Annotated in this window: 113 protein-coding genes and 6 tRNA genes (2 of these 119 cut by a window edge); 38 read left to right on the top strand and 81 right to left on the bottom strand. The window is 70.5% G+C overall.

Annotation, left to right across the window (positions count from 1 at the left end; all coding sequences use genetic code 11):
• The 20 genes from KV100_RS18780 to KV100_RS18685 all read right to left on the bottom strand — a co-directional run.
• A protein-coding gene (locus KV100_RS18780) for a primosomal protein N' (protein ID WP_308291479.1) crosses the window boundary here: on the bottom strand, positions 1-1,369 show its 5' portion. 653 nt of this gene lie to the left of the window's left edge; only the first 1,369 of its 2,022 coding nucleotides appear in the window; its start codon is at positions 1,367-1,369; the stop codon falls past the left edge of the window.
• 44 nt (positions 1,370-1,413) lie between these two features.
• Positions 1,414-2,607, bottom strand: a complete 1,194-nt coding sequence (metK, locus tag KV100_RS18775) for a methionine adenosyltransferase (protein WP_220344655.1) — start codon at positions 2,605-2,607, stop codon at positions 1,414-1,416.
• Positions 2,608-2,670: 63 nt separating this feature from the next.
• Positions 2,671-3,891, bottom strand: coding sequence for a bifunctional phosphopantothenoylcysteine decarboxylase/phosphopantothenate--cysteine ligase CoaBC (coaBC, locus tag KV100_RS18770; protein WP_220344654.1), 1,221 nt, complete (start codon positions 3,889-3,891; stop codon positions 2,671-2,673).
• Between the two features lie 22 nt (positions 3,892-3,913).
• Complete coding sequence (gene rpoZ, locus KV100_RS18765; RefSeq protein ID WP_220344653.1) at positions 3,914-4,207, bottom strand: DNA-directed RNA polymerase subunit omega; 294 nt, start codon at positions 4,205-4,207, stop codon at positions 3,914-3,916.
• A gap of 9 nt (positions 4,208-4,216) precedes the next feature.
• Complete coding sequence (gene gmk / locus KV100_RS18760) at positions 4,217-4,849, bottom strand: guanylate kinase (RefSeq protein WP_220344652.1); 633 nt, start codon at positions 4,847-4,849, stop codon at positions 4,217-4,219.
• Entirely contained in the window at positions 4,827-5,147 is a 321-nt protein-coding gene (gene mihF / locus KV100_RS18755; RefSeq protein ID WP_220344651.1) for an integration host factor, actinobacterial type, read from the bottom strand. The genes gmk and mihF overlap by 23 nt, the downstream gene beginning before the upstream one ends.
• 118 nt (positions 5,148-5,265) lie before the next feature.
• On the bottom strand, positions 5,266-5,835 hold the full coding sequence (locus tag KV100_RS18750; protein ID WP_220344650.1) for a hypothetical protein: 570 nt from the start codon (positions 5,833-5,835) through the stop codon (positions 5,266-5,268).
• Between the two features lie 106 nt (positions 5,836-5,941).
• On the bottom strand, positions 5,942-6,307 hold the full coding sequence (locus tag KV100_RS18745) for a hypothetical protein (protein ID WP_220344649.1): 366 nt from the start codon (positions 6,305-6,307) through the stop codon (positions 5,942-5,944).
• Between the two features lie 150 nt (positions 6,308-6,457).
• The gene (gene pyrF / locus KV100_RS18740) at positions 6,458-7,291 is read right to left on the bottom strand and encodes an orotidine-5'-phosphate decarboxylase (protein WP_220344648.1); all 834 of its coding nucleotides are present in this window, start codon (positions 7,289-7,291) and stop codon (positions 6,458-6,460) included.
• Positions 7,284-8,234 (bottom strand): dihydroorotate dehydrogenase, encoded by a 951-nt coding sequence (locus KV100_RS18735; protein WP_220344647.1) that lies wholly within the window; start codon positions 8,232-8,234, stop codon positions 7,284-7,286. Before KV100_RS18735 ends, pyrF begins: the two co-directional genes overlap by 8 nt.
• Positions 8,231-9,076 (bottom strand): dihydroorotate dehydrogenase electron transfer subunit, encoded by an 846-nt coding sequence (locus KV100_RS18730; protein WP_220344646.1) that lies wholly within the window; start codon positions 9,074-9,076, stop codon positions 8,231-8,233. The genes KV100_RS18735 and KV100_RS18730 overlap by 4 nt, the downstream gene beginning before the upstream one ends.
• Positions 9,073-12,411 carry a carbamoyl-phosphate synthase large subunit gene (gene carB / locus KV100_RS18725; protein ID WP_220344645.1) on the bottom strand — a complete coding sequence of 1,113 codons (3,339 nt, stop codon included), beginning with the start codon at positions 12,409-12,411 and terminating at the stop codon, positions 9,073-9,075. Before carB ends, KV100_RS18730 begins: the two co-directional genes overlap by 4 nt.
• A complete protein-coding gene (carA, locus tag KV100_RS18720; protein ID WP_220344643.1) occupies positions 12,412-13,605 on the bottom strand; it encodes a glutamine-hydrolyzing carbamoyl-phosphate synthase small subunit in 1,194 nt (397 codons plus the stop codon).
• Positions 13,602-14,903 carry a dihydroorotase gene (locus KV100_RS18715; protein WP_220344641.1) on the bottom strand — a complete coding sequence of 434 codons (1,302 nt, stop codon included), beginning with the start codon at positions 14,901-14,903 and terminating at the stop codon, positions 13,602-13,604. The genes carA and KV100_RS18715 overlap by 4 nt, the downstream gene beginning before the upstream one ends.
• Complete coding sequence (locus tag KV100_RS18710) at positions 14,900-15,895, bottom strand: aspartate carbamoyltransferase catalytic subunit (protein ID WP_220344639.1); 996 nt, start codon at positions 15,893-15,895, stop codon at positions 14,900-14,902. The genes KV100_RS18715 and KV100_RS18710 overlap by 4 nt, the downstream gene beginning before the upstream one ends.
• Positions 15,892-16,506 carry a bifunctional pyr operon transcriptional regulator/uracil phosphoribosyltransferase PyrR gene (gene pyrR / locus KV100_RS18705; protein WP_301021942.1) on the bottom strand — a complete coding sequence of 205 codons (615 nt, stop codon included), beginning with the start codon at positions 16,504-16,506 and terminating at the stop codon, positions 15,892-15,894. Before pyrR ends, KV100_RS18710 begins: the two co-directional genes overlap by 4 nt.
• 106 nt (positions 16,507-16,612) lie before the next feature.
• Positions 16,613-17,611 carry a glycine betaine ABC transporter substrate-binding protein gene (locus KV100_RS18700; RefSeq protein WP_220344637.1) on the bottom strand — a complete coding sequence of 333 codons (999 nt, stop codon included), beginning with the start codon at positions 17,609-17,611 and terminating at the stop codon, positions 16,613-16,615.
• Positions 17,611-18,405, bottom strand: coding sequence for an ABC transporter permease (locus KV100_RS18695; protein ID WP_220344636.1), 795 nt, complete (start codon positions 18,403-18,405; stop codon positions 17,611-17,613). The genes KV100_RS18700 and KV100_RS18695 overlap by 1 nt, the downstream gene beginning before the upstream one ends.
• A complete protein-coding gene (locus KV100_RS18690) occupies positions 18,402-19,616 on the bottom strand; it encodes a betaine/proline/choline family ABC transporter ATP-binding protein (RefSeq protein ID WP_308291478.1) in 1,215 nt (404 codons plus the stop codon). The genes KV100_RS18695 and KV100_RS18690 overlap by 4 nt, the downstream gene beginning before the upstream one ends.
• The gene (locus KV100_RS18685) at positions 19,609-20,256 is read right to left on the bottom strand and encodes an ABC transporter permease (protein WP_301022806.1); all 648 of its coding nucleotides are present in this window, start codon (positions 20,254-20,256) and stop codon (positions 19,609-19,611) included. The genes KV100_RS18690 and KV100_RS18685 overlap by 8 nt, the downstream gene beginning before the upstream one ends.
• Positions 20,257-20,451: 195 nt before the next feature.
• Between KV100_RS18685 and KV100_RS18680 the strand changes: the two genes are divergently transcribed.
• The gene (locus tag KV100_RS18680; RefSeq protein ID WP_220344634.1) at positions 20,452-20,802 is read left to right on the top strand and encodes a helix-turn-helix transcriptional regulator; all 351 of its coding nucleotides are present in this window, start codon (positions 20,452-20,454) and stop codon (positions 20,800-20,802) included.
• On the top strand, positions 20,799-21,446 hold the full coding sequence (locus KV100_RS18675) for an SRPBCC family protein (protein WP_220344632.1): 648 nt from the start codon (positions 20,799-20,801) through the stop codon (positions 21,444-21,446). The genes KV100_RS18680 and KV100_RS18675 overlap by 4 nt, the downstream gene beginning before the upstream one ends.
• 22 nt (positions 21,447-21,468) lie before the next feature.
• Here KV100_RS18675 and nusB read toward each other — a convergent pair whose 3' ends face one another.
• The 7 genes from nusB to KV100_RS18640 form a co-directional block, all read right to left on the bottom strand.
• Entirely contained in the window at positions 21,469-21,882 is a 414-nt protein-coding gene (nusB, locus tag KV100_RS18670) for a transcription antitermination factor NusB (RefSeq protein ID WP_220344630.1), read from the bottom strand.
• A complete protein-coding gene (gene efp, locus KV100_RS18665; RefSeq protein ID WP_220344753.1) occupies positions 21,882-22,448 on the bottom strand; it encodes an elongation factor P in 567 nt (188 codons plus the stop codon). The genes nusB and efp overlap by 1 nt, the downstream gene beginning before the upstream one ends.
• Entirely contained in the window at positions 22,445-23,521 is a 1,077-nt protein-coding gene (locus tag KV100_RS18660; RefSeq protein ID WP_220344628.1) for a Xaa-Pro peptidase family protein, read from the bottom strand. Before KV100_RS18660 ends, efp begins: the two co-directional genes overlap by 4 nt.
• Before the next feature lie 26 nt (positions 23,522-23,547).
• Entirely contained in the window at positions 23,548-24,642 is a 1,095-nt protein-coding gene (gene aroB, locus KV100_RS18655; RefSeq protein ID WP_220344626.1) for a 3-dehydroquinate synthase, read from the bottom strand.
• A gap of 65 nt (positions 24,643-24,707) precedes the next feature.
• On the bottom strand, positions 24,708-25,235 hold the full coding sequence (locus tag KV100_RS18650) for a shikimate kinase (RefSeq protein WP_220344625.1): 528 nt from the start codon (positions 25,233-25,235) through the stop codon (positions 24,708-24,710).
• Positions 25,232-26,410 (bottom strand): chorismate synthase, encoded by a 1,179-nt coding sequence (gene aroC / locus KV100_RS18645; protein WP_220344623.1) that lies wholly within the window; start codon positions 26,408-26,410, stop codon positions 25,232-25,234. Before aroC ends, KV100_RS18650 begins: the two co-directional genes overlap by 4 nt.
• Before the next feature lie 53 nt (positions 26,411-26,463).
• Positions 26,464-27,177 (bottom strand): A24 family peptidase, encoded by a 714-nt coding sequence (locus KV100_RS18640; protein ID WP_220344622.1) that lies wholly within the window; start codon positions 27,175-27,177, stop codon positions 26,464-26,466.
• A gap of 68 nt (positions 27,178-27,245) precedes the next feature.
• On the opposite strand from KV100_RS18640, the gene KV100_RS18635 reads away from it, so the two are divergent.
• On the top strand, positions 27,246-27,860 hold the full coding sequence (locus tag KV100_RS18635) for a nucleotidyltransferase family protein (RefSeq protein ID WP_220344621.1): 615 nt from the start codon (positions 27,246-27,248) through the stop codon (positions 27,858-27,860).
• A 36-nt stretch (positions 27,861-27,896) separates the two neighbouring features.
• A complete protein-coding gene (locus KV100_RS18630; protein WP_220344620.1) occupies positions 27,897-29,300 on the top strand; it encodes an HNH endonuclease signature motif containing protein in 1,404 nt (467 codons plus the stop codon).
• 69 nt (positions 29,301-29,369) lie between these two features.
• Here the strand turns inward: KV100_RS18630 and KV100_RS18625 are convergent, their stop codons facing one another.
• From KV100_RS18625 to KV100_RS18575, 11 genes are all read right to left on the bottom strand, one after another.
• On the bottom strand, positions 29,370-30,197 hold the full coding sequence (locus tag KV100_RS18625) for a shikimate dehydrogenase (protein WP_220344619.1): 828 nt from the start codon (positions 30,195-30,197) through the stop codon (positions 29,370-29,372).
• Positions 30,197-31,333, bottom strand: a complete 1,137-nt coding sequence (gene mltG / locus KV100_RS18620; RefSeq protein ID WP_220344618.1) for an endolytic transglycosylase MltG — start codon at positions 31,331-31,333, stop codon at positions 30,197-30,199. The genes KV100_RS18625 and mltG overlap by 1 nt, the downstream gene beginning before the upstream one ends.
• Positions 31,330-31,788, bottom strand: coding sequence for a Holliday junction resolvase RuvX (ruvX, locus tag KV100_RS18615; RefSeq protein WP_220344617.1), 459 nt, complete (start codon positions 31,786-31,788; stop codon positions 31,330-31,332). Before ruvX ends, mltG begins: the two co-directional genes overlap by 4 nt.
• 1 nt (position 31,789) lies before the next feature.
• Positions 31,790-34,456: an alanine--tRNA ligase gene (gene alaS, locus KV100_RS18610; RefSeq protein ID WP_220344616.1), complete on the bottom strand. Its 2,667-nt coding sequence runs from the start codon at positions 34,454-34,456 to the stop codon at positions 31,790-31,792.
• A 15-nt stretch (positions 34,457-34,471) separates the two neighbouring features.
• Positions 34,472-34,777, bottom strand: a complete 306-nt coding sequence (locus KV100_RS18605) for a DUF6167 family protein (protein WP_220344615.1) — start codon at positions 34,775-34,777, stop codon at positions 34,472-34,474.
• On the bottom strand, positions 34,774-35,358 hold the full coding sequence (locus KV100_RS18600) for a hypothetical protein (protein ID WP_220344614.1): 585 nt from the start codon (positions 35,356-35,358) through the stop codon (positions 34,774-34,776). Before KV100_RS18600 ends, KV100_RS18605 begins: the two co-directional genes overlap by 4 nt.
• 49 nt (positions 35,359-35,407) lie before the next feature.
• Complete coding sequence (locus KV100_RS18595) at positions 35,408-36,787, bottom strand: replication-associated recombination protein A (RefSeq protein ID WP_220344613.1); 1,380 nt, start codon at positions 36,785-36,787, stop codon at positions 35,408-35,410.
• 46 nt (positions 36,788-36,833) lie between these two features.
• Positions 36,834-38,654: an ABC transporter substrate-binding protein gene (locus tag KV100_RS18590; RefSeq protein ID WP_220344612.1), complete on the bottom strand. Its 1,821-nt coding sequence runs from the start codon at positions 38,652-38,654 to the stop codon at positions 36,834-36,836.
• Positions 38,655-38,753: 99 nt separating this feature from the next.
• Positions 38,754-40,520 (bottom strand): aspartate--tRNA ligase, encoded by a 1,767-nt coding sequence (gene aspS, locus KV100_RS18585; protein WP_220344611.1) that lies wholly within the window; start codon positions 40,518-40,520, stop codon positions 38,754-38,756.
• Positions 40,517-41,890: a histidine--tRNA ligase gene (hisS, locus tag KV100_RS18580; RefSeq protein WP_220344608.1), complete on the bottom strand. Its 1,374-nt coding sequence runs from the start codon at positions 41,888-41,890 to the stop codon at positions 40,517-40,519. The genes aspS and hisS overlap by 4 nt, the downstream gene beginning before the upstream one ends.
• Positions 41,891-41,892: 2 nt before the next feature.
• Entirely contained in the window at positions 41,893-42,615 is a 723-nt protein-coding gene (locus KV100_RS18575) for an MBL fold metallo-hydrolase (protein WP_220344606.1), read from the bottom strand.
• Between the two features lie 143 nt (positions 42,616-42,758).
• Here KV100_RS18575 and KV100_RS18570 point away from each other — a divergent pair, with 143 nt between their 5' ends.
• The gene (locus KV100_RS18570) at positions 42,759-44,003 is read left to right on the top strand and encodes a DUF349 domain-containing protein (protein WP_220344604.1); all 1,245 of its coding nucleotides are present in this window, start codon (positions 42,759-42,761) and stop codon (positions 44,001-44,003) included.
• 103 nt (positions 44,004-44,106) lie between these two features.
• Here the strand turns inward: KV100_RS18570 and KV100_RS18565 are convergent, their stop codons facing one another.
• The 18 genes from KV100_RS18565 to thrS form a co-directional block, all read right to left on the bottom strand.
• Complete coding sequence (locus tag KV100_RS18565) at positions 44,107-46,437, bottom strand: bifunctional (p)ppGpp synthetase/guanosine-3',5'-bis(diphosphate) 3'-pyrophosphohydrolase (protein ID WP_220344602.1); 2,331 nt, start codon at positions 46,435-46,437, stop codon at positions 44,107-44,109.
• A gap of 196 nt (positions 46,438-46,633) precedes the next feature.
• Entirely contained in the window at positions 46,634-47,173 is a 540-nt protein-coding gene (locus tag KV100_RS18560) for an adenine phosphoribosyltransferase (RefSeq protein ID WP_220344599.1), read from the bottom strand.
• Complete coding sequence (gene yajC, locus KV100_RS18555; RefSeq protein WP_220344597.1) at positions 47,173-47,502, bottom strand: preprotein translocase subunit YajC; 330 nt, start codon at positions 47,500-47,502, stop codon at positions 47,173-47,175. Before yajC ends, KV100_RS18560 begins: the two co-directional genes overlap by 1 nt.
• A 65-nt stretch (positions 47,503-47,567) precedes the next feature.
• The gene (gene ruvB / locus KV100_RS18550; protein WP_220344752.1) at positions 47,568-48,644 is read right to left on the bottom strand and encodes a Holliday junction branch migration DNA helicase RuvB; all 1,077 of its coding nucleotides are present in this window, start codon (positions 48,642-48,644) and stop codon (positions 47,568-47,570) included.
• Positions 48,645-48,658: 14 nt separating this feature from the next.
• Positions 48,659-49,288: a Holliday junction branch migration protein RuvA gene (gene ruvA / locus KV100_RS18545; protein ID WP_220344595.1), complete on the bottom strand. Its 630-nt coding sequence runs from the start codon at positions 49,286-49,288 to the stop codon at positions 48,659-48,661.
• Positions 49,285-49,896: a crossover junction endodeoxyribonuclease RuvC gene (gene ruvC, locus KV100_RS18540; RefSeq protein ID WP_220344751.1), complete on the bottom strand. Its 612-nt coding sequence runs from the start codon at positions 49,894-49,896 to the stop codon at positions 49,285-49,287. The genes ruvA and ruvC overlap by 4 nt, the downstream gene beginning before the upstream one ends.
• Before the next feature lie 198 nt (positions 49,897-50,094).
• The gene (locus KV100_RS18535; protein ID WP_220344593.1) at positions 50,095-50,268 is read right to left on the bottom strand and encodes a CsbD family protein; all 174 of its coding nucleotides are present in this window, start codon (positions 50,266-50,268) and stop codon (positions 50,095-50,097) included.
• Positions 50,269-50,371: 103 nt separating this feature from the next.
• On the bottom strand, positions 50,372-50,731 hold the full coding sequence (locus KV100_RS18530; protein WP_220344592.1) for a hypothetical protein: 360 nt from the start codon (positions 50,729-50,731) through the stop codon (positions 50,372-50,374).
• Between the two features lie 109 nt (positions 50,732-50,840).
• The gene (locus tag KV100_RS18525; RefSeq protein ID WP_220344590.1) at positions 50,841-51,602 is read right to left on the bottom strand and encodes a YebC/PmpR family DNA-binding transcriptional regulator; all 762 of its coding nucleotides are present in this window, start codon (positions 51,600-51,602) and stop codon (positions 50,841-50,843) included.
• 62 nt (positions 51,603-51,664) lie between these two features.
• Complete coding sequence (pdxT, locus tag KV100_RS18520; protein ID WP_220344588.1) at positions 51,665-52,282, bottom strand: pyridoxal 5'-phosphate synthase glutaminase subunit PdxT; 618 nt, start codon at positions 52,280-52,282, stop codon at positions 51,665-51,667.
• Positions 52,279-52,869: a hypothetical protein gene (locus KV100_RS18515; RefSeq protein ID WP_220344586.1), complete on the bottom strand. Its 591-nt coding sequence runs from the start codon at positions 52,867-52,869 to the stop codon at positions 52,279-52,281. Before KV100_RS18515 ends, pdxT begins: the two co-directional genes overlap by 4 nt.
• Positions 52,870-52,872: 3 nt before the next feature.
• Complete coding sequence (gene pdxS / locus KV100_RS18510; protein ID WP_220344584.1) at positions 52,873-53,796, bottom strand: pyridoxal 5'-phosphate synthase lyase subunit PdxS; 924 nt, start codon at positions 53,794-53,796, stop codon at positions 52,873-52,875.
• Positions 53,797-53,898: 102 nt separating this feature from the next.
• A complete protein-coding gene (locus tag KV100_RS18505; protein WP_220344583.1) occupies positions 53,899-54,492 on the bottom strand; it encodes a hypothetical protein in 594 nt (197 codons plus the stop codon).
• Complete coding sequence (locus KV100_RS18500; RefSeq protein ID WP_220344581.1) at positions 54,489-55,598, bottom strand: glycosyltransferase family 4 protein; 1,110 nt, start codon at positions 55,596-55,598, stop codon at positions 54,489-54,491. Before KV100_RS18500 ends, KV100_RS18505 begins: the two co-directional genes overlap by 4 nt.
• Positions 55,595-56,518: a phosphatidylinositol mannoside acyltransferase gene (locus KV100_RS18495; RefSeq protein ID WP_220344580.1), complete on the bottom strand. Its 924-nt coding sequence runs from the start codon at positions 56,516-56,518 to the stop codon at positions 55,595-55,597. The genes KV100_RS18500 and KV100_RS18495 overlap by 4 nt, the downstream gene beginning before the upstream one ends.
• A complete protein-coding gene (gene pgsA / locus KV100_RS18490; RefSeq protein ID WP_220344578.1) occupies positions 56,515-57,123 on the bottom strand; it encodes a phosphatidylinositol phosphate synthase in 609 nt (202 codons plus the stop codon). The genes KV100_RS18495 and pgsA overlap by 4 nt, the downstream gene beginning before the upstream one ends.
• Positions 57,123-57,671: an HIT domain-containing protein gene (locus KV100_RS18485; RefSeq protein WP_220344576.1), complete on the bottom strand. Its 549-nt coding sequence runs from the start codon at positions 57,669-57,671 to the stop codon at positions 57,123-57,125. The genes pgsA and KV100_RS18485 overlap by 1 nt, the downstream gene beginning before the upstream one ends.
• Positions 57,668-59,668 carry a threonine--tRNA ligase gene (gene thrS, locus KV100_RS18480; RefSeq protein ID WP_220344574.1) on the bottom strand — a complete coding sequence of 667 codons (2,001 nt, stop codon included), beginning with the start codon at positions 59,666-59,668 and terminating at the stop codon, positions 57,668-57,670. Before thrS ends, KV100_RS18485 begins: the two co-directional genes overlap by 4 nt.
• Before the next feature lie 160 nt (positions 59,669-59,828).
• Here thrS and KV100_RS18475 point away from each other — a divergent pair, with 160 nt between their 5' ends.
• From KV100_RS18475 to KV100_RS18455, 5 genes are all read left to right on the top strand, one after another.
• Entirely contained in the window at positions 59,829-60,305 is a 477-nt protein-coding gene (locus KV100_RS18475) for a pyridoxamine 5'-phosphate oxidase family protein (RefSeq protein ID WP_220344573.1), read from the top strand.
• A gap of 62 nt (positions 60,306-60,367) precedes the next feature.
• The gene (locus KV100_RS18470) at positions 60,368-61,063 is read left to right on the top strand and encodes an energy-coupling factor ABC transporter permease (RefSeq protein ID WP_220344571.1); all 696 of its coding nucleotides are present in this window, start codon (positions 60,368-60,370) and stop codon (positions 61,061-61,063) included.
• Positions 61,060-61,386, top strand: coding sequence for a PDGLE domain-containing protein (locus KV100_RS18465; RefSeq protein WP_220344570.1), 327 nt, complete (start codon positions 61,060-61,062; stop codon positions 61,384-61,386). Before KV100_RS18470 ends, KV100_RS18465 begins: the two co-directional genes overlap by 4 nt.
• A 10-nt stretch (positions 61,387-61,396) precedes the next feature.
• Complete coding sequence (cbiQ, locus tag KV100_RS18460; RefSeq protein ID WP_220344569.1) at positions 61,397-62,068, top strand: cobalt ECF transporter T component CbiQ; 672 nt, start codon at positions 61,397-61,399, stop codon at positions 62,066-62,068.
• The gene (locus KV100_RS18455) at positions 62,065-62,805 is read left to right on the top strand and encodes an energy-coupling factor ABC transporter ATP-binding protein (RefSeq protein ID WP_220344567.1); all 741 of its coding nucleotides are present in this window, start codon (positions 62,065-62,067) and stop codon (positions 62,803-62,805) included. The genes cbiQ and KV100_RS18455 overlap by 4 nt, the downstream gene beginning before the upstream one ends.
• A 9-nt stretch (positions 62,806-62,814) precedes the next feature.
• Here the strand turns inward: KV100_RS18455 and KV100_RS18450 are convergent, their stop codons facing one another.
• A complete protein-coding gene (locus tag KV100_RS18450; protein WP_220344565.1) occupies positions 62,815-63,456 on the bottom strand; it encodes a helix-turn-helix domain-containing protein in 642 nt (213 codons plus the stop codon).
• A 5-nt stretch (positions 63,457-63,461) separates the two neighbouring features.
• Positions 63,462-63,896, bottom strand: coding sequence for a VOC family protein (locus KV100_RS18445; protein WP_220344563.1), 435 nt, complete (start codon positions 63,894-63,896; stop codon positions 63,462-63,464).
• 103 nt (positions 63,897-63,999) lie between these two features.
• Here KV100_RS18445 and KV100_RS18440 point away from each other — a divergent pair, with 103 nt between their 5' ends.
• Complete coding sequence (locus tag KV100_RS18440) at positions 64,000-64,662, top strand: maleylpyruvate isomerase N-terminal domain-containing protein (RefSeq protein WP_220344562.1); 663 nt, start codon at positions 64,000-64,002, stop codon at positions 64,660-64,662.
• Positions 64,663-64,673: 11 nt separating this feature from the next.
• On the opposite strand, the gene KV100_RS18435 is transcribed toward KV100_RS18440, so the two are convergent.
• The gene (locus tag KV100_RS18435; protein ID WP_255566303.1) at positions 64,674-65,339 is read right to left on the bottom strand and encodes an NAD(P)H-binding protein; all 666 of its coding nucleotides are present in this window, start codon (positions 65,337-65,339) and stop codon (positions 64,674-64,676) included.
• Positions 65,340-65,423: 84 nt separating this feature from the next.
• Positions 65,424-65,498, bottom strand: a tRNA-Val gene (locus tag KV100_RS18430).
• 49 nt (positions 65,499-65,547) lie between these two features.
• On the opposite strand from KV100_RS18430, the gene KV100_RS18425 reads away from it, so the two are divergent.
• Complete coding sequence (locus KV100_RS18425; protein ID WP_220344561.1) at positions 65,548-66,219, top strand: hypothetical protein; 672 nt, start codon at positions 65,548-65,550, stop codon at positions 66,217-66,219.
• On the opposite strand, the gene KV100_RS18420 is transcribed toward KV100_RS18425, so the two are convergent.
• A complete protein-coding gene (locus KV100_RS18420) occupies positions 66,161-66,994 on the bottom strand; it encodes an aminotransferase class IV (protein ID WP_220344560.1) in 834 nt (277 codons plus the stop codon). The genes KV100_RS18425 and KV100_RS18420 overlap by 59 nt on opposite strands.
• A gap of 93 nt (positions 66,995-67,087) precedes the next feature.
• Between KV100_RS18420 and KV100_RS18415 the strand changes: the two genes are divergently transcribed.
• The 3 genes from KV100_RS18415 (at position 67,088) to KV100_RS18405 (ending at position 67,390) form a co-directional block, all read left to right on the top strand.
• Positions 67,088-67,159 (top strand) — tRNA-Gly (locus KV100_RS18415).
• 43 nt (positions 67,160-67,202) lie between these two features.
• Positions 67,203-67,273: transfer RNA gene (locus KV100_RS18410), tRNA-Cys, on the top strand.
• Between the two features lie 42 nt (positions 67,274-67,315).
• Positions 67,316-67,390 (top strand) — tRNA-Val (locus KV100_RS18405).
• 390 nt (positions 67,391-67,780) lie between these two features.
• On the opposite strand, the gene KV100_RS18400 is transcribed toward KV100_RS18405, so the two are convergent.
• Both KV100_RS18400 and KV100_RS18395 read right to left on the bottom strand, forming a co-directional pair.
• Entirely contained in the window at positions 67,781-68,398 is a 618-nt protein-coding gene (locus KV100_RS18400; RefSeq protein ID WP_220344559.1) for a hypothetical protein, read from the bottom strand.
• Positions 68,399-68,455: 57 nt separating this feature from the next.
• Positions 68,456-68,653 (bottom strand): helix-turn-helix domain-containing protein, encoded by a 198-nt coding sequence (locus KV100_RS18395; RefSeq protein ID WP_220344558.1) that lies wholly within the window; start codon positions 68,651-68,653, stop codon positions 68,456-68,458.
• Between the two features lie 136 nt (positions 68,654-68,789).
• Here KV100_RS18395 and KV100_RS18390 point away from each other — a divergent pair.
• The 6 genes from KV100_RS18390 to KV100_RS18365 all read left to right on the top strand — a co-directional run bounded on the left by KV100_RS18390 (position 68,790) and on the right by KV100_RS18365 (position 76,597).
• Positions 68,790-68,861, top strand: a tRNA-OTHER gene (locus KV100_RS18390).
• A 103-nt stretch (positions 68,862-68,964) separates the two neighbouring features.
• A tRNA-Gln gene (locus tag KV100_RS18385) sits at positions 68,965-69,036 on the top strand.
• A gap of 25 nt (positions 69,037-69,061) precedes the next feature.
• Complete coding sequence (locus tag KV100_RS18380; protein WP_220344557.1) at positions 69,062-71,110, top strand: hypothetical protein; 2,049 nt, start codon at positions 69,062-69,064, stop codon at positions 71,108-71,110.
• A gap of 431 nt (positions 71,111-71,541) precedes the next feature.
• Positions 71,542-75,126 (top strand): MobF family relaxase, encoded by a 3,585-nt coding sequence (mobF, locus tag KV100_RS18375; RefSeq protein WP_220344556.1) that lies wholly within the window; start codon positions 71,542-71,544, stop codon positions 75,124-75,126.
• Complete coding sequence (locus tag KV100_RS18370; RefSeq protein ID WP_220344555.1) at positions 75,119-75,820, top strand: hypothetical protein; 702 nt, start codon at positions 75,119-75,121, stop codon at positions 75,818-75,820. The genes mobF and KV100_RS18370 overlap by 8 nt, the downstream gene beginning before the upstream one ends.
• A gap of 420 nt (positions 75,821-76,240) precedes the next feature.
• On the top strand, positions 76,241-76,597 hold the full coding sequence (locus KV100_RS18365; RefSeq protein ID WP_220344554.1) for a hypothetical protein: 357 nt from the start codon (positions 76,241-76,243) through the stop codon (positions 76,595-76,597).
• An 87-nt stretch (positions 76,598-76,684) separates the two neighbouring features.
• Here the strand turns inward: KV100_RS18365 and KV100_RS18360 are convergent, their stop codons facing one another.
• Positions 76,685-77,059 (bottom strand): hypothetical protein, encoded by a 375-nt coding sequence (locus KV100_RS18360; protein ID WP_220344553.1) that lies wholly within the window; start codon positions 77,057-77,059, stop codon positions 76,685-76,687.
• Positions 77,060-77,779: 720 nt separating this feature from the next.
• On the opposite strand from KV100_RS18360, the gene KV100_RS18355 reads away from it, so the two are divergent.
• Entirely contained in the window at positions 77,780-78,421 is a 642-nt protein-coding gene (locus KV100_RS18355) for a helix-turn-helix transcriptional regulator (RefSeq protein ID WP_220344552.1), read from the top strand.
• Between the two features lie 19 nt (positions 78,422-78,440).
• Here the strand turns inward: KV100_RS18355 and KV100_RS18350 are convergent, their stop codons facing one another.
• From KV100_RS18350 to KV100_RS18330, 5 genes are all read right to left on the bottom strand, one after another.
• Positions 78,441-78,776, bottom strand: a complete 336-nt coding sequence (locus tag KV100_RS18350; RefSeq protein ID WP_220344551.1) for a helix-turn-helix domain-containing protein — start codon at positions 78,774-78,776, stop codon at positions 78,441-78,443.
• Between the two features lie 65 nt (positions 78,777-78,841).
• Complete coding sequence (locus tag KV100_RS18345; protein ID WP_220344550.1) at positions 78,842-79,309, bottom strand: type II toxin-antitoxin system RelE/ParE family toxin; 468 nt, start codon at positions 79,307-79,309, stop codon at positions 78,842-78,844.
• Positions 79,306-79,920 (bottom strand): site-specific integrase, encoded by a 615-nt coding sequence (locus KV100_RS18340; protein ID WP_220344549.1) that lies wholly within the window; start codon positions 79,918-79,920, stop codon positions 79,306-79,308. The genes KV100_RS18345 and KV100_RS18340 overlap by 4 nt, the downstream gene beginning before the upstream one ends.
• Before the next feature lie 185 nt (positions 79,921-80,105).
• A complete protein-coding gene (locus KV100_RS18335; protein ID WP_220344548.1) occupies positions 80,106-80,480 on the bottom strand; it encodes a hypothetical protein in 375 nt (124 codons plus the stop codon).
• Positions 80,481-80,788: 308 nt separating this feature from the next.
• Positions 80,789-81,043 carry a hypothetical protein gene (locus tag KV100_RS18330; protein ID WP_220344547.1) on the bottom strand — a complete coding sequence of 85 codons (255 nt, stop codon included), beginning with the start codon at positions 81,041-81,043 and terminating at the stop codon, positions 80,789-80,791.
• Positions 81,044-81,192: 149 nt separating this feature from the next.
• Here KV100_RS18330 and KV100_RS18325 point away from each other — a divergent pair, with 149 nt between their 5' ends.
• Entirely contained in the window at positions 81,193-81,555 is a 363-nt protein-coding gene (locus tag KV100_RS18325) for a hypothetical protein (protein WP_220344546.1), read from the top strand.
• Positions 81,556-81,744: 189 nt separating this feature from the next.
• Here the strand turns inward: KV100_RS18325 and KV100_RS18320 are convergent, their stop codons facing one another.
• The gene (locus KV100_RS18320; protein ID WP_255566373.1) at positions 81,745-82,662 is read right to left on the bottom strand and encodes an aminoglycoside phosphotransferase family protein; all 918 of its coding nucleotides are present in this window, start codon (positions 82,660-82,662) and stop codon (positions 81,745-81,747) included.
• 72 nt (positions 82,663-82,734) lie between these two features.
• Here KV100_RS18320 and KV100_RS19950 point away from each other — a divergent pair, with 72 nt between their 5' ends.
• Both KV100_RS19950 and KV100_RS18310 read left to right on the top strand, forming a co-directional pair.
• Complete coding sequence (locus tag KV100_RS19950) at positions 82,735-85,608, top strand: helix-turn-helix transcriptional regulator (RefSeq protein ID WP_220344544.1); 2,874 nt, start codon at positions 82,735-82,737, stop codon at positions 85,606-85,608.
• A 436-nt stretch (positions 85,609-86,044) separates the two neighbouring features.
• Complete coding sequence (locus KV100_RS18310; RefSeq protein WP_220344543.1) at positions 86,045-86,365, top strand: hypothetical protein; 321 nt, start codon at positions 86,045-86,047, stop codon at positions 86,363-86,365.
• 17 nt (positions 86,366-86,382) lie between these two features.
• On the opposite strand, the gene KV100_RS18305 is transcribed toward KV100_RS18310, so the two are convergent.
• From KV100_RS18305 to KV100_RS18280, 6 genes are read right to left on the bottom strand one after another with little or no spacing between them, the layout of a single operon-like run.
• Positions 86,383-87,141 carry a DUF2182 domain-containing protein gene (locus KV100_RS18305; protein WP_220344542.1) on the bottom strand — a complete coding sequence of 253 codons (759 nt, stop codon included), beginning with the start codon at positions 87,139-87,141 and terminating at the stop codon, positions 86,383-86,385.
• A gap of 13 nt (positions 87,142-87,154) precedes the next feature.
• Positions 87,155-89,242 (bottom strand): tyrosinase family protein, encoded by a 2,088-nt coding sequence (locus tag KV100_RS18300; protein WP_220344540.1) that lies wholly within the window; start codon positions 89,240-89,242, stop codon positions 87,155-87,157.
• 11 nt (positions 89,243-89,253) lie between these two features.
• Complete coding sequence (locus KV100_RS18295) at positions 89,254-90,375, bottom strand: hypothetical protein (protein WP_220344538.1); 1,122 nt, start codon at positions 90,373-90,375, stop codon at positions 89,254-89,256.
• Entirely contained in the window at positions 90,372-90,791 is a 420-nt protein-coding gene (locus KV100_RS18290; protein WP_220344535.1) for a hypothetical protein, read from the bottom strand. Before KV100_RS18290 ends, KV100_RS18295 begins: the two co-directional genes overlap by 4 nt.
• 25 nt (positions 90,792-90,816) lie before the next feature.
• A complete protein-coding gene (locus KV100_RS18285; protein ID WP_220344533.1) occupies positions 90,817-92,067 on the bottom strand; it encodes a hypothetical protein in 1,251 nt (416 codons plus the stop codon).
• On the bottom strand, positions 92,064-94,466 hold the full coding sequence (locus tag KV100_RS18280; protein WP_220344532.1) for a hypothetical protein: 2,403 nt from the start codon (positions 94,464-94,466) through the stop codon (positions 92,064-92,066). The genes KV100_RS18285 and KV100_RS18280 overlap by 4 nt, the downstream gene beginning before the upstream one ends.
• Before the next feature lie 319 nt (positions 94,467-94,785).
• Here KV100_RS18280 and KV100_RS20285 point away from each other — a divergent pair, with 319 nt between their 5' ends.
• Both KV100_RS20285 and KV100_RS18270 read left to right on the top strand, forming a co-directional pair.
• Positions 94,786-95,472 (top strand): bacterial transcriptional activator domain-containing protein, encoded by a 687-nt coding sequence (locus KV100_RS20285; RefSeq protein ID WP_220344530.1) that lies wholly within the window; start codon positions 94,786-94,788, stop codon positions 95,470-95,472.
• Between the two features lie 63 nt (positions 95,473-95,535).
• Positions 95,536-96,744: a sorbosone dehydrogenase family protein gene (locus KV100_RS18270; RefSeq protein ID WP_220344529.1), complete on the top strand. Its 1,209-nt coding sequence runs from the start codon at positions 95,536-95,538 to the stop codon at positions 96,742-96,744.
• Here KV100_RS18270 and KV100_RS18265 read toward each other — a convergent pair.
• Positions 96,741-97,742, bottom strand: a complete 1,002-nt coding sequence (locus KV100_RS18265; RefSeq protein ID WP_374226673.1) for a cation diffusion facilitator family transporter — start codon at positions 97,740-97,742, stop codon at positions 96,741-96,743. The genes KV100_RS18270 and KV100_RS18265 overlap by 4 nt on opposite strands.
• A 120-nt stretch (positions 97,743-97,862) precedes the next feature.
• On the opposite strand from KV100_RS18265, the gene KV100_RS18260 reads away from it, so the two are divergent.
• The gene (locus tag KV100_RS18260; RefSeq protein WP_220344524.1) at positions 97,863-99,272 is read left to right on the top strand and encodes an amidase; all 1,410 of its coding nucleotides are present in this window, start codon (positions 97,863-97,865) and stop codon (positions 99,270-99,272) included.
• 63 nt (positions 99,273-99,335) lie between these two features.
• Complete coding sequence (locus KV100_RS20280; RefSeq protein WP_220344523.1) at positions 99,336-100,694, top strand: M15 family metallopeptidase; 1,359 nt, start codon at positions 99,336-99,338, stop codon at positions 100,692-100,694.
• Positions 100,695-100,711: 17 nt separating this feature from the next.
• On the opposite strand, the gene rsgA is transcribed toward KV100_RS20280, so the two are convergent.
• On the bottom strand, positions 100,712-101,716 hold the full coding sequence (gene rsgA, locus KV100_RS18250; protein WP_220344521.1) for a ribosome small subunit-dependent GTPase A: 1,005 nt from the start codon (positions 101,714-101,716) through the stop codon (positions 100,712-100,714).
• A 54-nt stretch (positions 101,717-101,770) separates the two neighbouring features.
• Here rsgA and KV100_RS18245 point away from each other — a divergent pair, with 54 nt between their 5' ends.
• From KV100_RS18245 to msrB, 8 genes are all read left to right on the top strand, one after another.
• Positions 101,771-103,417, top strand: coding sequence for an acyl-CoA dehydrogenase family protein (locus KV100_RS18245; protein WP_220344519.1), 1,647 nt, complete (start codon positions 101,771-101,773; stop codon positions 103,415-103,417).
• A 346-nt stretch (positions 103,418-103,763) separates the two neighbouring features.
• Positions 103,764-105,446, top strand: a complete 1,683-nt coding sequence (locus KV100_RS18240; protein WP_220344517.1) for a nitrite/sulfite reductase — start codon at positions 103,764-103,766, stop codon at positions 105,444-105,446.
• Positions 105,443-105,601 carry a hypothetical protein gene (locus tag KV100_RS18235; RefSeq protein ID WP_220344516.1) on the top strand — a complete coding sequence of 53 codons (159 nt, stop codon included), beginning with the start codon at positions 105,443-105,445 and terminating at the stop codon, positions 105,599-105,601. The genes KV100_RS18240 and KV100_RS18235 overlap by 4 nt, the downstream gene beginning before the upstream one ends.
• Entirely contained in the window at positions 105,598-106,323 is a 726-nt protein-coding gene (locus KV100_RS18230; protein ID WP_220344514.1) for a phosphoadenylyl-sulfate reductase, read from the top strand. The genes KV100_RS18235 and KV100_RS18230 overlap by 4 nt, the downstream gene beginning before the upstream one ends.
• A gap of 46 nt (positions 106,324-106,369) precedes the next feature.
• Positions 106,370-107,119: a sirohydrochlorin chelatase gene (locus KV100_RS18225; RefSeq protein WP_220344513.1), complete on the top strand. Its 750-nt coding sequence runs from the start codon at positions 106,370-106,372 to the stop codon at positions 107,117-107,119.
• A 60-nt stretch (positions 107,120-107,179) separates the two neighbouring features.
• Entirely contained in the window at positions 107,180-107,944 is a 765-nt protein-coding gene (locus KV100_RS18220; protein WP_220344512.1) for an SDR family oxidoreductase, read from the top strand.
• Between the two features lie 47 nt (positions 107,945-107,991).
• Entirely contained in the window at positions 107,992-108,549 is a 558-nt protein-coding gene (locus tag KV100_RS18215; protein ID WP_220344510.1) for a hypothetical protein, read from the top strand.
• Positions 108,550-108,639: 90 nt separating this feature from the next.
• Positions 108,640-109,047, top strand: a complete 408-nt coding sequence (gene msrB, locus KV100_RS18210; RefSeq protein ID WP_220344508.1) for a peptide-methionine (R)-S-oxide reductase MsrB — start codon at positions 108,640-108,642, stop codon at positions 109,045-109,047.
• Positions 109,048-109,117: 70 nt separating this feature from the next.
• Here the strand turns inward: msrB and hemQ are convergent, their stop codons facing one another.
• From hemQ to hemE, 3 genes are read right to left on the bottom strand one after another with little or no spacing between them, the layout of a single operon-like run.
• Positions 109,118-109,819 carry a hydrogen peroxide-dependent heme synthase gene (hemQ, locus tag KV100_RS18205; protein ID WP_220344506.1) on the bottom strand — a complete coding sequence of 234 codons (702 nt, stop codon included), beginning with the start codon at positions 109,817-109,819 and terminating at the stop codon, positions 109,118-109,120.
• 4 nt (positions 109,820-109,823) lie between these two features.
• On the bottom strand, positions 109,824-111,236 hold the full coding sequence (hemG, locus tag KV100_RS18200; protein ID WP_308291476.1) for a protoporphyrinogen oxidase: 1,413 nt from the start codon (positions 111,234-111,236) through the stop codon (positions 109,824-109,826).
• 8 nt (positions 111,237-111,244) lie between these two features.
• Entirely contained in the window at positions 111,245-112,360 is a 1,116-nt protein-coding gene (gene hemE / locus KV100_RS18195; RefSeq protein WP_220344504.1) for a uroporphyrinogen decarboxylase, read from the bottom strand.
• A 71-nt stretch (positions 112,361-112,431) separates the two neighbouring features.
• Here hemE and KV100_RS18190 point away from each other — a divergent pair, with 71 nt between their 5' ends.
• Positions 112,432-112,895 carry the 5' portion of a DUF3000 domain-containing protein gene (locus KV100_RS18190; protein WP_220344502.1) on the top strand. Its footprint extends 139 nt past the window's final position, so the window shows 464 of its 603 coding nt (coding positions 1-464); it begins with the start codon at positions 112,432-112,434; its stop codon lies beyond the right edge, outside the window.

Below are 112,895 nucleotides of genomic sequence, written 5' to 3'. Positions count from 1 at the left end.
GCCGCTCCCCCGACACCGGTGCCCGCAGCCGCCTCCCCCCGCAGGTGGGGCACGACCAGTCGGCGGCCGCCTCGCCGCACCACCGGCAGCGGGGGGCGTCCCCGGGCCGGTCCTGGCCGAGGGGTCCGCTGCAGCGCCCGCACCGGGCCGGTGTCCGGCAGTCCTGGCACGCGAGTGCGGCCCGATAGCCGACGCGCGGCACCTGGACGAGCACCGGGCCGACGGCGAGCCCCGACCGGACCGCGGCGAACGCCGCGCCGGGGATCCGTGCGGCCTGGAGCGCCCCCGCCCCCGCGTCGATGGTGATCCGCGCCCAGTGCGCACGCCGTTCGCGCATCGGGGCCGTGAGAGAGCGGCACCACCCGGAGGCGACGAGCTGCTGGGCCTCGGCCGTGCGTGCATAGCCTCCGACGAGCACTCCGCACCCGGTGTCCCACGCCCGCGTCAGCAGGACCTCACGGGCGTGCGGGTACGGCGCCCGTGGCTCGGCGAGCAGGTCGTCGCCGTCGTCCCAGACGGCGACGAGCCCCAGGTCGTGCACGGGTGCGAAAGCGGCCGCACGGGTGCCGACCACCGCGCGGACCTGACCTCGGGCGAGGGCGAGGAACGCCGCGTAGCGTGCCGACGGACCGAGGTCGGCGGTGAGGACCACATGGCGGCCCGGTCCGAGGACCTCGGTGAAGACGGCATCGGCGCGCACCACGTCGGAGACGTCGGGGAGACAGACCACCGCCCCGCGTCCCGAGCGCAAGACGGCGTCGACGGCCTGCGCGAGCGCGCGCTCGGGCGGATCGGACGGCACAGCGTTCCACACGGCGCGGGGGCCGGAGCCGTCGGCAAGGGCGTGGACGAAGTCGGAGCCGCCCTCGTACACCGCCCAGGCGTCGTCCTGGGCAGGACCGAGCGGCTCGATCGCGACCTCGCGCGGGGCCTTCTTCTCGGTGCGGGCATGACGGGGCGGGACGGCCAGGCGGACGACGTCGGCGAAGACACCGGCGTAGCGGTCGGCGACCTCGCGGCACAGGCGGACGACGTCGGGACGCAGCACCACCTCCGGCGAGAGGACACGACCGAGTCGGCCCAGACGGCCGACGTGCTCGGTCGTGGCCGCTCGCTCGAGGACGAAGCCGCCCACCTGCTTGCCGGCGAAGCGGACGGTGACTCGACAGCCAGGCACCGCGTCGTCGGCCAGGTCGGCCGGCACCAGGTAGTCGAACGGGCGGTCGAGGTGGGCGAGACTGACGTCTGCCGCCACGCGCGCGATCGGGAGGTGCTCGGCGGCACCGGCGAACCGTGGGTCGGCCGCGCGCGGCCCCGGCGGAGGGGTCTCCTCCACCAGGGCCGGCTGAGCGTCGCGCGTCTCGGTCACCAGGTAGTTCTACCAAGGGGTCCGGACGTGGGCGTGTGCCGCAGTCAGACTCCGGCGGCCGCGCGCAGGGCGTCGGCCCGGCCGGTCCCCTCCCAGGTGAACTCGGGGAGCTCGCGTCCGAAGTGACCGTAGGCCGCGGTCTTGGCGTAGATCGGGCGCAGGAGGTCGAGGTCGCGCACGATCGCGGCGGGACGCAGGTCGAAGACTTCATCGACGGCGGAGACGATGCGCTCCAGCCGCACCTTCTCGGTGCCGAACGTCTCGATGTAGAACCCGACCGGGTGCGCCTTGCCGATCGCGTAGGCGACCTGGCACTCGACCCGGCTGGCGAGTCCGGCCGCCACGATGTTCTTGGCGACCCACCGCATCGCGTACGCGGCGGAGCGGTCGACCTTGCTCGGGTCCTTGCCGGAGAAGGCGCCGCCACCGTGGCGAGCCATGCCTCCGTAGGTGTCGATGATGATCTTGCGGCCGGTCAGGCCGGCGTCGCCCATGGGGCCGCCGATCTCGAAGCGACCGGTCGGGTTGACCAGCAGCCGGTAGTCGGCGTGGTCGATGTCGAACGTGTCCAGGACCGCGTCGACGACGTGCTTCTTGACGTCGGGGGTGAGCATCGCCTCGAGGTCGATGTCGGCGGCGTGCTGGGTCGAGACCACGACCGTGTCGACCCGGACAGGCCGGTGGTCGTCGTCGTACTCGATGGTGACCTGGGTCTTGCCGTCGGGACGCAGGTAGGGAACCGTGCCGTCCTTGCGTACGGCGGTCAGCCGCTCCGCGAGCCGGTGCGCGATCGTGATCGGCAGCGGCATGAGCTCGGGGGTCTCGTCGGTGGCGTAGCCGAACATCAGCCCCTGATCACCGGCACCCTGCAGGTCGAGCGGGTCGGCCGAGCCCTCGGCCCGCTCCTCGTAGGCCTGGTCCACGCCCTGGGCGATGTCGGGCGACTGCTGGCCGATCGTCACGGTCACACCGCAGGATGCGCCGTCGAAGCCCTTGGTCGACGAGTCGTAGCCGATCTCGAGGACGCGGTCGCGCGCGATCCGGGCGATGTCGGCGTACGCGCGGGTGGTCACCTCTCCACCGACGAGAACGAGTCCGGTCGTCACGAACGTCTCACAGGCGACGCGCGCCTGGGGGTCCTGCGCGAGGAGTGCGTCGAGCACGCTGTCGCTGATCTGGTCGGCGATCTTGTCCGGGTGACCCTCGGTCACGGACTCAGAGGTGAACAGGCGGCTCACAGGGTGTCCTTTCGGCTGCCGTTGGACGAGTCGACCCAGCCTATACCGCGGGTCGGCGAACGATCAGCCGTTGTCCAGACGCTGGGCGACCGTGTCCCAGATCGCGTGGGCGACCGCGACCTTGGGGCCGTACGGGACCTCGGCGACGCTGCCGTCGCGGCCGAGGACGACGACCTCGTTGTCGGCACGGTCGAACGCCTTGCCTCCGCTCACGTCGTTGAGCACCAGGAAGTCGCAGCCCTTGCGTGCCAGCTTGGCCCGAGCGTGGTCGAGGACGCCCGCGCTGTCGTCCCCGGTCTCGGCGGCGAAGCCGACGATCAGCGGCGCGGCGGCGCCCGAGCGACGCTCGACGAGATCGCGGAGGATGTCGGGGTTCTGGACGAGCGTGACCTGCGGGACCGACCCGGCGTCGTCCTTCTTGATCTTGGTCGCGGCCACTGCGGCGGGACGGAAGTCGGCGGGCGCCGCGGCCATCACCACCACGTCGGCCGACCCAGCCCGCTCCAGCATCGCGTCGTGGAGCTCGGCGGTCGTCTCGACCCGGACGACGTCGACACCGGCCGGCACGGGGACCGACACGTTCGCGGCGACCAGCGTGACCTTCGCTCCTCGGGACACGGCGGCCTGGGCGATCGCGATGCCCTGGCGCCCGGAGGACCGGTTGCCGAGGTAGCGGACGGGGTCGAGGTATTCGCGGGTGCCTCCGGCACTGATCAGGACGCGCACGTCACCGAGGTCGTTCGTCCGCGCCTCGTCGCGCGCAAGGACGGCCAGTGCGGCCTCGACGACCTCGCCCGGGTCGGGGAGACGCCCTTTGCCGGTGTCCTTGCCGGTCAGTCGACCCACGGCGGGCTCGAGAACGATCACGCCGCGCGACCGCAGCGTGGCCACGTTGGCCTGGGTCGCCGCGTGCTCCCACATCTCTGTGTGCATCGCCGGTGCCATCACGACCGGGCACCGGGCGGTGAGCAAGGTGTTGGTCAGCAGGTCGTCGGCCAACCCGTGCGCGGCCTTGGCCAGCAGGTCGGCGGTCGCCGGTGCCACGACGACGAGGTCGGCGGACTGACCGATCGAGACGTGCGGGACCTCCGGCACGGACGTGAAAACGTCCGTGCTCACCGGCTGTCCCGACAGCGCCTCCCAGGTCGGGGCACCGACGAACTTCAGGGCCGCGGCCGTCGGCACCACGCGCACGCGGTGGCCGGACTCGCTGAACCTGCGCAGGATCTCCGCGCCCTTGTAGGCGGCGATGCCGCCGCCTACACCCAGGACGACGTTGCTCATGGGCTTCGACGCCGTCAGCAGGTCAGGCCTGCTTGGCGCCCTGCTCCTCGGCGTCGGGAGTCTCGGGCTCGGTCTTGAGCAGGCCACCGTCGATCTCGCGCAGCGCGATCGAGAGCGGCTTCTCCTGGACGTGGGTGTCGAGGAGCGGACCGACGTACTCGAGCAGGCCCTCGCCGAGCTGCGCGTAGTACGCGTTGATCTGGCGGGCGCGCTTGGCGCTCACCAGGACGAGCTCGTACTTGGAGCCCACCTTGCTGAGCAGGTCGTCGATGGGCGGGTAGGTGATGCCTTCAGGGGCAGCCTGGGTGCCGGACACGTGGTGGCCTCACAAGGGATTCGTGGGTGTTCCCCGGACGACGTCCGGGGGATTCTGGACCAATGCTACCAACTCGGCACAGGCGCGGCGGACGTCGGCGTTGACGATCGTCACGTCGAACTCCTTCTCCGCGGCGAGCTCCACCCTCGCGGTGGCCAGCCGACGCTCGCGCTCGGCCTCGTCCTCGGTCCCTCGTCCGACGAGGCGGCTGACCAGCTCCTCCCACGACGGCGGCGCGAGGAAGACGAACAACGCCTCGGGCATCGCCTCGCGCACCTGGCGCGCACCCTGGAGGTCGATCTCCAGCAGGGCGGGCGTGCCGGCGGCGAGGTGCTCGTCGACGGGAATCCGGGGTGTCCCGTAGCGGTGGTTGCCATGGACGACCGCCCACTCGAGCATCTGCCCGTCGTCGACCAGCCGGTCGAACTCGGCCGGGGTCACGAAGTGGTAGTGGACCCCGTCGACCTCTCCGGGCCGTGGAGGTCGCGTCGTGGCCGACACCGAGATCCAGATGTCAGGATGCTCGGCGCGCACGCACGCCGCCACCGTGCCCTTGCCGACAGCGGTCGGTCCTGCCAGCACGACGAGCCGGGCAGCGCCCGAGGCGGGGGGCACGGACTCAGCCACGGTTGGCGAACTCATGCTCCAGAGCAGCGATCTGCTTGACGCCCAGTCCGCGCACGCGCCGCGAGTCGGCGATGCCGATCCGCTCCATCATCTGGCGAGCACGCACCTTGCCCAGGCCGGGCATCGACTGCAGCAGGTCGTAGACCTTCATCTTGCCGACGACGTCGTTGGTCTGGCCGTCCTCCAGCACCTCCGAGAGCGAGGCACCCGAGTGCTTGAGGCGATTCTTGATCTCGGCGCGCTCACGGCGCGCGGCCGCCGCCTTCTCGAGCGCGGCCTGGCGCTGCTCAGGCGTGAGCGAAGGAAGGGCCAACGTGGGTCACCTCGTGGGTCGGGTCGATTCAGTGAACTTAGCCAGGGTTTCCGCAGGGCGGCAACACGAAGTCGCCCACCGCGTCGCGGGTCGGCGACAGCCTAGTAGGCCGCGCTGGTCACGACGCGGAGAGGTCGACCCGGCACATGCGCTTCACCTGCGCCTCGACCGCCGCACGGGTCTTCGGGACGCGGCTCTGACGCTGCACGGCCTTCCGGACGGCGACCCGTTGCTGCGCCGAGAGCTCGGCGGTGACGGAGGCGTCGGCAAGGTCCTCCATGCGCAAACCCGCTCGTGCGATGCCTCGCTGAAGGTCGACCAGGCTCTTGTGGAGCACGCCCCAGCGAGGCGCGACACGCCGTGGCGATGCATCGCGGACCGCAGCGACCGCCGCCACGGTCTCGCTCAGCGCGTCGTCGGTGGGGTAACCGTCACGACCGATGCCGGTGAGACGGTCGCGATGGGCGACCACGACGTCGCAGTACGGCGAGGTGACAGGGCGCGGCGTCGGCGACGCCGTCGCGGACGGGGTCGCCGACGCCGTGGCCGGAGCGTCTCCGCTCGCCGAGGCCTCGTCACCGGCCGCGGCGGCAGGCATGTCCTGGTCGCGGTCCTCGCCGCCGCTGCACCCGGCGAGACCGACGACGAGAAGGACAGCGACGACGGTGGGAAGCGTGCGACGGGACATGCGGGGGGCCCTCCTCAACGACACCGGACACGAGGTGACACCAGAGGTGCACCCCGAGGTCCCAGCACCTTAGCCCGCGATCGGGGTCCCCGAGAAGGGACCCGAGCTAGCTGGTGCTCTCGTTCAGGTCGATGTCGCAGTCGGCCTTGACCTGCTTCTCGAGGTCCTTGCCGGCCTTCTCCAGCTTGGCGGAGTCGACGTCGGCGACATCGCCCTTCTGCACGGCCTCGTACGAGGTGATCAGGATGTCCCAGTTCTCCTTGGTCTTGCCCGAGGCCTCGTCGCGAACCTTCTTGAGGCTGTCTACCGCGGCCTTGATGTCGCCCTGTCCCGTGACGCCGTTGATCGACTTCGCGGCGGACCGTACGGAGTCGCAGTAGGCCTCGTTGGTGTCCTTGTCGTCGCCACCGCATCCGGCCAGGGTGGCGACGGCCAGCGTGGCGCTCGCGATGGCGAAGGTGAGACGGCGCATGGAAGCTCCTTGTCGTGCGGCCGCTCGGCGACCTGGTGGGGCGTACGTATCCGCGATCGCGGGGTACGAGCGCAGCGACCGGGAGAGGGGACGTCGCCGCACGGCGAGTGCCACCTTAGCCGCCGTCGAAGTCCTGGGCGAGGGCCCTGGTCAACCGAGCTGGTCGCGCACCGCGCGTGCCGCACCCCGCAGGGCGGACACGTCGGGACCCGCGGCGAGGATGCCGCGGGAGCTGGCGGGCAGCACGTGCTCCCACACGTGCCCGAAGAGCCGTCGCAGGTCGGCGACGGTCCCGCCCTGCGCTCCGAAGCCCGGGATCAGGAGAGGGCCGCCGATCGCCACGTCCTCGGTCAGGTCACCCACCGTGGCGCCCACGACGGCACCGTACGAGCCCTGCGGCTGCGCCCCGGCGTTGCGGTCTCGGAGGTGGCCCAGCATCCGTCCGGCGACGGTCTGCTCCCCCACACGGGCGTGCTGCACCTCGGGCCCCTCCGGGTTGGAGGTCAGTGCCAGGACGAACACCCCTCCCCCGTGCCGCTCGGCTGCGCTGAGGAACGGCTCGAGGGACCCGAAGCCGAGGTACGGCGACACCGTGACCGCGTCGACACGCATCGGCGAGGCCGGATCGAGGTACGCGTCGGCGTACGCAGCAGCCGTCGAGCCGATGTCTCCGCGCTTGACGTCGAGCAGGACGAGGAGCCCTGCCTCGCGCGCGGTCTGGATCGTCTGCTCGAGGACCGCGACACCAGCAGCGCCATGCCGCTCGAAGAACGCCGACTGCGGCTTGACGACAGCCACCTCGCCGGACATCGCCTCGACGACGGTCGACGCGAACCGCTCGAGTCCAGCGACATCGTCGGAGAGCCCCCAGTCCGCGAGCAGCGACGCGTGCGGGTCGATGCCGACGCACAGTGGGCCGTACTCCCCCACCGCCTCGCTCAGCCGTGCGCCGAACGACCTCGTCGCGTGCGCTGTCTCAGCCATGCGCGGCTCCTCTGACCTCGTCGAGCGATCGGATCCCCCGCCGCGCGAGCTCGTCGCGCAGCTCGCGCACGATGCGGGCAGGGGCGCTGGGGTCGTTGAAGATGACGGTCCCGACCTGCACGGCGAGCGCCCCGGCGAGCACGAACTCGAGCGCGTCGAACCCCGTGCGGATGCCGCCGACGCCGATGATCGGCAGGTCGGGCAGCGCCTTTCGGATCTGCCAGACCGCGCGGACCGCGACCGGACGGACCGCCGGACCGCTCAGGCCACCGGTGACACCGCCGAGCCGAGGGCGCAGCGTGTCGGGGTCCATCGAGAGACCGAGCAGAGTGTTGATCACGGTGACGCCGTCGGCTCCGGCGTCGGAGACGGCTCCCGCGATCGCGGCGATGTCGGTGACGTCGGGCGTCAGCTTGGCGAACACCGGGATGTCGGCGGGGATGTGCGGGCGGACCTCCTCGACCACCCGGTACGAGGAGTCAGGGTCGCAGGCGAAGACGAGTCCGCGGTTCTCGACGTTGGGGCAGGAGATGTTGACCTCGATGGCCGCGACGCCGGGGGCCTGGCCGACCCGCCGGGCCAGCTCGACGTAGTCGTCCGGCTTGTCCCCCGCGATCGAGACGATCGCTCGAGCGCCCCGCTGGACCAGCCAGGGGAGGTCGCGGGCCAGGAACGCGTCGATCCCGGGTCCCTGGAGGCCGATCGAGTTGAGCATCCCTGACGGCGTCTCGACCATCCGCGGCGTCGGGCGACCCGACCGCGGGTTGAGCATGATCGATTTGGTGACGACCGCACCCAGCGCCGCGACGTCGAAGAACTGGTCGAGCTCACGACCGGCGGCGGCGCAGCCCGAGGCGGTCATCACCGGGTTCGGAAGCGTCACACCGCACAGGTCGACCGAGAGATCGACCTCCTCGGGCGCGATGGCAGCCGTCGTCGTCATCGCGGACCTCCCAGCGTCCCCGGCGGGATGGTCCCGACGGCGTCCCACAGGACCCGGTCGCCCCGGAAGACGGGGCCTTCGACGCAGCTGCGGACCATACGGACGATGCCGTCCTCTCCCTCGACGGGCAGCACGCAGGTCATGCAGACCCCGATGCCGCACGCCATCGACTCCTCGACGGCGCACTGGCTCCAGGCGCCGTTGTCCTCGGCGACCTCGGACACCGCTCGCAGCATCCCCATCGGGCCGCAGGCGTAGACCACCGCGGCGTCGGTGTCGTCGACGAGGGTGGCGAGGACGTCGGTCACCCGGCCTCGGGTGCCGGTCGACCCGTCCTCGGTGGTCACGTGCACGCTGCTCGCGACCTTGTTGGCCTCCAGCAGCCCGAAGAGGCGCGGGGTCGTGGCGGCACCGAGCACGAGGTGCGCCGCGCAGCCGCGCTCGCGCAGCGTGGTCGCGAGCGAGAACATCGGTGCGGAGCCGTACCCGCCGCCGACGAGCACGCAGGAGACCGGCTCCTTCGGCAGCGCGAACGGTCGGCCGACCGGCCCGACGACGTCGATCGGGTCGCCCGGTGCGAGATCGGCCATCCAGCGGGTGCCCTTGCCGTGCTCGGCGAAGACGATCTCGACGGTCTCGCCGTGGCGTCCGGTCGTCGACGTGCGATAGATCGAGAACGCCCGCCGCAGGAGCATCGCACTGTCGGCTCCTCCGACGGCCAGCGCGACGAAGTGACCGGGGCGCGTGTGCGCCGCGATGCCCTCGGCGGCGATGACGAGGTGGTGGTAGTCGCCGACCAGGGTGCGCGACACCACCGTCCCCTGGGCCTGCGTCGCGCTCACGAGTCGTCCCGCGCGGGAGTCGACCGCGGGCGTACGGCCTCGGCCCACGACTGCAGCGAACGCACTCCGACGCCGCCCTCGCGAGCCGCCTCGATGCCCTGCACCGCGGCGGCGAGACCCTGCACCGTCGTGATGCACGGCACGCCGGCAGCGATCGCCGCCGTACGGATCTCGTAGCCGTCGACGCGCGGGCTGCCTCCCGAGGTCGTCCCGTGCGGGGTGTTGACGACGAGACCGACCTCTCCGGAGGTGATCAGATCCACCAACCGTCGGCCGTCGTTCGTGGCCGAGGACTCGCTGAGCTTGCGGACCACGGTCGCGGTGACGCCGTTGCGGCGCAGCACCTCGGCCGTGCCGGACGTGGCCACGATCTCGAAGCCGAGGTCGGCCAGCCGCTTGATCGGGAAGATCATGTGGCGCTTGTCGCGGTTGGCGACCGAGACGAAGACCTTGCCCGAGGTCGGCAGCCCTTCCTGGGCTCCGGCCTGAGCCTTGGCGAACGCGGTGCCGAAGAGCGCGTCGATCCCCATCACCTCGCCGGTCGAGCGCATCTCGGGGCCGAGCAGGGTGTCGACGGACATGCCCTCGAGGGTGCGGAACCGGTTGAAGGGCATCACCGCCTCCTTGACCGCGACGGGGGCGTCCGGGCCGACGTCGGCCCCGTCTCCCTCCGCCGGCAGGACGCCGGCGGCACGCAGGTCGGCGATCGACTCCCCCAGCATCAGTCGAGCGGCTGCCTTCGCCAACGGGACGCCGGTCGCCTTCGAGACGAACGGGACGGTCCGCGAGGCGCGCGGGTTCGCCTCGAGGACGTAGAGCACGTCCGAGCTCAGGGCGAACTGGATGTTGATGAGTCCGCGGACCCCGACGCCCTCGGCGATGGCCCGGGTCGACACCCGGATCTTGGCGAGGTCCTCGGCGCCGAGCGTGATCGGCGGGAGCGCGCACGAGGAGTCGCCCGAGTGGATCCCGGCCTCCTCGATGTGCTCCATGACGCCGCCGAGGAAGAGGTCGGTCCCGTCGAAGAGCGCGTCCACGTCGATCTCGACGGCGTCGTCGAGGAACCGGTCGACCAGGACGGGGTGCTCGGGCGAGATCTCGGTCGACCGCGCGATGTAGTCGGCGAGCGTCGGCTCGTCGTACACGATCTCCATGCCGCGCCCGCCCAGGACGTAGGACGGCCGGACCAGCACCGGGTAGCCGATCTCGTCGGCGACCTTCTTGGCCCCGGGGAACGAGGTCGCCGTGCCGTGCTTGGGTGCGGGGAGGTTCGCGTCGGCCAGCACCCGCCCGAACGCCCCGCGGTGCTCGGCCAGGTCGATGGCCGCCGGCGACGTCCCGACGATCGGGACGCCCTCGCGCTCCAGCGCCGCAGCGAGCCCGAGCGGGGTCTGGCCCCCCAGCTGCACGATGACGCCGACGACCGGGCCGGCCTGGCGCTCGGCGTGGATGACCTCGAGCACGTCCTCGAGCGACAGCGGCTCGAAGTAGAGCCGGTCGGAGGTGTCGTAGTCGGTCGAGACGGTCTCCGGGTTGCAGTTGACCATCACGGTCTCGTAGCCGATCTCCGACAGCGCGAGCGCCGCATGGACGCACGAGTAGTCGAACTCGATCCCCTGCCCGATGCGGTTGGGTCCGGAGCCGAGGATCAGCACCGCCGGACGCTCGCGCGGCTCCACCTCGGTCTCCTCGTCGTACGACGAGTAGTGGTAGGGCGTCCGGGCGGCGAACTCGGCGGCGCAGGTGTCGACCGTCTTGTAGACGGGGCGGATCCCCAGCGCGTGCCGCACGCCCCGCACGACGTCGGCACTCATGCCGCGGATCTTGCCGATCTGGTCGTCCGAGAACCCGTGCCGCTTGGCCTTGCGCAGCAGACCGGGCGTGAGCTCGTCGGCGGCCGTCACCTCGGCGGCGACCTCGTTGATGAGCGCGAGCTGGTCGAGGAACCAGGGGTCGATCCTGGTCGCCTCGAAGAGCTCGTCGGGCGTCGCGCCGGCACGGATCGCGTCCATCACCTTCTTGAGCCGGCCGTCGTGAGGGACGGCGATCTCGGCGAGCAGCGCGTCCTTGTCCAGGTCGACCCACTCGCGGCGCCAGTCGAAGGCGGCGTTGGGCCGCTCCAGCGAGCGCAGGGCCTTCTGGAGCGCCTCGGTGAAGCTGCGGCCGATCGCCATCGCCTCACCGACCGACTTCATGTGGGTCGTCAGGCGCTCGTCGGCGGACGGGAACTTCTCGAACGCAAATCGCGGCACCTTGACGACCACGTAGTCGAGCGTCGGCTCGAAGCTCGCCGGCGTCTCCCGCGTGATGTCGTTGGGGATCTCGTCGAGCGTGTAGCCGATCGCGAGCTTGGCGGCGATCTTGGCGATGGGGAAGCCGGTCGCCTTCGACGCGAGGGCGCTCGAGCGGGAGACCCGCGGGTTCATCTCGATGACGACGATGCGTCCGTCTGCGGGGTTCACCGCGAACTGGATGTTGCACCCGCCGGTCTCGACTCCGACCTCGCGGATCACGCCGATCGCGATGTCGCGCAGCCGCTGGAACTCGCGGTCGGTCAGTGTCATCGCCGGCGCGACCGTGATCGAGTCGCCGGTGTGGACGCCCATCGGGTCGAGGTTCTCGATCGAGCACACGATGACGACGTTGTCGGCCCTGTCGCGCATCACCTCCAGCTCGTACTCCTTCCAGCCGAGGATCGACTCCTCCAGGAGGACCTCGGTGGTCGGGCTCGCGGCGAGGCCCGCACCGGCGATGCGGTGGAGATCCTCCTCGTCGTGGGCGATGCCCGAGCCGACACCACCCATCGTGTACGACGGCCGGACGACGACGGGATAGCCGAGGGTCTCGACGGCCTCCAGGCACTCGTCCATCGTGTGGCAGATGAGCGAGCGGGCGACCTCTGCGGCCCAGGCCTCCGGCAGTCCCTCGACGATCGCCTTGAACAACTCGCGGTTCTCGCCCTTCTCGATCGCCTCCACCGAGGCCCCGATCAGCTCGACGCCGTACTTCTCGAGCACACCGGCGGCGTCCAGCGCCATCGCGGTGTTGAGCGCGGTCTGGCCACCGAGGGTCGCGAGCAATGCGTCGGGCCGCTCCTGGGCGATCACCCGCTCGACGAACTCCGGGGTGATGGGCTCGACGTAGGTGGCGTCGGCGAACTCGGGGTCGGTCATGATCGTCGCCGGGTTGGAGTTGACCAGCACGACCCGCAGGCCCTCGCTGCGCAGCACCCGGCACGCCTGCGTGCCGGAGTAGTCGAACTCGCAGGCCTGCCCGATCACGATCGGGCCGGACCCGATGACCAGGACGGAGGAGATGTCGTCACGGCGGGGCATTCAGCGCACCGTCCCTTCTGTGCTGCGGGTCCGGCGCGCCGTCATCAGCTCGGTGAACCGGTCGAACAGGTGCTCGGCGTCGTGCGGGCCGGCGGCGGCCTCGGGGTGGTACTGGACGCTGAACGCGACCAGGTCGCCGTCGTCGTCGCGGACCTCGAGGCCTTCGACGACGTCGTCGTTGAGGCACACGTGGCTCACGGCGGCGTCGCCGAAGGGCGTCGCCACGGTGTCGCCCAGGTCGGTCGGCCACGCGACCGCGAACCCGTGGTTGTGCGCGGTGATCTCGACCCTGCCGGTGGTGCGGTCCATCACCGGCTGGTTGATGCCCCGGTGCCCGTAGGTGAGCTTGAACGTCTCCAGCCCGAGTGCTCGGCCCAGCATCTGGTTGCCGAAGCAGATCCCGAAGAACGGCGTGCGCTCGCGCAGCACGTCCTGGAGCAGCGACACGGCGTCGGTGGTCGCGGCGGGGTCGCCCGGCCCGTTGGAGAAGAAGACGCCGTCGGCTCCGGTGGCACGGACCTGCTCCAGCGTTGCGTCGGCCGGCAGGACGTGCACCTCGATCCCGCGCTCGGCCATCCGGTGCGGCGTCATCGCCTTGATGCCGAGGTCGACCGCGGCGACCGTCAGCCGCTTCTCGCCGACCGCGGGCACGACGTACGGCTCCGACGTCGTCACCTCGCCGGCGAGATCGGCGCCGGCCATCGACGGGGACTCCCGCACCACGGCGAGCAGCGCGTCGGCGTCCTCGGAGACCGAGCTGATCCCGACCCGCATGGCGCCCCGCTCACGGAGGTGACGGGTCAAGGCTCGGGTGTCGACACCGCTGATGCCGACGATCCCCTGCTCGACGAGGTCGTCCTCGAGGGTCGCGGTGGCGCGCCAGCTGCTCGCGACCCGCGCGGGCTCGCGGACGACGTAGCCCGCGACCCAGATCCGGTCCGACTCGGCGTCCTCGGTGTTGACCCCGGTGTTGCCGATGTGCGGCGCCGTCATCACGACAACCTGCCGCCGGTAGGAGGGGTCGGTCAGCGTCTCCTGGTATCCGGTCATCCCGGTGGAGAACACCGCCTCTCCCACGGTCTGGCCGAGCGCACCGTACGACTCCCCGCGGAAGACGCGGCCGTCCTCGAGCACCAGGATCGCCGGCGTGCGGGTGGCACGGGTGGTGGTGGTGGCGGTGGCGGTGGCGTTCATGCGGCCACCTCCTCGACCACGGCGCCGTGGAGGACGGTGGGCCGCCCTCGGAGGAAGGTCGCGACCACGCGGCCCGGCAGCTCCATGCCTCGGTACGGCGTGTTGCGCGAGCGCGACACCGAGTCGGAGGGCTCGACGACGCGGGTGGCACGCGGGTCGTACAGCACGACGTTGGCCGGCTCCCCCACGGCGATCGGACGACCGTGGGTGGCGACGCGACCGATCCTCGCGGGCGCGGTCGACATGCGCTCGGCGACGCCGGCCCAGTCGAGGAGCCCGGTGTCGACCATCGCGTGCTGGACGACCGACAGCGCGGTCTCGAGGCCGGTCATGCCGAACGCGGCCGCCGCCCACTCGCAGTCCTTGTCCTCGCTCGGGTGCGGCGCGTGGTCGGTGGCGACGATGTCGATCACACCCTCGGCCAGCGCTTCGCGCAGCGCCTCGACGTCGTCGGCCGCGCGCAGCGGCGGGTTGACCTTGTAGATCGGGTCGTACGTCGCCGCCAGCTGGTCGGTCAGCAGCAGGTGGTGCGGGGTCACCTCGGCGGTCACGTCGATCCCGCGGGACTTCGCCCAGCGGACGATCTCGACCGATCCGCGGGTCGAGAGGTGGCAGACGTGCAGACGGGAGCCGACGTGCTCGGCGAGCAGGACGTCACGCGCGATGATCGCCTCCTCGGCGACCGCGGGCCAGCCGGTGAGGCCGAGGACACCCGAGAGCTCGCCCTCGTTCATCTGCGCGCCCTCGGTGAGGCGCGGCTCCTGGGCGTGCTGCGCGATGACGCCGTCGAAGGCCTTGACGTACTCGAGCGCCCGGCGCATCAGCACCGCGTCCGAGACGCACTTGCCGTCGTCGGAGAAGACCCGGACGTGAGCGGCCGAGTCGGCCATCGCGCCGAGCTCGGCGAGTGTGGATCCGCCGAGCCCCACGGTGACCGCACCGACGGGCGCGACGTCGCAGAAGCCGTGCTCACGCCCGAGCCGCCAGACCTGCTCGACGACGCCGGCGGTGTCGGCGACGGGGTCGGTGTTGGCCATGGCGTGGACCAGGGTGAAGCCGCCGACCGCGGCGGCTCGCGTCCCGGTCTCGACGGTCTCGGCGTCCTCGCGGCCTGGCTCGCGCAGGTGGGTGTGGAGATCGACCAGGCCGGGGAGCGCGATCAGGCCGTCGGCGTCGAGGACCTCGGCGTCTCCCGTGTCGAGGTCGCGACCGATCTCGGAGATGACGCCGTCCACGATGCGCAGGTCGGTGACCTCGTCACCGAGGAGGTTCGCGTTGCGGATCACGTAGGCGGTCATGCCTGCCCTTCTGTCTGGTCGGAGAGAACGCCGCCGGCGTCGCCGGGGGTCGGCTCGGGGGTGCGGGCGCCGCTGAGCAGCAGGTAGAGCGCCGCCATGCGGACGGCGACCCCGTTGGTCACCTGCTCCACGATCACCGAGCGCGTGGAGTCGGCGACGTCGGCGCTGATCTCCATGCCGCGGTTCATCGGGCCGGGGTGCATGACGATCGCGTCGTCGGGCATCTTCGCCATCCGCTTGCTGTCGAGTCCGTAGCGCCGGCTGTACTCGCGGGCGCTCGGGAAGTAGGCCGCATTCATGCGCTCGTGCTGGACGCGCAGCATCATGACCGCGTCGGACTTGGCGAGGACCGGGTCGAGGTCGTACGAGGTCTCGACCGGCCACGACGCCACGCCGTACGGCATCAGTGTCGGCGGGGCGACGAGAGTGACCTCGGCGCCGAGCGTGCTGAGCAGGAGAGCGTTGGACCGCGCGACCCGGCTGTGCAGGACGTCACCGACGATCGCCACCCGCCGGCCCTCGAGGGTGCGGTCGCCGGCGGGCGCCAGGTGCCGGCGCATCGTGAACGCGTCGAGGAGCGCCTGCGTCGGGTGCTCGTGCGAGCCGTCTCCGGCGTTGAGGATGGCCGAGTCGATCCAGCCGGCGCGGGCCAGCCGCGCGGGCGCACCGGAGGCGCCGTGGCGGATCACGACCGCGTCCGCGCCCATCGCCTGCAGGGTCAGCGCCGTGTCCTTCAGGCTCTCGCCCTTGGACACGCTCGATCCCTTGGCGGCGAAGTTGATCACGTCGGCGGAGAGCCTCTTGGCGGCGGCCTCGAAGGAGATCCGGGTGCGGGTCGAGTCCTCGAAGAAGAGGTTGACGACCGTCCGGCCGCGCAACGTCGGCAGCTTCTTGATGGGTCGCTCGGCGACGCTCAGCATCTCCTCGGCGGTGTCGAGGAGAAGGACGGCCTCGTCGCGGGAGAGGTCACCGGTGGAGAGGAGGTGCCTCATCGGGTGCCTGCCCCGGGTGCGACCTGGCGCGCGGAGACGATCCGGACCTCGTCGCGCTCATCGAGGCCGGACACGGCGACCTTGACCTGCTCGGCGAGGGAGGTGGGGAGATTCTTGCCGACGAAGTCGGCGCGGATGGGGAGCTCTCGGTGGCCGCGGTCGACCAGGACCGCGAGCTGGACGGCCCGGGGCCGGCCGAGGTCGTTGAGGGCATCGAGGGCGGCGCGGATGGTGCGGCCGGAGAACAGGACGTCGTCGACGAGGACGACGACCCGGTCGTCGAGATCGACGGGGATGTCAGTCTTCTCCAGCGCGCGGGCGGGCTTCATCCGCAGGTCGTCGCGATACATCGTGATGTCGAGCGAGCCGTACGGGACGGGGTGCCCGTCGACCTCGCTCATCCGCTCGGCGACACGGCGGCCGAGCTCGACCCCACGCGTCGGGATGCCCAGGACGACCACGCGGGACGAGCCGCGGTTCTTCTCGATGATCTCGTGGGTGATCCGGGTCAGCGCCCGGGAGATGTCACCGGCGTCGAGGACCACGGTCGAGGTGCCGCCCGCAGGATCCGAGGATGCTGGGGACGTGGAATCAGGGGTGTGCGCAGACACCGGCTGACCTCCTTCTCCGCCTCACGGGACGGTGGTTAAAGGATGTCTTTCGGTTCTCAGCCTACACGTGCGAGGCGGCGCTCCCGGCACCGCGGGGCGGGGGTGGTCACCCCACCAGCCCTTGCTCCCGCAGCCAGTCGCGGGCGACGAGGGCGGGTTCTCCCCCGTCGACGTCCACCTTCGCGTTGAGCTCGAGCATCACCTCGTTGGTGAGCAGGGGGCGCACCTTGGCGAACACGTCGGCGATCTCCGGGTGCGCGTCGAGCAGGTCGGTGTTGACGACCGGTGCCAGGTTGTAGAGCGGGAAGAACCGCTTGTTGTCCTCGAGGACCGTGAGGTCGAGCGCCAGGATGCGACCGTCGGTGGTGAAGACCTCGCCGAAGTTGCACGCGCCGCGCGCCGTCGCGTCGTAGATGACACCGGTGTCCATCCGCAGCACGTTGCGGGCGGGGACGTCCTTGCCGTACTTCATGCCGTACGTCTCCAGCATCGGCTGGAAGCCGTCCTCGCGGCTGAAGAACTCGTCCTCCACGCAGAACGTCCGCTGCGCGACCGGCAGATCCTTGATCTGCGAGAGCTTCGTGATCCCCAGCCGCTTGGTCGCCGCAGGCCCCATCGCGAACGCGTACGTGTTGTTGACCGGGCTGTAGGGCAACCAGGTCAGGCCGTAGCGGAGGTCCGCGTCGTGGACGGCCTGCCACTGCGCCTGCTCGCCCTTGATCGGCTTGGCGTTGCCGAGGTAGCTGATCCAGCCGGTGCCGGTGTACTCGGGCGCGACGTCGACCGAGCCGTTGAGGAGCGCGTTGCGGACGCCCACGCTGCCGGCGATGTTGCTGCGGTTGGTGACGTCGGCGCCGGCGGTCTGCAGCAGCGTGGCGTACATGTTGCCGAGGATGAGCTGCTCGGTGAAGTCCTTGGAGCCCACCGTGATCTCCACGCCCTCGAGCGAGTCCATCCGCTCGACGGCCGCAGGCTCGGCCGGTGCGATGTAGCCGTTGGCATTCTCGAGCCCGCATCCCGCGACGACCGCGGTCACGGTGGTCAGGGCGACGAGCGCGAGCGTACGGCGCAGCGAGCGGTGCCCGCGAGCGATGGTGGTGCGCATCAGAGTCCCTTCGGCGTCGCCGCCTGCTCGATCAGACGGGCGAGCCAGTCGATGAACAGCGCGAGCGCAGCGATGGCCAGGGCGCCGACGACGAGGACGTTGTCGAGCCCCAGCTTGATCCCCGTGTTGACGAGCGTCCCGAGACCGCCGGCGTTGACGAACCCGCCGAGCGCCGCAGTGCCGGTCATCAGGACGAGGGCGGTCCGGACCCCGGTCATGATCACCGGGACCGCCAGCGCCAGCTCGACCCGCATCAGCGTGTCGAACGCCGACATCCCCATCCCCCTCGCCGCCTCGACGAGACGGCGGTCGACGCCGTCGAGGCCGGTGACGACGTTGGCGAGGACCGGCAGGATCCCGTAGACGGCGAGCGCGCCGATGAACGGGAACCGCCCGGTGCCGAAGTAGAGCGCGGCGATGACGATGAGTCCGATCGCCGGCGCCGCCTGACCGAAGCCCGCGACCGCGATGATGGGCGTGGAGTAGCGCCGCATCGGACCCCGGGTCAGCAGGATCCCGAGCGGGATCGCCACCACGACCACGAGGGCGGCCGCGGAGAAGGCCAGCAGCATGTGCTCCCACGACAGGGTGAGGAGCCGGTCGACGCTCAGGGTACGGGCCTCCACCGACGAGAGGTCGGCGAACGAGACGTAGGCGAGCAGGGCGGCGAAGACGGCGACGCAGGCCAGCAGCTGTCCGACAGCGCGGCCCCGTCGCAGACGCGCAGGGCCGTCCGTCCCGCTCGCCGTGGTCGCGGCCGGGGCGGCGTCGACGGCGGTGGTGGAGGCGGTCACCGGACCACCCGTCCGGCATCGCGGGACGCCGCGGGAATCCGCTGGATCGCGTCCATGACGGTCTCGATCCGCACGACGCCCTCGTAGCGGCCACGCCGGCCGATCACGACGACGACACCGTGCGAGGAGGTGAGCATCGTGTCGAGCGCGTCGTTGAGCGTCGAGGACAGGCTCACGGACTCGAGGTGCTCGTCGGGGGTCACCTGGGAGAGCGCGTCGGCACGCCGAACGTCGCGCAACGACAGCCAGCGCAGCGGCCGTTCGGAGGAGTCCAGCACGATGACGTGCTCGCGGCCGAGCGCCACCGCGGCTGCGGCCGCCTCAGCCGGGTCGTCGCCGACGTGGGCGACGGCCGCCTCGTGCCGCGGCACGTCACGCACCCGGGTCAGGGTCAGCTGCATCAGTGCCGCCCCGTGGCCGATGAACCCCTCCACGAACTCGTTGGCCGGCTCAGCGAGGATCGCCTCGGGCGTGTCGTACTGGGCGATCGTGGAGCCCATGTCGAGGATCGCGATCCGGTCACCGAGCTTGACCGCCTCCTCGAAGTCGTGCGTGACGAAGACGATCGTCTTGTGGAGCTCCTCCTGGAGCCGCAGGAGCTCGTCCTGGAGCCGCTGGCGCGTGATCGGGTCGACGGCGCCGAAGGGCTCGTCCATGAGCAGCACCGGCGGGTCGGCCGCGAGCGCGCGGGCGACGCCGACGCGCTGCTGCTGGCCACCGGAGAGCTCGCGCGGGTAGCGGTCGGCGTAGGTGTCGGCGTCGAGATTGACGAGCTCGAGCATCTCGCGGACCCGCGCGTCGACGCGGTCCTTGTCCCAGTCGAGGAGCCTGGGGACGAGCGCGATGTTCTTGGCGACGGTGAGGTGCGGGAAGAGGCCCGCTCCCTGGATGACGTAGCCCACGTGGCGGCGAAGCTCGTCGGGGTTCTTGCGGGTCACGTCCTCGTCGCCGATGAGGATACGACCACTCGTCGGCTCGATCAGGCGGTTGATCATCTTGAGGGTGGTCGTCTTGCCGCATCCGGACGGGCCGACGAGCATGACGATCTCGCCGGCGGGGATCTCCATCCGGATGTCGTCGACAGCCGCGCTGTCCTGACCGGGGTAGCGCTTGGTGACGCCGTCGAGGAAGATCCGCTGCCCGCGCGCCTCGGTCAGCGCGGTGTCGTCGGCCGGGCGGTCGGCAGGCGGGTTCACGTCGGTCTCAGACACGGATACCCCTCGAGGTGGTCAGGCGTCCCAGGACGTTCAGGACGAGGTCGAGCAGGATCGCGAGGCCGACGATGGCCAGCGTCCCTGCCCAGGCGGAGTTGGTCGCGTTGGCGCCGCCGATGCGCGACAGCCCGGAGAAGATGAAGGTGCCGAGCCCGGGACCGGAGACGTAGGCGGCGATGGCGGCGATCCCCATCAGCATCTGCGCCGAGATGCGGATGCCGGTGACGATCACCGGCCACGCGAGCGGGATCTCGAGCCGCACGAGGGTAGCCGTCCGGCTCATGCCCATGCCGCGCGCAGACTCGACGAGGGTGGAGTCGACGCCGGCAAGACCCACGATGGCGTTGCGCAGGATGGGGAGCGCTCCGTAGAACGCCAACGCACCGACCGACACGGTGACCCCGTTGGGGATGAAGGCGATGAGAAGGCCGAACAGCGCGAAAGACGGGAAGGTCAGCCCGACCGAGCTCGCCGACAGCGCGACGTTGGTCACGCGCGACGAACGGTAGGAGAGGCACGCGATCACGACGGCCAGCACCGTGGCGATCGCCAGCGACTGCACGACGAGGCTCACGTGCTGGTAGCCCTGGAAGGACAAGAGCGACCAGCGGTCCTGCACGAACTCCCACAGCGTCACCCTGCGCTCCTCAAGCCGTCACCCGTCCATTCCGTCTCACCCGTCGACGTCGCCGAGCGCTCCGGCGACACCGGGGGCGACGCTAACGCATACCCGAGACGCCGCTGTCGAGTGGCTCGCAGCTCCCGTCACGTCGTCAGCAGCGCTGATGCTTAAGCCTTGACTTATATTAGTGACCGCGAAAGTATGCGGCATATGGGGGCTTTCGACATCCTCGGCGAACCGGTCCGACGGCGCATCTTGGAGATCCTCGCCGACGGGGAGAAGGCAGCCGGCGAGGTCGCCGTGATCGTGGGCGAGGAATTCTCGATCAGCCAGCCCGCCGTCTCGCAGCACCTTCGTGTGCTGCGAGAGAGCGGGTTCGCCACCGTACGCACCGAGGGCACCCGCCGCCTCTACGCCCTCGATCCCACGCCTCTCACCGAGGTCGAGGAGTGGACCGCCGGACTCCGGCGGTTCTGGGACCAGCGGCTCGACGCCCTGGGCACCGAGCTGGCCCGAGGCGCCCGCAAACGCCGTACCACCGACGCGAGGAGAACACCATGAAGGACCTCATCGACGAGATCGACGCCGCACAGCGTGCCGTACGCGATGGGAAGCTTCCCGCCGGGGACGCCCACGTCGTCGCCCTGTCACGGACCTACCCCGCGCCCGTCGAGGAGGTGTGGGACGCCCTGACCGACGCCGAGCGGATCCCCCGCTGGTTCCTGCCGATCAGCGGGGACCTCCGACTGGGCGGGACCTATCAGCTCGAAGGCAACGCAGGCGGCGAGATCCGCGTCTGCGAGCCGCCCGAGCGCCTGCTGGTCACCTGGGTCATGGGCGAGCCGGCCGGACCCGAGGACGCGTCGATCGTCGAGGTCCGGCTCGAGCCGGCCGGAGACGGCAGCACCCACCTCCGTCTCGAGCACACCGCCGTCGTCCCGCCTGAGATGTGGGACCAGTTCGGGCCGGGAGCCGTGGGGGTCGGCTGGGACCTCACCCTTCTCGGGATGTGGGCGCACCTCACCGGGCTCGCGCTCGGATCACCGGAGCAGCTCGACAAGGATCCGACGATCAGAACCTGCATGACCAAGAGCAGCCAGGCCTGGGGCGCGGCACTCGCCGAGACGGGCGCGTCGCCTGACGACGTGGCGGCCAAGGTCACGGCGACGACCGCGTTCTACGTGCCTCCACTCGACGGCGCGTGACGCGACGCAGCAGGTGGTGCGGTCAGACCGACAGCGTCGGCTTGACCTCCACGATCCGGCTCAGCAGACCCTGCACGAAGCTCGGAGAGTCGTCGGTCGACAGCTCGGCGGCGAGGTTGGTCGCCTCCGACACCGCCACGGCATCGGGGACCTCGTCGCGATAGAGCACCTCGTACACCCCGATGCGCAGCAGGTTGCGGTCGACGGCCGGCATCCGGTCGAGCGTCCACCCCTGCGCGTACTCCTCGAGGAGGGCGTCGATCCGGTCGCGGTGCTCGCGCACACCCTCGACCAGCTCGATCGTGTACGGGTTGACCGGCGGGTCGCCCGCGGCGACGCGACCGTCGAGGGTCGCGCCGACGCCGCGGCTCTGCAGCTCGCTCTCGAACAGGACGTCGAGAGCGCGCTTGCGGGCCTTCGTGCGAGAACCCGCCATCAGGAGCTGACGCGGCCCTGGTAGGAACCGTCGCGGGTGTCCACCTTGACCTTCTCGCCGGTCGTGATGAAGAGCGGCACCTGGATCTCGCGACCGGTCTCCAGCTTGGCCGGCTTGGTGCCGCCGGACGAGCGGTCGCCCTGCAGGCCAGGCTCGGTGTACTCGATGGTGAGCTCGACGGACGCCGGCAGCTCGATGTAGAGCGGGTTGCCGTCGTTCATCGCGACCACGGCCTCCTGGTTGTCCAGGAGGAAGCCCGAGGCGTCACCGACGGTGGCCTCGGGCAGCTCGTACTGGTCGAACGTCGAGGTGTCCATGAAGACGTACGAGGTGCCGTCGTGGTACAGGAACTGCATCGTGCGCTTGTCGACGTTGGCCACGTCGACCTTGACGTCGGCGTTGAAGGTGCGGTCCACGATCTTGCCCGAGAGCACGCTCTTGAGCTTGGTGCGGACCACGGCGCCGCCCTTGCCGGGCTTGTGGTGCTGGAACCACACGACGGACCAGAGCTGCCCGTCGAGGTTCAGCACCATGCCGTTCTTCAAGTCGTTCGTCGTTGCCATCAGGCGAGCTCCAGGAGGTCTTTGGTCGCGACCGTGAGCAGCTCTGCTGGTCCGTCGGTCACGACGAGGGTGTCTTCGATCCGCACGCCGCCGCGACCAGGCACATAGATGCCGGGCTCCACGGTCAGGGCAGTGCGACGTTCAAGTCTAGCGGGGGCCGGTCGGCTCAGGAACGGGTCCTCGTGGATCTGCAGTCCCACACCATGACCCAGTCCTGTCGTGAACGCCTCCAGCCACCCCGCGTCCTCGAGGCTGCGGCGGACGACCGCGTCCACGTCGTGCGTCTGGGCACCGGCGGTGACGGCGTCGACACCCGCCTGCTGGGCCGTACGGACCACCTCGTACACCTCGGTCTGCCAGGCGTCGGCCCGGCCGACGACGACCGTACGGGTGCAGTCAGCGTGGTAGCCGTCGACGCGGGCGCCGAAGTCGATCTTGAGGAGCTCGTCGCGACCCACGGGCCGGTCGGTCGGGTCGTGGTGCGGGATCGCGGCGTTCTCCCCGGCGGCGACGATGGTCTCGAACCCGATCGCCTCCGCACCCATGGCGTACATCGTCCACTCCAGGTCACGGGCGATCTCCCGCTCGGTACGCCCGAGCAGCGGTCCCGCGAGCAGCTCGTCGAGTGCCTGGACCGAGATGTCGCAGGCCCTCCGCAGCGCGTCCAGCTCGTCCTCGTCCTTCACGACGCGCAGCACCTCGACCGCCCGGTCGAGCGAGACCAGCTCGACGCCGGCGAGGACCTCGCGGGCGTGGACGTGGTCGTCGACGGTGAGCACGTGGGTCTCGATGCCCACGCGCGCCGCGCCACGGGCGCCGCCGGCGAGCACACCGAGAAGGTCTCGACCGATCGTCACCGCGACGTCCGGCGCCTCCTCCGCGGCCTGGTCGCGATAACGACCGTCGGTGGCGAGCTCGGCCGACCCGTCCTCCGCGACGCGTACGGCACCGTTGGACCCCGTGAATCCGGTCAGGTAGCGGACGTTCACCAGGTCGGTGACCAGCGCGGCGGCGAGACCGCGCCCGCGCAGCTGCGCGGCAAGGCGTTCGCGGCGGGCGGCGTGGGGGGCGGGCATGGCGCCAGCCTACGGGTCGGGGACTCCTAGCCCGAGATCTCCGCGTACGCCGCCGTGAGCAGGCCCTCGTCGGGACCGGGGAAGATCACCGGCTGGGCGAGACCGTCCAGCACCACGAACCGCAGCTGTGACCCGCGCGACTTCTTGTCGAGCCGCATCCCGGCCGCGAGCTCGTCCCACACGCCGGGTCGGTAGCCGGTCGGCAGTCCCAGCGAGCCCAGCACGGACCGGTGCCGATGGGCGAGGTCGGCGTCGATGCGTCCGTCGAGCCGGGCCAGCTCGGCGGCGTACACCATGCCGATCGAGATCGCGGCCCCGTGACGGAACGCGTACGACTCGTACCGCTCGATCGCGTGCCCCAGCGTGTGCCCGTAGTTGAGGGCCTCGCGGCCGATCGCCCCGTCTGCCCCCGTCTCGGTCAGGTCGGTCGCGACGACCGACGCCTTGACCCGGATGCCTCGCTCGACGACGTCACGCAACACCTCGCTGCGGACGTCGAGGACAGCGGCGGGATCGGCCTCGATGCGGTCGAGGATCTCCGGGTCGGCGATGAACCCGCACTTGACGACCTCGGCAAGGCCGGAGCGCACCTCGTTGACCGGGAGCGTGCTCAGCAGCGAGAGGTCGCACAGCACCCCGACCGGCTCGTGGAAGGCGCCGACGAGGTTCTTGCCCTCGGCGGTGTCGATGGCGGTCTTGCCGCCCACCGCCGCGTCGACCATGCCCAGCACGGTCGTCGGGATCAGCACGTGGCGTACGCCCCGCAGCCACGTCGCGGCGACGAACCCGGCGAGGTCGGTGGCCGCTCCGCCGCCGACCCCGATCACCACGTCGGACCGGGTGAATCCCCCCTTGCCGAGCACCGACCAGCAGAACGCCGCCACGTCGGACGTCTTCGCGGCCTCGCCGTCCGGGATCTCGATGGCGTGCGCCTCGCGTCCCCCGGCGGCGAGCGTCGCGCGGATCGCCTCACCCAAGGCGCGCAGAGAGGCCGGATAGAGCACGGCGGCGCGGACGGCGTCCTCGGGGATCAGCCCTGGGAGCTCGCCGCTCAGTCCGGTCCCGAGAAGGACCTCGTACGGGGCGTCGGTGTCGACATTGATCCGGGTGGTCTCTGCCACGACGAAACTCCTCGATGAGCGGCCGGTGGTGCGCGAGCGGCGGACGGACGGGGTCTGGTGCTCGGTCACCCGAGCAGAGTCAGGATCTCCTCGGCGATGTCGGACGGCGTACGGCCGTCGGTGGCGACCACGTGCGTCGCCACCGCCTCGTACGTCGGGCGCCGAGCGTCGAGCAGAGCCTTCATCTGCGAGCGTACGTTGCCGAGCAGAAGCGGCCTCGTGCCCGTGAGGCCGACGCGCGCCGCAGCCTCGGCGAGCCCGACGTCGAGGAAGACCACCGTGTGGCCCGAGAGCGCCGCCCGCGTCTCCTCGCGCATGACCGCACCTCCGCCGAGGGCGACGACCCCGCGGTGCTCAGCGAGCGCCGCGGCGACCGCCTCGACCTCGAGCCGCCGGAAGTGCTCCTCGCCGTGCGTGACGAACAGGTCGCCGATGCTGACGCCCGCGGCCTCCTCGATGTCACGGTCGGTGTCGCGCACGTCGACCCCGAGCGCGTCGGCGAGCAGCGCCGCCACGGTCGACTTGCCGGCGCCGGGCGGACCGACCAGGACGACGAGCGGCCGCTGCGGGGTCCCGGGCGTCGACGCGCTCACGCGGGCGTCATCGCGTCGAGGTAGGACGCGACGTTGCGGGCGGTCTCGGTGACGGAGTCGCCACCGAACTTCTCGAGCAGGACGTCGGCCAGCGTGAGCGCGACCATGGCCTCGGCGACGATGCCCGCAGCGGGCACCGCGGCCACGTCGGAACGCTGGTGGTGAGCCTGCGCGGGCTCGCCGGTCGCCACGTCGATCGTCCGGAGGGCGCGGGGCACGGTCGCGATCGGCTTCATGGCGGCGCGCACCCGGAGCACCTCGCCCGTCGACATGCCGCCCTCCGTCCCACCCGAGCGACCCGACGCACGGCGGATGCCGTCCTCGGTGCCGACGATCTCGTCGTGGGCCAGCGACCCACGGGTACGGGCGAGCTCGAAGCCGTCACCGACCTCCACACCCTTGATCGCCTGGATGCCCATCAGTGCGGAGGCCAGACGTGCGTCGAGGCGGCGGTCCCAGTGGACGTGGCTGCCGAGACCCGGCGGGAGGCCGTGCACGACCACCTCGACGATGCCGCCGAGGGTGTCGCCATCCTTGCGTGCGGCGTCGACCTCCGCGACCATCGCGGCCGAGGTGGCCGGGTCGAGCGTGCGCACCGGGTCGGCGTCGAGTCGCTCGACGTCGTCGATCGTCGGGAGGAGGCCCGCGGGCGCCTTGACCGAGCCGAACTCGACGACGTGGCTGAGCACCGTCGCCCCGCACACCTGGCGCAGGAACGCGGTCGCGACTGCTCCCAGGGCGACGCGCGCGGCTGTCTCGCGAGCGCTCGCCCGTTCGAGGATCGGACGGGCCTCGTCGAAGCCGTACTTCTGCATGCCGACGAGATCGGCGTGACCGGGTCGCGGGCGGGTCAGCGGGGCGTTGCGGGCGACGCCTGCGAGCTCCTCGGGGTCGACCGGGTCGGCCGACATCACCTGCTCCCACTTCGGCCACTCGCTGTTGCCGATCCGCAGGGCGATCGGGCTGCCGAGCGTGAGCCCGTGGCGGATGCCGCCGACGATCTCGAGCTCGTCGGCCTCGAAGTTCATCCGCGCACCGCGGCCGTAGCCGAGCCGACGTCGCGCGAGCGCGTCCGAGATCGTGGCGCTCGTCACCGAGACGCCCGCAGGCATCCCCTCGACGACGGCAACCAGTGCAGGACCGTGCGACTCCCCGGCCGTCAACCAACGCAGCATGGGGCAAGTCTGTCATGCATGCGCGCCGCGCCCGCCGCGGTCTCGCGCCGGGCTCAGCCCCATGTCCCGAGGAGTGCGCCTCCCCACATCGCGCCGGACCACGCGCCGAGCACCATGAACGGACCGAAGGGGAAGGCCAAGCGGTCGACCAGACCCGCGACGGCGAGCGCGACTCCCCCGACGGCGCCGAGCACGAACCCCGCATAGGCACCGACGATCAGCTCGGCCCACCCGAGCGTCGCCAGCGCGATCGCGATCAGGCCCGACAGCCGGACGTCGCCGTAGCCGATGCCGCGCGGGGCGACGAACCAGAGCAGGGCGTACACGCCGGACACCGCGGCCCAACCCACCGCCACGCGGACGAGCACGTCGGCGCTCCCCTCGGCGAGCGCGACGACCCCTGCGAGGAGCAGCGCGACAGGGTAGGCGGGGAGGACGAGGCGTTTGGGCAGGAGGTGCGTGTGCCAGTCGATGGACGAGAGCACGACCCCGAGGACGATGAAGCCGATCCAGAGCGGTAGCGCGGGATCGAGACCCAGACGCCAGCCGAGCGCCGAGGCGAGCACCGCGCAGACGGCGGCGAGCGCCGCGGGAAGGTGCGGCCGCGCCGCCAGCTCGGCGTACGGGATCTTGCGCCGGGCGGAGGGCACGGTGACGGCCGCGTCGGTTGCCGGCTCCGGCAGGCGGGCGATCGACCACGGCGCGACCAGGCCACCGACCGCCGCGGCGACGGCGGCGATCATGGCGGCGACCAGAGGCTCGGGCACGGGGGAACGATAGCCCGGTTGAGGACATGCTCAGCCGCGTTGTCCCCAGGCGCTGCGACGATGCCCCAGTGACCCCGGACCTCCGATCCCAGCTTCCGCTCGACGAGCAGGTCGCCGCACTCCGCGACGCTCTCGCGCAGAACCCCACCCTCGTCACCGTGCTCGAACGCACCGCGGCGCTCGACCTCCCCGGCTGGTACGTCACGGCGGGCGCTGTCTTCCAGACGGTGTGGAACGTCGTGTGCGATCGCCCGGCCGACGCGGGGATCCGCGACTACGACGTCTTCTACCACGACGCGAGCGACCTCTCCTGGGAGGCGGAGGATGTCGTCGTGCGTCGGGCGGCGGAGGTCTTCGACGACCTCGGCGTGGAGGTGGAGGTCCGCAACGAGGCGAGGGTGCACCTCTGGTACGAGACTCGGTTCGGCGTCGCCTGTCCCCCGTTCCGGTCCTCGGAGGACGCCATCGACCACTTCGCCGCCACCACGTGCTGCGTCGGCCTCCGCCTCGGAGCCGACGGCGGCTGGCAGGTCTACGCGCCGCACGGTCTGGGTGACGTCTTCGGGATGGTCGTGCGACCCAACCCGGTGCTCGCGCCGCGGCACGTCTACGACGAGAAGACCGCCCGCTGGGCACGCGAGTGGCCGCGGCTGCGCGTCCTCCCCTGGCCCGAGCACGCGTGACCGGGGTTGTCAGTGACACCCGATAGCGTCGTACACATGTTCGATCACGCCCTTCCCGAGACGGCCGCCGCCGACCTCGCGGCCACGCTCGTCGTGGGGGTCCACGCGGTGGTGGAGGCGGTGCGCTCGCGAGCCACGCAGCACGGCGCCGACGCGATCGAGCTGGGCGCTGCCGAGGTCGACCTCGTCACGGCGTGCGAGGAGGTGGTGCGGATCGCCCAGGGCACCCAGCTCGAGGCCGTCCAGATGCTCGACGAGCGCCGGCGGCGGGTGATGGACGACCGGGTCGACGAGACGGTTCTCACGCGGTCGTTGTTCGCCGAGATCGCACTGGCTCGCCGCGTCTCGACTCCGTCCGGCGAGACCACGTACGCGCTGGCCCGAGCGCTCGCAGTCCACCCTCGGACCCACGACCTGCTCCGCGACGGCACGATCTCGCAGGGTGTCGCGGCAGCGGTCTGCCGTGAGACGACGTTCGCGTCGCTCGACGACCGGCGCCTCATCGACGCCCAGCTGGCGCCGGTGCTCCCCGAGCTCTCACCGCGACGCGCCGCCCAGGAGGCGCGCCGTCTCGTCCTCGCCTCCGACCCGCACGCCGCCTACGAGCGCGTGCTCCGTGCTCGCGCCGAGCGTGCCGTGTCGCTGCGACCGGAGCTCGATGCCATGGCCACGATGACGGTGTACGCGCCCGCGGAGCAGCTCGTGAGCGCCTTCGAGCGCCTCGACCGTGACGCGTCTGCCCGCCGCGCGGACGGCGATCCTCGCACCATCCGACAGATCACAGCCGACCTCGCGGTCGAGGCGCTGACCGGGGTCGGCGTGAAGCAGGACGGTTGGGCGCACCTCGGCGTCGAGGTCGGGGTGGTCATGACGGCCGACACGCTGTTCACGTCCGCTGACGCCCCGGCGACGCTCACCGGCTACGGTCCGGTCCCGGCCGAGCTGGCGCGCCGCCTCGCGTCGTCCGAGCATGCCTGGGTCCGTCGGTTCTTCACCGCTCCGGACGGCGAGACGCTCACCGGCTCCGACCCGCGGGCGCGCCGGTTCACCGCGGCGGTTCGGCGACTCGTGCAGGTGGTTGACGGTCAGTGCCGCAGACCGTGGTGCGACTGTCGGATCCGCGACATCGACCATGTGGTGCCCTACGCGCGCGGCGGGTCCACGTCCGCCAGCAACGCCCAAGGTGCGTGCCGGTCCGACAACCTCGTCAAGGAGCTCCCCGGCTGGGCGGTCACAGGCAGAGCGTCGCCTGACAGGACCCTGCCGTCGGAGGTGCGGTGGCGGACACCGACCGGCCATCTCCACACGTCGCGGCGGCGCGGCGCCGCGCGTGTCCCACCGCCGGCCTCCCGAGGGGGCGAAGGCGAGCCTGAGTCAGCGATGGAGTCAGCGACAAGGTCGGCGATGGAGTCACGGTTCGCCGCCCTGCTGAGCGCGTGACCGCGACTCTCCGCGTGACCGCAACGAACCACGCGCCCGCGTGACCGCGACGACCCGCGGTGCGGGTCGCTAGCGGCACGCCGACAACGCCGCGAGCGCGGCGTCGCGGAGCAGCACGGCCGACACCTCGTGACCGGTCATGAGCCGGACCTGTTCGGCGCCCTGGTGCGCGAGCAGGTCGAGTCCCGAGACGATGGGGACCGCCTCGGCGTGAGCGGCTCGGGCGAGCGGGGTCGGCCACGGGTCGTAGACGACGTCGAGGACGGCGTCGCACCGCATCGCGAGCATCTGCGCGAACGGCGCGACCGCGTCGGCCGGGACGGTCGAGACCACGACCTCGGCCGAGCGAGCGAGGTCCGCCCCCATGCCGACGACCTCCACCGCGATCACGTCCTCGCCGCCGGCCGCGCTCGTGATCCGCTCCGCGAGAAGCGCCCCGCGGTCCAGCGAACGGACGGCGAGGGTGACGCGGCGCAGGCCGAGACGCCGCAACGAGGCCACCATCGACTCCGCTGTCGCTCCGGCGCCGATGACGAGCGCGTCCTCGACCTCGTGGACGCCTCGCTCCCGGAGCGCTGCCGTACCCCCTGACACGTCGGTGTTGAACCCGTGCCTGCCTTCGACGTCGATGATGACGGTGTTGACGCCGCCGACCTCGCGGCCCGTCTCGTGAACGGTGTCGAGGTACGGGATGACCGCTCGCTTCAGCGGCATCGTCAGCGACAGCCCACGCCACGCCTCGTCGAGCCCCGAGAGGAACGGGCCGATGCCGTCCTCATCGACCTCCAACGCGTCATAGCTCCAGTCGGACAGTCCCAGCTCGGCGTACGCAGCCCGGTGCATGACCGGTGACAGCGAGTGCGAGATGGGGCTCCCGAGCACGGCACAGCGGGGCATCAGCACTTCTCGGACGTCGTGCAGAACTCCCGCAGCTCGGCGATGTTGCGGTTGTGCTCCTCGAGCGACGGCGCGAACTTCGTCTCGCCGGTGTCGAGGTCGACCGCGACGAAATAGAGCCAGTCGCCGTCAGCCGGGTTCAGGGTGGCCTCCAGCGCCGCCTCACCCGGGTTGCCGATCGGTCCCGGCGGCAGACCGACGACCTTGTACGTGTTGTACGGGGAGTCGGAGTCGCGGTCGGTGCTGTCGGTCCACACCGAGCCGTCCTTGCCGGAGACGAAGTGGACCGTGGAATCCATCTGCAGCGCCATGCCGACGTCCAGGCGGTTGTAGATCACCCGCGCGACCTTCGGCGCATCCTTCGCACGACCCGACTCCGCCTCGACGATGCTCGCGATGGTGAGTGCCTCGTGCGGCGTGATCCCCAGCGCCGCGGCGCGACCCTCGAGGTCGAGGTCGCTCTCCATCTCGACCGCCTTCTTGACCATCTGCTGGAGCAGCGAGAGCGGCGTCGCGTCGGGCGCGACGGTGTAGGTGGCCGGGAAGAGGTAACCCTGAGGATCACCGTCGGCCGCCGCAGGGAGACCGAGCTTCGGATCCTCCAGGGCGGCCATGACGTCCTTCTTGGAGAACTCTGTCCGCTTGACGATCTGGGCGACGACCTGGTCGACCCGAGCGCCCTCCGGCACCGAGATGGACGCGTCGACGCGACTGTCCGGACTGATCAGCGTCGTGACCGCCGAGCGTGCCGCCATCTCCTTCTTGAGCTGGTAGAAGCCGGGCTGCACCTGGTTCATCTCCGGCGCACCCGAGGCTGCCTCGAGGAACGCATCGACACTCGCGACGACGCCCTTCGCCTTCAGCTCCCGCCCGATGGCCGCCACGGTGTCGCCCTTGCGGACCTCGATGACGACGCTCCCGGTGCCGTCACCGGAGTAGTCCTCGGGTCCACCGAGGAAGTCGCCGGCAGCACCCACGAGCTTGGAGACGCCGAGATAGCCGCCGACGCAGACGGCGGCGACGATGAGCAGGAGGAAGAAGCAGCCGGGTCCGCGGCGTTGCTTCTTCTGCGCGCGGGCGGCCCGGTGGCCGGCGGGGCGGCGCTCACGGTCGGGCAGGATACCGAGGTCGCTCACGAGCCCACCTCGATCAGCTCACCGGGAAGGTTGCCGCTCGTCCGCTCGATGTCGAGCGCGGACTGGAGGATCACGACCGCAGCGGCCTGATCCACGACAGAGCGTTGCTGCTTCGCCTTCCGGCCGGCCTGGCGCAGGCCCTGCTGTGCAGTCACGGTCGACATCCTCTCGTCCACGAGCCTGACCGGGGTTGGAGCCGACGCTGCCGCCAGCTCCTCGGCGTAGGCCCTCACCTTGCGTGCTGCGGGCCCCATGTCTCCCGAGAGCGACCGTGGCAAGCCAACCACAATTTCGATGGCTTGACGATCATCCGCGATGGCCAGGATGTCGCGTACCGACTCAGGACCGGCCGCCACCGTCTCGACGGGGGTCGCCAGGATCCCGGAAGGATCACAGGTGCTCACACCGATCCGTACGTCGCCGACGTCGACCCCGATTCGGGTCCCGCGGCGCACGTCAGACCGCGTCCTGGATCGCGCGGCGAACCGCCTCGAGCGCAGCCGGTGCCGCACCGACCTCGGTGCCGCCACCTTGCGCCACGTCGGCCTTGCCGCCGCCACGTCCGCCGAGGGCGTCCATCGCCGGCTTGATGAGGGTGCCGGCAGCGAGACCCGCGGCGCGCCCGGCATCGTTGACCGCGACGACGCAGGCCGCCTTGCCGTCCGCCGTGCCGATCACCGTGACCACCGACGGCCGCGCGGGGTCGAGACGCCCACGAACGTCGAGCGCGAGTGTCCGTGCGTCCTTGGCGGCGAGCCCGTCGGCGACGTGGCCGACGTACGCGACGCCACCGACGTCCGCCGCGCCCGCGGCGAGGTCGGAGACCGACGACAGGAGCTGCGCCGAGCGGAGCTTCTCGACCTCCTTCTCGACCGCGCGGAGTCGCCCGACGAGGTCGGCGACCCGTCCCGGCACGTCCGCGCGCTGCACCTTGAGCAGGTCGCTGACCTGGGCGACGAGATCTCGCTCACGGGCCAGGTACGAGAAGCCCTCGAGCCCGACGACAGCCTCGACGCGTCGGTTGCCCGCGCCGACCGACGAGTCCGACGTGAGCACGATCGTCCCGATCTGCGACGACCGTGAGACGTGGGTGCCACCGCACAGCTCGCGCGACCACGGCCCGCCGATCTCGACGACCCGCACGTCCTCGCCGTAGGTCTCGCCGAACAGCGCCAGCGCGCCGATCTCCTTCGCCCGCGCGAGCGACATGGTCGCGGCGCTCACGGGCAGGTCCTCGCGGAGCGCGACGTTGGCGGCCTGCTCGACGTCGTGCAGCTGCTCCGGCGACAGCGCGCTGGACCAGCCGAAGTCGAGCCGGAGGTAGCCCGGCCGGTTGTACGAGCCGCTCTGGAGCGCGGTGGGGCCGAGCACCTCGCGCAGAGCGGCGTGGACCACATGGGTGCCCGAGTGTGCCTGGCACGCACCGACACGCCACTGCGGGTCCACGTCGGCCTGCAACGACGTGCCCTCGGTCAGCTCTCCCTCGAGGACCCGCACCTGGTGGACGACCAGACCGCGCACCGGGCGCTGAACGTCGAGGACCTCCGCTCGACCGCCGTCCCACACGAGCACGCCCGCATCCGCGCTCTGCCCGCCGGACTCGGCATAGAAGGGGGTCCGGTCGAGCACGACCTCGGCGACCTGGGACTCCCCCACGGCCTGCGTGCGTCCGGCCTCCTGGATCAGCGAGCGCACCGACGACTCGGTGCTCAGCGTCTCGTACGCCAGCCACTCCGTCGGACCGGACGCACTGAGGGCGTCACGGTAGATCGTGGTGTCGGCGTGCTGGCCCTTCTTGGACTTCGCGTCCGCCTTCGCACGTGCTCGCTGCTCGGACATCAGGGCCCGGAAGCCTGCCTCGTCGACCGCCAGCCCTTGCTCGGCGGCCATCTCGAGCGTGAGATCGATCGGGAAGCCGTACGTGTCGTGCAGCTGGAACGCCTTGTCGCCGCCGAGGGTGGAGGCACCCTCCTGCTTGACGGTGTCCGCCGCGAGGTCGAAGATCTGCGTGCCCTTGGCCAGGGTCTGGCGGAACGCGTCCTCCTCCGCGTACGCGATCTGCGAGATGCGCGCGAAGTCGGAGGCGATCTCCGGGTACGCCCGAGACATCTGGTCGCGGCTGACCGGCAGCAGCTCGGGCAGCGCCGGGTCGTCGTAGCCGAGGAGCCGCATCGAGCGCACCGCGCGACGGAGCAGACGGCGCAGCACGTAGCCGCGCCCTTCGTTGCCCGGCGTGACGCCGTCGCCGATGAGCATGAGCCCGCTGCGGACGTGGTCGGCGATCACGCGGAAGCGGACGTCGTCACCAGCGTCAGCGCCGTAGCGACGACCGGAGAGGGCCGAGGCCCGCTCGATCACCGGGAAGACCTGATCGATCTCGTACATGTTCTGCTTGCCCTGCAGCAGGTACGCCACCCGCTCGAGCCCCATGCCGGTGTCGATGTTCTTGCGGGGCAACGGCCCGACCACGTCGAAGTCGGCCTTGCTCCGGACCTGGCTGAGCTCCTCCTGCATGAACACGAGGTTCCAGATCTCGAGGAAGCGGTCCTCGTCGACGACCGGGCCACCGTCCGGACCGTACTCAGGCCCACGGTCGATGTAGATCTCCGAGCACGGACCGCCCGGTCCGGGGACGCCCATGTGCCAGTAGTTGTCCTCCAGCCCGCGGTCCTGGATGCGCTCGTCCGGCAGCCCGGCGACCCGCCGCCACGCCTCTCGCGCCTCGGTGTCGCTCGGCAGCACCGTCACCCAGATCTTGTCAGGGTCGAACCCCAGCCCGCCCTCGGCGACCGACCCGGTGACCAGGGTCCAGGCCAGCTCGATGGCGCCTTCCTTGAAGTAGTCGCCGAACGAGAAGTTGCCGTTCATCTGGAAGAACGTGCCGTGCCGGGTGGTCTTGCCCACCTCCTCGATGTCCTGAGTGCGGACGCACTTCTGGACGCTCGTGGCGCGGGCGAACGGCGGGGTCTCCTGACCGAGGAAGTACGGCTTGAACGGCACCATGCCCGCGTTGACGAACAGCAGGTTGGGGTCGTCCAGGATCAGGGACGCCGACGGCACCACCGTGTGCCCGGACTTCTCGAAGTGTTCGAGGAACCGGCGGCGGATCTCGGCTGTTTCCATGGAGGGTGGCTGTCCTTACTCGTCGTACGGGGAGAGCGGAAGTGGAGCGTGCGGGGCCGCAGGCGGGGCGGCACCGAGGCTACGCCGGTCGTCCGCGGCCGGGGACGGGGCCGGGAGCCCGAGCTGGGCGGCGATCTCGGCCTCGCGGTGGGCCATGCCGGTGCGGAGCTCCTCGGCGAACGCCTGGGCGCCGAGCTGCCAGGCGGCGATCTGGTCGGTGACGCCTGCGGGGGTGAGCCGGTAGGCCAGGCGTCGAGCCTTGACGCTCCCGTACACGCCCGCGGTCGTGCCCGCGACGAACCACAGCACGCGGCCCTTCATCGTGTGCCCTCCTGCTCGGTCGTCGGGGGTGAGCCACCGATCCACGACGTCGTGCCCGTGTCGTCGTGGGAGACCGGGACCGACCGTGCCGCCATCCGTGCGGCACGCCGCCTGAGCTTGCGGCGACGGCGGAACTCGCGACGGACGATCCCTCGGATCCGGTCCCTGCTCTCGGGCCGCAACGCGTACATCAGTCCGTGGCTGAGCACGGCGCCGCGGACCAACGGACGTCCCATGGTAGCCGCCACCAGCTGCTCTCCCGAAGGAAGGACGATGACAGTCCCGTCCTGGGTGACCACGGCGTGCTCGTGCGGGAGGACCTGACGCGCACGTCCGTCGGTGCGTTCGAGCGGAACCGGGGCGTAGACGACCTCCCCCGTCCCGTGCTGCGCCGTCGTCGCGTGCGGCGTCTCTGCCGGCAGACGCCGATCGACGTCGTGCGGCAGGTCACCGGCGCGCTCCTGGAGGCCCCGTACCTCTCGTCGTAGCCGCCGCAGCGCGCGGAAGGCCATCAGCGCGGCAGCGAGAGCGAGGATCGCGACGCCGCACGCGAGCACGGTGACCCAGGACTCGTTCGGCATGAGCCGACCCTACCGATCGACGTCGAGCCCTTACCGATCGACGGCGCTCTCAGCCGCCACCGCGGGCACGGGGGTCGCGCAGGATCTCTCGGAGCCGGGCCACGCGCTCGGCGTACGCCGCCTCCTGCCCGCGCCCGGTCGGGCGGTAGTAGTCCTGCCCGTCGATCTCGTCCGGGGCGTACTGCTGGGCCGACACGCCGCGCGGGTCGTCGTGCGCGTACTTGTAGTCGTGGCCGTGCCCCAACTTCTTGGCGCCGGCGTAGTGGGCGTCGCGCAGCGCCGGGGGGACCGCACCAGCCTTGCCCGCGCGTACGTCGGCGGTCGCGGCCGCGATCGCCTTGTAGGCGGCGTTGGACTTGGGGGCGAGGGCGAGCGTGATCACGACCTGCGACAACGTCAGGGCGGCCTCGGGGAAGCCGATCATCGCGACGGCCTGCGCTCCCGCGACCGCGGTCTGGAGGGCGACCGGGTCGGCGAGGCCGATGTCCTCGCTGGCAAGGATCATCAGCCGGCGAGCGAGGAACTTCGGGTCCTCCCCCGCCTCGACCATCCGCGCCAGGTAGTGCAGCGACGCGTCGACGTCGGACCCACGGATCGACTTGATGAGCGCGCTCGTCACGTCGTAGTGCTGGTCGCCCTGGCGGTCGTAGCGCACCGCCGCCCGGTCGACCGCGCTCGCGGCGTCCTCGACGGTGATGTGCTCCCGCTCCTGAGACGCCGCGGCACCGGCCGCCGCCTCGAGATAGGTGAGGGCACGGCGCGCGTCGCCGCCTGCCAGCCGGACGATGTGGTCACGCGCCTCGTCGTCGAGGCTGACCGTGCCGCCGAGCCCTCGCTCGTCGAGCACCGCCCGCTCGACGAGGGTCGCGACGTCGTCGTCGGTGAGCGGCTCGAGCGTCAGGAGCAGCGACCGCGACAGCAGCGGCGAGATCACGGAGAAGTGCGGGTTCTCCGTGGTCGCGGCGATCAGCGACACCCAGCGGTTCTCGACCCCGGGCAGCAGGGCGTCCTGCTGAGCCTTGGAGAAGCGGTGGACCTCGTCGACGAACAGGACCGTCTCCCGACCGCCCTGGGAGAGCTGTCGCCGCGCCGACGCGAGCGTCTCACGGACCTCCTTGACCCCGGCGGAGACCGCTGACACCTCGACGAAGCGCCGGTTGGTCTGATGACTCACCAGCGAGGCGAGCGTCGTCTTGCCGGTGCCCGGAGGTCCCCACAGGATCAGCGACATCGACTGGTCGCCGTGGATCATGCGCCGAAGCGGCGACCCAGGGCCGAGCAGCGACTCCTGGCCGACCAGCTCGTCGAGGGTGCGCGGGCGCATCCGCACCGCGAGCGGCGCGGCGCGGTGCTGCGCATCGCTCAGGCTGCCGCCACCCGACGCAGGCGGAGCGACGTCGGGGACGTCGAACAGGGCGTCGGAGTCCATCGCACCAGCGTACGCGGCGCCTCAGGTGCCCTGGTCGACGTACGACTCAGTTGCCCTGGTCCACGTACAGGTCCGCGAAGATCGGCATGCCGAGCATCTCGTTGACCGACATGCCCCCGACCCTGCTCCCCCGCGCGAGAGCCACTCCGCGGTGGCCGAGCACCACCGCCGGGTAGTAGCGCGTGCCGATCCGCTCGTCGAGCGCACCCCACGCCCTGGCCGCGGCCGCGGCGGTGAGGGTGCCGAGGATCCGGTCGATCTCGCGCTGGACGCCTGGCTCAGTCAGCATCGACGGGTTGGGCCGACCAGGGCCGCCGACCGGGGCGGTCTCCCACTGCGCAGGGAACCACGACGAACCCGTCGGCCAGTCGGAGCACCGAGCCGCATCGACCACGTCGTGCGGGCCGTCGGGGTCGAGCTGAACGGTGCGGAGACGATCGGCGGTGGTCGCGATCGGTCGTGGATCGAAGCCTGCACGGCGCAGCGAGGTGACCACGACGTCCTTGACGGCGACCTTCTCCGGGACGTCGCTGGCGTAGTACCACCGGACCCGCGACCCGAGGGCATCGGCACGCGTCAGGAGACGCCGTGCCTCGGCGACGTCCGTACGACGCCCGCCGTTGCCCAGCGGGTCGTACGAGCGGTGTCCTGTGGTCCCCGGCGGGAGGATCGTCGTGCCCGGGAGCCGGGTCGCCCCGACGGTCTCTCGGCCGGCCCGCCACGCCGCCTCGTACGGGTAGGCCCAGCCGAGTGCACGTCGCACGCGCAGGTCGGGGATCCGGCGGGTGTCGACGTGCCACAGGTAGGTGCAGGGCGACGCCGCCACAGCGACCCGCGAGGGGGCGCGTTCGCGCATCGCGACCAGGCCCTCGGGGCCGAGGGAGTCGTAGCTCAACGCGCGCTGGGCGTCACCGTCGTTCTCGAGCAGCAGCTCGTCGATGCGGTCGGGGGCCTGTCCCCAGAGGAACGTCCAGCCGTCGGCGTACTGGTGGCGTCCCGGATCGGTCGCCGGGTCCCACTGCGCGTTGCGGACGAGGACGAGGGTGGTGCCGCGACGCAGGCTCGCCACCCGGTAGGGGCCGGTGGAGACCAGCCGGTCGCCGTACGCCGCCGGGCGGGCGTCGGCGGCGCGGGGCACCGGCGAGAACTGTGGCAGGGCGACGACGTAGGGCATCTCGGCGACCGGCCGCCGGAGGCGGAAGGTGATCGTCCGTCCGCGCACCTCGACGCCGCGGAAGGCTGCGCCGGCGTACCACCCGCGGGCGTACCCGGGACGGCGACGCAGCTCGGCCGCGGACGCGTACGGCCCTTGATAGCGGTCCCCGTCACGGAAGAACGCACGGAGGTACGACGGAGCGCCGGGCAGCACGTCGGCGGCGAAGGCACGCTGGAGGCCGTACGCCACGTCCTGCGCGGTCACGGCGGTGCCGTTCTCGAAGCGGACGCCCGACCGCAGCGTGAACGTCCAGGCGGTGCGGTCGTCGTTGGCCACGCCGAGGTCGGTCGCGAGATCGGGGACGAGCTCCATCCGGCCCGTGACGGGGTTGCGGCGGAGCTGCGTCAGCGAGCGGGTCAGCAGCCCCGACAGGATGCCCCGGGTGTCGACGAACGACGATCGCGCTGGATCGAGCGACTCGGGCACCGTGGAGCTGAGGACCGTCAGCAGTCCGCCGCGCGTCGCTCCCGGGACCTCGGCGGCGGGCGCGGCGGCGTCCGGGGCCGTGGCGCTGCCCGCACGGCCCGCTGCCACCTGGTCCGGCGTCTCCGTGGTCGCCGCGGGACCCGCCGGCCGGTCAGGCGAGGTGCAGGCGCCGAGCAGCACGCCGACGCAGAGCACCGCGAGAACCTGCCTCAGCCCGCGTCTCACGAGCACTCCTCCGTCCCGGGGCCCCGTGGGCGGGACACGCTCCCACGACCCTAGGGGAGCCCACCGACACGCGGCGACTACACCGCGGTCACGGTTTCGTCAGCCATCGGTACCCGGCGGTGGCGCGTCGATGCCGGCCTCCTTGCGCTGCTGCGCCGTGATCGGCGCGGGCGCGCCGGTCAGCGGATCGCCGCCGGAGGCCGTCTTCGGGAAGGCGATCACGTCGCGGATGGTCTCCGCGCCGGTCAGCAGCGCGACCACGCGGTCGATCCCGAGGGCGATGCCGCCGTGCGGCGGCGGGCCGTACTGGAAGGCCTCGAGGAGGAAGCCGAACTGGCCCTGCGCCTGCTCCTCGGTCAGTCCGAGCACGTCGAAGACACGCTTCTGCATCTCCGAGCGGTGGATACGGATCGACCCGCCACCGAGCTCGCTGCCGTTGAGCGTGATGTCGTACGCCTGGCTCAGCGCCGAGTCGGGATCGGTGTCGAAGGTGTCGGCGAACTCCGGCGCCGGGGCGGTGAACGGGTGGTGGATCGACGTCCACGCGTCGTGGCCGTCCTCCCCCACGTACTCGAACATCGGGGCCTGGTTGACCCAGAGGAACTCCCACCGGTCGTGGTCGATGAGGCCGCAACGCTCACCGATCTCCACGCGCACCGCCGCCAGCAGCGCCTTGGCGGCGTTGTACTGGTCGGCGGCGAAGAAGATGCAGTCACCCGGCTTGGCTCCGGCGTGCGCGACCAGACCCTCGCGCTCGGACTCCGAGAGGTTCTTGGCGACCGGACCGCCGAGGGTCCCGTCCTCCTGGACGAGCACATACGCAAGCCCCTTCGCGCCGCGCGCCTTCGCGAACTCCTGCCAGGCGTCGAGCGTGCGTCGGGGCTGGTCGGCGCCGCCGGGCATCACGACCGCGCCGACGTGCCAGTGACGGCCCTTCGGAGCGAAGACGCGGAACGGTGTGTCCTTGAAGTAGTCGGTGAAGTCGACCAGCTCGCACCCGAACCGCATGTCGGGGCGGTCGATGCCGAACCGTGCCACCGCCTCGCGGAAGGACATCCGCGGGATCGGCAGCGGGATCTCGTAGCCGAGGATCTCGCGCCAGATGCGCACGAGGATCTCCTCGGTGAGCGCGTAGACGTCCTCCTCCTCGAGGAAGCTCATCTCGACGTCGAGCTGGGTGAACTCGGGCTGCCGGTCGGCGCGGCTGTCCTCGTCGCGGAAGCACCGTGCGATCTGGTAGTACCGCTCCATGCCGGCGACCATCAGCAGCTGCTTGAACAGCTGCGGCGACTGCGGCAGGGCGTACCAGGTGCCCGGACGCGTCCGGGCCGGCACCAGGAAGTCGCGAGCGCCCTCCGGCGTCGACGCCGTGAGGTTGGGCGTCTCGAACTCGAGGAAGCCCTGCTCGGCCATCACCTCGCGGATGATCCGGGTGACGGCGGCGCGGGTGCGCAGGTTCTTGGCCATCTCGGCACGGCGCAGGTCGAGGTAGCGGTACTTGAGGCGCACCTCCTCGCCGACGGGGCTGGCGTGGAACTCCTCGACCGGGAACGGCAGCGGCGCCGACTCGCTGAGGATCTCCACGGAGTCCGCGATGACCTCGATCTGACCTGTCGGGAGGTTCGGGTTGTCGTTGCCCTCGGGCCGGCGCTCAACGGTGCCCACGACCTTGAGGCAGAACTCGCTGCGCAGGGGCCGGGCCACCTCCTCGTCCCTGATCACGACCTGCGCCACACCCGAGGCGTCGCGCAGATCGATGAACGCCACGCCTCCGTGGTCACGGCGGCGGGCCACCCAGCCGGCCAGCGTGACGCGGGTCCCTGCGTCGGTGGCGCGGAGGCTGCCTGCCTCGTGGGTGCGGATCACGATGTTGCTCCTCGGGTGTCGTTCGTGGGGGTCGGGGCGTTCGGGGTGACGACGGCGGGCCGCAGGTCGTCGGCGGGTGGGGTCCAGACGTCCGGATCGGCGTCGGCCTGGTCTCCGCTGCGGATGTCCTTGACCTGGTCGGCACCGTCGCCGGTCGCCGGGAACCAGACGTACGGGATGCCCCGACGCTCGGCGTACCGGATCTGCTTGCCGAACTTCTGCGGAGCGGCGGCGACCTCCGTCGGGACACCGCGTGCCCGCAGGCGCTGCGCGATCGCGTTGCTCAGCGGACGTGACTCCTCGTCGACGAGCGCGACGAGGACAGCGGAGGGGACGGCACGCGACGTCGTCAGGTGCCCTCGGGAGATCAGCGGGACGAGCAGGCGGGTCACGCCCAGCGAGATGCCGACGCCCGGATAGACGTTGCGGCCGTCGTCGGCCAGCTTCTCGTAGCGTCCGCCGGAACAGATCGACCCGAGGCTCTCGAAGCCTTCGAGCACCGTCTCGAACACCGAGCCCGTGTAGTAGTCGAGGCCGCGCGCGATGCGGAGGTCGGCAGTCACCGTGACACCGTCGAGCTCGACGGCTGCGAGTGCCTCGACCAGCTGGGCGAGCTCCTGCAGGCCCTCGTCGAGCAGCGGGTCGTCGACCCCGAGCGCGCGGACCTGGTCCACGAACGACGCGTCGGAGGTCCGGATGCCGGCGAGCGCCAGGCACTTGCCGGCCTGCTCCTCGTCGAGGTCCTCCTTGGCGAGGAGGTCACGCACGCCGTCCGCCGGGAGCTTGTCGATCTTGTCCATGACCCGCATGACGGCAGCAGGGTCGGCCGCGCCGAGCCCGCGGTAGAAGCCCTCGAGGAGCTTGCGGTTGTTGACCTGGATCCGCAGCGGCGGGACCGGCAGACCAGACAGCGCCTCGGCCATCACGGTCGCGATCTCGACGTCGAAGTGGAACGGGAGCTCGTCCTTGGCCACCACGTCGATGTCGGCCTGGGTGAACTCCCGGAACCGCCCTTCCTGGGGCCGCTCGCCTCGCCAGACCTTCTGGATCTGGTAGCGCCGGAACGGGAACTCCAACTTTCCGGCGTGCTCGAGGACGTACCGCGCGAACGGCACGGTGAGGTCGAAGTGCAGGCCGATCCCGGCGTCGCCCTCCCCCTCGGCCGCCTGGAGGCGCCGCAGGACGTAGACCTCCTTGTCGATCTCACCCTTGCGGAGCAGCTGGTCCATCGGCTCGACGGCGCGAGTCTCCACGGGCGCGAAGCCGTGGAGCTCGAACGTACGACGCAGGTGGTCGAGGACGTGCTGCTCGGCGAAGCGGTCGGCAGGCAGCAGCTCGGGGAACCCCGACAGGGGTGTGGGGCGTGCCATCGTCAGGCGTCCTCTCGTCCGGACGCAGACGGCGAGCCGACGTACTGCTGCACGAACGGGTTGGTCGCGCGCTCGCGGCCCACCGAGCTCTGGGTGCCGTGCCCGGGCAGGACCGCCACGTCGTCGGGCAGCTCCATGAAGCGCCGCAGGCTGGCCACCATCTCGTCCATGTCGCCGCCGACGAGGTCCGTGCGTCCGATCGAGCCGGCGAAGAGGAAGTCGCCGGTGAACGCGACCTGGGAGACGGGCTCGTCGCCGGTGTGGTCGACCCGGTAGACGACCGTGCCCGGAGTGTGACCGGGGAGGTGGTCGACGGTGAAGCTCAGGCCTGCGGCCTCGATCACCGCGCCGTCGGTCGCGTCACGCACGTCGGCGGGCTCACGGAACTCCGGAGCGTCGTCCAGGCCGAACTGCGTACGGAGCATCGCCGCGGACTCCCCCGAGATCGCGGCCATCGGGTCGGCCAGGAGGTGCCGGTCGGCCGGGTGGACGTAGACCGGCACGCCGTATTCCTCCGCGACATCGGCGACCTGCCACATGTGGTCGAAGTGGCCGTGCGTGACGAGGACGGCGACGGGCGTGAGGTTCTGCTCGGAGACGACCGTACGGATGCCCGTGAGGGACTCCATCCCGGGGTCGACGATCACGCACTCCGTACCGGGTCCGCGACCCACGAAGTAGCAGTTGGCCGCCAGCGGGCCGGCGGGAAAAGCGGCGATCAGCACACGGAACAGCGTACGCGAGCGCCCGTGGCGGCGGCGACTCGCTTCGTCGCGACGAGCGCCGCGCTCGCCAAACGGACGGACAGGAGCACCATCGGCCCGTCATCCTTCTAGACTGTGCCCGACACAACGGACAAGGTGGATACGTGAGCGAGAACCTCTCGAACCCTTCTGAGGCCTGGGGCCGCATCGACGACCAGGGGACGGTGTACGTCCGGACCCGGGACGGCGAGCGCGTCGTCGGGCAGTGGCCGGACGGCGACCCGGCCGAGGCCATGGCCCTCTTCACCCGCCGCTACGAAGGGCTCGCGGTCGAGGTGGAGCTCCTCGAGAAGCGGATCGCCTCCGACAGCCTGTCGCCGGAGGACGCCAAGCGTGCCGTCGACCAGGTCCGTACGGCCGTCGACAACGCGGCCGCCGTCGGAGACCTCGACGCCCTGAAGGACCGGCTCGACGCGCTCGGCCCGCTGATCGAGGCCCAGCGTGAGCGCCGAAAGGCCGCCCGCGCGGAGCGAGCCGCCGAAGCGCAGGTCCAGAAGGAGGAGATCGCGCGCACCGCCGAGGAGATCGCCGTCAGCGACGACTGGCGACGGGGCGCCGACCGTCTGCGCGAGATGCTCGAGCAGTGGAAGTCGCTCCCCCGGCTCGACAAGGCCGTCGACGACGAGCTGTGGCACCGGTTCTCCACCGCCCGTACGGCCTACACCCGCCGCCGCAAGGCGCACTTCGCGGAACAGAACGAGCGGCGTGGTCAGGCCCAGCAGATCAAGGAGCGCCTCACCCTGGAGGCCGAGGCGCTCGCCGACTCCACCGACTGGGGACCGACCGCCGGCAAGTTCCGTGACCTCATGGCGCAGTGGAAGGCCGCCGGCCCGGCGCCGCGCGGGATCGACGACCGCTTGTGGAAGAGGTTCCGCGGCGCTCAGGACACGTTCTTCGGCGCGCGCGACGAGGCCAACTCGCGCCTCGACGAGGAGTACGCCGCCAACGCCGAGGTCAAGCTGGAGATCCTCGCCGAGGCCGAGGCACTCCTGCCCATCGAGGACCTGGACGCTGCTCGTGCCGCATGGCGCGGCATCGCCGACCGCTGGGAGGCCGCCGGCAAGGTGCCGCGTGGGCAGATGAAGGAGCTCGAAGGCCGTCTGCGCGCGGTCGAGAAGGCGATCGCCTCCGCCGCCGACGAGGAGTGGCGCCGGAGCAACCCGGAGACGCGTGCTCGTGTCGACGACACGGTGAGCAAGCTTGAGAAGTCCGTGGCCGACATCGAGGCCCAGCTGGAGTCGGCCAAGACATCGGGCAACGACCGCAAGATCCGCGAGCTGCAGGATGCGCTCGAGGCCCGGCAGGCGTGGCTGGACCAGGCACGCAAGTCCGCGGCCGAGCTCACCTGACCCGTCCGTGCTCGCGGGTCGCCGACGGTGACCCGCGAGCGCCAGACGGTGACCCGCGAGGCTCAGACGGTGACCCGCGAGCGCCAGACGGTGACCCGCGAGGCTACTGGTTGACGCGGTAGACGTCGAAGACGCCCTCGACCGTGCGTACGGCCTTGAGGACGTGACCGAGGTGCGCCGGGTCCCCCATCTCGAAGGTGAAGGTCGACTTCGCCACGCGGTCGCGCCCGGTCGACAGCGACGCCGACAGGATGTTGACGTGCTGGTCGGAGAGCACACGCGTCAGGTCCGACAGCAGCCGCGCCCGGTCGAGCGCCTCCACCTGGATCGCGACCAGGAACATGCTCGACGCGCTGGGCGCCCACTCGACGTCGACGAGCCGCTCCTGCTCCTTGAGCAGGCTCGTGGCGTTGGTGCACGACCGCCGGTGGACCGAGACCCCCTGGGTGCGGGTCACGAAGCCGATGATGTCGTCGCCCGGCACCGGGGTGCAACAGCGCGCCAGCTTGATCGCCACCGAGCCGTCCATGCCCTTGACCAGGACACCCGGGTCGCCACGGCGCACACGGCGACGGCGCGTGGACTCGTCGGGGACCAGCACCGCCTCGGCGAGATCCTCGGTCGCACCCTCCTCGCCGCCGAGGAACGCGAGCACCCGCTCGACGACGTTCTGCGGGCTCACGCGTCCCTCGCCCAGCGCCGCGTAGAGCGAGGTCACGTCCGACAGGTGCAGATCCTTGGCCACCGTCGCCAACGTCTCGTGCTTCAGGAGACGCTGCAGCGGCAGGCCCTCCTTGCGCATCTGCCGCGTCAGGGCGTCCTTGCCGCGTTCGACCGCCTCGTCGCGCCGTTCCTTGGTGAACCACTGCTTGATCTTGTTGCGCGCCCGCGGGCTCTTGACGAAGTCCAGCCAGTCTCGGCTGGGTCCGGCGCCGGGTGCCTTGGACGTGAAGACCTCGACGACGTCGCCGTTCTCGAGCTTGGACTCGAGCGACACCAGGCGCCCGTTGACACGCGCACCGATGGTGGCGTGCCCGACCTCGGTGTGGACCGAGTAGGCGAAGTCGATCGGTGTGGCGCCGGCGGGCAGCCCGATCACGTCACCGGCAGGCGTATAGACGTAGACCTGGTCGGACAGGTCGAAGCGAAGGCTCTCGAGGAAGTCCTGCGACTCCTCGTTCTCCTGCTGCCACTCGAGGAGCTGGCGGATCCACCCGAGGTCGTCGGTCCCGTCGGCCTTGCCCGCGGGCGCGCCGGCGGCACCCTTGACCGCGCCGTCCTCCTTGTACTTCCAGTGGGCCGCGACGCCGTACTCGGCGCGCCGGTGCATCTGCCTGGTCCGGATCTGGAGCTCGACCGCGTTGCCCTGCGGACCGATGACGGTCGTGTGCAGCGACTGATACATGTTGAACTTCGGCATCGCGATGTAGTCCTTGAACCGGCCAGGCACAGGGTTCCAGCGCGAGTGGACGACGCCGAGCACCGCGTAGCAGTCGGTCAGCGAGTCGACGAGCACGCGGATGCCGACCAGGTCGTAGATGTCGGCGAAGTCGCGGCCGCGGACGATCATCTTCTGGTAGATCGAGTAGTAGTGCTTGGGTCGCCCCGTCACCGTCGCCTTGATCTTGGACCGCTTGAGGTCCTCGTTGACCTGGCTGATGACCGTCGACATGAAGTCCTCGCGCGACGGCGCGCGGTCGGCGACGAGGCGGACGATCTCGTCGTACACCTTCGGGTGCAGGGTCGCGAACGACAGGTCCTCGAGCTCCCACTTGATGGTGTTCATGCCGAGACGGTGCGCGAGCGGCGCATAGATCTCGATCGTCTCGCGGGCCTTGCGCTCCTGCTTGTCCTGCCGCAGGTAGCGCAGCGTACGCATGTTGTGGAGGCGGTCGGCCAGCTTGATGATGAGCACTCTGATGTCACGGCTCATCGCGACGATCATCTTGCGGATCGTCTCGGCCTCGGCGTTCTCGCCGTAACGGACCTTGTCGAGCTTGGTCACACCGTCGACGAGCTGTCCGACCTCCTCACCGAAGTCCTTGGTGAGCTGGTCGAGCGTGTAGGGCGTGTCCTCGACGGTGTCGTGAAGGAGCGCCGCGACGATCGTCGGCGGGGTCATACCCAGTTCGGCGAGGATCGTGGAGACCGCTAGCGGGTGCGTGATGTAGGGGTCGCCGCTCTTGCGCTTCTGACCGCGGTGCATCTTGGCCGCGATCCGGTAGGCACGGACGATCGCCGCGGTGTCGGCCTTGGGGTGGTTGGTGCGGACGATGCGCAGCAACGGGTCGAGAACGACCGGGTTGTCCGAGGACGACCGTCCACCACCGAGCCGGGCCAGACGGGAGCGAACCCGCGCGGGAGTCGGGACGGACTCCTTGCGGGGCTCAGACTCGGTACGAGCGCGATCGGCCACGTGCACCTCCCCTTCCATCGTAGGCCCGCCATCTTAGGGTGCCGGGACCAACGACATGGAAGGCGGTGACGCGAGCTGGGGATCAGCCGAAGAGGACACCGAACGCGGTGGCGCCGCCCGCGAGGACGAGGGCGATCACGACAACGATGGCGACCAGCTTGGTGCTCTCAGGGCTCACGCTGACAATCCTAACCGGCGGCTCGGCAGTGCCGGGTCAGTACGTCCGCAGGGCACCGAACCGCTCCGGGTCGAGCCGCGCCCGTCCGCCGAGCGGGCTGAGCTCCAGGACGACGACGTTGGCGGCGGCCTTGGCCCCGGCCTGCGCGATCACCGCGTCGACCGCGGCCATGGTGCCCCCGGTCGCGAGCACGTCGTCGACGACGAGCACGCGATCTCCGGGGGCGATGGCGTCGGTGTGGATCTCGACCGTCGCCGACCCGTACTCGAGGTCGTAGTCCTCGGCGTACGTCGTCGACGGCAGCTTGCCGGCCTTGCGTGCCGGGACGAACCCGGCGCCGAGGGCCACCGCGACCGGCGCCCCGAAGATGAAGCCGCGCGCCTCGATCCCGACGACCTTGTCGATGTCGGTCCCGGCGAGGTCTCTCCCCAGCGATGCCAGGGAGTCGACGGTGGTCCGGAAGCCCTCGGCGTCGGCCAGCAACGGCGTGACGTCACGAAACGTGATCCCCGTCTCCGGCCAGTCGGGGATGTCGCGGACCAGCGAGTCGAGCATCTCGTCGAGCCCGAGCGGCATCAGACCTTGCCGTCCTCATCCTCGATCGGACGGGTCTCGACGACCTCGTGGGTCGCGGTGCCGGCGTCGGTGCCGTCGATGATCTTGGCGACGACGTTGCGGTGCACCTCGATGTCGACACCGGGGGCGATCTCGAGCGTCATCGTCTCGTCGTCAAGAGCCTTCACCGTCCCGAAGACGCCGCTGGTGAGCATGACGCGAGAGCCGACGACCACGCGATCCTGCATGCTCAGGAACTCGCGGCGACGCTTGCCCTGCGGGCGGATGATGAAGAGATAGAAGATGGCGACGAGCAGGATGATCGGCAGCAGTGCTGCGAGGTCGTTCACGGGTGGCTCCAGCCAGGTCGGTGTCAGGGGGCTTCGTGGTGCGGGACGAGTCTAGCCGGAGCCCGTCAGTCCAACGGCAACGTGGGATCGGCGGTCGTCGTCGGTGGAGTCAGCCCGAGATGCCTCCACGCGGCCGCCGTCGCGACGCGTCCCCGGGGCGTGCGGGCCAGGAACCCCTGGCGTACGAGGAAGGGCTCGGCGACCTCCTCGACGGTCTCCCGCTCCTCGGCGACCGCGACGGCGAGGGTCGAGACACCGACCGGCCCGCCCCCGAAGCTGCGGCACAGCGCGTCCAGCACCGCACGGTCGAGACGGTCCAGGCCGATCTGGTCCACCTCGTAAAGATCCAGCGCGCGGTGGGCGATGTCGAGGTCGACGACCCCGCTCCCCCGGACCTCGGCGTAGTCGCGGACCCGGCGAAGGAGCCGGTTGGCGATCCGTGGCGTGCCGCGCGACCGCGACGCGATCTCGAAACCGCCCTTGGGTGTTGTCTGGACGCCGAGCAACGCCGCGGAACGGTCGACGATCCGGTGGAGCTCGGTGGCCTCGTAGTACTCCAGCTGCGCGGTGAACCCGAACCGGTCGCGCAGCGGTCCCGGCAGCAGACCGGCCCGCGTCGTCGCGCCGACGAGCGTGAACTGCGGGATCTGCAGCGGGATCGCCGTCGCTCCCGGACCCTTGCCGATCACGACGTCGACCCGGAAGTCCTCCATCGCCATGTAGAGGAGCTCCTCGGCGGGTCGTGACATCCGGTGGATCTCGTCGACGAACAGCACGTCGCCCTCGTTGATCCCCGACAGGATCGCGGCAAGGTCGCCGGCGTGCTGGATCGCGGGCCCGCTCGTGAGCCGCAGCGCCGTACCCAGCTCGGCGGCGATGATCATCGCCAGGGTGGTCTTGCCGAGCCCGGGAGGACCCGAGAGCAGGACGTGGTCGGGCGTACGACCGCGCGCCCGCGCCGCGGTCAGCATCAGCGCGAGCTGCTCGCGGACACGCTCCTGCCCGATCAGCTCGTCCAGCGACCGAGGGCGCAGAGCCGCCTCGTACGCCTGCTCGTCGGAGACGACGTCCGGGCCGACGAGCCGCGCTTCGAGCTCGGCCCGCTCGGCCGCCTCGAGCCGGCTGGTGTCCTGCTCCTCCATGCCGATCTCCTCCCTCATGCCTTCGAGAGCGTACGGAGGGCCGCGCGCAGCAGGACGGACACGTCGACCGCGCCGGTCCCCTCGATCTGCTCGGTGGCGACGGTGACCACGGCGGCGACCGCGGACTCCGCCTCGCGGGTGCTCCATCCGAGCCCGACCAGGGCGGCGTGCACCTGAGGACGCCAGTCCGCGTCGGCGGGCGTCGAGGCAGGTGCGGTCGCGGTCGCCTGGGAGACAGCCGCCGCAGCACCGAGACGGTCCTTGAGCTCGAGCACGATCCGCTGGGCTCCCTTGCGCCCGATGCCGGGGACCTTCGTGAGCGCGACGAGGTTCTCCTCGGCGACCGCACGGCGCAGACCCTCGGGGCCGAGGACCGCGATGATCGCCTGCGCGACCTTGGGGCCCACGCCGCTGGCGGTCTGAGCGAGCTCGAAGGTGTCACGCTCGTCGTCGCCGGCGAAGCCGTACAGCGTCATCGAGTCCTCGCGCACCACGAGGCTGGTCGAGACCTGCGCCTGCTCACCGTGCCGGAGGTCGGCCAGCGTGCCCGGCGTGCACTGCACGAGCATCCCGACCCCGCCGACGTCGAGGACGGCGGAGTCGAGGGCGGTCGAGGCGACGGTGCCGCGGACGAAGGCGATCATCGAGGCTTCCTCTCGGGGAATCTGGGGTTGGTGCGCGCAGCGCCTGGGATGCGGGAACGGATGGGCTCTGCGGCCGTCCGCATCGGACCTGACGGGCGTGACGCGGCGGCGAGGGCGTCGTCGAGCCGGCTGACCGAGGTGCCGCGCCAGACGTGGCAGATCGCGAGGGCGAGCGCGTCGGCGGCGTCCGCGGGGCGCGGCGCCTCGACCAGTCCGAGGATCCGCGTGACCATCGCCGTGACCTGCGCCTTGTCGGCGCGACCGTTGCCGGTGACCGCGGCCTTGACCTCACTCGGGGTGTGAAGGACGACGGGAAGGCCGTGGCGGGCTGCGACGACCATCGCGACCCCGCTGGCCTGGGCGGTGCCCATGACGGTCGAGACGTTGTTCTGGCTGAAGACCCGCTCGATCGCGACCACGTCCGGTCGGTGCGTGGCAATGGCTTCGGCCAGGGCGCGTTCGATCGCGAGGAGCCGGTGGGCGACGTCGTCGGCGGCGGGCGTACGGATCACCCCCACCGAGACCGCCCGCAGCGCGCCCCCCACGCGTCCGTCGACCACGCCGACCCCGCACCGCGTCAGGCCGGGGTCGACTCCGAGAACACGCATCGCGCCGGCGGTCATGCCACCTCGCGGAGGACCCGCAGCGAACACATGTTCGACACCCTAGTCGCACGACGGACGAGTGTGGCGGCGACGCGCCGAGGACCCGTACGAACGACGAGGCCCCTCCACGGCGTACGTAGAGGGGCCTCGTGTCGTAACCTCCACGGCGTACGTGGAGGAGACTCGCGCCGAGCGCGGCGGCTACTTCTTGAAGGCGTCCTTGACGTTGTCGCCGGCCTTCTTGAAGTCGGCCTTGCTCTGGTCGGCCTTGCCCTCGGACTCCTGCGACGTGTCGCCGCGGAGCTTGCCGGAGGCCTCCTTGGCCTTGCCCTCGACGTCCTCGGCCAGGTGCTTCAGCTTGTCATCCAGACCCATCGCACTCACTCCTCGAGATCGGGTTCGGGTGGTGCCCCGACCCTAGGACGGATCGAGCACGGGCGCAGATCGCCAGCACGCGCTGACCCTGGCGGAGCGGGCGCTAGGGCCCGAAGCGCTCCCCCATTCGAGTTTCTTGCCACCCCTCCCCGGCGCCGTCCCCCGGCGACGGCGCGTACGGAGCCTGCGAGGCGTCGTCGCCGGTGCTCACCGTCAGGGGAAGCGCATACACCGCGTCGCCGACCTCTCTGATCCGGGCCTTCGACGTCGCGCGTCCCGGGGCGGGCTCGACGTGCACGACCACCCCACCGCGGGTGACGGCGAGGGGGCGCCGGCCCACCTCGTCCGTCGGAGCGACTCCCTCGCCCGCCAGCTCCGGCATCCACGGGAGCGGGTCGGGGAGAGTGCCTCGCCGACGTCGTGCGATCCGCCACATGATCCCGCCGGGCCTCAGGATGTCCATGGCCCATCCTGGCACGTCGGCAGCTCGGGCAGGCGGGTTCGCCGCGAGCCTTCCGCCCGGCACGGGAGAATCCCTCCGCCCCGAGCCGGGCAGAAGGTGGAGCGGCGTGTCAGCCGACCTGCGCCATGACCTCGTCGGAGGCGTCGAAGTTGGCGAACACGTTCTGGACGTCGTCGCAGTCCTCGAGGGCGTCGATGAGCCGGAGGACCTTGCCGGCCACGTCGGCGTCGACCTCGACGGTCATGGACGGCACGAACGACGACTCGGCGGAGTCGTAGTCGATCCCGGCGTCCTGGAGAGCCGTGCGCACCGCGACCACGTCGCCGGCCTCGCTGATCACCTCGAACGAGCCGTCGTGGTCGTTGACGTCCTCGGCGCCCGCGTCGAGCACCACCTCGAGGACGTCGTCCTCCGCGAGCGTCTTGCCGTCCTGCTCGGCCGGGACGATGACGACGCCCTTGCGGGAGAACATGTAGGACACCGAGCCGGGGTCTGCCATGTTGCCGCCGTTGCGGGTCATCGCCGTCCGGACCTCCATGGCCGCACGGTTCTTGTTGTCGGTGAGGCACTCGACGAGCAACGCGACACCGCCGGGGGCGTAGCCCTCGTACATGATCGTCGTGTAGTCGACGCCCGCGCCGTCGAGACCGCCGCCGCGCTTCACGGCGCGGTCGATGTTGTCGTTGGGGACCGACGACTTCTTGGCCTTCTGGATCGCGTCGTAGAGCGTCGGGTTGCCCGCGGGGTCAGGCCCGCCGGTGCGTGCGGCAACCTCGATGTTCTTGATCAGCTTGGCGAACATCTTGCCGCGCTTGGCGTCGATGACCGCCTTCTTGTGCTTGGTGGTCGCCCACTTGGAGTGGCCAGACACGGCACTCACCTGCTCTCGCTGTTACGACGGCGTACGGCCGCGGCTCGCGACCGCCCTCGATCCTAGCGGCTGGCCACGTCGCCGTTCGCGTGCACCGACCGGACGAACATCTGGTGGAGGCGGTGGTCCGCCCCGAGCTCGGGGTGGAAGGACGCGGCGAGCAACGCCCCCTGCCGCACCACGACCGGGCGGCGCCCCTGGTCGCCGCGGTCGACCGCCGCGAGGACCTCGACGCCGGGACCGTGGCTCTCGACCCAGGGACCGCGGATGAACACCGCGTGCAGCGGGTCGTCGAGGCCCTGGACCCGGAGATCGGTCTCGAAGGAGTCGACCTGCCGGCCGAACGCGTTCCTCCGCACGGTCACGTCCATCCCGCCGAAGGTCTGCTGGTCGTCGGTGCCGCCCTCGACGCGGTCGGCGAGCAGGATCATCCCGGCACAGGTCCCCAGCACCGGCATGCCCGACCCGATGCGCTCACGGATCGGGTCGCGGAGCTCGAAGGCCCGCGACAGCTTGTCGATGGTGGTCGACTCCCCGCCCGGCACGACAAGGGCGTCGACCGCGTCGAGCTCGCTCGGCCGTCGCACGGTGGTCGCCTCCGCGCCGCTCGCCGCGAGCATCCGGAGATGCTCCCGGACGTCGCCCTGAAGGGCGAGGACACCGACCCGGGGCGCACTCACGCGTCGGTGAGGCGACGGTGCCAGAACGCCCGGACCTCGATCCGTCCTTCGTCGAAGTGCGCCGCGAGACCGGCAGCGTCCAGCGTCGCGACGACCGCGGAGCACAAGGGGTCGCCGTCGGCGATGTTGGCGGAGTCGGGGTGCCACACGTTGACCTCGAGCATCCCGTGATCGACGGCGTGCCAGACATCGGACGGCGTGAACCACACGATGCCTCGGAGCGCGCTCCCCGTGGCTCCCCCGGCCGCCTCGCGCACGACGCCGGCCGCCGCCCAGTGGTCGTCGACGCCCTGGAGCACGACGAAGCCAGCGGCCTCCAGTGCCTGGAAGGCCTCCTGCAGCGCGTCGTAGTCGGTGCGCGCCGGCCAGCCCGACTGCTCCTCCGCGAGCGCCGCGCGCTCGTCGTCGACGAGTCGCTGGGCCTCGGTCCGGGCCTTCGTGTCAACCAGCCCGGCATCCTCGCGTGCCGCGATCTCGACCTCGGTGACGCAGGCAGCGCGCTCGGTGAGGCCGGCGCGTACGAGGACCCGGGCGTAGCTCCGCAGCGCGTCGGCGTCGGTCAGGCGCGGTGCTGAGAAGAAAGGCACCGTTCACCAGCCCCGCTCGGCCAGCCGGTGCGGCTCGGGGAGGTCGGCGACGTTGATGCCGACCATCGCCTCGCCGAGCCCGCGCGAGACCTTGGCGATGACGTCGGGGTCGTCGTAGAAGGTGGTGGCCTTCACGACCGCGGACGCGCGCTCGGCCGGGTTGCCCGACTTGAAGATGCCCGAGCCGACGAACACGCCCTCGGCACCGAGCTGCATCATCATGGCGGCGTCCGCGGGCGTCGCGATGCCTCCCGCGGTGAAGAGCACTACGGGCAGCGCGCCCTTCTCGGCGACCTCGCGGACCAGCTCGTATGGCGCCTGAAGCTCCTTGGCCGCCACGTAGAGCTCGTCGGCCGGAAGCGTCTGGAGACGGCGGATCTCATCACGCATCGCCCGCATGTGGGTCGTCGCGTTGGAGACGTCGCCCGTGCCGGCCTCGCCCTTGGACCGGATCATCGCCGCACCCTCGGTGATGCGACGAAGCGCCTCGCCCAGGTTGGTCGCGCCGCACACGAACGGCACCGTGAAGGCCCACTTGTCGATGTGGTGGGCGTAGTCGGCGGGTGTGAGGACCTCGGACTCGTCGATGTAGTCGACGCCGAGGGACTGCAGCACCTGCGCCTCGACGAAGTGGCCGATGCGCGCCTTGGCCATCACCGGGATGGAGACGGCCTCGATGATGCCGTCGATCAGGTCGGGGTCGCTCATGCGGGCCACGCCGCCCTGGGAGCGGATGTCGGCGGGCACGCGCTCGAGGGCCATGACCGCGACGGCACCGGCATCCTCGGCGATCTTGGCCTGCTCGGCGTTGACGACGTCCATGATGACGCCGCCCTTGAGCATCTCCGCCATGCCGCGCTTCACGCGTGCGGTGCCCGTGCCCTCCCGGGACACGGCCGGTGTCGGGGCAGTCGGGTTCTCGGGCATCGTTCACCTCGGGGCCTGGGACGCGGTGCGCCCGCTCGGACATTGGCCTCATCGTACGACCGTGCACCGACGCCGGAGCGGTCCCGCCACGAGGTGAGCCGATCAGCCCTGCTGCTGCCCCATCTCGGAGGAGGCCACGGGGCGCTCGTGCGCGACGAGGTGCGGCGGCGGCGTGTCGTCGAAGTCCATCCGATTCGGCCACGGCGCGTAGCCGGCGAGCCTCGCCCACCGTACGATCCGCTTGCGCCGCATCCGCTGGGTGCGGGCGACGAGGTCGTCGTGGAAACGGTGCGCCAGCTGGACGCGTTCGCACGCGTCGCCGAGGTCGGCCAGCAGCTCGGCCTGCGGCTCGTCGGCGGCCGCCCACAGCGCGTCGACGTCCTCGGCGTCACCGAAGACGGTGCGCATGACCTCGCTCAGCGCCGTCTCCCGCTCGGCCTGGTCGCTCTTGCCGATCGCCGCGCGCGAGGCATCGGCGGCTTCGACCGCGACCAGGGCGCTGGCAGGGTCCAGGACTCCGCCCACGGCGACGTTGCGCAGGCACGTCGACCGGTCGAGGAGCTGACGGTCCAACGAGGCCTGGGCGGTCGCCAGACGGATGTGCAGCCGGTCGAGCCGGCCGGCCGTCGTCGACAGCGCGACCGTGATCGCCGCGACCACGGCACCGACGACGAGGATCCACTCGAGCGTGCTCATCCGACGCTGCCTCCTCCGAGGACTGTCTCGTACACACGGACCACCTGCGGCGCGACCACACTCCAGTCGTACCGCCGGACCTCGCGTCGCGCCAGGTCCGCACGTGCCTGACGAGCCTGGTCCTCGAGCGTCGAGACGAGGGTCTTGGCCAAAGCCCCGGGGTCCTCGTTGGCGAAGAGGGCACCGAGGCGGCCGTTCTCGAGCACGTCCGCGAACGCGCGGATGTCGCTGGCCACCACTGGTGCGCCTGCCGCCATCGCCTCGATCAGGACGATGCCGAAGCTCTCACCACCGGTGTTCGGCGCGACGTAGACGTCGGCCCGGGCGAGCAGCTGGGCGCGCTCGGCGTCCGAGACCCGCCCGACGACCTCGACGTGGTGGCGCAGCCCTTCGGGGACCATCGCCGACCCGACCTTGGGGTCCCCCGCCCCGGCGACGACGAGACGGAGGTCAGGGAACCGGTCGACCACCGGCGGCAGGGCGCCCAGCAGGACGGGAAGACCCTTGCGTGCCTCCTCGAATCGCCCCAGGAACAGCAGCTCCGTGCGGCCGGTGGTCCCCGCGCTCCGCGGTACGGCGTCGAAGTCGTCGACGTAGAGGCCGTTCGGGATGATCACCGAGTCGCCGCCCTGGTACTGCTCAACCACGCGGTGCGCCTCCCGCGAGACCGTGATCCGCGCGCTGAGCTTCTCCATCGCCGGGCGCAGCAGCGACTCCGTCGCCGCGAGAGCGCGCGAGCGGCCGATGGAGGTGTGGATCGTCGCGATCGAGACCCCGGAAGACAGGCTCAGCGCCACCAGCGAGACGCTCGGCGTGGCCGGGTCGTGGACGTGCAGCACGTCGAAGCGGCCGTCGCGCAGCCAGCGTCGGGTGCGGGCCATCGCCATCGGCCCGAAGGACACGCGCGCGACGGCACCGTTGTAGCGGACGGGCACGGCGCGGCCGGCCGGTGTCACGTAGTCGGGCAGGTCGTCGTCGTCGGCGGCCGGCGCGAGCACCGACACCTCCACGCCCAGCCCTCCGAGCGTCCGGGAGAGGTCCAGGACGTGGTTCTGGACGCCGCCGGGGACGTCGAACGAGTACGGGCAGACCATCCCGATCCTCATCGCACGGCTCCGTCCGGAAGCCGGTCGACCTCGAAGACGCGCTGGAGCATGTGCCAGTCGGCGGGGCTGCGGCGGATCTCTGCGCTGAAGACGTCGGCGAGGTCCTGCGCCATCGCCACCAGTCCGTCCGGGCCTTCCCGGGTCGGCACGACCTCGTGCACGGTCATGCGCAGCCGGTCCTGCTCGTACCGCGAGGTCGCCGCGAAGAGCGCCGCCCCGGTCTGCTGCGCGAGGAGCGCCGGTCCGACGGGCATCCGCGCCTTCTCGCCCAAGAGGTCGACGACAAGTCCGCTGCGGGACATGTCGCGGTCGGCGAGCAGACACACGAAGCCCCCCGCCCGCAGGTGCGCGGCGAGCCGCGGCATCGTCGGCTCTCCACCGGTCAGCGGGAGCACCGTCATGCCGAGTCCCTCGCGGAACGCGACGAACTCGTCGTACAGGCGCTCGGGCCTGAGACGCTCCATCACCGTCATCAACGGGAGGCCGTGGCTCAGCGCCCAGGCGCCCATGAGGTCCCAGTTGCCCATGTGCGGCAGTGCGGCGATCATCCCCCGCCCCTGCGCCTTCAACGCGAACACGCGCTCGGGATGGTCGACCGTGATCCAGTCGTCGACGGTGTCGGCGGTGAAGCGCGGGAGACGGAACACCTCCCCCCAGTAGCGCAGGTAGGAGCGCATGGCGTCTCGCCCGAGCTCGTCGAGCTCTCCGGCCGTCGCGTCCGGCACCGCCCGCGACAGGTTCGAGCGCAAGCGGTCGATGCTGCTCCCGCCGCGCGCGTACAGACGGTCGGCGGTCGTCCGCATGGCCCGGTCGACGAGGGGCTGCGGCAGCCGGACCGCGAGGTCCCAGCCGATCGTGTACGCCGCAGCCTCCGCGTGCGTACGCGCCACGTCCAGGACGCGACCGCTGGGGGAACTCATACGTCCGCCAACGACTGCTTCCGCACCATCAGGATGCGCTGCACGACCGTGATCGTGCTCGCGACCGCCAGCGTCCAGAGCACGATCGTGCGGAGGATCGGCAGGTCGAAGATGCCCGACAGGCCGGTCATCATGAGGATCGCGACGAGCCGGTCCGAGCGCTCGGCGATGCCGCCCTTGGCCTCCATGCCGAGCGACTCCGCCCGGGCACGGGCGTACGAGGTCAGCTGCCCGCCGACCAGGCACCACAGTGCGACGGACGTGAGCACGAGGTCGTCCCCCGTGCCCGCGTACCAGAGGACGAGCCCGCCGAAGACCGCCGCGTCGCCGATCCGGTCGAGGGTGGAGTCGAGGAAGGCACCCCAGGCGCTCGACCGTCCCGACTTGCGGGCCATGAGGCCGTCGATCATGTCCGAGAACACGAAGAGGGTGATCACGGCGGCACCGAGGAAGAACTGTCCCCGCGGGAAGAACCAGAGGGCGGCGGAGGTGACCCCCAGCGTCCCGACGAACGTGACCGCGTCGGGGCTGACACCGAGTCGGAGCAGCAGATCGGCGATCGGCGACATGATTCGAGCCCAGGTCGCGCGGAACCTCTCGAGCATCAGGCGTTCCACGCTTTCGCGAGCAGGTCACGCGTCTGCGACAGCAGCTGCGGCATCACCTTGGTGTGCCCCGTGACGGTGATGTAGTTGGAGTCGCCCATCCAGCGCGGGACGACGTGCTGGTGGAGGTGCTGCGACAACGACCCGCCCGCCACCGCCCCGAGGTTGAGGCCGACGTTGAACGCGGCCGGCGCGCTGACGTGCTTGAGCACCCGCAACGCCTGCTGCGTGGTTGCCGTGAGCTCCCACGCCTCGTCGTCGGTCAGCTCCTCGAGCTCTCCCACGTGGCGGTTGGGCACGACCATCAGGTGACCCGGGTTGTACGGGTGCAGGTTGAGCACCGTGTAGACGTGGTCACCGCGAGCGACGATCAACGTCTCCTCGTCGGGCCGCTGCTGCATCACGCAGAACGGGCAGCCCCCCTCGCGTGGGCCGGTATCGGTGATGTAGGCCATCCGGTGCGGGGTCCAGAGCCGGTCGAAGTCCTCGAATCCGGTCTCGGGGCGTCCCCACGGGCCGGAGTCGCCGGCGTCGTGTCCAGACGTCATACCTGGGCCCGGTCGGCGATGGCCTGCGCGATGCGGGCGACCGCATCGTCGAGGGCGACGCCGTTGTCCTGGCTGCCGTTGCGGTAGCGGAACGACACCGCGCCGGCCTCGACGTCGTCGTCACCCGCGATCAGCATGAAGGGGATCTTCTGCGTCTGCGCGTTGCGGATCTTCTTCTGCATGCGGTCGTCGGCCTCGTCCACCTCGACCCGGATGCCCTGCGCCTGCAGCGTCGCCGCTACCTCGCGCAGGTAGTCGACGTGCCGCTCGGCGACTGGGATCGCGACGGCCTGGACGGGTGCGAGCCAGGGAGGAAAGGCGCCGGCGTAGTGCTCGACGAGCACCCCGAGGAACCGCTCGATCGAGCCGAACTTGGCCGAGTGGATCATCACCGGCTGCTGCCGTGAGCCGTCGGCGGCGACGTACTCCAGGTTGAACCGGTCGGCGGAGGGCTGGTTGAAGTCGTACTGGACGGTGCCCATCTGCCAGGTCCGGCCAATGGCGTCGCGCGCCTGGACGGAGATCTTGGGACCGTAGTAGGCAGCTCCACCCGGGTCGGGCACGAGCTCGAGCCCGGTGCGGAGGGCGACGTCGGCGAGGACCTTGGTCGCGGTCGTCCAGTCCTCCTCCGACCCGATGAACTTGTCCTTGGCCGCGTCGCGGGTGGACAGCTCGAGGTAGAAGTCGTCGAGACCGAAGTCGCGCAGCACGCTGAGCATGAAGCCCAGCAGGTGCTCGACCTCGTCGGGGGCCTGCTCGGGAGTGCAGTAGGAGTGCGAGTCGTCCTGCGCGAATCCGCGCACGCGAGTCAGGCCGTGCACGACGCCCGACTTCTCGTGCCGGTAGACGCTGCCGAACTCGAACAGCCGCAGCGGCAGCTCGCGGTAGGACCGCTGCCGGGACCGGTAGATCAGGTTGTGCATCGGGCAGTTCATCGCCTTGAGGCGGTAGTCCATGCCGTCGACGTCGAGGGGCGGGAACATCCCCTCTCCGTAGTACGGGAGGTGCCCGGAGGTGTAGAACAGCTCCTCCTTGGCGATGTGCGGGGTGCCGACGTACTGGAACCCCTCCTCGATGTGCCGGCGACGGACGTAGTCCTCCATCTCCCGCTTGATCACCCCGCCCTTGGGGTGGAAGACGGGGAGCCCGGAGCCGATCTCGTCAGGGAAGCTGAAGAGGTCGAGCTCGCGGCCGAGCTTGCGGTGGTCGCGGCGCTCGGCCTCCTCGATCCGGTGCAGGTAGGCCTCCAGCGCCTCCTTCGACTCCCAGGCGGTGCCGTAGATGCGCTGGAGCTGCTTGTTCTTCTCGTCGCCTCGCCAGTACGCCGCCGCGCTCCGCATGAGCGTGAAGGCGGGGATGCGCTTGGTGGTGGGCAGGTGGGGTCCGCGGCACAGGTCGGTCCACACCCGCTCGCCACGACGGTCGAGGTTGTCGTACATCGTGAGGCCACCGGAGCCGACCTCGACGCTCGCGCCCTCGGCGGCGTGGTCCAGGTCGTCGCTGCCCGCAGTGCTCTTGAGCCCGATCAGCTCGAGCTTGTAGGGCTCGTCGGCGAGCTCGACCCGCGCCTCCGCGTCGTCGATCGCGCGGCGAGAGAAACGCTGGTTCTCCTTGATGATCTTGCGCATCCGGGACTCGATCTTGGCCAGGTCCTCGGGCACGAAGGGGGTCTCGACGTCGAAGTCGTAGTAGAAGCCGTTCTCCACCGGGGGCCCGATGCCCAGCTTGGCCTCCGGGAACAGCTGCTGGACCGCCTGCGCCATCACGTGGGCGGTGGAGTGCCGCAGGATGTCGCGGCCGTCCTTGCTGGTGATCGCGACCGGCTCGACGGCGTCGCCGCCCACCAGCTCGTACGCCAGGTCCTTGAGGTCACCGTTGACCCGGGCCGCGACGACGTCGGGGTTCTCGGCGAACAGCCCCCACGCCTTCGTGCCGGACGTCACCGTGCGCTCGGCCTTGGAGTCAGGGCCGACGACGAGGACTACGAGCTCGGACACGGGTGCTCCTCAGGTGGTGCGGACAGACGCCTCGATGCTATCTGCAAGGCCGCCGTGGCCGCGCACCCCTTTGGTCGTGGTCTGTTCTGGCGCGCGAAAGGCGCGCGGCATGGCGACGCCCCGGCTGGGTACCCCGTCGGCACGCCACGGAGGGAGAGTCATGACCGACGAGCAGAGCACGCTCCTCGAGCTGCTGGACGATCTCAGGATCGCGATGTTCACGACCGTGGACATCGACGGGACGATCACAAGCCGGCCGATGGCCCGCCAGCAGGTCGAGCCGAGCGCCGACATGTGGTTCATCACCGCACGGGACTCTCGGCAGGTCGCCCACATCACCGCCCGTCCGCACGTGGGCATCACGTTCTCCTCGCCGAGCACCTGGGTGTCGTTGAACGGGACGGCGACCGTCGTCGACGACCCGGTGAAGCTGGAGGAGCTCTGGAACACGTTCGCGGAGGCATGGATGCCCGAGGGACCCGACGACCCCAACGTCGTCCTGATCCGGGTCGACCTCCAGGGCGGCGAGTACTGGGACACGCCCGGCGGGCGCGTCGCGTCTCTGATCAGCCTGGCCAAGGCAAAGATCACCGGCAACGCCTACGACGGCGCAGACAACGAGCGCGTCGACCTCTAGGGCCGAGCGGTCGGCCATGAGACCCCATGGCCGACCCCTCGCCTTCGACTTACAGTCGTCAGGTGCACGTACCCGACGGCTTCCTCGACGCATCCACCTCGGTCGCGACCGGCGCCGCCGCCGTCGCCGGCCTCGCGCTCGCCCTCCGCGGCGCGCGACGTGAGCTGGACGACCGGACCGCCCCGATGGCCGGACTGGTGGCCGCCTTCGTCTTCGCCACCCAGATGATCAACTTCCCCGTCGGGGCCGGCACGAGCGGGCACCTCCTCGGAGGCGTGCTCGCCGCGGTCCTGGTCGGACCGTGGACGGCGGTGCTGTGCATCGGCACCGTTCTCCTGGTCCAGTGCCTCCTCTTCGCCGACGGTGGCATCACGGCGCTCGGCACCAACATCACGCTCATGGGGCTCGTCGGCGTCGGGGTGGGCTGGCTGGTCCTCCGTCTGATCAAGGTCGTGCTGCCGGACCGGCTGGCGTCTGTCACGCCCGCCGCGGCGCTCGCTGCCCTGGTGTCCGTGCCGGCTGCCGCGCTCGCCTTCACCGGCCTGTACGCCGTCGGTGGCGAGGCGCCGATCCCGCTGGGGTCTCTCGCCACCGCGATGGTCGGCTGGCACACCGTCATCGGGCTCGGCGAGGCCGTGATCACCGGACTCGTGGTCAGCGCCGTGCTCGCCGTGCGTCCGGACCTCGTCTACGGGGCACGGTCGGCACTGACGACGCGGACCTTGGAGCTCCGCCCCTCCAAGAGGGCGGCAGCGTGAGCGCGCGCCGGACGCGGGTGTCGACCCGAGCCCTCGTCCTCGTCGGCGTCCTCGTCGCGCTCGTGCTGGCGGGGTTCGTCAGCTACTACGCCTCGAGCCACCCCGATGGGTTGGAGTTCGTCGCCGGTGACAAGGGGTTCCTCGGCACCGCGGAGGAACATCGCTCCTCGGCCGACAGCCCGATGTCGGACTACTCGACCAAGGGCATCGACAACCCTCGGCTCTCCGGCGCGGTCGCCGGCGTCACCGGTACGGTCCTGGTCCTCGTGATCGCCGGAGGTGTCGCACTCGTCGTGCGCCGCCGCGGGCGTCACACCGTCTGAGCACCTCGCGATGGGATCAGCGCACCGGCGCAGGACGCACGTCCCGGGACGTACGCCGGTGCACCGTGCGCCCGCACACCTCAAGCTGCTCGCACTGCTCGGGTTCATGCTCGTCGTCGTCGCCACACCTCGGACGGCGTACCCAGCGTTCGCCGCCTACGCGGCTGTGCTCGTCGCCCTGATCGTCGTGGCGCGGGTGCCGCTCGGCTTCCTGCTGCCGCGGATGCTCGTCGAGGTCCCGTTCGTCGTCTTCGCCGTCCTGCTGCCGTTCATCGCCACCGGGCCCACGACGACGTTCCTCGGCCTCACGGTCAGCGAGCCCGGTCTCGAGGCAGCCGCGGCACTGCTCATCAAGGCCACGATCGGCGTCGCGGCGAGCCTGACGCTGGCCGCCACCACCGAGCCGCACGAGCTGCTGGCCGGCCTCGGCCGGTTGAGGCTCCCCCATGAGATGGTCCAGATCATGGCGTTCATGATCCGTTACGTCGACGTCGTCGCCGACGAGATGCACCGCATGCGCATCGCCCGCGAGTCTCGCGGCTTCCGCGGCTCCTCGATCCGCCAGTGGGGCGTCCTCGGCCGTACAGCCTCAGCACTGTTCATCCGGTCCTACGAGCGTGGCGAGCGGGTGCACCTGGCGATGATGTCGCGGGGTCACGACCCGTCGGGCGGTCGATCGTGAGCGTCCCCGTCATCGACGTCCGCGGGCTGGCGTACGCCTATCCGGACGGCAGCCAGGTCCTGTACGGCGTCGACCTGCACATCCACGCCGGTGAGCGCGTCGCCCTCCTCGGACCCAACGGTGCGGGCAAGACCACGCTCGTGCTCCACCTCAACGGGATCCTGCTGCCCGGTGCCGGGACGGTGGCGGTCTCGGGGCTGCCTGTGGTGAAGAAGAACTTCCGGGAGATCCGGCGCCGGGTCGGCATCGTGTTCCAGGACCCCGACGACCAGCTGTTCTCCGCGACGGTCCGCGCCGACGTCGCGTTCGGCCCGGCAAACCTCGGCCTGCGCGGCGACGCGCTCGAGCAGCGGGTGATGCACGCGCTCGACCAGGTCGGCATGGCCGACTACGCCGACCACCCGCCCCACCACCTCTCCTTCGGCCAGCGACGGCGCGTGGCGGTGGCCACCGTGCTGGCGATGGAGCCGCAGATCCTCGTGCTCGACGAGCCGTCGTCGAACCTCGACCCGATGGCGCGCCGCGAGCTTGCCGACATCGTGCGCTCGCTGTCGGTCACGGTGCTGATGGTCACCCACGACCTCCCGTACGCGCTCGAGCTCTGCCCCCGGTCGGTGGTGCTCGCCGACGGGGTCGTGGCCGCCGACAGCGACACCCGCAAGCTGCTCTCCGACGAGGACTTCATGCGCGCTCACCGGCTCGAGCTGCCGTTCGGGTTCGACCCGCGGACGGTGTGAGGCCGTGGGTCACGCGGCGAGGTGGAACGTGCTCGCGAAGCGGGCGAGGAGATCGCCGCGACCACGAAGGACCTCGATCTCACCCGTGGCGAGCGCGCGATCGGGAGCGAGCTCGCCGGAGATGAGCCGACGGAGGCCGGGTCCCGCCGCGAACGCCAGGTCGACCGGCCCGTCTCCACGTGTGACCTGGAGCGTGGAGCCGTCCACCCGCACGAGCAGCTCGGCGGGACCGAGGCGTGCCGCGTAGGCGGTCGCCGGCAGCTCCAGGGCCACCTGCGGCCGGAAGGCGGTCCGCAGGGTCATGGTCAACGAGTCGGGCGTGACGACCTGCTCCTCTCGTGGATCGTCCATCGCCTTGAAGCCCCACGCACCGAGGGCCAGCACGACGGGCTCGAGCTCTCGTCCGAACGGCGTCAGCTCGTAGACGATGACCCGCGAGCGCGGCACCCGACGCAGGATGCCGGCCGTCTGGAGCTCTTTGAGTCGTGCCGCCAGGACGTTGCTCGGGATCCGCGGAAGCCCCGCCGCAAGCTCTCCGTAGCGGCGCGGCCCGACGAGCAGGTCGCGGACGATGAGGAGGGCCCAGCGCTCACCCACCAGCTCCAGGGCTCGCGTGATGCCGCACCACTGCCCGTAGTCGCGTGGCGCCATCGACCTCAGGCCTGCTGCTCCATGAAGGCCTCGGGACCTTGCTCGGCGGCGGCTTTGTCCATGTAGCCGAACTCGATGATGTTGCCGTCGGGGTCGGCGAGCCCACGCTGGTACATGAAGCCGTAGTCCGCAGGGGGACGAGGCTCGGAGCCGCCGGCACCGATGCCGTTGGCGACGGCCGCGTCGACCTCCTCCCGCGTGTCGACGAAGATCGCGGTGGACGAGGCTGGGCTCGCGGCCGGGTCACCGAGCGGGAGATCGGTGAAGGTCTGGAAGTAGTCGCGCACCAGGATCATGACGTAGCTGTGGTCCTCCTCGACCACGACGCAGGCAGCGTTGTGATCGGAGAAGGCTGGGTTGATGGTGAACCCGAGCGCTGTGTAGAACGCCTTCGCGCGCTCCAGGTCGGTCACCGGCAGGTTGACGAACATCGCGGTCATCGTGGGGTCTCCCTCATGGGTAGGTCGTGCGTCTTGCGGTTCTGTCACACTTGCAAAAAACAAGTGCCGAGGTCAAGACCTTGTCGACGGCTACATTTCCTGCATGACGCTCACCGTCCCGCTCGACGACGGCCGCGCTGCGTGCCTGGACACGATCGACGCGTTCGTGCGTGCCGTCGACGCTCTGAGCGAGTACGAGCTGCTCGGCGCCTCTCGCTGCCACGGCTGGAGTCGCCTCGACGTCGTGGTCCACGTCATCGGCGGGTGGCAGTCGATGCTCGGGGGCCTGGTGTCCTCGGTCGACTCAGAGCCCACAGTGGATGCGGCCAGCTACTGGTCGGCGTTCGTCGTCGAGTACGCGACCGACGACCCTGTCCCGGAGCTGATGTCGCAGCGCCGCCGCTCGATGGCGTACGCGCGACCGGCCTCGGCGACAGCCCAGCTCCGCGACGTCGCCGCAGCGCTGCGCCGCGGGGTCCTCGCACTCGGCGAGAGCCCGCGTGCGCGGCAGGGGCACATTTTCGCTCCTGGCGACTACCTGGCTGTCTGGGCCGTCGAGGTCGTGGTGCACCACCTCGACCTGCTGTCCGACGAGCCGCCACCGCCCGGCGCCCTCGCGCTCGCGCGAGCGACGGTCGAGGCCCTCGTCGACGAGCCCCTCCCGTCGTCGTGGACGGACCTGGACGTCACGCTCATCGGCACCGGTCGACAGCCCGCACCGGCGTGGCCGGGAAGCGCGACCGTCCGGTTCCCGGTCTTCGATTGACGGGCAGCCCGCTAGCGGACGTTCGCAGCTATGGCGGCAGCGACCGGCGTGGTCCCCTGGTTGAGCTCGAGGACCTGTCGGCCGATGCGGTGTTCGTACAGAAGTCCAGCCAGGACGCTCGCGACGTCGGCGCGAGCGATCTCCTCGTGCCTCTCGGCCGGGCCGAGTGACACACGACCGAGACCATCGCGGTCGTGCAGCATCGAGGGCCGAAGGATCACCCAGTCCAGATCGCTGTGGCTGAGGAAGATGTCGGCTTCCTTCTTCACGGCGAAGTAGTGCTCGGTCTCAGCATCGAGACCGCGCTCTCGCCATGCCTCGGGCATCACGGACACGTGCAGCAGACGGTCGATGCCCGCCAGGCGCATGGCGCCCACGGTCTTTCGGAGCCCGTCGGCGTCGAGCGCATCGGTGACCGCTCGAGAACCGCCGTTCGAGCCCGTCGCGAAGACGACCGCGTCGACAGAGCCGAACGCAGGCGCCAGGTCTTCCTGGGACAACGTCGTCAGGTCACCGACGACGGCGTCGACACCCGACGCCGCGAGATCGGCCCGTTGTCCAGGTCGGCGTACGAGCCCGCGCACCGAGGCGCCCCGACCACGGAGCTCCTGGGTCAGCAACCGTCCGACTCCCCCGGTCACCCCGATGATGAAGACGTCCACATCGAGTCCCTTCATCAGCGTTCGACCGATCGGGTCGGCCCCTGGAACGGCACGAGGCCGGCTCCGCTTCGGGAACCGACCTCTGACCTGCGGTGCTGCTGGTGGGCGATACTGGGTTCGAACCAGTGACCTCTTCGGTGTGAACGAAGCGCGCTACCACTGCGCCAATCGCCCGCTCAGATGTCCCACCGGAGCGGGACGACACAGAGACTAGCGTACGCGCATGACCTCTCCGAAATCCGGGTCTGGCTCGTCGCGCCGTACCCTCGCCGTCCTTGACATTGGCGCCAAAGCGTTGCTCGTCGTCCTCCTCCTCGTCGCCGTCGCGTACCCCGATCTCGGGAACCTTCGCGGCAAGGCGATGGGGTTCCGAGCGGTCGCGTACCCCCTCGGCGCGGCGATCGTGCCGCTGCTGTGGTGGTGGCTGTGGCGGCCTCGCGGCACGGCGTACCCGTGGCTGGGCGACCTGCTGATCACCCTCCCCTGGCTCACCGACACCCTCGGCAACCGCCTCGACCTCTTCGACACCGTCTGGTGGTTCGACGACTGGATGCACTTCATGAACTGGGGTCTGCTGACCGCCGGCTTCGTCGTCCTCACGCTCCCCCGTGACGCGGCTCTGAGTGCCGTGACCGAGAGGGCGCTCGCCTTCGGGCCTGTGACGGCCGTCGCCTGGGAGGCCGGGGAGTACGTCGCGTTCGTCCGCCACTCCTCCGAGCTGGTGACTGCCTACACCGACACGCTCGGCGACCTGACGCTCGGCACCCTGGGCGCGTACGTCGGCGGCCTGTGCGTCTACGCGCTGTCGCGCCGGCGCACGATCGTCGAGGATCCGGTCACGGGTCGACCGTCTCCGCCGAGCGTCGCGCAAAGATCTTCGCTGCCAGCGCAGTAACCGGTCCCGGGGCGGGCAGCTCGCGGTCGTCGACCCGGTGGATGCCCTGGACGTCGCGCGTCGTGCCGGCGAGGAAGACCTCGTCGGCACGCTGCAGCACCGCGATCGGCTCGTCGCGCTCGACGACGTCGATCTCGTCCCGGCACCACTCGAGGACCAGTGCCCGCGTGACGCCTGCCAGGCACCCCGACTCGAGGGTGGGCGTCACGAGCTGGCCGTCGAGGACGTAGAAGATGCAGGACCCGGTGCCCTCGCAGAGCAGGCCGGCGGTGTTGGCCATGACGGCTTCCGACGCGCCGTGACGGAGCGCGTGCTCGACCATCAGCGCGTTCTCGGCGTACGAGGTGGTCTTGAGGCCGCTCAAGGCGCCACGCTCGTTGCGCGCCCAGGGCACGGTCGCGATCGCGGTCGTCGCCGGAGGTGGCGTGGACGGCTCGGTCACGACCACGAGCGTCTGCCCCTGGTCCCCGCGCGGCGAGCCGAGCGGACCAGGCCCGGAGGTGACGGTGATCCGGATCCGACCGAACGGGATCGTCTGCCCCTCGACTGTTGCCTCCACTCCACGGCGTACGAGGTCGAGGTCCGGCTCTCCGATGCCGAGACCACCGGCCGAGCGGGCCAACCGCTCGAGGTGACGGGTGAGAGCGAACGGGACACCGTCGACGACCTTGATCGTCTCGAAGACGCCGTCGCCGACGACGAGGCCGTGGTCGAGGACCCCGAGAGCGGGTTCGTGCGGGGATTCCAGCGTTCTTCCGTTGATCCAGGCGCGCATGGCGCCACGTTAACGTGCGCAGGCGACCCCCCGTTTGGACCACCTGAACCCATCCGCTAATGTTTCTCTCGCACCGGGGAAGCCCGGAAGCACGCGGACGTGGCTCAGTGGTAGAGCATCACCTTGCCAAGGTGAGGGTCGCGGGTTCGAATCCCGTCGTCCGCTCGGAGTGGGTCCCAGGGCCCCTTCTCAGACATCGTAGATGTCCGGTGGAGTGGCCGAGAGGCGAGGCAACGGACTGCAAATCCGTTTACACGGGTTCAAATCCCGTCTCCACCTCGATGGGGCCGCAAGGCTCCATCCCTGGTCCGCAAGGACCACGGGCGATTGGCGCAGCGGTAGCGCGCTTCCCTGACACGGAAGAGGTCACTGGTTCAAACCCAGTATCGCCCACCAGAGTAACCGCAGGTCAGAGGCCCCTTCGGGGGTCTCTTTCCAATTCAGGGAACATACGGGGAACAAGAAACAGCCACATTTGACGGCTTACGTCCTGCCTTCTTGGTTCAGACATCGAGCAGCGACTCGTCGGTCCAGATGTCTTCGTAGCCCGGTGCGATGAGGAAGCGCGAGCCGGCCGGAAGTCCAGGTACGTCGTGATCTCTGGGCACCGTTCGATCAAATGGGCTGCGTGCAACGGCTTGAAGAAGTCGTCGGCGTCGGAGAACTCCCCCGTCCAGACGTACCAACCGCTCGTGCCATTCTCGGGCGGGTGCCGAACGCCGTGGACCGGCCAGTCCCAGTCGCCCGCAAGCAGCGACGCCGAGACCCCGACGATCTCCTCCCAGGTCACCGAAGGGCTCCCTCGATGACGTCCAAGGCACGCAGCGCCGGGTAGGTCTCCATCCGCAGAAAGTCGAGCCGGTAGTACTCGGCCCAGTAGCTCACCGCTCGCGCGCGGGTCAGCTCCATGAAGGTCGGGTTCGCATCCACGAACTGCCCAAGACCTCGTGCGGTCTCGGGAAACCCGTCGAGTCGGTCGCGAAGAAATCGCTCTATGTCGGAGCAGATCTCGACGACGTACTCGCCGAGCAGCGCCACAATGAAGGGCGCCGACCAGGCAGCATCGTTGCTCAGCACCAACCCAAGGGCACGCTGACGGATCTGACCGTCGTGGTGGCGGGTATAGATGCAGCCAGCGGCAGCGCGGCTTTCTGGCGAGAGCCTCTCGACTTCGCGGCTCGGGAATCCGTTGTAGATCCGATCCGGGATCGCCAGCGTCTCGCCTTGGAAGTTGATGCTCGGCCACTGACGGTTGTTGCTCTCCTGCAGGAGGCCGACCTGTGGGAAGCCGGCGAGTGGCACGAGGTCGATGGCCGGCGACGCAGCCGCGTACGCAACTGTCGGGAAGGCGTCCAGCAGTCGGGCGCGGAAGTCATCCTGCGCCGTTCCCGCCGATTCACCCATGCGCACATCTTGTCGTACGTCACCTGTGTGTATCAGTGCTCGCAAGACCTCGACGGCTTAGCGCCAGTTGCCAACCGGCTTGGCATCGATGAACCGCTCGACGGAGTCGGCCTTGATCCGCAGGGTCTTGCGGCCAAGGCGGACCGCTTCGAGTTGGCCGTCAGCGATGTAGCGGCGGACGGTCCGCGTCGACACGGCGAGGGCGTCGGCGGCGTCATTGAGGCTTACGAGGCGGCGTGTGATGGTGGCAGGCATGGTGGTCTCCGGGATTTCGCGACGGACGCCGTTCGTCCGCTCTTGTCCCTCAAGGCCGAGAAGTAGTCACGAGTGGCCGAGCCTCGCTCGGAATCACACCAGATTCGGGTCACTCGCTGAGTAGTGTGCGGTCCATCGACGTGTAGCTCAGCAGTTAGAGCACCGGGCTGTCACCCGGAGGGCGCAGGGGCAGAACCTGCCACGTCGGCGAAGCCCGCGGCGTGTGGGCTAACTGGCACCCACCCGGCAGATGGCCGCCCGCCCAGCAAATCCGGAGCGGTGGCTGCGTTATCTCACTAGGGTGCTGCACGCGGCGTGTAGTTCAGTAGTAGAACACCGGGCTCTGGACCCGGAGGGCGCAGGGGCGGAACCTGCCACGTCGGCGATACCAACCTGAACAGGCGGACCATGACGAACGGCTACGCACTCGGGCAACTGGGGGCTGCGTTTCTCACGGCGACGACCCACGAAGACCCTGAGGTCCGTCGCCGTGCAGACCGTCGTGCCCAGCGGTGGGTCCAAGCGATCGAGGGAATGGCCGACGGCCGGGTGGCCGTTGGGTCGCGGCTTCCGGTTCGCGGGCTTCCATCCTGGGTGACGCTGGAGGTTCTGAGAGGCGGATTCGCAACGGGAAGTGCTTCCGCAGAGCAGCCGTTGCAGGCCGACGAAGTCGCCCTGGCGCGCCGGATCGGGATCCCAGCGACGCGCCGCCTGCTCTTCGGATACTTCCTAACCGACGCCGGCCTTCAGGAGTTGTATGGCCTGCTGGACTCTGGCGCCTACCGAGTGGAGATCCCTGAGGACGCCGCGCTGCTCACCATCGCCTGGCTTGTTCGGTCGGGCGATCGCGAGGCCGCCCTCGACATCCTGGACGCGGTTTCGCCCTTCACCGAGAAGTTCCGATTGGCGCCCAAGACTGCCAATGCTCCGACGTCGCCACCTGACTTCGTCTACCGAATCACCGCAGGCGAGGCTGCCGACGCCCTTCGCGCACGGAAGCCGAACCCCCGGGTCGAGGCGCAGCGCGAGGCCTTGGCGGTTTGGAACCCCTTCGGCGACCGCGTGCTCTCCCTGTGGCTAGAGAAGTACCGAGACGGTCATGTCTCGTTCGACGGCGATCCCGCGTGGCGCGCCAAGGCATCCGCTCTCGTTGATGAGTACGACCGCCTAGCGGCGAACCACACCAGCTGCACGAAGCATCGGAAGCCGAAGGAGAACCTGGCGATCCTGCTACGCGCCCTGCGCGCCACAGCCGAGGGCGAGGAGTTGGATGCTCGCGAGCGCGGGCTTGTCCGAACCGTGATCGAACGTTCTGTGCTGAAGCGTGGAGCGCCCGGGTCCGCGGAGCACGCTGTACTGCGGGACTACCAGCGAGGTGTCGCAAGCGCGCCCGCACATTGCCAGCTCGCGGCCGTCGCCGCGGAACGCCTCAGCTCACTTGACCTTGCCGAGGGCATCGAGCACCCGCGACTCCTCGGTGGAGAGGTGACGCCGCAAGAGGAGGGCGCGTCAGGAATCCTTCAGGGGCTGGCGATGCCCCCGATCGTTCCGCGGCTGCTGAACCGTGCGCATTCCGCGCCCATCGAGGAGCTCCTAGATGAAGGCGTTGTGCCGTCAGCTGAAGTTCTCGCCGCACTCGTACCCCGGATCAGCGCGACGGTGGTCGCCGCCGGCTTCCCGGACCGAGCGCTTGCCACACTGGCCGCCGCGAACTACCGCGCTTTCCGTCGGCGCCGTTCACTGCTGCTGTTGAATCTTGAGAAGCAGGTCCAGCTGACCGAACTTCCCTGGGTGCGCGCTACCGCGCGACACAGCGAGGCCACGTCCGACGAAGCCATGGCCGTGGCGCAACGCGTTGGGTCTCTCGCCCTTGATCACTTCCCAGCGACAATCACGCCGAATCCGCTTGTGCGGGAACTCCAGCACCTCCTCACTGCGGCGGGCTACAACGTTCCGCTCGTCGAGGAGTTGGCTGCCGACATCTTCATGGGTCGGTTCTCGGACAAGTTCCGCCGAGCTGCACAGGTCGCGGCGCGAGTCGTCGGCGGAACCCTTTACGCCAACTACTACGGAATCGACACCGATCAGATCCTCGGGCTTGCCGAGCCGCCAAAGCAGAAGCCAACTTCCGGCTGGACGTGGCGGCGAGTTCGACCGACCGAGCACGGGTCGACCTTCGGCGATCTCTGCTGGGCTCGAGCGGGACGCGACACCGGACGGTGGCTGGTCTGTTGCCGCCAACGGGACGATCATCGAGCAGTCGCAGATCCTGACGACCCACAATCTTGCAGCCCTGGTCTCACTCGGCATCGAGCCGTCTCGGACCTGGAGCGAGCTCGCTCGCGAAGCGATCGGGAAGAGTGCCACGCTCCTGGATCTGGCCTCACGGCAGCGACGCCCGCTCGCAACGGTGAAAGACGCGGCCTACGCCTGGCGACAGGCAGTCTTCTTCCTTAGCGTGGCCGGTCCGGCCCAGGTCGAGGAAGTATTGAACGACAAGTCTGTCGGTGCAGCCGGGCCAGCGGTGATGGACGAGCTGCTCGGCGGTCTCCGCCAGGTGGCCGCCGGTCATGCGCTCGACGACGATCGATCCCCCTTCCTCGGATGGACCGTCGGTCGCCATTGGATTCTTGAAGCCATCGGGCACCCCGGTGCGCTTCGCGATCACTAGGCATCACCAGCGGTCCTCACCAAGATCTCCTCAACTTCCACCGCTTCCCACTCTCTGATCTCGCCTAACCCTCCTTGCCCTCCCTCTCTTGCCCTCCCTCTCTTGACCCCCTCCTCTCATTCCCCGCTTCTACCTCTTTTTCCGCCACACACCTATTTCATTGGTCCCGCAGGACGTGGCCACTCACGCGCCCGTTCCGGCCTTGAGGGGTGTGACCATGACGCTGCAGAAGCTGTCGGCCGGGTCGGGCTACGAGTACCTGACCCGTCAGGTCGCTGCGCTCGACTCGACGGAGAAGGGCAGCATCCCGCTCGCCGACTACTACGCGGCGAAGGGCGAGCCGCCCGGACGGTGGGTCGGCTCGGGGCTGGTCGGGATCGACGGGTTGGAACCCGGAGACATCGTCACCGCCGAGCAGATGAAGCACCTGTTCGGCGCCGGGTGCGATCCCGTCTCGGGTCGGCCGCTCGGCTCGGCGTACAAGGTCTACACGAACGAAACGGTTGATGCCTTCAACGCCCGGGTCGGCGAACTGCTCAGCCACAAACTGGCACCGACGCATGCTGAACGCGCGGCCGCTCGGGCGACCGCAGCGGCCGAGTTCTTCGTCGCGGAGAACGGCCGCGAAGCAGCGACGGCGCGAGAACTATCAGCCGCGGTAGCCAGGTACTCACGGCCGCGACAGACAGCCGTGGCGGGCTTCGATCTGACGTTCAGCCCGGTCAAGTCAGTCTCGGCTCTCTGGGCTGTTGCGACACCAGAGGTCGCGTCCAAGATCGAAGAGGCTCACCATGCGGCTGTGGCGGACGCGATCGCCTTCATCGAGGACCACGCGCTGTTCACCCGCGAGGGCAAGGACGGCGCCCGCCAGGTCGAGACCCGCGGCCTCATCGCAGCCGCCTTCACCCACCGCGACTCCCGCGCTGGCGACCCAGACTTGCACACACACGTGGCGGTCGCGAACAAGGTCCAGACCAAGCAGGGCAAGTGGCTCTCGATCTACGGACGCGTCCTGCACCAGCACGTGGTCGCCGCGTCGGAGACCTACAACACCGCGCTGGAGCGGCACCTGGTCGAGGCACTCGGGGTGCAGTTCGCCGACCGGCCGGGCATCGATCGGGAGAAGCGACCCATCCGCGAGATCGTCGGCGTCGATCGCGAACTGTGCGAGGCGTGGTCCCGCAGGCGAGCCGACATCGTGGCCCGGCAGCGCGAGCTCACTCGTGACTTCCGCGATGCTCACGGCCGTACGCCGACGCCAGTCGAAGCCGTCGCCCTTGCACAGCAAGCGAATCTGGAGACCCGCGAGGCCAAGCACGAGCCGCGATCACTCGCCGACCAGCGGGCGACCTGGCGAGGCCAAGCCGTCGAGGTACTCGGATCCCCGCACGCCGTCGATCGGATGGTCCACGCCGCTCTCCACCCCACGAACACCTCTCCGCCGACCGCGGTGTCGACTTCGTGGCTTCGGGAGATGGCCGAGCGTGTGCTCGGCGAACTCGAGGCGCACCGGGCGACATGGCAGTCCTGGCACGCGTACGCCGAAGTTCAGCGTCAGATCCGCGGCGCCGACCTCTCCCCCGAGCTGATGGCGATCGCCGTCAGCTGGGTCGTCGACGAAGTCGCGGACTTGACCATCAACCTCACGCTCGAGCTCGACCCGATCAGCGAGCCGGAGGGCTTGTGCCGCTCGAACGGGACGAGCGTCTATCGCCACACCGGACGCGATCACTTCACCACCACTCGTGTCCTCGAGGCCGAGGCGCGCATCATCGAGGCAGCCGGGAGTACGGACGCATCGGCCTGGTCGACCGACGACGTCGAGCTGGCCATCCTCGCCGCCCGCCTCGACGGCACCGAACTCAACGCCGGCCAAGAAGGGATGGTCCGTGAACTGGCCACCAGCGGCCGACGCGTGCAGCTCGCCCTCGCACCTGCGGGGACAGGCAAGACGACCACGATGCGGGTCCTCGCCGGAGTGTGGACCGAAGCTGGTGCCGACGCACTTGGCCTCACTCCGTCGGCAGCCGCGGCGGCCGCGCTGCGTGACGCCACCGGCATGGCTTGCGAGACCCTCGCCAAACTGGTCGACGACCTCGATGCAAGACCCGATTCGCCGCTCGCGGCGGCCATCGGTCCGGGCACATTGCTCGTCATCGACGAGGCCGGTATGGCCGACACCATCACCCTCGATCGGGTGATCAGCTTCGCGATCGAGCGCGGTGCCACGGTGCGGCTGATCGGCGACGACCAGCAGCTCGCCGCTGTCGGCGCCGGCGGAGTCCTCCGCGACATCGAACGCACGCAGGGCGCCGTACGCCTCGACGAGGTCGTCCGGTTCGAGGATCCGGTTGAGGCCGAAGCATCGCTGGCGCTCCGGGACGGCGCCCGCTCCGCTCTCGGCTACTACCTCGACCACGAGCGGATCCATGCCGGTGACCAGCAGGCCGTCGTCGACGAAGTGTTCGACGCTTGGCGGCGTGAGCAGGACGCTGGCCGAGACTGCCTGATGCTGGCGCCGACGCACGAACTCGTACGAGAACTCAACGAACGAGCCCGCTCCACCCGGCTCGGTGACGGCGCCGCAGACGACGAGGTCCGGCTACGGGATGGCACCCACGCGTCGGTCGGCGACGTCGTACTCACCCGTCGCAACGACCGTCGGCTCGGGGTGAGCAACACCGACTGGGTCAAGAACGGCGACCGCTGGACCGTCACGGGCATCCGGGGCGGCACCCTGACCGTGCGGCACCGCGACTCTGGCCTCACCACCGTGCTGCCTGCCGACTACGTCGCCGCCCACGTGGAGCTTGGCTACGCCTCCACGGTCCACACCGCCCAGGGTCTGACCGCCGACGTCATGCACGGCGTCATCACGGGCGACGAAACCCGGCAACTGCTCTACACGATGCTGACTCGCGGCCGCGCCGAGAACCACGTCCACGTCGTCGCGGATGACCTGAGCGACGAGCGTGAGTTCGAACTGCCCGACATCACCGAGCAACTCAGCGTCGCCGAGATTCTCGAGCGTGTCCTCGCGAACGACGGCGCCGCCGTCTCGGCGACCACGACCCGTCAAGTGGCCGGGTCGCCGGAGGCACGCCTCCGCGACGCAGCGACCCGGTACGCCGATGCGGTGGCCATCGCGACCCAGCAGGTGCTCAGCGCCGGCGATGACGAGGCCGGGCCCTGGGGTCCGCTCGCGTGGCTCCCCCACATTCCCGCCGAGGTCGCTGACCACCCGCGATGGGGTCCGTACCTGACCGCGCGAAAGCGCCTCGTGTCGTCCCTCGCCGCCGAGGTCCGGGACCGCGCGGACGTGACCCTGCCTGCCTGGCTCGACGACTACGACGACGTCCTCACCGCAGAGCTCCGCACCGATATCGCTGTCTGGCGCGCGGCGCAGGGCATCCCTGCCGATGAGCGAACCGTCGCCGGTCCCCCGCCCGACGACGACCGCGCCGCGTCCTACCGCCGACGACTGCTCAGCGTGGTGAACAGCCGGTACGACAAAACCGTCCGCGTGTGGGAACGACGTGTGGTCCAGTACGTCGGCACAGCCGACGAGAACACACTCGATCTGGCCCGCGAGCTCGACCGGCTTCGGCGGCAGGGGCACGATCCCGAGAGACTGCTCCAGAGCGCCATGGCCAGCCCGCTGCCCAGGAGCACCGGACGTCAGCCCTCGCGTATCGGATCCGCAAGCAGCTCGCACCGAGACGACGGCGCCCAGAGCCGGTCGGCATCGAGCAACGTCGCCCCGCGCCCACGACTCCCGCACCGGGCATCGGACTGTGACTGATCCGAAGGTGACCGCGCCGGCGCTACACGTGAACGTCGGCACCAGCCGCCTTCACCACGCCACCGCACGAACACGACTCGCGGCAGCTGCGGATGGAGTCGGCTTTTCATCGGCACCGGGCTTCATCGGCTGCAATGCTCCTGTCGTGGACATTTCCTATGAACCCCAGTTCGTGTCGATCAGCGGAATCGAAGTGTTCGTTGCACGCGGGCGCCCGCCGATCTGGGACAGCTACTGCGCGCACGCCCAACTCGTCGACGAGGACACCGTCGCTGACGCCGAGGCAGCCGTGCTGGTCGCAGGAGTACGAACAGCCGAACGGGAATGGCCCGGTCTCGTGCTCGCTTTGTCATACGCACCCAGCCAGGGTGGCTTTGCACCGGGCGTCCTTGTCGTACCCGAGTCTCAAGTGGCGTTCGTTGGCGCGGGAACTACGTTGCGCGCCTACGGGATCGGTCCTGAGGTCAAGGAATGGTGGAGAGACGAGGCCGAACTGGGCTTCTGGTCGTGGCGTCAGCACGGATCGACGGTCGTGATGTCCGCCGAGGTCGAACTCGCTGCTTGGGACACAGACGGAACGAAGCTATGGACTCGATTTGTGGAACCTCCGTGGTCCTACTCCGTCAGTGGCCAAGAGGTCACTCTTGACGTCATGGGCACTGTGAGGACGTTCGACCTGCGGTCCGGCGCGTAACGCCTGGGCAGCCTCAGACCGGGCACGCATGTCGCCACGATCGCTGATGACCGGACGGGGTCATCGACACCGCCGATTCACGACCGACTAGCGTCGAGCCATGGAGCATGATCGCCGTTGGGCGCGAGACGCCCAAAGCGAGCTGCGAACGGTGCTAAACGAATGGGATCCGTTGGGCGTCCAAGGGGCACAAGACGATGGCGGTCCGTACGACGAGTACGACTGCATGCTCGGTCCCCTGATCACTTTGATGTTGCAGGGCGCTGACAGGGGCTCCGTCGGGGCGTATCTCCGGACAGAACTCGACGAGCACTTCGGCCTCGAAAGGCAGGGCGTCCCCCCTGAGGTTGTGGACCGAATCCTGGCGTGGTGGGCGTCGGCCAGATAATCCGATTGGCGCACCACTGAGAGGATGATCGCGTGGAACAGACTCAGCAAGGTTCATTCGTGGTCACCCAGGAAGAGATGCATGTCCTGCGCCAAGCGCTCTTCGTGACCCTTCACCACGGCGACGCCGTTTTCCGGGGCGACGAGCACACGATCACCGGGCACGAGCTCGATGAGTTTCAACAGTTGATGTGGGAGATCGACGAGCTGAACGGTCACAACGAGGAGATCCGTCGCCTTCTGACCCAACAGATCGATGAGCTAAGCGCGGTGAGCTTGGCGGAACTCGAGAAACGCTCGGTGCGCCTCCGCGACGTGGCAGGTTCCGCGGAGCGCTACGGGGTGGACGTCCCGCCGCGCTTACTTGAAGTGCTGCGTTCGCAAACCTGAGGTTCGCCCTCGCCGTCCTCGGCAACTCCGGGCGCTTTGCAGCGACATCTGCCACAACCTCGAGTTCATCGCATCCTGGCCGTGCACTCACGCGGACTCTTCGAATTCACGATGGAACTCGTCGAGGTAGTCCTCTATGTGATCCCACAGGTAAAGCTCGAGGAACTCGGCCATTTCGACTGGCGGCAGCTCGTGGGTAGCGACGAAATCGGACAGGTCGTCGGCTACTTGGCGGTCGCGCGCGAACGTACCGAGTCGCTCGAATATCTCGCCGACGCGGCGCCGGATGCTCCGTGCCGACGTCTGCCATTGGCTGGTCACGGCGTCGATGACCGCGGGTGCCATCAGCCCGGCGCGGCCGCGGCGGGCAGGGGTGCCGAGCTCCTCGGCGGCCTGCGCAAGTGACAGCAGCAGGTTGGCATCCGAGGACGTGATCGCGCCGTCAAGGACGGCGGCCTGCACCAGGAATCCAGATTCTGATTCAGCGGACACGATCGGTTCGAGGTCTTCCCACTGCCGCAGGTCGTCGGGGTCGTCGTACGTTTTCGTTCGCGTCCAGACGGGGTCCGCGCGCCGGGCGCACTCGCCGATTCCAAGCTCGGACAGTACGCATCGCCGAACGTCGCGCAGGATCGTTGACGCGACGCAGCGGGATGCCGGGCCGGGTCCTGACGCGGATCCAGAGCGCTCCGGCTACGAGAGCGTCGATTTCGGAGGACAGATCGGCCAGTCGACTCGCGAGCCTGCTGGCACCTGGCAGGAGAAGCCAGGACACGACGACGGCAGCCTCCGCGTCGAGCTGCGCTATCAAGTGCAGCCGCGAGAACAATGCGTCCTTCTCGGCGGTCTCGGCCCGGCGAGTCCACCCCGGCAGGTCGACAAGGTCGTCGGCGACAGCGAGGGCTGGATCCTGATGGCACCAGCGTTGCCATGCCGCGGCAGCGGCCAGCAGCGGAGGCTCGTTGGGGTAGTCGAGGCCGAGGCATGTTGCAACGCTCATGGGCTGCTCCTGTCGCTTTCAGATGGGCGTCTTCAACAGGTAGGTGTGCAAGGCCTGTCCGGATATGGCCTCAACACCCCGTTGAGCTTGTCCGCCGCTGACGCCGGGCTGCGCCGTTTGTGCAGGTGAGGCCCCGATTCGCGCAATCTGACCGTTCAGATCCGATCGGCTATCCTCGATACGTGTCCGGGCACTCCCTGCTCGCGTACGCCCGCCGCGCGGCCGGGCTGACCCAGGACGCCCTCGCGCGGCTCGCTGGTACGTCGCAGCCGACCCTGTCGGCGTACGAGCGCGGCACGAAGGCACCCTCACTCGCCGTTGCTGAGCGGATCATCGAAGCGGCAGGCCATCGCTTGGAAGTGGCGCCGAACCTGGAGTTCGTGGAGGTACCCGGCCAGCACGGCCTGCACCCGTTCTGGCTCGCCAACCAGCTATGGCGGCAGGCTCCCGAACGCGCGTTCAGCACAGTCGTGCTTCCCGGACCGCACCACGACTGGCCATCGCCCCGCCGCCCCTATCGCCTCCGCGAGCGCGAGGATCGGGCGCGCGCCTACGAGTTGATCCTGCGTGAGGGCAGTCCGAGCGACCTTCTCGACTACGTCGACGGCGCGCTCCTCGTCGACATCTGGAAGGAACTCGACCTTCCCGACCCCATCCGTCGTGCCTGGCTTCCGCTCATCCGCAAGACCCTCCCGAAGAGCCGCCGGCCGCGAGCGTCCGACTCAGGAGGCAACGGCCCGCCCGGGGCACTCATACGACTTCGACCCAGTCGGCGGTCTCAATATCTACGGCAGGACGCGTCTGACGACGACCCCAGTAGGTGAGTCATCGCTGCTGGCAGGCTCAGCCGGCGACCGGGGCACGAAGGCTGATGGACTCAGCCGGAGCGGTGCCGGACTCCGCGAGCACGAACTGAATCTCGACCCCCAGCGCAGCCGTGAGCTTGAGAAGCGTCTGGGTCGTCGGCGCAACTTGGCCGCGCTCGATCCGACTGATGTCGGCCTGAGTCACACCGGAGAGTTCTGCCAGATCACTCTGGCGGAGGTTGCGAGCCTTGCGAGCACCGTAGATCACCTGTCCGAACGCAGCGGCCTGGTCGAAGGCGTGCAGGACGTCCAGTTCAGCGGCAGTCATTGTCGCCTCGCGCTCGAGCGCGTATTCGGCGAAGGTCTTGGCCATCACCCCTCCTCTCGTCGGTCGAACACCACCCAGTGTATGTCGAAAACCACATACGACTCAACGGGCTACTTCTTCTTGCGCTGCTGCTTGGCACGCCGGGCTTCCGTCGCCTTCCAGTGCGTCAGACGCTTGCGGGCTTCCTGGATCTCCTTGTTCTGCTGACGGGGGCTGTCGTTGCCGCCCTTGTCGTAGCCGTGGAGCAGGAGGATCACCTTGTTGCCGTGGAAGTGGACGAAAAGCCGAAGCAAGATCTTGTGCTGGGTCGGTTGCGGCGTGGGCTGCTGGGCATCCACCAGTGGTGCGTGCAGGGCCTCGATCGTCGCGGCATCATGACGGATCCGGAACTCGAAGAGGCCCTCGCCGAGCGCCTTCAACCACGGCGTCGACCCCAGTTCGATGCCCTGGACCTCGAGGACCCGGACGATCGCTGCGCGCAGGGCAGCAAACTCGGCGATGGTCAGCGAGTCCATCCAGAACTCCACCGGACGACGTCCCGCGTCGTCCTCGTAGAACTCCGTGGTCCACTCCCTCATGAATCGACCCTCCCAGCCGGGTCCGACACCTCGACGAGCGCGGACAGCCGTCGTGCGATCTCGGTGTCGCGGTCGGCGGCGGCGTGCTGGTAGCGCATCGCCGCGCCAGGAGTTGAGTGGCCGAGGCGCCCCATGAGTTCGGCGAGGGTGGCGCCGGTCTGGGCTGCGAGGACTGCTCCGGTGTGGCGGAGGTCGTGCCAGCGCAGGTCGTCGCGCCCCGCGGCTTTCCGGGCCGGGTAGAAGACCTTGTAGAGCGTCGAGGGAGCCATGTGTCCTCCGCCGTCGGCGGCCGGGAAGAGCAACGCTTCCTTGCCCGGGCGCGTGTGGTCCTTGAGGTGCGCCTTCACCGCTGGCAACAGGTGCGGCGGGATCGCGACGTCGCGCACGCCCGCGTCGGACTTGGGCGGGCCGACGATGAACTTCCCGTCGACACGTACGACGCCGCGGGTGATCTTCACCCGGTTGTCCTTCAGGTCGATGTCCTTACGGCGCAGCTCGGTGAGTTCGCCGAACCGCATCGCGCACCACGCGGCGAGCAGTGCCATGAGCTTGTAGCGCTCAGGCAGCTCCTCGACGATCGTCTCCAGCTCGGCAAGGGAAGCTGGCCCCACTTTGTGGAGCCTCTGAGTGTTGCCGGCTCCGCGGATGTGCGCGGGGTTGTACGGAATCAGCGGATGCGGTCGCTCCGAGGAGGCACTCGTGAAGATAGTCCGCAGCAAGCTGTAGGCCTGCGACCGGATCGTCTCCTTGCCGGGCGCGAGAGCGTCGTACCACCGGTTCACGGCGTCGGCCGAGATCAGGTCGAGTGGCTCGTCGCCGAAAGCCGGGTAGATGTAGTGTCCAGGATCATCCGGTACTGCTGGCGGGTGGTCGGACGCAGTTCGCGGCCGCGGGTCTTTCTGTTGGCGAGCCAGTTGTCGCCGTACTCACGCAGGGTGGGCACCTCCCGACGGAACGCAGCCCGGGCCGCAGCGGCCGGCGCCCAGACCTCCATCTGGATCTCCGCACGTCGAGCGGACAGCCAGGCGACGGCGTCGTCGCGAGCATCGAACGTCATCGGCGCACGGTAGAGGCGTCCGTCAGGGCCGGTGTAAGCCGCGCGATAGCGGCCCGAATCGCGCTTCTCGATGCGGCCGAATCCGCGCCGGTTGGGCTCCAGTTCCCGAGCCATCTTCTATCGCCTCCTTGTTCCCCGGGGAACATACGGGGAACAAGGACGTCCAGAGGCGACACTCTTTGTCCACATCTGTCGCCAGCCGTCAGGCCCCGAATATGCCGTCTGACCTGCGAGTTTACCTCTGAGGGGCGGGCAACTTCGAGTCCGAACGATGTCGGCTCTCAAAAGTTCAAACCCAGTATCGCCCACCAGCATCACCGCAAGTCCGAGGCCGGTTCCCGAGGGGAGCCGGCCTCGTCCCGTTTCGGACGCCGAGATGTCGTGACCGTGCGCGGCCGTCGACCGGCGAGTGTGAGAGCCCGTCAGGCGACGGACTGCTGCGACTGCTCGAGGCGCCGGGCGACCCAAGCCTGCCACGTCAAGACCAGAATCGGTCCGACAACGGGCACGGCGAGCAGAACGACCCAGCCGAGAATCCCGTACGGCACCGTCTGCCGGCCCCGCAGCAGCTGAACGACCACCAGCAGGATGAGAGCCACGTTCACGACCGCAGCGACCCCGGCACCCAACTCCGACCAGGTGGGCGTGAGGGGTTCGAGCTCGGCCGATTCGGGCATGGCGGTCCATCTCCTGCTCACGACGGGGTTTGCAGCGCAGAGGCTACAGGCCCGAGCACGACGCGAGGCGCGCGGCGTACGGGCGACTCCCACCGATCAGCCGATCTCCATCGCGGCGTCGGCCGCGGATCGGAGTGTCATGATGGTTTATGGACATCCTCCGGGCGGGCGGCACGTTCTGGCGCATCGGGCGTCGACGGTGTCCTGAGGTCGGCGACGCGGCGCCCTGGATGCCGGAGTTCGCCGCAGGCGCGGACGCTCCGCCGGCTGCCTCGGAGCTCGGCCGCCGCCCGATCGTCGTGACGTGCGACGGCGTCGTGATGCACGTCGAGCCGGCGCCGGGACGCCGTGACACGGAGCGCCGGATCACGGAGATCGCCGCGGCTCTCTACGCGCTTCCGTGGGCGGTGGGGACGGCCGACGACCCCGACCACCGGCCACACGGTCCGGTGCCCCGCCCCAGCGACGCCAGATGGCTGGGACACACCTTCAACGGGTTCGGACCGCCCTGACCCCCGTACGAACGAGGACGTCTCCCCCGGCCGACGTCACGATCACGGCGCCGACAGGTCCAACACCCCGGCATAAGTCGGCCCCGAGAAGAGGTGGAAGCTCTGCTCGGGGCCTCGGCACAGGAAGGCGAGTTCCCGTGAACCGTGCCTCCATTGTCGCACCCCCAGGTGACGACCGGACGTGCGGCCTCAGCGCTCGTCCAGCAGCTGGCTCAGCCCGTGCTGGCCGACCGCACGCAGGACGGGCGCGTCGTCGGACGCGTCGTCGGACGCGTCGAGGAGGATGGCCACGAAGAGCACCGCCCACCCACGTGCGCGTTCCCACGTCGAGGCGTCGGCGTAGCCGGCTCGGGACACCTGCTCGTGGAACTCGGTCCGCCCCGGCGCGTCGAAGGTCAGCCACGCCGTCGCGAGGTCGGTCGCCGGATCACCGGACGTCATGTCACCGAAGTCGATCACCGCCGACAGGACGAGGCCGTCTCCCTCGTCGGTGACGAGCACGTTCGCGGGATGGAGGTCGCCGTGGAGCCACAACGCCGGCCCGTCCCAGGCAGGCGCCGCCACCGCCGTCTCCCAGAGGCTCAGCAGCTCCCCCGCGTACGGCACGTGTCCGGATGCGACGCGCTCCCGCATCCCCTCGTCGCGGGCGGCGAGCGGAACGCCTCGGTACGGGTTGCGCGGCGCGTCCTCCGGAGCCGGTCGGTGCAGTGCGGTCACGACGTCGGCGAGCGGCCGCGCCACCGTGCGGCGGTCGACCACCGGAGTCTCCCCCAGCATGCGTCCGTCGAACCAGGCGACGATGCTCCACGCCCACGGGTATTCCGGCCCGCGCGTGCCGTCGCTCGGCAGCCCGGTGCGTACGGGCTCGGGGACGGGGACCGGGAGGTGCGGCGCGAGGATCGGCAGCCAGTTCTGCTCGTGGCGGACGAGGTCCGCGGCGAGTGCCCGCCGAGGCACCCGGAGCGCGAGCTCATCACCGAGCCGCAGCACCACGTTGTCCCACCCGTTCGCGACGAGTCGGATCGGGAGGTCGGCGAGATCGGGATGCTGAGCCTCGAGGAGCCCTCGGACGAGCGGTATCGTCACGTCGACCTCGGCGGCGGGCATGGGCGGCACCGCTCGATGTTAGTGCGATGCAAGAACTCGGCCCGGCTGAACCGCCTTTGCGATCATGCGGGGGTGGACCGGTCGGTACCGTCCCCCACGACTGCGCTCGTCGGTCGTGACCGCGAGCGCGGCCTGCTTAGCGCCCTCCTCGACGAGACCGAGGCAGGACGCGCGTGCACCGTGCTCGTGCACGGTGAGGCGGGAGTGGGCAAGACATCGCTCGTCCGTGCTGTCACCGAAGCCCGCACCGAGGGTGTCGCCCTGTACGGAGCGGGTCTGCCGTTGTCGAGCCTGACGGTGCCGCTGCTCGCCATCCGGTCTCTGGTGCGCGAGCTGCCCGACGACGTCCCGCCCCTCGATCTGCCCAATGGCCATGACGCCGCCGATGCTCTGGTGAGTATCGATGCCTGGCTCGACAGGCTCGCGGAGACACGCCCCGTCGCACTTGTGGTCGACGACCTCCACTGGGCAGACCAGACGTCGCTGGACGTGCTGCAGTACGTCGTCGCCGGGCCGGAGCGCCGTCGGTTGTCGATCATGGCCACGGTCCGTTCCGGGGCGGTGACCGATGAACACCCGCTCACGCGCTGGCTCGCCGACGTGCGTCGACTGCCGCGTGTCGAGGAGATCGAGCTCGCACCGCTCGACCGGGCGTCCACCCTCGACCAGCTCACCAGCCTCCTCGGGGAGACGCCCCACGGCTCTCTCGTCGGCGAGGTGTACGCCCGGGCCGGTGGGAACCCCTACTTCACCCGCCTCCTAGCGACCGGTCTACGCAGCGACGCTCGTCACCTGCCCACCGCGATGCCGGGATCGTTGCACGACGCGCTCCTGCGAACCTCCTCCACGCTCTCGGCGTCGGCGAGACGCGGGACCCAGACCCTCGCCGTCGGTGGCCATCCGGCGACCTACGACGAGCTTGATGACGTCGCCCCGGATCTCCGGTGGGACGAGATCGTGCCCGAGGCCGTCGCCGCTGGGGTCGTCGACGCACTTCCAGCTGGGCGGTTCTGGATCCACCACCCGCTCCTCGCCGAGACCATGGAGGCGGAGATGCCCGGGCGGGAGCGACGTGCCCGGCACCGCGTCTTCGCGCAGTGGTGGGAGCGACAACCGCCGTTGCACGAGGAGACGGCCGAGGCCGCACGCGTCGCTCTGGTGGCCGACCACTACTTCCAGGCCCAGGACACCGATCACGCCCGGACCTGGGCGCTGCGTGCGGCAGAGGCCGCCGAGTCGGCGGGCGCCTGGTCGGAGGCACATCGTCTGCTCGAGCGAGAGCTCACACACGACTCGTCGGACGGACGCGACGACACGCGGCTCGGCCTCCTTCACCGCGCCCGGGCCGCCGCCGAGATGTCCGGAGACCTCGACGCCGAGCTCGCCCTGGTCGACGAGCTGATGACGTGCGTGGACCCAGCGACCGACCCGCTCGCCGTGGCCGACCTGATCGTGCGGCGCGCCAGCGTCCGCCACCTGACGGGCCGGACGTACGTCGACGACGACGCACTGGAGGCCGCCGAGACGCTCGCCCGCTCACAGCCTCCGTCGGCCACGCTGGTGCGAACGCTTGCGTGGAGCGCGATGCATGGTGACTGGGAGCCCGCCAAGTGCGCCGCGCTCAGCGAGGAAGCCGTCATGATCGCCCACGAGATCGGCGCCGCCGTCGGCATGGCGCTCACGGCCAAGTCCGTGACGGCCTTCGTCGGTGACGACGCCACGGCATCGATCGCCTGCGCAGGTGAGGCAGTTGCCGCAAGCATGCGCGAAGGCGACTGGCCATCGGCGGCGAGGAGTGCGGAGTACCGCACCTGCGCCGGCGACTCGGCCTGGTCACCCTGGTTCGCCGAGCAGATCGCGCGCGACCGCGAGCACCTCGCCGCTTCCGGCGCACCGCGGCACGAGATCGTGCTCTTCGACATCCTCGAAGCCGATGCTCGCCTCTGGATCGGCGAGTGGGAGGAGTGCGTGGCGATTCTCCGCTCCTGCATGGCGACGCGCCTGCAGCCGATGTGGGACGCCGGCGGGCGTCTGTCGCTCGCCCATCTCGCGGCGGGGCAAGGGCGCCACGAGGAGGCAGCGTCGCACCTGGCGCGAGCCGAGGAGCTCGTTGTCGACACGCAGAGCTTCTACGAGCTCGAGTTCGACGCGGTCCGGGCGCTGGTAGCGCTCGCCGCTGCCGATCCTGAGGCTGCCTACTCCCACGCGGTCGCGGGTCTGGGGTTCGACACGCTTCCGCCGTCCATGATCGAGTACCTGCTCCCGCTGGCGGTGCGGGCTCTCGCCGACCAGATCGAGCGACGTCGAGCCGCCGGGGAGGGCACCGACGACCTGCTGCGCATGCTCACCGAGCTCGCTGCGACTCACCGCCACATCGTCCTGGACATCGGTGAGATGCAGCCGTGGGTGGCAGCCCAGATCGAAGCGATCCAGGTGCTCTACCGTGCCGAGCTCGCACGCGCGATGTCGAGCCCGGACGCGCCCCTGCTCTGGCGTGTCACCACGATCCGCGCCCGCCGCGCGCACCTGCGCTGGGACGAGGCGTACGCGGGATGGCGCTGGGCCGAAGCGCTGCTGCGCTCCGGCGATCACGGACGTGAGACCAACGGGATCCTGCGCGACGCCCACGTGCTCGCGAGCCGGCTCGGGGCCGTCCCCGTGATCGACGCCCTCGAACGGCTCGCGGCAAGCGCTCACATCTCGTTGGCGGAGGTGGTGGGCGAGCCCGCCGGGACGTGGGCCGACGGCGCCCTTCCCGGCCTCACCCCACGCGAGAACGAGATCGTGGCGCACCTGGTCGCCGGGCGGACGTACGCGGAGATCGCTGATGCGCTCGTCATCAGCGAGAAGACGGTGAGCTCCCACGTGTCGAACATCTTGCGCAAGAGCGGGGCGAAGAACCGCGTCGAGCTCGCGGTGCTGGCCCAGCACCGGGTGGGCCCCTGACCGTCAGCGACTGGCACCCTGCTCTGGCACCGTCTGAGGTGCCGGAGCGGCTCCGGCCAGGTGGTCGCACCGCACGAGCCGATCTCCGACACGTTCGATCTCGCATTTGCTGTCGTCCAGCGAGGGTGAGACCGTCGCGGCGGGAGCATCGTCGGCGTACGGGCCGTCCTCCGGGACTGGCTTCGCGTGCGTGGGTTGCGTACCGGCGAGCACCAGGGCGAGGGTCGCGGCAACAGCAAAGATGCTGCGGTGTGGGTGGCGAGCTGTGTTCACGGGATCCTCCTGCGATGTGGATTCCACCGTCGAACGCGCGAACGCCGGTGAGCATCGGGGAGCACCCCTCAGACCTCTGCATCCGATCCCTCAGAGCATGACCCCCGTCTCACGGTTGAACTTCGCTGGACCGGTGCCGCCGCCGCACGCCATCCTTGTCCGTATGAGCGACGACCCCGCAACAACGGCCGCCAGCGGGGTCATCTACGGCAAGCGGGCCGCGCACCGTCCGCCGAGTGCGCCGGGTCCCGAGTGGCCGTATCCGACCTGTGTCCGGTTCTGCGCGATGCCCCACGAGGTCGGAGCACCGTGCCGCTCGTTCGGCGACGACGTCTTCCTCAGCCTTCGCGGGGTCGACCCGAAGACCGGCGAGCCGGTGTTCGTCCTCGTCTTCCCCGAGCACCCGGACTCGCCCGAGGTCGTGCTGACCGCCTACCAGGCGTCGGTCCTCGCTGCCGAGCTCTCACCGGAGAGCCTCCGCTAGCTCCGCGTCGGCGTCAGTCAGTGCGCGTGCGGCTCGAGGGGGACCGTCGGCGACGACGGGTCGCCGCCACCAACGCCGTACGAGAGAGCGAGGGTCAGAAGGCCCAGGGCGACGACGACGAGCGTCCCGTCGCCTCGAGCGACGTTTCTCCCGCGCCTCCGCTCGAGCACCCCCAGCACGGTCGCCGCGGCCATGACGACAAGCCCGTGGCCGATCATCACCGCCGTCATGAGGACGCAGCAGGTCGCGACGCACCGCCGCGCCGTCGCGACGCCGTAGCGGACACAGTCGCGGTCCGCCCTCCATCCGCTCACCGCCAACGGCATCGTCATCGCGCACTGGCGGAGGAGGCGTCGCCGCGACGGGGCTGCGTACGCCGCGGCGGCGACCGCGAAGCCCACCACGATCGCGGGGCGCCATCCCACGAACGTGACGAGCAGGCCGCCGAGGACGACAGACGCGGTCGCGACCGCCGTCCAGACGGCGAGATAGCCGACCAGGTAGCCCGCCGCGGCCCGGTAGCGCCGCGACCAGAGGCTGGACTGGGCGACGAACGCGACCTGCGGAAGGACGAACGGCACCATCATCGCCGTCACCATCACCGCCGCATGCCCGAACGCGTGCAGCGGAGGGTGGACCTCGGGCGAGCCGAAGAAGCGGACGGGATCGGCGAGCGCGAGCCACGTGAGGACCACCCAGGCCGAGGCCGCGAGCGCCACGGCGCACCACTCGGGGTGGTACCAGTGCGTCCGTACGACGAACGTCGCGCCGCTCATGCGTGGGCCGTGCTCATGCGTAGAAGAGGCTGACCCGGCCGACGGTGACGTCACCCGACGGGACGTTGCCGGTGGCGTCGGGGATCGGCGTGAACGAGACGTCAAGCTTCTTGGGGTCCCACTGCCCCGCCGCCGCCAGCGCCTTCACGATGCGGGTGATCTCGAACGTGGCGTTCTTCCCGCTGCCGCTGTGGGTGTCGGACTTCGTGGAGGACTCGATCACCCCGAACATCGAGAGCAGACCCGCCTTGCGGTCGGGGAAGTCTCGCGGCGATGCCCCCGGGGGTACGTTCACGTGAACGACGACCGATCCCGCACCGAGCCGGGTCGCGGTGACGTTCTCCAGGCGGAGGAAGACACGCGAGCCTGGGGGGACTCCCCCCGACTCCTCGATCAGCCGCGCGACCGGACCCCTCGGGGCGTTCACGTCCACGCGCGCCGAGGAGGGTCGTGAACCCACCTGTACGGGCCCGCTGGACGCACCGACCATCTCCGGCGGCCGTTCCTCCTGCTCGGCAACGGGCTGCGGCACCTCGTCGAACCGTTCGGCGAGCGCTTCGCGGGCGGCGGCAGCGGGCATGTCCGCGTACCGGTATCCCAACGGCGGCCGGCGGGGGTCGATCACCTGTGCCGTGGTCAACGTCGTGGTGGTGGTGCCGGACCCGAACACCCATCGGGCGTCTCGCCAGTCGTTCCGGGTCGGGTTGCGGTTGTTGCCTCGGCGCAGCCACGCCTCCCAGAGCCGGTCGATGTTGGCGTGGTGGAGCCAGAAGAGCGGATCGCGGCCCGCGGTCTCGAAACGTGCCATGAGTCCTCGGGGCGCCGAACCACCGACGGCCATGTGGACACCGCCGTGGGGTGAGTCCTCCAGCGCACCGGAACCGGGACCACCGGCGTGGGTGCCCACGGGTGCCGACCGCCCGCCGAACCCTGGCGAGAACGGCCCGGTGAACTGGTTGGTCTCCATGGCGCTGGTGAGCTCGACGGCGTCCGCAGCCATCGCTGCCCCTCCGTTGATCCCGGGTGCACGCTGGGACACGAGCAGCGGGTTGGGCTGGTTGTCGGGCGTCCGGGCGTCACGAAATGCCGGGGGGATCCTGCGGACGTCCGAACGGGACTGGTCGCTGTAGTTCCAGAACGGCAGCGCCCAGCCCTGCGGACCACCGAGGCGGGTGATCTCGTCTCGCACGATCCGCTCGAAGTGGTGGAGGTAGACGCGGTGCCACGGCAGGAAGTGCCAGCTCTCGTGCTCACAGGCGTTCCAGCGCGCACCGGACGGCCAGGACGACCGGTCGATGTCGGTGCCGTGCGTCTCGGCGAGGTGACGCCAGCAGCGCGGGTCGGCGAACGTCGTACCGTCCCTGGCCTGGAGCGCGGTGATCGCGCGGGCGTACCAGAGGATGGTGGGGTGCCACCGGTCGGCCGCGCTGAGAGTCCAGACGTCTTCACGGACTCGTACGCCCGGCGTGGGCATGGGTGTCGGGGTGGGCGCAGGTGTCGGGGTGGGCACAGGTGCGGGGCCGGGTACTGGCGCCGGGCCCGGCGCGAGCTTCTCGAGCTCCGGCCACGTCTTCGGTCCGATCATCCCATCACGGACCAGGCCGCGACACGCCTGGAACATCTTCGTCGCAAGCTCCGTGCCCTGCCCGAACCGGCAGTCGACGACGAGCGGGTCCTGGCCGATCGCCTTGAGCTGCGGCTGCAACGACGCTATGTACTGACGCGTCGCCTGGCTGGTGTCGCTGCACGCCGGCGTGCCGGAGCGCCATGCCTCCAGGAACCGGTTCAGGAGGTGCTGCGCGTAGCCGACCGCGGGGTTGCGCGCCTTCGAGGCCGAGGTGCTGCGGTGGATGAGCGGCCGCGGCCCGACCGGGGCTGCCGGCGGCCCGTCACCCGGCGCGCACCGGTGCGCGCCCCAGGTCTCGGCCTCCGTGGTGGGATCTTCTCCCCACTCGGTCTCGCCCCACTCCGTCTCGCCCCACTCGGTCTGGGTCGACGACACGGCCTCTGCTCCACCCTCGGTCCGGAACGGGCTCTCGTCGAACCACTCCTGCGTGCCCGCATCGGTCTCGGTCTGCCACGGCACCTCGTCCTCGAGCATGGTTCACCCCGTCATCGCTTGGTCAGCGGCCGCGGTGCGGCGACGACCTGGATCGGTGTCGGGCGTTCCTTGAGGTTGCGCCCGCTCGCAGCCGCCCACTCGGTGATCACGCGACGCACCTCGGTGCCCAGCGGGACCGCGCCGGGCGGCAACGGTGGCAGGGCCGGCGGCACTGTGCTCTGATACAGCAACCATGCGGTGCCGCTGTCGGTCACCCAGCCGGCCTCGAGCGCACGCAGCACCAGGGACAGCTCCTGGGCCATCGCGAAGAACGAGTTCGCCCGCGAGTGCGGTGTCAGCCCGACCCGCTCGCCGATCACCCGGAGCCGGTCGGCCGCGCTCGTCGCCTGAGCCCGCAGGTCCACCACGACCGGAGTGTTGGAGCCGAGCGTCAGCTCCACCCATCCCATCGCGGTCGTCGCCGCGAGCTCCTCGCGGCTCAGCAGCGCGTTCTGGCGGCGGGAGCGCAGCATGAACCCGATCTGCTCGGCGAGCCGATAGATCCGGTCGTCGTCGGTGGTGTTGCCAGCGACCAGGTTCCGCACGTTCTCGATCGCGCGCCACAGCTCGTACAGCAGCTCCTCGAGCAGCGCGACGAACGTCCGGTTCGAGGCCTCGGCCTTCTCGTACGGGTACGGCGCGTTGGCGTCGGTGCCGTGGGCGAGGTCCATGCCGAACATCCGGTAGTACGCGTTGCGGCGTACGGCTTCGGCGTCGGGACGCACGGCGCTCGTCGACAGCCACGCGGCCACGGGGTTGTGGGCGCCGAACAACAAGGTCTCGGTCGCGTCCAGCCAGCGCTGCGTCGACACCGAGGGGATGCCGAGCCCTTCGCCACCACGGAACGCACGCACGACACGCGCCAGGATGTGGGCGGCACGGGTGTTCTCGATCGCGTAGGCATAGATCAGGTGGTCCCACGCCGGCTGCGACGGCATCGCGACGCCGCCGAACGCCCCCTGGTTGAAGAGCGCGACGCGCGCGGGGCCGGCCGGGGGCGGGTTCGGTGCCCACGGGTTGGCCGCGTCGAGGACCTGCTCCATGCGCCAGACGAGGTCGAGCGGGTCCGCGGTGATGACCTGGGCCTCCGCGGCGGGACCGCCGCCGAGCTGCTGGACGAGCTGCGTGATCATGCCACCTGCTCCTCGTAGTACGGGCCGGTGACCACCGGCCGGGCCTGACCGATGAACGAGACGGGGAGCTCGTAGTCCGTGGCCAGCTGCTGGAAGTTGGAGTCCCGGTCCCCGCCGAGCGAGTCCCGGATGACGGCGAGTGCCTCACCGACCCCGGGATCGAGCTCGAGGGCGGTGGACGGCGGGACGATGCTGCGCAGCGGTCCCATCACCTCCGCGATCTCGGCAAGGCCGACCGCGAGGCCGTCGAGCCCGGCGATCCCGCCGAGCGTCGTCCACACCTTGGCGAACTCCCGCGACGAGCTGTGCTGCATCGCCTCGACAGCCTCGAGCAGCTCCTCCGTGCGCTCCTCGATCGTCTCCATCGACGACGCCAGCGACCTGGTCGTCGGGTTCGCGCTCGTCTTCTTCGCCACGTCTGCCACCTCCGCTAGGCGCCGCTCACGCGGCGACGCTCCGTTGTCCGGTCATCCAGGTCCTCGCCCGCGAGATCCACTCGCCGGCCCTCTCAGGGTTCTCGGCCTCCCGCAGCCCGGCGAGGGCGATCAGCCGGATGCCCTCCGTCCCGCGCCAGTGCGGCGAGGTCCACAGCGCGGGTCCTGCGCTCCGCTCCAGCTCCGCGAGCGCCGACGGCGACACCCGCTGGGGGTCGACCAGCGCACTGACCGGCCGGTCCCGGAACCCGGGCACCGGGGTGTCGAGGCAGGTCGCGGCGATCGCGTCCAGGCGACGCTGCGAACGCAGGATGAGCGGCACGCTGCTCGCGTCGGCACGGCTCGCCGGATAGGTCGTCATGACCGCCCGCTCGAGCCGGTCCCACGGCCCAGGGCCGTACGCACGCCGACACATCGCGCAGCCCAGCAGGGTTCGCAACCACCCGATCGGGTGCGGATCCCCCAACGGCCACCGGAAGAGCGTCCGCTCGTCGCCGACCACGTCGTGCAGGGCGGCGACGGAGGCGAACCCGGTCAGGACGAACGCGTACACGTCCGCAGCGATCTCGCTGCTCCACGGCTGCCACATCGCCTTCAGGGCGGGATCGTCGGCGAGGGTCTTGCCGAGCGCGTCCGCGAGGGCGGCGTTCCATCCCGCGAGGTGGGCGACCTGGTGCCCCGTCTCGTGGAAGAGCGAGGTGGGACGATAAAGGTTGTGCCGCACGATCTTGACGGCGGCGACGGGGTTGACGGCCCCAGGGGCCCAGAGCCGGATCCCCACCCGGAGGATGCTGGCGCCCAAGCCCTCCCCCAGGTACGTGAGCACTGGGGGAACAGGGAGGCCGAGCGGCCGCAGGACCTGCTCGATGCTCTGGTAGGCGACCGAGTCGAGGAACTGCAGCGTCGTACGGAGATGTGTGCTCGTGCGGGTGTTGACCGCCTGTCCGAAGAAGTCCAGCGTCGTCTCCACCTGGACGTAGCGACGGCGGAACTGCTGCACCGCTGCGTGCGCCTCCGCGAGCCGCCCGGGATCCAGGCGACTGGCCCGGACCGCCGCCGTGGTCGTCCGGCCGTTCTCCAGCAGCTGGTCGACCGTCTGCGCCAGCTGGGTCCGCACCGGCAGGCCGATCGAGCGCTCGAGCGACTCCCACGCGTGCCGTGACGCGAACTCCTCGGCGTCGACGAAGCACTGCGCGGCACCGGTCCAGTGACCGAGCTGACGCTCGAGCTCGTCGGCGATCAGGCGGTGCTCGTTCACGGTTCGACCCTCCCGGGGACGACCGTGACCGTGGCGGGCGCCGCGGGCACCGCCGTCGTCCCGTTGCTGCCGGCGGTCGCAGCCTGTGGCGCCGTCCCGGGCGTCTCACCGGCGTCCGCGTCGTCGGCCGGGCCGGCGACGCCTCGCAGATGCACCTGAACGGTGACTCCGCGAGCCGGGTCCTGGGCGGCCCGCACGAACTCGTTGCCCCGCGTCCGGACGAACTCGGCCAACGCCTTGGCCAGGCCCGCACGCAACCGCCGCTGCGCACGCGACGGCCCTCGCCCACGCCCTCGGCCCCGTCCCCGCGGTGCCGTGGGTCGACGCCGACGCGGACCCCGCGCCGTCGCGAAGGCAGAGCGGAGCAGCGCGCGGAGCAGGGTCGTGCCCCCGCGGCCCGAGGCGACGGCAGCGGCGAGGCGTTGCGCGTCGGCCTCGGAGAAGAACAGCGACAGGCGGACGTCGCCACGTGACTCGTCGCTCCTGACCCTGCCGTCGCTCGGACGGACGGCCTCGGCGGCCGAACCCGGCGTCGCGTCGGGAGCGCCGCTCTGGCCCACAGGCTCGAGACGGAAGAAGCGCTGGCCCACGGAGATGCGGTGGCGCGACGCCAGGAAGCGGACGGGGGCATCGACACCGAGCCGCGGCTCGCGCAGCAGCACCCCCGCGTTGGCGATCGTCAGCGGATGCAGCTGGCTGTGCGCACCTCGGGCGGACGCCGACCCCGCGATCCTCTCGAGTCGCGCGAGGCGCACCAACGTCGTCCCCGGACCTGACTCGTACACGTGCACGCGGAACCGTCCCGGCAGGGCGATCCCCGCTGCTCGCAGCGCGGCAGCCAGCGTGACGCCGCCGAATGTCGTCACGGTCGAGGCGACCGCAGCGGTCACCTCGATCTCGGGCACCCGGGAGAACTTCTTGTAGGCGTAGGCCGTGCGAGCGTGCCGGACGACGAACGACCCGCCGAGCGACGGCGCGATCTGCAGGTCGGGCCGTACGAGCTGGGTGGGGAAGTTCGCTGCCACCGCCTCCTCGAAGGCCTCGGACAGAGCCACCTGGAGGAGGTCCTCGTCCTCGAAGAACGCCGCCGGCTGCTCCGAGAGCCGCCGCACCGTGTCCTCGACCGTCGCAGCGAGCGCCGCGGGGGCAGCCTCCTGCTCGAGATCGCCCGGACGGCCTTGCTCGAGCCCGATCACACGCATGCCCACATCGACGATCGCCGACGACAGGGGGCCGGAGAGCTTCGGCCCGACCCACTGTCCGATGAGCTTGGCGAGGAAACCCGACAGGAAGCCCACCACCTTCGGGCGACCGACGAGCCGGACGCCGAGCCTGAGCGCGGGCAGGATCGCGGGGAGGAACTGGTCGATCGCCGGGGTGAGGTCCTCACCCTCCTGTGCCGAGGCGACGCGGTCGATGAACGCGCTGCGAGCCGCTGCCAGCGACTCGAGCTCGTCGGACGCCGCCGGAGCGGCGCCGCGTTCCTGGTCGTGGCCGAAGCTCTCCCCTTGCTCCAGCGACTCACCACCGAGGACGGACTCCGCCAGAGCCGCGTCGAAGGACTCGGCAAGACTCTCGGGATCTCCCGCGGTCACCGGCGTCGGGGCGAACGACGAGACGAGGAACTCCTCCTCGGCGTCACCCTCGGTCTCGACGAGGTCCTCGGTCTCCTTCTGGGCCAGCCCGAAGCGCCGCGCGAGAGCGCGAGCGGGTTCGTGCAGCGCTGCCGGAAGCTTGTTGATGGCGATCGCGAGGACGCGCTGGAGCAGCGGGCGCACGAGCGCCTTCAGCTTGTTGAGGATGGGGCCGAGCACCGAGAGCGCCGCCTTCCCGATCTTGCCCGCAGTGCTGACCACCGTCTTCACGACGCTCTTGGCCTTCTTGATCAGGCCTCCGATGAACTCCTCGCCCGCTGGAGTGACGTCCAGCTCCCCGACCTCGAAGCGGCCGAGGAGCTCGTCGAGCTGGTCGGGTGCCATCGCCTCGACGTCCAGGTTCTGCAGGTGGTCGGCGAACCGTTGGACGCACCGCTCGGCCTCGGAGCCGATCGGTGCCAGGTGGGCATCGGCGATCTGCTGCCGCTGCAGAGCGAGCTGCTGCGGCTGCTCGGCGACCAGCCCCGTCTCGGCCGCTTCCGCGGTCTCCGCGATGAGCTCGGCAAGAGCCTCGTCGAACTGCTCGTCGTGGATGCTCTCGAAGGCTTCGGCGATGACCTCTGCCGTCTCCCCGTCTCCCTCGGCCTCGCCGGTGAGCAGCTCGGCGAACGGCGTTGTCACCTCGGTCCACGGGAGGAAGCCGAGGGTCGAGGGCAGCGTCTCCAGCGTGGTGGCGTCCTCGGCGAAGGGGGTCTCGACCTCTCCCTCGAGGCGTTCCCCTGCAGCTTGGTCGATCACGGTCATGAGACCCTCCCGGAGCTTGTCGATGCGCGACAACCAGCAGCCTGCAGGGCCGCCGTAGCCGGCGGGGTCTCGCTGTCGTCCCCGCCGCGACGAGGCCCCGTACCCCGCCCTGGTCGGTTCGCGTCCGTGCTGCGTCCCTGTTTCGTGCGCGGCGCGTCCTCGTCGTCGGGCGCAGGTGACAATGCCCGCGAGCGCGAGCCCGGGGGCCCCTATGCTCGTGAGGTCGAACCCACGCCGCCGTCGCCCGGCCCTCGCTCGACTCCGCGGCACGTGGCCCCCGGACGCCTACTCAGGACGTGCCAGGGACCAGGAGCAAACGGTGACCAGCTCGAACGGATCGCGCCGCGTCGGCGTCCTCGGAGGGCTCGGGACACGTCCCCCCGAACGCCTCTCGGGAGCCGGACGGCGGCTGCTCGCCTACGCCGCGGTGAAGGGACCCCGGGTGAATCGGCTCCTCACCGGCACCGACCTCTGGCCAGAGCTGACGGAGGCAAGGGCGCGCGCGAACGTGCGGCGTGCCCTCTGGCAGCTCCCCCGCCGCTGGGTCCGTGCCGACGGCCCCGACCTGGAGCTGGCGGCGAGCGTCGACCTGGGCGAGGCGCGCCGCGTGGCCGACCAGGCCCTGGCCGACGTCGAGGTGGGAGCGGAGGAGGTGGAGATGCTCAAGCACGACCTGCTGCCCGGGTGGTACGAGTCCTGGGTGCTGGACGAGCAGGACCAGTTCCACCTGCACCGTATCCAGGCTCTCGAAGCGGTGTGCAGGACCGCGTCGGCGGCAGGCGCCTACACGTTGGCGACCGGAGCAGGACTTGCCGCCGTCTGTGCGGAGCCGCTGCGCGAGTCGGCGGTGACGGTCCTCGTCCAGGCGCTGGTGACCGAGGGGAACCGCTTCGAGGCCGCGCGACGCTACCGTGCGTACGCGCAACGACTCCGCCACGAGCTCGGCGCCGCTCCGGGTGACGACCTGGTCGCGCTGGTGCGGCCCTTCCTCCGCCGTCGGGCGTGACGGCCGCGTACGACGGCCCCGTCGACCTCTCGCGCGATCGGTCGGTCGGAGTGAGACTGAGGTATGAGGAGATCCGCCGTCGCCATCGCAGGCCTGGCCGCCGCGGCCCTGCTCGTCCCCGAAGCCGGGGCGGGTGCGGAGCGCGAGAGCGGGGCTGCCCCACCGATCGCTCCCAGCACCGCTTCCGCCCGGCCCACGACGGCCCCGGCCCCGGCCGCGGCCCTGAGAGCCGCGCCGATGCGCGTCACCACCGTCCTGCGTGGCCTTGACCATCCGTGGGACATCGCGTTCATCTCGTCTCGGCAGTTCCTGTTCACCGAGCGCGCCCGCCGTACGATCTCGATCGGCACCCTCGGCGGCGGCAAGCGCGTCGTGGGGCGAGCGAGGGGCATCTGGGCGAGCGGGGAGACCGGGCTCATGGCGCTCGAGCTCGCGCCTGACTTCGCCCGTACCGGGGCCTTCTACACCTGCCACGGCTACCGCTCGGGCTCGACGACGGACGTCCGTGTGGCCCGCTGGCGCCTCAACGCCGCCCGCACCCGTGCCCGCCTGGTCACGACGATCGTGCGAGGGCTCCCCGCCACCACCGGACGCCACGGTGGGTGCGCACTGGCCTTCGGCGCGGGCAGGACGCTCTTCATCGGGACCGGTGACGCCGTGGTCGGGCGCAACCCGCAACGGCTCCGGTCCGGGGGCGGGAAGGTCCTCCGCGTCGATGCGCGGACGGGTCGCGGTCTGCGGACGAACCCGTACGCGAAGTCCCGCTACGCGATGAAGCGCCGGGTCTACACCTACGGCCACCGCAACGTGCAGGGCCTCGCACGGCGTGCGGGCCGCATGTGGTCGGTCGAGCAGGGCTCCTCACGCGACGACGAGGTCAACGCACTGTTCCGCAAGGGCAACTACGGGTGGAACCCGGTGCCGGGCTACAACGAGTCCGTCCCCATGACGAACCACCGGCTCCCGGGCAAGCAGCGCAGCGCACGGTGGCGTTCGGGCCGCACGACCCTCGCGACGACGGCTGCCGCCTGGCTGCGGGGGTCGGTCTGGGGCAACCGGGCCGGGCGCGTGCTCGCGGTGACGGCGCTGAAGGCCGAGCAGATCCGCCTGCTGCGGTTCGACAAGCGAGGCCGGCTGCGTGGCCAGTCGGTGGCGCTCCAGGGCCGGTACGGCCGGCTGCGGGCGATCACGGTCGCACCCGGGGGCGCGCTGTACGTGTCGACCTCGAACGGCAACGGAGCCGACCGCATCCTGCGCGTGCTCCCGGGCTAGGCGTCGGGCCCGAGGTCGGCGGGTGTGGCCGTGGACGCCGACCTGCGGAGGTCCGGCTCGAGGTAGATGACCCGGGCGATCGGGACGGCGGCGCGGATCCGAGCCTCCGCACCGTCGATGGCCGCGGCGATGTCGGCGGCGTCCTCCGTGGTGTCGACCTCGATCTTCGCGGCGACCAGCAGCTCCTCCGGGCCCAGGTGGAGGGTACGCAGGTGGATGACCGACGGCACGCCCTCCCCGACGACAGCCGCCTTGATGGCGTCGACGTCCTTGCGGCTCGCCGACTCACCGAGGAGCAGGGACTTGGTCTCGATCGCCAGCACTACGGCGATGGAGACGAGGAGCACCCCGATGCCGGCCGTACCGAGGGCGTCCCAGCGCCCGTCGTCGGTCGTCAGGGTCATGCCGACACCGAAGAGGGCCAGGACCAGGCCGATCAGGGCGCCGAAGTCCTCGAGGAGGACGACCGGGAGCTCCGGCGACTTCGCGTTGCGGATGAACGAGACCCACGACTGCGGTCCGCGGACGACGTTGGACTCGACGATGGCGGTGCGGAAGGAGAACCCCTCCATCCCGATCGCGGCCAGCAGCACCACGATCGGCACCCACTGCCAGGAGTCGATCGGGTGCGGGTCCTCCCACTTGTGCCAGGCCTCGTACAACGCGAAGAGACCACCGACGGAGAACAGCACGATGGACACGATGAACGCGTAGATGTACCGCTCCCGCCCGTACCCGAACGGATGGCGCTCGTCGGCCCGACGCCGGGCACGCTTGCCTCCGAGGAGCAGCAGCCCCTGGTTGCCGGAGTCGGCGACCGAGTGCACGGACTCGGCGAGCATGGACGAGGCACCGGTGAGGAGGAAGGCGACGAACTTCGTGACCGCGATCCCCAGGTTGGCCGCGAGCGCGGCGACGATCGCCCTGTTGCCCCCGTGTGCCGACACGTCCGTCCTCCTTGAGCCAGGGCCGGAGCCCGCCTGTTCCGCGCCTGGCAGCGTACCGCCGTGAGACCGTGGCCGCCGTACGTCAGCGCGCCCTGCAGAGGCCTCGGCGGTGCGGGATCCCACTGATACGCTCCCAGTGACCTCGGACACACGCATGCCTCAGGAGCCCCCGTGCCGCACTCACCTCGCGTCCACGCGTTCGGTGACGACGTTCTCGGTGACCTGGACGCGACCGGCGTCGCCGAGCTCGTCGCGACCCGTCAGATCAAGCCGCGCGAGGTCGCCGAGGCGGCGCTCGCCCGGGTCGAGGCGGTGTCCGCCCTCGATGCCGTCGAGCACCTCGACGCCGACCGAGCGCTCGACGCGGCCGACCGTGCCGCAGCGGGCGCGTTCGGTGGAGTGCCGACCTTCGTCAAGGACAACGTCGACGTCGCGGGCTGGCCGACGGGCAACGGCTCGGAGGCGTACGCGCCGCGACTCGCCCGCGCCGACAGCGACTTCGTACGGATGTGGTCCGACCAGGGCCTGACCTACCTCGGGAAGTCCCGGCTCCCGGAGTTCGGGTTCAGCGCGACCACCGAGTTCATGACCCGGCCGCCGGTGCGCAACCCGTGGAACCCTGCGTACTCGTCCGGTGCGTCGTCCGGTGGCTCGGCGGCGCTCGTGGCCGCCGGGGCGGTCCCCCTCGCTCACGCGAACGACGGCGGCGGATCCATCCGCATCCCGGCGGCGGCGTGCGGGCTGGTGGGCCTCAAGCCGACCCGTGGTCGCATCACTCCTGACCGCCTCGACGAGACGATGCCGGTCAAGGTGGTGACGCAGGGTGTCGTCACGCGGTCGGTGCGCGACACGGCTCGGTTCTTCGCGGCCGCCGAGCGCACCTACCGCAACCCGCGCCTGCCTGCGGTCCGGCTCGTCGAGGGCCCGGGCACGACCCGACTGCGCATCGGCGTCATCCACGACTCGGTGACGCGGGCCAGCGACCGCGAGACCCACGACGCAACCACCGGGACCGCCGAGCTCCTTGCGTCGCTCGGCCACCACGTCGAGGAGATGCCGCTCCCGATCACCCAGCAGTTCGCCGACGACTTCGCGCTCTACTGGGGGTTCCTCGCCTGGTACCTCACCGTCTCCGGCAAGCGTGGCCTCGGACCCGACTTCGACCCGGCGCTGACGGACAATCTCACCCAGGGCCTCGCCGCGGCGTTCCGCAAGGGTGTCCGCCGGTTCCCCGGAGCGATCTACCGCCTTCGCCGCGCCCAGCACTCCTACCGCGCGCTCTTCGCGACCTACGACGTGCTTCTCTCCCCCGTGCTCTCGCACACGACGCCCAAGCTCGGCTACCTCTCGCCGACGCTGGACTTCGACCGGCTCTTCGCGCGTCTGTATTCCTACGTCGGCTTCACACCGCTCAACAACGTCGCGGGAGGGCCGGCGATCTCGCTGCCTCTCGGGCAGACCCGCTCGGGGCTTCCCATCGGGTCCCACCTGTCCGCCGACCACGGTGACGAGCGGACGCTGCTGGAGCTCGCCTACGAGCTCGAGGCAGCGCGTCCCTTCGCCCGCATCCAGGACGCCTGAGACCCCGCGTCCACCGCGTGCGCCGGACGAGCCAACGGCTCTGCCGGGGCCTACGGTGGGATGGTGAAAGCAGCTCGCGCGCTCACCCTCCTCGTCACCGTCCTGGTCGGCGCCCTCGTCGGCTCGCTGCTCGGTGCGGCACCGGCCTCCGCCGCACCGCCCCAGCTCACCGTCTCGGCGCCGGCGAGCGCGTACGCGGGGACGACCGCCACGATCCGCGGCACCACCTCACGGTTGGACGGCGAGATCCTGCTCGAGCGCGGTCGCAACGACGGAGCCTGGGAGAGGCTGGCCGCGACGCGGCCCGCGTCAGACGGCTCGTACGCGGTGGGCGTCTCCGTCGTCCCGGGCGCCCAGCGACTGCGTGTACGTCACGTCACCGTTGAGGGGACCGCGGTTCGCGAGCTGGGTCTCACCGGGACCGCCGCACCGTCTCGACTCGCCCTGTCCGGGCCGGCCAGGCTCACCGACGGCCGTACCGCCACGCTGACGGCCCGCTGGACGACCGGTGACGGTCGCGCGGTGACCGGGACGGCCGCCCTGTGGGGTCGTCGCTCTGGGGAGTCGGCGTGGACACGGCGCGGCTCGGTGGCGGTGCGCGCAGGGTCCGGGAAGGTGCGGGTCAAGCCTCGTGTCGACGTCGCCTACCAGCTGCGCACCGCCCGGACGGCGTACGTCCTGGCGGGGACCTCCGCCCCGCGCGTCGTCGACAACGTGCCCCCGGGTCGGGTCTTCGTCCGTCCGCCGGGCGCAGCCTCGCCGCGCATCAGGCTCCCCCGGCAGCCTCGAGCACGTAAGGCCGGCGCGCACGTCTCCGTCAGCCGGATCTCCAACGCGGTGTGGCGCTCGATGAAGGGCCGCACCTGGCACCGCGGCTGCCCCGTGGGCCGGTCCTCACTCCGGATCCTGCGGACCAACTACTACGCCTACGACGGTTATCGGCGCCGTGGCGAGATCGTGGTCCACGCGCGCGTCGCGAAGGCGACCAAGCGCGTGTTCCGCGACCTGCACGCCGCGAAGGCTCCGATCCGGTCGCTCTACCGGGTCGACCGCTTCGGCTGGTCGCGCAGGCTGCGCGGTGGCGACGACATGAAGTCGATGGCCGCCGGCAACTCCTCGGGATTCAACTGCCGCAGCGTCGTGGGACGACCGGGACGGCGCAGCCCGCACAGCACGGGGCGCAGCATCGACCTCAACACCTGGGAGAACCCGTACCGCTCGGCGTGGGGCCTCGTCCCCAACCGCGACTGGGACTCCCGACGCAGCCCGGCGGCGTTCGTCTACCGCAGCCGCAACCATGCGGTGGTGCGGATCTTGGCGCGGCACGGGTTCCGGTGGCTGGGGAGCGCGGATTGGCAGCACTTCCAGTACTCCGGTCGCGGTGCTCGCCACCTGCCGGCGCCGAAGACGTTCTGGGACTGACCCGCCCCGGTCCTGGTTCAGTGCCCTCGCTCGCGACGCAGGCGGCGCTGGGCCCGGGTCGCGCGACGGAGGTGCCGGTTCTGCTCGGCGGCGAGGCGGGCGTCGGCGCGTCGTCGGAGCCACATGGCCTCACGCTGCAGCGCCTCCCAGCTCTCGTACCGCCGCAGGCTCAGCGTCCCGTCGTCCAGCGCCGCGCGCACTGCGCAGCCGGGCTCGACGTGGTGGCCGCAGTCGGCGAAGCGGCACGACTCGACGAGGTCCTCCACGTCGGCGAACGCACCTGCCAGCCCGTCTGGATCGGTGACTCCGACGCCACGCAGACCGGGTGTGTCCACGACCCAGCCGCCACCGGGGACCGCGACCAGCTCGCGCCAGACTGTGGTGTGCCGGCCCCGGCCGTCCGCTCGGATCGACGCCGTCTCGATCAGCTCCTCTCCGGCCAGCGCGTTCACCAGCGACGACTTCCCCGCGCCGGACGAGCCCACGAGGGCGAGCGTGGCACCGACCGGAACGAGCGCCGCGACCTCGGCGACCCCCTCCCCGGTCCTGATGCTGCAGACCATGACGTCGGCGCCGAGCTGCGTCGCGACGTCCTCGGCGACGTCGCCGGCATCCGGCGCGAGGTCGGCTTTGGTGAGCACGACACGCACGGACGCTCCGCTCGACCAGGCGACCACCAGCAACCGCTCGACCTTCTCCAAGGACGGCATCTGGTCGAGCGCGACGACGACCCCGACGGTGTCGACGTTGGCGGCGAGCGCCTGGCGCCGCGAAGACCCTCCCGGCTCCGCCCGCTCCAGCAGCGTCCGTCGGGGCTGGACCTCGACCACGGCACGGTCGTCGCCGTCCACGGCGACCGTGACCCAGTCGCCGACGCACGGAGCGTCCACCGGCTCGGAGACGGGGACGGCCACCCGCGCGGTCACCGCGTCACCGTGAGGCTCAAGAACCCGGACCTGTCCGCGGTCGACGCGGACCACCCGGCCGCTCCAGGCCGTCGCGCCGCCGTTCTGCGTCTCCATGAGCCTGACCGTACGAACGGCCTGCAGCGCGCGCGAACGATTTAAGGTGTCGCCATGGACCCGTTGCAGCGTGCCTCCACCAACCAGGCCGCCCCTCTCGTCGGCTACGACGCGGTGAGCTCCGACGCCGCTCTCGTCGCCGCGGTGCGCGCGTTCGCCGGTGACGACGCCCCGGAAGTCCTCTCGTCGCTGGAGCCCGTCGGACGGCTCGCCGGCTCGGCGGAGGCCCGCGAGCACGGGATGCTCGCCAACCAGAACGAGCCCGTCCACCACCCGGTCGACCGCTACGGCAACCGGGTGGACGAGATCGCGTTCCACCCGTCCTGGCACTGGATGATGAGGCAGGGGATCGGGTTCGGGCTGCACGCGACACCGTGGGTGAGCGACCAGCCCCAGCCGCACCTGCGGCGTGCTGCGGCGTACGTCGCGTGGACCCACAACGACCCGGGGCACGGCTGTCCGCTGACCATGACGTACGCCGCGGTCCCCGCGCTCCGCGCCGACGACGCGCAGGCCAAGCAGTGGACGGCACTGCTCGCCTCCACCTCGTACGACTTCGGGCTGCGCAACCCCGCGGAGAAGACGGGGATCCTCGCCGGGATGGGGATGACGGAGAAGCAAGGCGGCTCCGACGTCCGGACCAACGTCACGACGGCCACGCCGACGGCCGTCGACGGTGAGTACGTGCTGCACGGTCACAAGTGGTTCACGAGTGCTCCGATGAACGACCTCTTTCTGGTGCTTGCGCAGGCGCCGGGCGGACTCACCTGTTTCGTGGTGCCGCGGGTGCTCCCCGACGGGACGCGCAACCCGCTCCAGGTCGTCCGCCTCAAGGACAAGCTCGGCAACCGGTCCAACGCGTCCTCGGAGCTGGAGTTCGCCGGCACCTGGGGAGTCCGGCTCGGCGACGAGGGCCGCGGTGTCCGGACGATCATCGAGATGGTGGCCTCGACCCGCCTCGACTGCGTCCTGGGCTCGTCGGCGCTGATGCGCCGCTCGGTGGCGGAAGCCACGTGGCACGCCGCGCAGCGGTCCGCGTTCGGCGCGCCGCTGTCGCAGCAGCCGGCGATGCAGAACGTCCTCGCCGACCTCGCGATCGAGTCCGAGGCCGCGACGCTGCTCGGGCTCCGGCTGGCCGCGAGCGTGGAGAGGTCCGACGACGAGCACGAGAAGGCGCTGCGCCGGATCGCGCTGCCCCTCGCGAAGTTCTGGGTGTGCAAGCGCACGCCCTTCCACGTTGCGGAGGCGCTCGAGGTCCTCGGCGGCAACGGCTACGTCGAGGAGTCCGGCATGCCGCTGCTCTTCCGAGAGTCGCCGCTCAACTCGATCTGGGAGGGCAGCGGCAACGTGAACGCGCTCGACGTCCTCCGCGCCCTCCAGCGTGAGCCCCAGGCGCTCGAGGCGTGGTTGACCGAGATGGGTGCCGTACGGGGTTACGACCCGCGCGTCGACGGCATCGTGGACGACGTGCTGGTCGAGCTCGCTGATCTCGACGACGCCGAGTTCCGGGCCCGGCGCATCGCCGGTCAGATGGCGGTCGCGCTGCAGGCGTCTCTCCTCATCCGCCACAGCGATCCGGGGGTCTCCGACGCGTTCGTCGCCTCGCGGATCGGGGGCGACTGGGCGGGCGCCTTCGGGACGCTCCCCCGCGGGGTGGAGGCGGCCCGCATCGCCGAGCGGGCCACGCCCATCCTCGGCTGATCTCCGCCCCGTCATTTCGGTCACGCCGTTGGGTTAAGCCGTTGTCGCTGTGGTGCGGGTCACAAAGACCCCTGTCGATCCCTGCAACGGCGGGAGGAGAGACGGCAAAGTCTCATCATATGGATGAGGATCTCATCTTGTGAGATGAAGCGTTGCTCTCGACGGGGTACCCGGCGCAGACTGACGACCATGCTCACAGCGCAGACGACCCACCTGGCGGTACGCCGTCACGTGGACTTCGGTCGGATGCGCAGCATGATGTGTCGCTGCGGTTGATCGTCCCCGCCCCGGCCCTCTGACGCGCCGGCTGACCATCGCACCCGAGCATTCTTCGACAGGACGCCACATGACCGCGACCACCGACGCCCCCGTGCGCGTCGCCCGCCCCCGCCGCGCCAAGGGCGACGGCCAGTGGGCCCTGGGATACCGCGAGCCGCTCAACGCCAACGAGCAGTCCAAGAAGGACGACAACCCGCTCAACGTGCGTGCTCGCATCGAGAACATCTACGCCCACGGCGGGTTCGACTCGATCGACAAGGCCGACCTCCGGGGACGCTTCCGCTGGTGGGGCCTCTACACCCAGCGCAAGCCCGGCATCGACGGCGGCAAGACTGCCACGCTCGAGCCCGAAGAGCTTGAGGACTCCTTCTTCATGCTCCGCGTCCGCATCGACGGAGGCCAGATCGACCTGCGCCAGCTGCGGGCCATCGCCGGCATCTCGACCGAGTTCGGCCGTGACACCGCCGACCTGACAGACCGCCAGAACGTGCAGTACCACTGGATCCGCGTCGAGGACATGCCCGAGATCTGGGACCGGCTGGAGTCGGTCGGGCTCAGCACCCAGGAGGCCTGTGGCGACTGCCCTCGGGTCATCCTCGGCTCCCCCGTCGCCGGCATCGCCTCCGACGAGATCATCGACGGCACCTGGGCGGTCGAGGAGATCGAGCGCCGCTACATCGGTGACCCCGAGCTCTCCAACCTCCCCCGCAAGTTCAAGACCGCGATCAGCGGGCACCCGAGCCACGACGTCGTCCCGCAGATCAACGACGTCGCCTTCACGGGTGTCGTGCACCCCGACCACGGCCCAGGCTTCGACCTGCTGGTCGGAGGCGGCCTGTCGACCAACCCGATGCTCGCGCAGCGCCTCGGCGCGTGGGTCCCGCTCGAGGAGATCCCCGAGGTCTGGCACGGCATCGCGTCGGTCTTCCGTGACTACGGCTACCGGCGGCTCCGGACCCGCGCACGCATCAAGTTCCTCATCGCCGACTGGGGCCCGGAGAAGTTCCGCGACGTGCTCGAGAACGAGTACCTCAAGCGCAAGCTCGTCGACGGGCCCGAGGCGCCCGCACCTCGTACGCCCGGGGACCACGTCGGCGTCCACCGCCAGGTCGACGGCAGCTACTACGTCGGCGTCGCGCCGAAGGTCGGTCGCGTGACCGGCACGATCCTCTCCCGGCTCGCCGACGTCGTGGAGGCCCACGGGAGCAACCGGATCCGTACGACGGCCCAGCAGAAGCTGCTCGTCCTCGACGTCGCCCCCGACAAGGTCGACTCGTTGGTCGCCGAGCTGGCCGCGATCGGTCTGGAGGCGGACCCGTCGCCGTGGCGCCGCAACACGATGGCCTGCACGGGCATCGAGTTCTGCAAGCTCGCGATCGTCGACACCAAGAACCGCGCGGACCTCCTCATCGACGAGATGCAGCGCAGGATCCCCGAGCTCGACGAGCCGATCACCGTCAACGTCAACGGGTGCCCCAACTCCTGCGCCCGGATCCAGACCGCCGACATCGGTCTGAAGGGCCAGCTGGTGCTGGACGGCGGCCGACAGGTCGAAGGCTTCCAGGTCCACCTCGGCGGCGCCCTCGGCCTGACACCAGGCTTCGGGCGCAAGCTGCGTGCGCACAAGGTCACCGCGGAGGCGCTCCCCGACTACGTGGAGCGGGTCGTCCGCGGATACCTCGACCACCGCAGGGACGACGAGTCGTTCGCCGAGTGGGTCTCCCGAGCCGACGAGGAGCAGCTGCGATGAGCGGGCGCGCGGCTCCCTTCCACTGCCCCTACTGCGGCGACGAGGACCTGCGTCCTCACGGGACCCGTCACGGCGCCTGGGAGTGCCGCGCCTGCCTCCGCGCCTTCTCGCTCTCGTTCATCGGGTTGATCCCCGCGGGGGGTGACGTCGCATGACGCCCACCGCGATCCGTCACGACGTCCCCGCGCGGTCCACCGAAGAGCTCGAGGAGCTCGCCCGCATCGCCGGACCGGAGCTCGAGCTCGCACCGGCCGAGCTGATCCTGGAGTGGGCGGTCGAGCACTTCGGCGACCGCTTCTGCGTCACGTCGTCGATGGGTGACGCCGTCCTCGCCGACATCGCGAGCAAGGTCGCTCCGGGGCTCGACCTTGTGTTCCTCGACACCGGCTACCACTTCGCGGAGACCATCGGGACCCGCGACGCCGTCGAGGCCACCGTGCCGGTCAACCTGATCACCGTCACGCCCGTACAGAGCGTCGCGGAGCAGGACGCCGCGCACGGCAAGGACCTGTTCCGTACCGATCCCGACCTGTGCTGCGCGCTCCGCAAGGTCAAGCCTCTCGAGGAGGCCTTGGCCGGCTACGACGCATGGGCCACCGGACTGCGCCGGGACGAGACGCACAGCCGCGTCATCGCCCCGGTCGTGGGGTGGGACGGCCGCAAGGGCAAGGTCAAGGTCTCTCCGCTCGCACGCTGGACGGCCGACGACGTCGACCGCTACATCGCCGAGAACGGCGTCCTCGTCAACCCTCTGCAGTACGACGGATATCCCTCGATCGGGTGCTGGCCCTGCACGCGGCGTGTCGCTCCGGGCGACGACGCCCGTAGCGGACGCTGGGCCGGCACCGGCAAGAACGAGTGCGGCATCCACCTCTGATGCCGCACACCACTCTTCGACACCCTCTCGGAAGGAGGAATGCACCATGACCGCCCCTGCACTCGTCACTCTCGCTCACGGGAGCCGTGACCCCCGCTCGGCCGCAACCATCGCATCACTGACGGAGTTGGTCCGGTGCATGCGTCCAGACCTCCGCGTGGAGGAGTCCTACCTCGAGCTCTCCGACCCGTCACCCCTCACGGTGATCGACCGGCTCGTCGCCGAGGGGCACGACGAGGTCGTTGTCGTCCCGCTCCTCCTGACCCACGCCCACCACGCCAGCGTCGACGTCCCCGCCGTCGTCGAGGCGGCGCGGCGTCGCCATCCTCACGTCCGGGTGCTCGCGACCGACGTCCTCGGCATCCACAAGAGCTTCCTCGGCGTGCTGGACCTCCGGTTGCGCGCGGCCCTTCGCGAGGCCCGAGCCACCGAGCTCGACGGCCTCGTGCTCGCAGCGGCCGGGTCGTCGAACCCGCTCGCCAACGCACACGTCGCCCGCGTCGCCCGCGCCTGGGGCGCCCGCCACAAGCTGCCGGTGATCGCGGCCTTCGCCTCAGCGGCACCGCCAGCAGCGGGCGAGGCGGTGCGGGAGCTGCGCCGTGACGGCAAGCGTCACATCGCCGTCGGGTCGCTGTTCCTCGCCCCGGGCTTCCTGCCCGACCGGGCCACCGAGCTCGCCCTCGAGGCCGGGGCGGTGGCGGTCTCCGACCCGCTCGGCGCAGCACCCGAGCTCGCCGAGGTGGTCCTCGCCCGCTACGCCGTCGGCGCAGTCGATCTGGTCCCGATCCCGGCCTGACGCGGTCGGCCGCGCCACGCCTGCGCTCGGTCTGCCGCTCACGCGCGGCAGACTGAGCGCATGACGACCTCGGGCGACTCTCCAGCCACTCCCCTGCGTCTCGGCTCCGCCGTCGTGCACGGCGCCACGGGATACGTCGGGCGGCACCTCGTCCGCGCCTTGCTGCTCGAGGGCGTGACGGTGCTCGCGGTCGGCCGATCCGACGCCGGGCTCGACGCGGTGCGTGAATGGCTGGGTGAGGCCGGCGCCCTGATGCGTCCGGTCGTCGCTGACGTGTCCACCGACGAGGGCTCCCATTATGTCGCCGATCAGCTGCGCCGGCGCGGTGGGATCGACGCTGCCTTCGCCGCGATCGGGGGGTGGTGGGAGGGCCCCGACCTGGTGGATCTCGACACCGCCACCTGGGACGGTCTGCTCCGGAGCCACCTGACCGCCCACTTCCTCGCGGCGCGGTCGACGGTGCCGTTCCTGGCACCCCAGGGGTCGGCGTACGTGGCCCTCAACGGCATCGCGACCCTGAAGCCGGAGGCTGGATCGGGACCCGTGAGCGTCACCGGGGCGGCACAGAGCATGCTCCTCGAAGTCCTGCGGGCCGAGGAGGACCGACCACGGGTCCGCTTCCACGAGCTCTGCGTGGTGAACCCGGTCGTCGACGACGGTCAAGCCCCGGACGCGCGAGAGGCCGTCGTCGAGATCACCGACGTCACCGCCGCCGCCCTCCGGCTCGCCCGCGCCGGCGATCCCACCGTCGTACGCACCGAGCTCGGGCAGTGGCAACCGGCACCCGCCGCGACACCCCACAGCGGTGACTCGGCGGTAGGCTGACCCCGTACCGACCGCAGTCGGCGGACTCGTCACGAAAGGCCTCACCGATGACCGAGCCCACCCAGGACGCCCGCACGCCGTACGACGTGGCGGTCCTGTTCGAGCAGGAGCTCTCCGAGCTCGACGCGCGTCAGCTCACGTCGCTGCACGAGGGTCTCGACGACCCGGTCGTCTATCACCTGCTGCTCCCGGTCGAGGACGCTGCCGCGACGATGGCGACCTCTCTCGGCGTGCTCGGTGGAGCCGATCTCGCTATGCCCGACTCGCAGACGGTCGGAGACGTCGACAATGCGATCGTCGAAGCCGGCCAGGAGTCGTTGCAGCGCTCGATCGACCTGATCGTTGCTGCGGGCAAGGCCGACACGACCGCACGCGGCGCCCTGACCCACGACGACCCGGTCAGCGCGCTCGCCGACCTCGTCACGCGGGTGGGGGCCGAGGAGGCGATCATCTTGACGACGTCGCACGTGTTCTCGGAGTTCTTCCACGTCGACTGGGCCTCGCGCGCCGAGCGCAAGCTCCACGTGCCGACGCTCCGTCTCATCGAGCACGAGAGCTTCGACGCGCAGTCGGCCGGTGCAGGCGAGGGCGCTTCCCTCATCTGACGCTCGCGGGTCACCCCCTGACGCTCGCGGGTCACCCTCTGGCGCCCGCGGGTCACCCTCTGGGCGTGTGCTCGTCCGTACGATGGAGGCATGGCGTACCAGGTCGAGAAGACGGATGACGAATGGCGTGTCGAGCTCACGCCCCAGGAGTTCCACGTGCTGCGGGAGGCGGGGACCGAGCGCGCGTTCAGCAGCTCCTACGAGACCGACGAGACCCCCGGCGTGTACGAGTGTCGAGCGTGCGGCGCGGAACTGTTCCGCAGCGACACGAAGTTCGACGCGCACTGCGGTTGGCCTGCGTTCTTCTCACCGCTGGCCGGAGATCGCGTCGAGCTGATCGAGGACGTGTCGCTCGGCATGCGGCGCGTGGAGGTGCGCTGCGCGCGGTGCGGCTCGCACCTCGGTCACGTCTTCGAGGGTGAGGGCTTCCCGACGCCGACCGACCAGCGCTACTGCATCAACGGTGTGAGCCTGCGGCTCGTCCCTGACGCATCCTGACCCGCGGACCCCAGACAGCGACCCGCGGGCCCCAGAAACTGACCCGCGAGCGCAAGACAGCGACCCGCGGTCAGGGAAGGGTGTCGACGAGCTCGGCGACGGTGCGCAGCCGACCCGTGTAGAACGGGATCTCGTCGCGCACGTGCAGCCGCGCCTTCGAGGCCCGCAGCTCGCGCATGAGGTCGACGATGCGGTGCAGCTCGTCGGCCTCGAACGCGAGCAGCCACTCGTAGTCGCCGAGCGCGAACGACGCGACCGTGTTGGCCCGGACGTCGGGGTACGGCGCCGCCATCATGCCGTGCTCGCGCAGCATCTCCCGGCGCTCGGCCTCGGGCAGGACGTACCAGTCGTACGACCGCACGAACGGGTAGACGCAGAGGTACGCCTTGCCTCCAGGCTCGGTCATGAACGCCGGGGCGTGCGAGCGGTTGAACTCCGCCGGGCGGTGCAGCCCCATCTGTGACCAGACCGGAGCCAGTCGCTCACCCAGGGCCGTACGGCGGAACGCATGGTAGGCGTCCTGGAGCGCGTCGGCGCTCACGGCGTGCCACCAGATCATGACGTCGGCGTCCGCGCGCAGCCCTGCGACGTCGTACGCACCCCGCACGACCACGTCGGCGTCGGCCAGCTCCGCGAAGAGCTTCTCGACCTCGGCGATCACCTTCGTCCGGTCCGCGATCTCTCCGAACGGCGTCTCCAAGCGGAACACCGACCACATCGTGTAGCGGATCGTCGCGTTCAGGGCCTCGTGGTCAACCTCGGGCGTCGTCATGGCTTCATTGTCCCCCTCGGCCCACGGGCCCCTCGAGGTGGTCGCAGATACTCCGGGCGGCGGCCTGGGCGGATGCGACGACCGCCGGGATCCCGACCCCGCCGTACGCCGCGCCGCACACGGCAAGCCCGGGCGTGCGGCCGACGGCGTCGGAGATCTGGTCGACTCGGGCGAGGTGCCCCACGGTGTACTGCGGCAGACCACCGCCCCAGCGCTGGACATCCGCGTCCACCAACGGCCCCCGGAGGCCGATGGCCTCGGCGAGGTCGGACACCGCCGTCGCCACGAGGTCGGCGTCCTCACGCTGGAGGACGTGCTCCTCACCCGCCCGGCCGAGAGAGGCGCGCAGAATCATCAGGTCACCGGTCCGGCGCCCCAGCCAGCCCCACTTCCACGACGAGAATGTCGCCGCCTTGATCGCCTTCCCCTCCACGGGCGGGACCAGGAAACCCGATCCTGCGGCGGTGGCGGCCACCTGGTCGCGGGGCACGGCCAGGGTGACGATCGCCATCGAGGCGTAGTCGACCTCACGCAGCAGCCGCGCCGCCACCGGGACGCACGGCGCCAGCAGCCGCGCAGCAGGCGCAGCCGGGGTCGCGACGACCACGGCATCGACCTCCACCACCTCGGCGGCGTTGGCGGGGCCGACGACCAGGCGCCACCGACCGAAGCCCAGCGCGCTGATCTCACGCACGGTCGCGCGGGAGCGTACGACGATGCTCGGGTGGTCGACCACCGCGGCGGGCAGCTGCCACATCCCGCCCTCGAGGCCCGCGAAGACCGGCGGAAGATCCTTCGGCGCCGCTGCCGACTGCTCGGCGGCGGCGTGCGCGAGACGCCGTCCGCGGTGGTGGAGCGCCCAGATCGCCGGTGCGGCCGCACGCACGGAGAGCTCCGAGGCGTGACCGGCGTACACACCGCCGAGAAGCGGCTCGACCAGCATGTCGACGACCTCCCGCCCCAGACGCCGCCCCACGTACGACGCGACAGACACGTCGTCGGCGGGCTCGGGCAACGGCAGGTCGGCGCGGGCGCGCAGCATGCCGGCGCGACTGAGGACGTGGGTCTCGGCGAGCGCGTCGAGGTCGGTGGGAACGCCCATCACCGACGGCGGGATCGGGCGCATCTCACCGCGCGCCCAGAGTGCCGCCGCGACCGGCTCGGGATGGACGAGACGCTCCCCGAGACCCACCTCGCGGGCCAGACGCACCGCCTCGGGACGCCGGTTGAGCATGGACTCCGCGCCGACGTCGACCGTGATCCCGGCGACCTCCGTGCCCGCGAGCTTGCCTCCGACCCGGTCAGAGGCCTCGAAGAGGGTCACGACGGCGTCGGGCAACGCCTCCACCACGGCGCGCGCTGCCGTCGCGCCCGCCAGGCCGCCACCGACGACCGCCACGCGCACGGGGGACCTCACCGGCACGCTCAGCGCAGCTCGTAGGCGTGGACGTGGTCGACCAGGCGCTTGAGGGCATCGGGGTCGGTGGCGGGGAGAACGCCGTGACCCAGGTTGAACACGTGGCCGCGTGCCTTGCTCCCGGCATCGAGGATCGCATCGGCCTTGGCCTTCATGATGTCGTCGGGTGCGAACACGACCGTCGGGTCGAGGTTGCCCTGGACCGACCGGCCCGGACCCACCCGTGCGATTCCGTCCTCGAGCGCGACCCTCCAGTCGACGCCCACGACGTCGGCTCCCGCGTCACCCATCTCGGTGAGCAGCTCGCCGGTGCCGACACCGAAGTGGATGCGCGGCACATCGAGGTCGGCGACCGCATCCAGCACGGTCTTCGCGTACGGCTTGACGTAGCGGACGTAGTCCTCACGGGAGAGCGAGCCGGCCCAGGAGTCGAACAGCTGCACCGCCCGGGCACCGGCCTCGACCTGCACCCGCAGGAACGCGGCCGCGATCGAGGCGAGCCGACCGAGCAGCGCGTCCCACGTCTCCGGGTCCCGGTACATCAGCTCCTTGGTCAGCCGGTGGTCGCGCGACGGCCCGCCCTCGATCAGGTACGAGGCCAGCGTGAACGGTGCGCCGGCGAAGCCGATCAGCGGCGTGTCGCCGAGCTCGCCGACGAGCCCGCGCACGGACTCCGTGACGTACTCGACGTCGCTCGGCTCCAGGTCGCGCAGCTGCTTGGCAACGGCCTTGGCCGTACGGATCGGCGTCGCGACGACGGGGCCGGTGCCGGGGACGATGTCGAGATCGACTCCGATCGCCTTCAGCGGCACCACGATGTCGGAGTAGAAGATCGCGGCGTCCACGCCGTACCGGCGCACAGGCTGCATCGTGATCTCGACGACCATCTCGGGCCGCGTGCACGACTCGAGCATCGGGACGCCCTCGCGGAGCTTGCGGTACTCCGGGAGAGAACGCCCGGCCTGACGCATGAACCACACGGGCACATGGGTGGGCTTCTCCCCCCGGCACGCGGCGAGGAAGGCACCGGTCGTCTTCGGCGTCGTCCCGTCCTTCGCAGGGCTGGGCGCGGCCGTGGTCGACGACGAGGCCTCGGGCTTGTCGTCCTTCTGCGGGGCACTCACCCTCCGATCCTCGCAGGTCGAACGGCGCGTCGCTGCGTCAGGTCTGACGCTCCGCGAACTATGGTGGAGGCATGGCAGCACGCAACGAGCTCGACGGTCAGCCGTCCGAGTTCATCGAGGCTGTCGCTGCCCTGCGAGACGCGGAGCTACGTCCCGAGGTGGTCTGCGAGGAGCTGGCAGCACCCCGTCGGATCGCGCCGTACTCGTACGCGCAGAGCGGCGATGTCACCGCCGATGGCGACGAGGTCGGCACCGGCCGGCTCGTCCTGCTCCACGACCCGGCGGGCAACGACGCCTGGCAGGGCACGTTCCGGCTGGTGACGTTCGCCCGCGCCGAGGTCGACGCCGAGATGGCCAGCGACCCCGTGCTTCCCGAGGTCGGCTGGAGCTGGCTGGTCGAGGCGCTGTTCTCCCAGGGCGCCTCGTACGTCGCGCCCAGCGGGAGCGTCACGACCGTCCGGACGGAGGGCTTCGGAGGGATGGAGGAGGACGGCTCCAGCGCGCAGCTGGAGATCAGAGCCTCGTGGACACCCCT

The organism is Mumia sp. zg.B21 (assembly GCF_019550855.1).
GTDB lineage: Bacteria > Actinomycetota > Actinomycetes > Propionibacteriales > Nocardioidaceae > Mumia.
The sequence above is the reverse complement of the archived record's forward strand: the minus strand, read 5'-3'. Positions and strand labels throughout refer to the sequence as shown.

Coding starts and splice junctions, on each gene's coding strand:
- KV100_RS18235 (WP_220344516.1), top strand. CDS start 105,443: ATGAGCGGGCGCGCGGCTCCCTTCCACTGCCCCTACTGCGGCGACGAG.
- pdxS (WP_220344584.1), bottom strand. CDS start 53,796: ATGCCCGAGAACCCGACTGCCCCGACACCGGCCGTGTCCCGGGAGGGC.
- KV100_RS18220 (WP_220344512.1), top strand. CDS start 107,180: ATGACGACCTCGGGCGACTCTCCAGCCACTCCCCTGCGTCTCGGCTCC.
- KV100_RS18495 (WP_220344580.1), bottom strand. CDS start 56,518: ATGAGTTCCCCCAGCGGTCGCGTCCTGGACGTGGCGCGTACGCACGCG.
- KV100_RS18485 (WP_220344576.1), bottom strand. CDS start 57,671: ATGACGTCTGGACACGACGCCGGCGACTCCGGCCCGTGGGGACGCCCC.
- nusB (WP_220344630.1), bottom strand. CDS start 21,882: ATGGCGGGTTCTCGCACGAAGGCCCGCAAGCGCGCTCTCGACGTCCTG.
- KV100_RS18660 (WP_220344628.1), bottom strand. CDS start 23,521: ATGCCCGCCCCCCACGCCGCCCGCCGCGAACGCCTTGCCGCGCAGCTG.
- ruvC (WP_220344751.1), bottom strand. CDS start 49,896: ATGCGTGTTCTCGGAGTCGACCCCGGCCTGACGCGGTGCGGGGTCGGC.
- KV100_RS18680 (WP_220344634.1), top strand. CDS start 20,452: ATGGGGGCTTTCGACATCCTCGGCGAACCGGTCCGACGGCGCATCTTG.
- KV100_RS18565 (WP_220344602.1), bottom strand. CDS start 46,437: ATGGAAGGGGAGGTGCACGTGGCCGATCGCGCTCGTACCGAGTCTGAG.
- KV100_RS18435 (WP_255566303.1), bottom strand. CDS start 65,339: ATGAAGGGACTCGATGTGGACGTCTTCATCATCGGGGTGACCGGGGGA.
- KV100_RS18450 (WP_220344565.1), bottom strand. CDS start 63,456: ATGGCGCCACGCGACTACGGGCAGTGGTGCGGCATCACGCGAGCCCTG.
- KV100_RS18295 (WP_220344538.1), bottom strand. CDS start 90,375: ATGATCACGCAGCTCGTCCAGCAGCTCGGCGGCGGTCCCGCCGCGGAG.
- KV100_RS18745 (WP_220344649.1), bottom strand. CDS start 6,307: ATGCGCCGTCTCACCTTCGCCATCGCGAGCGCCACGCTGGCCGTCGCC.
- KV100_RS18425 (WP_220344561.1), top strand. CDS start 65,548: ATGACCTCTCCGAAATCCGGGTCTGGCTCGTCGCGCCGTACCCTCGCC.
- KV100_RS18380 (WP_220344557.1), top strand. CDS start 69,062: ATGACGAACGGCTACGCACTCGGGCAACTGGGGGCTGCGTTTCTCACG.
- KV100_RS18230 (WP_220344514.1), top strand. CDS start 105,598: ATGACGCCCACCGCGATCCGTCACGACGTCCCCGCGCGGTCCACCGAA.
- KV100_RS18300 (WP_220344540.1), bottom strand. CDS start 89,242: ATGCTCGAGGACGAGGTGCCGTGGCAGACCGAGACCGATGCGGGCACG.
- KV100_RS18630 (WP_220344620.1), top strand. CDS start 27,897: ATGTTCGATCACGCCCTTCCCGAGACGGCCGCCGCCGACCTCGCGGCC.
- KV100_RS18310 (WP_220344543.1), top strand. CDS start 86,045: ATGAGCGACGACCCCGCAACAACGGCCGCCAGCGGGGTCATCTACGGC.
- KV100_RS18320 (WP_255566373.1), bottom strand. CDS start 82,662: ATGCCCGCCGCCGAGGTCGACGTGACGATACCGCTCGTCCGAGGGCTC.
- ruvB (WP_220344752.1), bottom strand. CDS start 48,644: ATGGAGGAGCAGGACACCAGCCGGCTCGAGGCGGCCGAGCGGGCCGAG.
- KV100_RS18325 (WP_220344546.1), top strand. CDS start 81,193: ATGGACATCCTCCGGGCGGGCGGCACGTTCTGGCGCATCGGGCGTCGA.
- coaBC (WP_220344654.1), bottom strand. CDS start 3,891: ATGAGCAACGTCGTCCTGGGTGTAGGCGGCGGCATCGCCGCCTACAAG.
- KV100_RS18560 (WP_220344599.1), bottom strand. CDS start 47,173: ATGCCGCTCGGGCTCGACGAGATGCTCGACTCGCTGGTCCGCGACATC.
- KV100_RS18335 (WP_220344548.1), bottom strand. CDS start 80,480: ATGGCTCGGGAACTGGAGCCCAACCGGCGCGGATTCGGCCGCATCGAG.
- gmk (WP_220344652.1), bottom strand. CDS start 4,849: ATGAGTTCGCCAACCGTGGCTGAGTCCGTGCCCCCCGCCTCGGGCGCT.
- KV100_RS18535 (WP_220344593.1), bottom strand. CDS start 50,268: ATGGGTCTGGATGACAAGCTGAAGCACCTGGCCGAGGACGTCGAGGGC.
- mobF (WP_220344556.1), top strand. CDS start 71,542: ATGACGCTGCAGAAGCTGTCGGCCGGGTCGGGCTACGAGTACCTGACC.
- KV100_RS18440 (WP_220344562.1), top strand. CDS start 64,000: ATGACGCTCACCGTCCCGCTCGACGACGGCCGCGCTGCGTGCCTGGAC.
- KV100_RS18505 (WP_220344583.1), bottom strand. CDS start 54,492: ATGAGCACGCTCGAGTGGATCCTCGTCGTCGGTGCCGTGGTCGCGGCG.
- KV100_RS18350 (WP_220344551.1), bottom strand. CDS start 78,776: ATGGCCAAGACCTTCGCCGAATACGCGCTCGAGCGCGAGGCGACAATG.
- hemQ (WP_220344506.1), bottom strand. CDS start 109,819: ATGACGACGCCCGAGGTTGACCACGAGGCCCTGAACGCGACGATCCGC.
- KV100_RS18225 (WP_220344513.1), top strand. CDS start 106,370: ATGACCGCCCCTGCACTCGTCACTCTCGCTCACGGGAGCCGTGACCCC.
- KV100_RS18700 (WP_220344637.1), bottom strand. CDS start 17,611: ATGCGCACCACCATCGCTCGCGGGCACCGCTCGCTGCGCCGTACGCTC.
- KV100_RS18395 (WP_220344558.1), bottom strand. CDS start 68,653: ATGCCTGCCACCATCACACGCCGCCTCGTAAGCCTCAATGACGCCGCC.
- KV100_RS18475 (WP_220344573.1), top strand. CDS start 59,829: ATGACCGACGAGCAGAGCACGCTCCTCGAGCTGCTGGACGATCTCAGG.
- KV100_RS18605 (WP_220344615.1), bottom strand. CDS start 34,777: ATGAAGGGCCGCGTGCTGTGGTTCGTCGCGGGCACGACCGCGGGCGTG.
- KV100_RS18750 (WP_220344650.1), bottom strand. CDS start 5,835: ATGTCCCGTCGCACGCTTCCCACCGTCGTCGCTGTCCTTCTCGTCGTC.
- rsgA (WP_220344521.1), bottom strand. CDS start 101,716: ATGGAGACGCAGAACGGCGGCGCGACGGCCTGGAGCGGCCGGGTGGTC.
- carA (WP_220344643.1), bottom strand. CDS start 13,605: ATGAACGCCACCGCCACCGCCACCACCACCACCCGTGCCACCCGCACG.
- KV100_RS18675 (WP_220344632.1), top strand. CDS start 20,799: ATGAAGGACCTCATCGACGAGATCGACGCCGCACAGCGTGCCGTACGC.
- KV100_RS18530 (WP_220344592.1), bottom strand. CDS start 50,731: ATGGACATCCTGAGGCCCGGCGGGATCATGTGGCGGATCGCACGACGT.
- KV100_RS18500 (WP_220344581.1), bottom strand. CDS start 55,598: ATGAGGATCGGGATGGTCTGCCCGTACTCGTTCGACGTCCCCGGCGGC.
- KV100_RS18330 (WP_220344547.1), bottom strand. CDS start 81,043: ATGCCCGAATCGGCCGAGCTCGAACCCCTCACGCCCACCTGGTCGGAG.
- KV100_RS18600 (WP_220344614.1), bottom strand. CDS start 35,358: ATGCCGAACGAGTCCTGGGTCACCGTGCTCGCGTGCGGCGTCGCGATC.
- KV100_RS18305 (WP_220344542.1), bottom strand. CDS start 87,141: ATGAGCGGCGCGACGTTCGTCGTACGGACGCACTGGTACCACCCCGAG.
- pgsA (WP_220344578.1), bottom strand. CDS start 57,123: ATGCTCGAGAGGTTCCGCGCGACCTGGGCTCGAATCATGTCGCCGATC.
- alaS (WP_220344616.1), bottom strand. CDS start 34,456: ATGGAAACAGCCGAGATCCGCCGCCGGTTCCTCGAACACTTCGAGAAG.
- KV100_RS18735 (WP_220344647.1), bottom strand. CDS start 8,234: ATGACGACGACGGCTGCCATCGCGCCCGAGGAGGTCGATCTCTCGGTC.
- ruvA (WP_220344595.1), bottom strand. CDS start 49,288: ATGATCGCCTTCGTCCGCGGCACCGTCGCCTCGACCGCCCTCGACTCC.
- KV100_RS18270 (WP_220344529.1), top strand. CDS start 95,536: ATGAGGAGATCCGCCGTCGCCATCGCAGGCCTGGCCGCCGCGGCCCTG.
- KV100_RS18245 (WP_220344519.1), top strand. CDS start 101,771: ATGGACCCGTTGCAGCGTGCCTCCACCAACCAGGCCGCCCCTCTCGTC.
- KV100_RS18280 (WP_220344532.1), bottom strand. CDS start 94,466: ATGACCGTGATCGACCAAGCTGCAGGGGAACGCCTCGAGGGAGAGGTC.
- KV100_RS18400 (WP_220344559.1), bottom strand. CDS start 68,398: ATGGGTGAATCGGCGGGAACGGCGCAGGATGACTTCCGCGCCCGACTG.
- aroC (WP_220344623.1), bottom strand. CDS start 26,410: ATGCTGCGTTGGTTGACGGCCGGGGAGTCGCACGGTCCTGCACTGGTT.
- msrB (WP_220344508.1), top strand. CDS start 108,640: ATGGCGTACCAGGTCGAGAAGACGGATGACGAATGGCGTGTCGAGCTC.
- hisS (WP_220344608.1), bottom strand. CDS start 41,890: ATGGCACGCCCCACACCCCTGTCGGGGTTCCCCGAGCTGCTGCCTGCC.
- KV100_RS18715 (WP_220344641.1), bottom strand. CDS start 14,903: ATGACCGCCTACGTGATCCGCAACGCGAACCTCCTCGGTGACGAGGTC.
- KV100_RS18595 (WP_220344613.1), bottom strand. CDS start 36,787: ATGGACTCCGACGCCCTGTTCGACGTCCCCGACGTCGCTCCGCCTGCG.
- KV100_RS18215 (WP_220344510.1), top strand. CDS start 107,992: ATGACCGAGCCCACCCAGGACGCCCGCACGCCGTACGACGTGGCGGTC.
- KV100_RS18445 (WP_220344563.1), bottom strand. CDS start 63,896: ATGACCGCGATGTTCGTCAACCTGCCGGTGACCGACCTGGAGCGCGCG.
- KV100_RS18625 (WP_220344619.1), bottom strand. CDS start 30,197: ATGCCCCGCTGTGCCGTGCTCGGGAGCCCCATCTCGCACTCGCTGTCA.
- carB (WP_220344645.1), bottom strand. CDS start 12,411: ATGCCCCGCCGTGACGACATCTCCTCCGTCCTGGTCATCGGGTCCGGC.
- KV100_RS18345 (WP_220344550.1), bottom strand. CDS start 79,309: ATGAGGGAGTGGACCACGGAGTTCTACGAGGACGACGCGGGACGTCGT.
- KV100_RS18420 (WP_220344560.1), bottom strand. CDS start 66,994: ATGCGCGCCTGGATCAACGGAAGAACGCTGGAATCCCCGCACGAACCC.
- pyrF (WP_220344648.1), bottom strand. CDS start 7,291: ATGGCTGAGACAGCGCACGCGACGAGGTCGTTCGGCGCACGGCTGAGC.
- KV100_RS18240 (WP_220344517.1), top strand. CDS start 103,764: ATGACCGCGACCACCGACGCCCCCGTGCGCGTCGCCCGCCCCCGCCGC.
- KV100_RS18710 (WP_220344639.1), bottom strand. CDS start 15,895: ATGAGGCACCTCCTCTCCACCGGTGACCTCTCCCGCGACGAGGCCGTC.
- cbiQ (WP_220344569.1), top strand. CDS start 61,397: ATGGGATCAGCGCACCGGCGCAGGACGCACGTCCCGGGACGTACGCCG.